Origin of the sequence: Bacteroides sp. L008, from assembly GCF_040812255.1 — a bacterium.
In the GTDB taxonomy this organism is placed as follows: Bacteria; Bacteroidota; Bacteroidia; order Bacteroidales; family Bacteroidaceae; genus Bacteroides; species Bacteroides vicugnae.
In genome coordinates this window covers 2652889-2768231 of record NZ_JBFNXO010000001.1, presented here as the reverse complement: position 1 = coordinate 2768231, position 115343 = coordinate 2652889, and the positions used below count along the sequence as shown (strand labels likewise).

At 42.8% G+C, this 115343-nt stretch carries 79 protein-coding genes (2 of these 79 only partly in view); 38 read left to right on the top strand and 41 right to left on the bottom strand.

The genetic code is table 11. The features are described 5' to 3' along the window. The 7 genes in view from AB3G73_RS11015 to AB3G73_RS10985 are tightly spaced (at most 49 nt apart) and all read left to right on the top strand, a layout consistent with a single transcriptional unit that may run on beyond the window. Positions 1-2055 carry the 3' portion of a zinc-dependent metalloprotease gene (locus AB3G73_RS11015; protein WP_258981694.1) on the top strand. Its footprint begins 636 nt before the window's first position, so the window shows 2055 of its 2691 coding nt (coding positions 637-2691); its start codon lies off the left edge, out of view; its stop codon occupies positions 2053-2055. 13 nt (positions 2056-2068) lie between these two features. Further along, a complete protein-coding gene (locus AB3G73_RS11010) occupies positions 2069-4642 on the top strand; it encodes a zinc-dependent metalloprotease (protein WP_367744893.1) in 2574 nt (857 codons plus the stop codon). 19 nt (positions 4643-4661) lie between these two features. Then, on the top strand, positions 4662-7274 hold the full coding sequence (locus AB3G73_RS11005) for a zinc-dependent metalloprotease (protein WP_367744890.1): 2613 nt from the start codon (positions 4662-4664) through the stop codon (positions 7272-7274). Positions 7275-7323: 49 nt separating this feature from the next. Next, positions 7324-10476, top strand: a complete 3153-nt coding sequence (locus AB3G73_RS11000; protein ID WP_367744888.1) for a SusC/RagA family TonB-linked outer membrane protein — start codon at positions 7324-7326, stop codon at positions 10474-10476. Between the two features lie 35 nt (positions 10477-10511). Beyond that, complete coding sequence (locus tag AB3G73_RS10995) at positions 10512-11972, top strand: RagB/SusD family nutrient uptake outer membrane protein (RefSeq protein ID WP_367744887.1); 1461 nt, start codon at positions 10512-10514, stop codon at positions 11970-11972. 19 nt (positions 11973-11991) lie between these two features. Continuing rightward, positions 11992-12648, top strand: coding sequence for a DUF4843 domain-containing protein (locus AB3G73_RS10990; protein WP_367744885.1), 657 nt, complete (start codon positions 11992-11994; stop codon positions 12646-12648). A gap of 20 nt (positions 12649-12668) precedes the next feature. Next, positions 12669-14255, top strand: coding sequence for a PKD-like family lipoprotein (locus tag AB3G73_RS10985; RefSeq protein ID WP_367744883.1), 1587 nt, complete (start codon positions 12669-12671; stop codon positions 14253-14255). 74 nt (positions 14256-14329) lie between these two features. On the opposite strand, the gene AB3G73_RS10980 is transcribed toward AB3G73_RS10985, so the two are convergent. Both AB3G73_RS10980 and AB3G73_RS10975 read right to left on the bottom strand, forming a co-directional pair. Continuing rightward, complete coding sequence (locus AB3G73_RS10980; RefSeq protein ID WP_258981681.1) at positions 14330-14869, bottom strand: GNAT family N-acetyltransferase; 540 nt, start codon at positions 14867-14869, stop codon at positions 14330-14332. 43 nt (positions 14870-14912) lie between these two features. After that, positions 14913-16190 (bottom strand): IgA Peptidase M64, encoded by a 1278-nt coding sequence (locus AB3G73_RS10975; RefSeq protein ID WP_367744881.1) that lies wholly within the window; start codon positions 16188-16190, stop codon positions 14913-14915. A gap of 152 nt (positions 16191-16342) precedes the next feature. On the opposite strand from AB3G73_RS10975, the gene AB3G73_RS10970 reads away from it, so the two are divergent. After that, positions 16343-16822, top strand: a complete 480-nt coding sequence (locus AB3G73_RS10970) for an Lrp/AsnC family transcriptional regulator (protein WP_004297952.1) — start codon at positions 16343-16345, stop codon at positions 16820-16822. A gap of 3 nt (positions 16823-16825) precedes the next feature. Here the strand turns inward: AB3G73_RS10970 and AB3G73_RS10965 are convergent, their stop codons facing one another. The 6 genes from AB3G73_RS10965 to AB3G73_RS10940 all read right to left on the bottom strand — a co-directional run bounded on the left by AB3G73_RS10965 (position 16826) and on the right by AB3G73_RS10940 (position 21186). Next, the gene (locus AB3G73_RS10965) at positions 16826-17320 is read right to left on the bottom strand and encodes a dihydrofolate reductase (protein ID WP_342989663.1); all 495 of its coding nucleotides are present in this window, start codon (positions 17318-17320) and stop codon (positions 16826-16828) included. 4 nt (positions 17321-17324) lie between these two features. Further along, complete coding sequence (locus tag AB3G73_RS10960) at positions 17325-18119, bottom strand: thymidylate synthase (protein ID WP_367744879.1); 795 nt, start codon at positions 18117-18119, stop codon at positions 17325-17327. 39 nt (positions 18120-18158) lie between these two features. Further along, entirely contained in the window at positions 18159-19430 is a 1272-nt protein-coding gene (cls, locus tag AB3G73_RS10955) for a cardiolipin synthase (protein ID WP_298047804.1), read from the bottom strand. Positions 19431-19551: 121 nt separating this feature from the next. Further along, on the bottom strand, positions 19552-19881 hold the full coding sequence (locus AB3G73_RS10950) for a DUF5056 domain-containing protein (protein ID WP_074560204.1): 330 nt from the start codon (positions 19879-19881) through the stop codon (positions 19552-19554). Next, the gene (locus tag AB3G73_RS10945; protein WP_148365118.1) at positions 19862-20413 is read right to left on the bottom strand and encodes an RNA polymerase sigma factor; all 552 of its coding nucleotides are present in this window, start codon (positions 20411-20413) and stop codon (positions 19862-19864) included. Before AB3G73_RS10945 ends, AB3G73_RS10950 begins: the two co-directional genes overlap by 20 nt. Further along, the gene (locus tag AB3G73_RS10940; protein WP_367744874.1) at positions 20410-21186 is read right to left on the bottom strand and encodes a DUF6249 domain-containing protein; all 777 of its coding nucleotides are present in this window, start codon (positions 21184-21186) and stop codon (positions 20410-20412) included. Before AB3G73_RS10940 ends, AB3G73_RS10945 begins: the two co-directional genes overlap by 4 nt. 109 nt (positions 21187-21295) lie before the next feature. Here AB3G73_RS10940 and AB3G73_RS10935 point away from each other — a divergent pair, with 109 nt between their 5' ends. Further along, complete coding sequence (locus AB3G73_RS10935; protein ID WP_367744870.1) at positions 21296-22759, top strand: rRNA cytosine-C5-methyltransferase; 1464 nt, start codon at positions 21296-21298, stop codon at positions 22757-22759. On the opposite strand, the gene AB3G73_RS10930 is transcribed toward AB3G73_RS10935, so the two are convergent. The 8 genes from AB3G73_RS10930 to AB3G73_RS10895 form a co-directional block, all read right to left on the bottom strand. Next, the gene (locus AB3G73_RS10930) at positions 22756-23583 is read right to left on the bottom strand and encodes a hypothetical protein (RefSeq protein WP_148365115.1); all 828 of its coding nucleotides are present in this window, start codon (positions 23581-23583) and stop codon (positions 22756-22758) included. The genes AB3G73_RS10935 and AB3G73_RS10930 overlap by 4 nt on opposite strands. A gap of 279 nt (positions 23584-23862) precedes the next feature. After that, entirely contained in the window at positions 23863-25047 is a 1185-nt protein-coding gene (locus tag AB3G73_RS10925) for a TolC family protein (protein WP_259023346.1), read from the bottom strand. A gap of 157 nt (positions 25048-25204) precedes the next feature. Further along, positions 25205-28303, bottom strand: coding sequence for an efflux RND transporter permease subunit (locus AB3G73_RS10920; protein ID WP_234132970.1), 3099 nt, complete (start codon positions 28301-28303; stop codon positions 25205-25207). 77 nt (positions 28304-28380) lie between these two features. Further along, positions 28381-29616: an efflux RND transporter periplasmic adaptor subunit gene (locus AB3G73_RS10915; protein ID WP_148365112.1), complete on the bottom strand. Its 1236-nt coding sequence runs from the start codon at positions 29614-29616 to the stop codon at positions 28381-28383. A gap of 88 nt (positions 29617-29704) precedes the next feature. Then, positions 29705-30115, bottom strand: a complete 411-nt coding sequence (locus AB3G73_RS10910) for a DUF6769 family protein (RefSeq protein ID WP_148365111.1) — start codon at positions 30113-30115, stop codon at positions 29705-29707. A 17-nt stretch (positions 30116-30132) separates the two neighbouring features. Next, positions 30133-30333, bottom strand: a complete 201-nt coding sequence (locus AB3G73_RS10905) for a hypothetical protein (RefSeq protein ID WP_099147112.1) — start codon at positions 30331-30333, stop codon at positions 30133-30135. Beyond that, positions 30323-30904, bottom strand: coding sequence for a zeta toxin family protein (locus AB3G73_RS10900; RefSeq protein ID WP_259023344.1), 582 nt, complete (start codon positions 30902-30904; stop codon positions 30323-30325). The genes AB3G73_RS10905 and AB3G73_RS10900 overlap by 11 nt, the downstream gene beginning before the upstream one ends. A gap of 88 nt (positions 30905-30992) precedes the next feature. Then, positions 30993-32630 (bottom strand): ABC-F family ATP-binding cassette domain-containing protein, encoded by a 1638-nt coding sequence (locus AB3G73_RS10895; protein WP_258981668.1) that lies wholly within the window; start codon positions 32628-32630, stop codon positions 30993-30995. A 118-nt stretch (positions 32631-32748) separates the two neighbouring features. Here AB3G73_RS10895 and AB3G73_RS10890 point away from each other — a divergent pair, with 118 nt between their 5' ends. After that, the gene (locus tag AB3G73_RS10890; RefSeq protein WP_004297972.1) at positions 32749-33147 is read left to right on the top strand and encodes a response regulator; all 399 of its coding nucleotides are present in this window, start codon (positions 32749-32751) and stop codon (positions 33145-33147) included. Positions 33148-33389: 242 nt separating this feature from the next. Here AB3G73_RS10890 and AB3G73_RS10885 read toward each other — a convergent pair whose 3' ends face one another. The 8 genes from AB3G73_RS10885 to AB3G73_RS10850 form a co-directional block, all read right to left on the bottom strand. After that, on the bottom strand, positions 33390-35003 hold the full coding sequence (locus tag AB3G73_RS10885; protein WP_148365109.1) for a SusD/RagB family nutrient-binding outer membrane lipoprotein: 1614 nt from the start codon (positions 35001-35003) through the stop codon (positions 33390-33392). Positions 35004-35014: 11 nt separating this feature from the next. Next, positions 35015-38191, bottom strand: a complete 3177-nt coding sequence (locus tag AB3G73_RS10880) for a SusC/RagA family TonB-linked outer membrane protein (RefSeq protein ID WP_322020766.1) — start codon at positions 38189-38191, stop codon at positions 35015-35017. 847 nt (positions 38192-39038) lie between these two features. Next, positions 39039-39740, bottom strand: coding sequence for a ribose 5-phosphate isomerase A (rpiA, locus tag AB3G73_RS10875; protein WP_148365107.1), 702 nt, complete (start codon positions 39738-39740; stop codon positions 39039-39041). 380 nt (positions 39741-40120) lie between these two features. Further along, positions 40121-40771 (bottom strand): hemolysin III family protein, encoded by a 651-nt coding sequence (locus AB3G73_RS10870; RefSeq protein ID WP_367744848.1) that lies wholly within the window; start codon positions 40769-40771, stop codon positions 40121-40123. Between the two features lie 80 nt (positions 40772-40851). Next, positions 40852-42771: a transglutaminase domain-containing protein gene (locus AB3G73_RS10865; protein ID WP_195650515.1), complete on the bottom strand. Its 1920-nt coding sequence runs from the start codon at positions 42769-42771 to the stop codon at positions 40852-40854. 18 nt (positions 42772-42789) lie between these two features. Continuing rightward, entirely contained in the window at positions 42790-44802 is a 2013-nt protein-coding gene (locus AB3G73_RS10860) for a DUF3857 domain-containing protein (protein WP_195650516.1), read from the bottom strand. A 29-nt stretch (positions 44803-44831) separates the two neighbouring features. Further along, complete coding sequence (locus AB3G73_RS10855) at positions 44832-46868, bottom strand: DUF3857 domain-containing protein (protein ID WP_367744846.1); 2037 nt, start codon at positions 46866-46868, stop codon at positions 44832-44834. 95 nt (positions 46869-46963) lie between these two features. After that, positions 46964-47863, bottom strand: a complete 900-nt coding sequence (locus AB3G73_RS10850; RefSeq protein WP_074558786.1) for a diaminopimelate dehydrogenase — start codon at positions 47861-47863, stop codon at positions 46964-46966. Positions 47864-48101: 238 nt separating this feature from the next. Between AB3G73_RS10850 and ruvA the strand changes: the two genes are divergently transcribed. Genes ruvA through AB3G73_RS10835 form a run of 3 tightly spaced genes read left to right on the top strand, consistent with a single transcriptional unit; the run spans position 48102 to position 49873 of the window. Next, the gene (ruvA, locus tag AB3G73_RS10845; protein WP_148365104.1) at positions 48102-48704 is read left to right on the top strand and encodes a Holliday junction branch migration protein RuvA; all 603 of its coding nucleotides are present in this window, start codon (positions 48102-48104) and stop codon (positions 48702-48704) included. 1 nt (position 48705) lies between these two features. Further along, positions 48706-49695 (top strand): DUF3843 family protein, encoded by a 990-nt coding sequence (locus tag AB3G73_RS10840; protein ID WP_367744844.1) that lies wholly within the window; start codon positions 48706-48708, stop codon positions 49693-49695. A 40-nt stretch (positions 49696-49735) separates the two neighbouring features. Next, the gene (locus AB3G73_RS10835) at positions 49736-49873 is read left to right on the top strand and encodes a hypothetical protein (RefSeq protein ID WP_162864708.1); all 138 of its coding nucleotides are present in this window, start codon (positions 49736-49738) and stop codon (positions 49871-49873) included. Positions 49874-50259: 386 nt separating this feature from the next. On the opposite strand, the gene AB3G73_RS10830 is transcribed toward AB3G73_RS10835, so the two are convergent. Beyond that, positions 50260-51096, bottom strand: a complete 837-nt coding sequence (locus AB3G73_RS10830) for a hypothetical protein (RefSeq protein WP_320980289.1) — start codon at positions 51094-51096, stop codon at positions 50260-50262. Between the two features lie 95 nt (positions 51097-51191). On the opposite strand from AB3G73_RS10830, the gene AB3G73_RS10825 reads away from it, so the two are divergent. Beyond that, the gene (locus tag AB3G73_RS10825; RefSeq protein ID WP_074707796.1) at positions 51192-52625 is read left to right on the top strand and encodes a CCA tRNA nucleotidyltransferase; all 1434 of its coding nucleotides are present in this window, start codon (positions 51192-51194) and stop codon (positions 52623-52625) included. 256 nt (positions 52626-52881) lie between these two features. On the opposite strand, the gene AB3G73_RS10820 is transcribed toward AB3G73_RS10825, so the two are convergent. From AB3G73_RS10820 to AB3G73_RS10800, 5 genes are all read right to left on the bottom strand, one after another. Beyond that, positions 52882-54408, bottom strand: coding sequence for an arylsulfatase (locus AB3G73_RS10820; RefSeq protein ID WP_367744842.1), 1527 nt, complete (start codon positions 54406-54408; stop codon positions 52882-52884). Positions 54409-54421: 13 nt separating this feature from the next. Continuing rightward, entirely contained in the window at positions 54422-55978 is a 1557-nt protein-coding gene (locus AB3G73_RS10815) for an arylsulfatase (RefSeq protein WP_074707799.1), read from the bottom strand. An 82-nt stretch (positions 55979-56060) separates the two neighbouring features. Beyond that, a complete protein-coding gene (locus AB3G73_RS10810) occupies positions 56061-57224 on the bottom strand; it encodes a Xaa-Pro peptidase family protein (protein WP_074707801.1) in 1164 nt (387 codons plus the stop codon). 345 nt (positions 57225-57569) lie between these two features. Continuing rightward, positions 57570-58907 (bottom strand): NADP-specific glutamate dehydrogenase, encoded by a 1338-nt coding sequence (gene gdhA, locus AB3G73_RS10805; RefSeq protein WP_074707804.1) that lies wholly within the window; start codon positions 58905-58907, stop codon positions 57570-57572. A 237-nt stretch (positions 58908-59144) separates the two neighbouring features. Continuing rightward, complete coding sequence (locus AB3G73_RS10800) at positions 59145-61256, bottom strand: prolyl oligopeptidase family protein (protein ID WP_367744839.1); 2112 nt, start codon at positions 61254-61256, stop codon at positions 59145-59147. A 146-nt stretch (positions 61257-61402) separates the two neighbouring features. Between AB3G73_RS10800 and AB3G73_RS10795 the strand changes: the two genes are divergently transcribed. From AB3G73_RS10795 to AB3G73_RS10740, 12 genes are all read left to right on the top strand, one after another. Continuing rightward, positions 61403-62638, top strand: coding sequence for an AAA family ATPase (locus AB3G73_RS10795; RefSeq protein WP_148365098.1), 1236 nt, complete (start codon positions 61403-61405; stop codon positions 62636-62638). A 5-nt stretch (positions 62639-62643) separates the two neighbouring features. Continuing rightward, positions 62644-63285, top strand: a complete 642-nt coding sequence (locus AB3G73_RS10790) for an HNH endonuclease (RefSeq protein WP_117935352.1) — start codon at positions 62644-62646, stop codon at positions 63283-63285. A 4-nt stretch (positions 63286-63289) separates the two neighbouring features. Beyond that, a complete protein-coding gene (locus tag AB3G73_RS10785) occupies positions 63290-66265 on the top strand; it encodes a PEP/pyruvate-binding domain-containing protein (protein WP_074707814.1) in 2976 nt (991 codons plus the stop codon). A 291-nt stretch (positions 66266-66556) separates the two neighbouring features. Next, on the top strand, positions 66557-69088 hold the full coding sequence (locus AB3G73_RS10780; RefSeq protein WP_367744837.1) for a DUF4493 domain-containing protein: 2532 nt from the start codon (positions 66557-66559) through the stop codon (positions 69086-69088). An 8-nt stretch (positions 69089-69096) separates the two neighbouring features. Beyond that, positions 69097-70368 carry a DUF4493 domain-containing protein gene (locus AB3G73_RS10775; protein ID WP_074707884.1) on the top strand — a complete coding sequence of 424 codons (1272 nt, stop codon included), beginning with the start codon at positions 69097-69099 and terminating at the stop codon, positions 70366-70368. Beyond that, a complete protein-coding gene (locus tag AB3G73_RS10770) occupies positions 70365-72536 on the top strand; it encodes a PCMD domain-containing protein (RefSeq protein ID WP_367744835.1) in 2172 nt (723 codons plus the stop codon). The genes AB3G73_RS10775 and AB3G73_RS10770 overlap by 4 nt, the downstream gene beginning before the upstream one ends. A gap of 7 nt (positions 72537-72543) precedes the next feature. Next, positions 72544-73287, top strand: coding sequence for a hypothetical protein (locus tag AB3G73_RS10765; protein WP_004306842.1), 744 nt, complete (start codon positions 72544-72546; stop codon positions 73285-73287). 12 nt (positions 73288-73299) lie between these two features. After that, the gene (locus tag AB3G73_RS10760; RefSeq protein WP_074707822.1) at positions 73300-74145 is read left to right on the top strand and encodes a hypothetical protein; all 846 of its coding nucleotides are present in this window, start codon (positions 73300-73302) and stop codon (positions 74143-74145) included. Positions 74146-74149: 4 nt separating this feature from the next. Next, a complete protein-coding gene (locus tag AB3G73_RS10755; RefSeq protein WP_167511774.1) occupies positions 74150-75379 on the top strand; it encodes an efflux RND transporter permease subunit in 1230 nt (409 codons plus the stop codon). 2 nt (positions 75380-75381) lie between these two features. Next, positions 75382-76974 carry a PCMD domain-containing protein gene (locus AB3G73_RS10750; protein WP_195650701.1) on the top strand — a complete coding sequence of 531 codons (1593 nt, stop codon included), beginning with the start codon at positions 75382-75384 and terminating at the stop codon, positions 76972-76974. Between the two features lie 206 nt (positions 76975-77180). Then, on the top strand, positions 77181-77771 hold the full coding sequence (locus tag AB3G73_RS10745) for a calycin-like domain-containing protein (RefSeq protein WP_217721669.1): 591 nt from the start codon (positions 77181-77183) through the stop codon (positions 77769-77771). A gap of 313 nt (positions 77772-78084) precedes the next feature. Further along, positions 78085-80109: a PCMD domain-containing protein gene (locus AB3G73_RS10740; RefSeq protein WP_217724494.1), complete on the top strand. Its 2025-nt coding sequence runs from the start codon at positions 78085-78087 to the stop codon at positions 80107-80109. Between the two features lie 886 nt (positions 80110-80995). Here AB3G73_RS10740 and AB3G73_RS10735 read toward each other — a convergent pair. From AB3G73_RS10735 to AB3G73_RS10710, 6 genes are all read right to left on the bottom strand, one after another. After that, complete coding sequence (locus tag AB3G73_RS10735) at positions 80996-81781, bottom strand: porin family protein (protein WP_217721668.1); 786 nt, start codon at positions 81779-81781, stop codon at positions 80996-80998. 18 nt (positions 81782-81799) lie between these two features. Beyond that, positions 81800-82993, bottom strand: a complete 1194-nt coding sequence (locus tag AB3G73_RS10730) for a PCMD domain-containing protein (RefSeq protein ID WP_217721667.1) — start codon at positions 82991-82993, stop codon at positions 81800-81802. A 172-nt stretch (positions 82994-83165) separates the two neighbouring features. Continuing rightward, positions 83166-84626, bottom strand: coding sequence for a catalase (locus AB3G73_RS10725; RefSeq protein ID WP_074707835.1), 1461 nt, complete (start codon positions 84624-84626; stop codon positions 83166-83168). Between the two features lie 262 nt (positions 84627-84888). Then, a complete protein-coding gene (locus tag AB3G73_RS10720) occupies positions 84889-86223 on the bottom strand; it encodes an NADP-specific glutamate dehydrogenase (protein ID WP_074707838.1) in 1335 nt (444 codons plus the stop codon). Positions 86224-86470: 247 nt separating this feature from the next. Beyond that, positions 86471-86647, bottom strand: coding sequence for a hypothetical protein (locus AB3G73_RS10715; protein ID WP_004297674.1), 177 nt, complete (start codon positions 86645-86647; stop codon positions 86471-86473). Further along, positions 86644-88935 (bottom strand): NADP-dependent malic enzyme, encoded by a 2292-nt coding sequence (locus tag AB3G73_RS10710; RefSeq protein WP_074707841.1) that lies wholly within the window; start codon positions 88933-88935, stop codon positions 86644-86646. Before AB3G73_RS10710 ends, AB3G73_RS10715 begins: the two co-directional genes overlap by 4 nt. Positions 88936-89204: 269 nt before the next feature. On the opposite strand from AB3G73_RS10710, the gene AB3G73_RS10705 reads away from it, so the two are divergent. The 10 genes from AB3G73_RS10705 to AB3G73_RS10660 all read left to right on the top strand — a co-directional run bounded on the left by AB3G73_RS10705 (position 89205) and on the right by AB3G73_RS10660 (position 105235). Beyond that, the gene (locus tag AB3G73_RS10705; protein ID WP_297284551.1) at positions 89205-89771 is read left to right on the top strand and encodes an RNA polymerase sigma factor; all 567 of its coding nucleotides are present in this window, start codon (positions 89205-89207) and stop codon (positions 89769-89771) included. Between the two features lie 97 nt (positions 89772-89868). Then, a complete protein-coding gene (locus AB3G73_RS10700) occupies positions 89869-90864 on the top strand; it encodes a FecR family protein (protein ID WP_195650027.1) in 996 nt (331 codons plus the stop codon). Between the two features lie 225 nt (positions 90865-91089). After that, a complete protein-coding gene (locus AB3G73_RS10695; RefSeq protein ID WP_195650028.1) occupies positions 91090-94332 on the top strand; it encodes a TonB-dependent receptor in 3243 nt (1080 codons plus the stop codon). Positions 94333-94343: 11 nt separating this feature from the next. Beyond that, complete coding sequence (locus tag AB3G73_RS10690) at positions 94344-95819, top strand: RagB/SusD family nutrient uptake outer membrane protein (RefSeq protein ID WP_074707851.1); 1476 nt, start codon at positions 94344-94346, stop codon at positions 95817-95819. Between the two features lie 33 nt (positions 95820-95852). Then, on the top strand, positions 95853-97235 hold the full coding sequence (locus AB3G73_RS10685; RefSeq protein WP_367744831.1) for a DUF5016 domain-containing protein: 1383 nt from the start codon (positions 95853-95855) through the stop codon (positions 97233-97235). A 37-nt stretch (positions 97236-97272) separates the two neighbouring features. Then, positions 97273-99783, top strand: a complete 2511-nt coding sequence (locus AB3G73_RS10680) for a family 20 glycosylhydrolase (protein ID WP_320978337.1) — start codon at positions 97273-97275, stop codon at positions 99781-99783. Positions 99784-99803: 20 nt separating this feature from the next. After that, a complete protein-coding gene (locus AB3G73_RS10675; RefSeq protein WP_074707859.1) occupies positions 99804-101432 on the top strand; it encodes a beta-N-acetylhexosaminidase in 1629 nt (542 codons plus the stop codon). 21 nt (positions 101433-101453) lie between these two features. Then, positions 101454-102569, top strand: coding sequence for an acyltransferase family protein (locus AB3G73_RS10670; protein WP_367744828.1), 1116 nt, complete (start codon positions 101454-101456; stop codon positions 102567-102569). Positions 102570-103143: 574 nt separating this feature from the next. Further along, positions 103144-103923, top strand: coding sequence for a hypothetical protein (locus AB3G73_RS10665; protein WP_099146374.1), 780 nt, complete (start codon positions 103144-103146; stop codon positions 103921-103923). A 103-nt stretch (positions 103924-104026) separates the two neighbouring features. Then, on the top strand, positions 104027-105235 hold the full coding sequence (locus AB3G73_RS10660) for a multidrug effflux MFS transporter (RefSeq protein WP_148365084.1): 1209 nt from the start codon (positions 104027-104029) through the stop codon (positions 105233-105235). A gap of 121 nt (positions 105236-105356) precedes the next feature. On the opposite strand, the gene AB3G73_RS10655 is transcribed toward AB3G73_RS10660, so the two are convergent. The 5 genes from AB3G73_RS10655 to AB3G73_RS10635 form a co-directional block, all read right to left on the bottom strand. After that, a complete protein-coding gene (locus AB3G73_RS10655) occupies positions 105357-106793 on the bottom strand; it encodes a calcineurin-like phosphoesterase C-terminal domain-containing protein (RefSeq protein ID WP_367744826.1) in 1437 nt (478 codons plus the stop codon). 3 nt (positions 106794-106796) lie between these two features. Then, positions 106797-107354 (bottom strand): hypothetical protein, encoded by a 558-nt coding sequence (locus tag AB3G73_RS10650; RefSeq protein WP_217721659.1) that lies wholly within the window; start codon positions 107352-107354, stop codon positions 106797-106799. Between the two features lie 69 nt (positions 107355-107423). After that, positions 107424-108902, bottom strand: a complete 1479-nt coding sequence (locus AB3G73_RS10645; RefSeq protein ID WP_217721658.1) for a SusD/RagB family nutrient-binding outer membrane lipoprotein — start codon at positions 108900-108902, stop codon at positions 107424-107426. 10 nt (positions 108903-108912) lie between these two features. Further along, on the bottom strand, positions 108913-112170 hold the full coding sequence (locus AB3G73_RS10640; RefSeq protein ID WP_367744824.1) for a SusC/RagA family TonB-linked outer membrane protein: 3258 nt from the start codon (positions 112168-112170) through the stop codon (positions 108913-108915). Positions 112171-112362: 192 nt separating this feature from the next. After that, positions 112363-113211, bottom strand: a complete 849-nt coding sequence (locus AB3G73_RS10635; RefSeq protein WP_148365078.1) for an AraC family transcriptional regulator — start codon at positions 113209-113211, stop codon at positions 112363-112365. A 157-nt stretch (positions 113212-113368) separates the two neighbouring features. Here AB3G73_RS10635 and AB3G73_RS10630 point away from each other — a divergent pair, with 157 nt between their 5' ends. Then, positions 113369-114577, top strand: coding sequence for an efflux RND transporter periplasmic adaptor subunit (locus tag AB3G73_RS10630; protein WP_195650037.1), 1209 nt, complete (start codon positions 113369-113371; stop codon positions 114575-114577). 18 nt (positions 114578-114595) lie between these two features. Then, positions 114596-115343, top strand: the 5' end (the start) of a protein-coding gene (locus AB3G73_RS10625; RefSeq protein ID WP_367744822.1) for an efflux RND transporter permease subunit. It continues 2450 nt past the right edge of the window; only the first 748 of its 3198 coding nucleotides appear in the window; the start codon lies at positions 114596-114598; the stop codon falls past the right edge of the window.

Below are 115343 nucleotides of genomic sequence, written 5' to 3'. Positions count from 1 at the left end.
ATAAAATCATTTGATGATAATATATCGGTAACATCCAGTTTAAGCTATTTGCAGGATTTACTTTATATGGGTATTGTTGCGATAGCCTATCAGGAACCTGTTACGGTAAAAGTAAACCGGTCATTTGTTTTGTTGCCGGAGACTCCCGAAATGATGCCGCGTATGGCGGATCCACGAATTGGTTATTTTACTTCAAACAAGGAAGAGATTGCTGATGATTATGACGGAGTGAAAATGAATACTTATGCTAATAAGTGGAATGTATATCCTAAAGATGTAGAAGCTTACAAGCGAGGAGAACTGGTTGAACCTACGCAACCCATTCTTTTTTATGTAGACGATGCTTTTCCTGAAGAATGGAAAAAGGGGATTCATGAAGGTGTGTTGGTATGGAATAAAGCATTTGAACGTATTGGCTTTAAGAATGTGATGCAAGTGAAGGATTTCCCGAAGGATGATCCGGAATTTGATCCGGCTAATATTAAGTATAACTGCATTAATTATGCTCCGATTGGAATTGCGAATGCGATGGGACCATCGTGGATTGATCCTAGAAACAGCCAGATTATTAATGCTTCTGTATTTGTATATCACGATGTTATTCAGTTGGTGAATGATATGCGATTTGTACAAACGGCACAAGTTGATCCAAGAGTGCGGACTCCCAAACTTCCGCAGGATGTATTGGACGAAAGTTTGCGTTATATCATTTCTCACGAGGTTGGTCACTGTCTGGGATTGATGCACAATATGGGATCTTCTTTTGCTTATGCAACAGAATCGTATCGTGATCCAGTGTTTATGAAAGAACATGGTACTACTCCATCTATAATGGACTATGCCCGCTTTAATTATATTGCACAACCCGAAGATAAAGATGTATGCCTTACTCCTCCGGTGTTAGGTACTTATGATTATTATGCCATTAAGTGGGGATATACGGTATTTCCGGAAGCAAAAACTACTGAAGAAGAGATTCCTTATTTAGAAAGTATTATTAAGAGTAAAATGGGGGACTTGGAATATAGATATGGGAAACAACAGTTAGGTTATGGTGTTTTTGACCCGACTTCTTTATCGGAAGATATAAGCAATGATGCTATGAAGGCAGGTGCTTATGGTATCAAGAACCTGAAGTATATATTAGACAATTTCAATACATGGCTGGATGATAAAGATCCCGATTTTACATATCGTGATCATCTTTATGACGCATTGGTTTCACAGTATGTACGCTATCTGAATAATGCATGGGCAAATGTAGGTGGTTTCTTTATCAATGAGCATTACGTCGGTGATCCGTATAATACATCAGAAGTGATTCCTCATGATATGCAGAAGCGTGCTGTTCGGTTTGTTTTGAATGAATTAAAGAACATTGACTGGATAGATAATCCTGATGTAGTAAAGAATCTGACTTTTGACGGTTCAATGTCTCGTTCCATCTTGAAATCGATGAGCAAAAAGATTCTGAATACAAAACGTGTTTCATTAGCTGCTTACCGTGATTCTTCCGCATATTCTCCACAAGAATATTTGGATGATATTTATACTATTTTGTGGGAGTCGACTATTAAAAATGTGGAACCGACTGAATCCGAACGTATTTTGCAGACAGAAGTATTGATGGGCATTATCCGCAATGCTGATCCGTTGACAAAGAAGGACGAGATTGATGAAGTATTGTTTGCGGATCTGAAACAAGCTGCCCAGACAGGTACATTACAATTGCCTGCTAATACGGATCTGCCTCTGTTTCAGTTGTTTGATGTATATAAGCACTTGACAGAGCAGGGAGATGCAGATTGTTGTGTGGATGCAGGGCATTATTACCAGACTGCTAACGCTATGAAAAAGATAAATGAATATGCAGGCTTTGATTATATTTATTATATTCTTAATACCTCAAATAATAATCAGAACCATCTGTATTTTGATTTATTGACGCGTATAAAGAATATAGTGGAAAAGCGTAAGAATTCAGGTTCATATGCAACTCGCTCTCACTATGAATATTTATTGTCTATCATTAATGACTTTGAAAAGGCAAAATAAAAATTGTTGAGTGATGAAGTTATTTATAGTGTTATTGACCGGAGCTTTTATGTTAGCTACCGGAACTTCTGATGTTTTTGCCAAGAAAAAGGAGAAAGTGCAAATAGAAGCAAAATCGGATACGGTTCAGACTGCTCCTAAAAAAAGGAATACTCAATACCCACGTTTGTTCAGAAACAAAAGAGTGGTGACAAAGAAAGGGCTTATAACGATCCATAAGATTGATGATAAACTTTATTTTGAGTTTCCTAAAAGCTTGCTTGGACGTGATTTTCTGATGGGGTCTTCAATTTCGGCAACTAGTGATAATACAAGTGGTCTTGTCGGACAAACTATGACTACTCCGCTGCATATTCGTTTTGCCATACAAGAAGATCAGGTGTATATGCAGAATGTGACTCCCATTTCCCGGATGGATGTATATAGTACTCAGTCTGATATCAGTAAGGCAGTAGCGAAAAGTAATATAACGCCGGACATGGAGTCATTCAAGATTGCGGCTTATAATATGGATAGCACGGCAGTGGTGTTCGAGGTTACCAAGTTCTTTCTAGCTGATAATAAACGTCTTCCCCTGTTTGACAAGAACAGTGCCTCTTTGAAGGATGAGAAATATGGTCAATTGGAGTTGAAAGCTGTATTGAAAAAGAGTCTCTCTTCCATCAGAAACTTTCATGTCTTTGATGATAATCTGGAGATCAATCTGGATATGAGTTTTTACCAATCTCTTCTTGCTAATAAGAAGGAAGTCAGAGGAGGAAGTGTACGGGTGAAGGCGGTTTATTCAATGCTTTTATTGCCGGAAGAGACAATGGCCTGGCGATTGGGCGATCCCCGGTTAGGGTATACATTTACCAAAAAGCAAAAGATATCAACGGAAAAAGACGGTACGGCCTTTTCATATTTGCAACATAAATGGAATCTGTTGCCAGCCGATGAGGAAGCATATCGTCGGGGGGATTTGGTTGCTCCGCGGAAACCTGTGATATTTTATATCGACAGTGATTTTCCGGAAGCCTGGAAAAGAGCAATAAAAGAAAGCGTCAACTGGTGGAATGAAGCGTTCAAGATGGCTGGATTTAAAGATGCTGTACAAACTGCGGATTTTCCTGTAAACGATACGACATTCTATGCTGGAAATTTGAAGTATTCTTGCATCCGTTATGTGCCTGTAAATCTCTCAAAAACTCAGAGTAAAGTTTGGGTGGACCCTCGTAGTGGAGAAATTATTAATGGAACCATTTTTGTCGGGCATGATATAGCAAAGACGATAGCCAATCAACGTTTTATTCAAACAGCTCAGGCTGATAAACGTATGCGTGATCTGCACTTGTCGGAAGAGGTCTTATTAGAGAGCATTCGGCTTTATATAGCTCGTGAAGTAGGTCATTGCTTAGGTTTGGCTGATAATGCTTCCGCTTCGGCTGCATTTTCTGTAGAATCATTGCGAGCATCTGCATTTACCCGACAAAACGGTATTGCTTCTTCAGTAATGGATGAGCTTCCTTACAATTATATTGCCCAGCCACAGGATGATAAGGTCAATTTCGTTCAGAATAAATTGGGAGCTTATGATTTATATGCAATCCAGATGGGATATATGCTTATTCCTGATGCGAAGACACCGGAAGAAGTTCGTGAAAAGATAATGAGATGGGTATCCATGAAGTCGGGAGATCCGGTTTACCGCTATGGCAAAGCACAATATCAGGATGCAGAATATGATCCGAGTGCGTTGGGAGGTGATTTAGGTAACGATGCTGTTAAAGCGGGAAAATATGGAATCAGTAATCTGAAATATATCTTGGGAAATATGGATAAATGGGTGGAACAACAAGATTCGGACTATCATTTCCGCATTCATATTTATCCGGAGATAGTTAATCAATATAACCAATATTTGATGTATGCCTTTCAAAATGTAGGAGGTTTCTATCTGTCCGAGCATATTGTAGGCGATCGTAATCAGGCTCTATCTGTTGTACCTAAAGTACAACAGCGTGAAGCAGCTCGTTTTGTAATGAATGAGTTGTGCAATATGACTTGGTTGGATGATTCTTCCATACTTCGTAACATGCCAGTGCAAACTCCGGTTTATCAAAAGATGATTAAGAATTTTGCAAGTGTTCTGGTGGCTACTAAGCGAGTGTCATTAGCTTATTACAAAGATAACAGCAGCTATTCTCCTGAAGAATACCTGAATGATATTTATAACGGTGTATGGGCATCGACTTTGAAGGGAAAATCATTGAACCGTGCAGAAATATTGCTTCAATATGAAGTGGTTGCCGCTATTTTGAGAAAGTTGCAATTGCCTAATCACATGGAAACTACAGGTCGTGAGAAGAAAAAAAAGAAGGTTGAAACGCTGTTACAGTCTACTCTGCCCAAAGTAAATACAGTTGGAGGATTCGGACCTTTGGGATATATCACCAATTTATCGAATGATAATCAGCTGCATTTGTATCATGGGTTGTTGATTCGTATTCAGAAGTTAATGGAATCGCGTTTGAATTCAGGTTCTTATGAAACAAGGATGCACTATGGGCAGTTGCTGGAGAAGATAGAAGATATACGTAATTGGTAAAATAATAAGAAAACACGATATGAGACGATTTTTGATAATTTGTCTGGCTGCGGTATTTACGTTGCCTGCTGCAGACGCAAATACGATTTTCTGGAAAAAGAAAAAAGACAAAACGGAAAAGAAAGAGAAAAAACTCAGTAAGTACGAAAAGCTGTTTAAAGACAAGAAGGTAGAAACTTCTAAAGGTCTGCTCACGTTACACTTTGTAGACAAGAAAAAGCTGCTCGTAGAGTTCCCCGTTTCACTCATGGGACGAGAATTTCTTTTAGGTTCTAAAGTAGTAGAAACCTCCGATATGGGAAATGGACCGGCGGGAACGATGTCGTATACCCCCCGTCATATTAAATTTGCGGTAATAGATAGTACTTTGTATATGAAGGAAGTCAGCAGAACAGGACAGAATATGATATTCTCCAGTTCGGCAAATCAGAATATGCAGGAAGGATTGAAGAAGAATTCATTATCAACCATTGTAGATGCTTTCACTATTGCTGCTTTTAATAAAGACTCTTCGGCTGTAGTGGTAGATATGACTTCCTATTTTGTATCTCATACAGAAGACATGAATCCTTTTTCAAGCGGTAAACGTACAATGGAATATGGATCGGGTAGACAGGCTGTGAAATTCAAAGATGATTTATCATATCTGATGGGAGTGAAGGCTTTTGGAGATAATGTGTCTATTATTTCTAAACTGACTTACTTAATGAACTTAAGCGTAGGTGGACAACTTGTGAGTGTGGATGAACCTGTAAGTATGACAGTAAATCGTACTTTATTGTTGCTCCCTGAAAAGCCGCAGATGCGTCCGCGTTTAGCTGATCCCCGGATAGGAATAGGTACTGTGGCTATGGAAAATATGGGTACGGAGGTTGATGGCTCCAGAATGGAACACCGGATGAAACGTTGGAAACTAGAGGTATCGGACGTTGATAAGTACAAACGTGGTGAACTGACAGAGCCGAAAAAGCCGATTGTTTTTTATATGGATCCCAATTTTCCGGTAAGTTGGAGAGCGGCTGTAAGAGCAGGAGTAAATGATTGGAATAAAGCTTTTGAGGCTATTGGTTTCAAAGATGCTATCCAAGTGAAGGACTTTCCGAAAGATGATCCTGATTTTGATCCTGATAATTTGAAGTACAGTACGATTCGTTATGTTCCTACCGGAGTGGTAACGACCATGAAAGATGCATCATTTGCTGATCCTCGTACTGGGGAAATTATGAATGCCTCTCTATACCTTTATCATGATTTGCTGAAGTGGAATAATATCCAGCGTTTTGTACAGACTTCTCAAGTTGATCCGGATGCACGTCATCTTCGTTTGCCGGATGATTTGATGAGTGAAACGCTTCGTTGTGCTGTTCGCCGGGAAGTAGGCTTTGCTTTAGGATTGATAGAGAATATGGTGGGCTCTTCTGCTATACCGACAGATTCATTACGGTCGGCTTCTTATACACAGAAATATGGAATAACTGCCTCTGTGATGGATGAAGTAGGTTTCAACTATGTAGCTCAACCGGGTGATAAGGGAGTGATGCTTTCTCCTAAATTGGGAGTGTATGACTACTATGCTATTAAAGTAGCCTACAAACCGATTTTAGAAGCACAAACAGCACAGGAAGAGAATAAGGTAGTACGCCAGTGGATTAGTGAAAAAAGCGGTGATCCGATGTATCGTTTCGGAACCAAACAGTATTTGCTTACTACGTTCGATCCGTCAGCTCTTTCTTTTGATTTAGGAAATGATGCGATTAAAGCCAGTACATATGGTATTAATAATTTGCGTTACATAGTATCTCATATGCATGAATGGATGGATGCGGAAGATAAGAATTATGATTATCGTAATATGGTATTTCCGTTTATCGTACAGCAATTGAGAGGATACTTGTTTAATGTATATCGCAATATCGGTTCATTCTATCTGAATGAGCACTTTGTTGGTGACGTTAACGCAACTCTTACTGCGGTACCCAAGGATTTGCAGAGAGCCTCTTTAGATTTCCTGTTTACTCAACTGAAGGATTTGGAATGGATTGATGATGAAGACGTCATAAAGAAACTTTCATTTTCCGGTTCACAAGCCCGTAAGATTCTGAAGAATTATGTAGTGAAGGAAAAGAATGTGATTACAGACTTATATCAGACTAAGCGTGTTTCGTTGACGTACTATCGTGATCCGTCTTCTTATAGCCCTAAAGAATATATCGATGATTTATATGAATTAGTATGGCGTCCGACAATGGAGGGACGTTCGTTGACGGAGCCTGAACGTATCATGCAGGCTGAGTTCTTGTCGAATGTGCGCAACAGTGTGGATATAAATGGTCAGAAGAGATGGTTCGGGCAATATTATTTGTCAGATGACAACGCGGATAAAGTAGGAGCTCTGGACGAAGAGGAAAATGAAGATGCTGAAAGCGCAATAGAGGAGCAGGGTTACGGTTCTCGTGCTGTCATGAACAATATAGCAACGGATAATCAGAACCATTTATGGTACGGCACCTATCAGAAATTGGCGGAGCTAATCAAGAAACAACAAATGACTGGGGATGAACAGACGCGTGCCCATTATAAATATCTGCTGTTCTTGATGACGCGTTCCTGGAAAGATACTCCTAAAATTTAGATAAACATACATATATTATTTTGCATAAATAGAATATACAACACGAATTATGAAAAAAGTATTTCTTTTTTCCTTGGTATATCTTTTGTCGGTAGTTACGGTGGTAGCTCAACAGAAAGATAACAAGCAGCAAGTACAAAAAACAAAAGTTGAAAACAGTGAAGTACCATCAGGGTACCGGGCAGTTTTTGGAAAAGTTGTTGATCAGGAAGGGCTCCACTTGGTTGGAGTGACTATCCGCTTGAAAGGTACGGATTTTGGTACTACTACGGATATTAACGGAGACTTTAAACTTTTTTATCCTATTCGTAAACATCCGGTGATTATTGTTTCCTATATAGGAATGGTTACAGAGGAAATCAGTTTGGGAGATGATGCATCTAAAGATAAGGCGCGTGTTATTAGGCTGAAAGAAGATGCTGTGATGACTGATGAAGTGGTAATTACCGGTTACTCTAATATTAACAAAAAGAGTTTTACGGGTAACAGTGTGCAGATTAAGAAAGAAGATCTGTTGAAGGTTTCAAAGACAAATGTGTTTTCTGCTTTGCAAGCATTCGACCCATCTTTTCGTATTCAGGAAAATAGTCAATGGGGATCGGACCCGAACGCTATTCCGGAACTGTATATTCGAGGTCGTTCTGGTATAGGTATCAAAGAGTTGGATTCAGAAACGTTGTCTAAATCCAACTTACAGAATAATCCGAATCTCCCATTGTTCATCATGGATGGTTTTGAAGTCTCGGCTACTAAATTGTATGACCTTGACCCGAACCGCATCGAAAGTATTACTATTTTGAAAGATGCGGCTGCAACAGCTATGTATGGTTCACGTGCAGCAAACGGTATCGTCGTTATCACTACTGTTCCTCCCAAACCGGGTAAGTTACAGATTGATTATAGCATGACCGGAACCTTGCAAATGCCGGACCTGTCTGATTATAACCTGATGAATGCCGCTGAAAAACTGGAAACTGAACGGTTGTCCGGTTTCTATATCGGTAAAGATGCCGGCGAACAATATACTCTCGACAGAGAATACTATGGTAAATTACAAAATGTAAAACGGGGTGTCGATACTGATTGGATTTCTCAACCGGTACATTCTGTATTCAATCATAAGCATAGTTTGTCTTTAACTGGAGGTACGGAAAATCTGCGTTTCTCTGTGGATTTGAGTTATAATAAATCCGATGGTGTGATGAGAGGCTCTTATCGTGACCGTACTGGCGGAGGTTTGGCTTTAGATTACCGTATCGGTCGTTTGCAGGTACGCAACTATGTTTCTTATTCGTCAACACGTTCTAAAGAATCACCTTATGGAAATTTCTCGGATTATACAACTAAACTGCCGTATGATACTTTCCGTGATGATGATGGCACCTATTTGACAAAAACAACCCAATGGCACAATTTGGGTATGGATAATCTGGCCAATCCTTTATACGAGGCTACATTGAAAAGTTATGATCGTTCTAATGCGGACGAATTCATAGATAACTTATCTGCCAACTGGTATATTAATGATCACTGGCAAATTAAAGGGCAGTTTGCTTTAACAAAAAGTTATTCCGAATCTCGTCGTTTCCTTGATCCGTTGTCTGCAAAGAATACAGATGTATTGAGCGGCACGAATAAAATATCCGGTGAATTGACTACTGGCAGTGGCAATTCTTTTTCTTGGGATATGAATGCTTTCCTTGCATACAACCGGACTATTAAGGAACATAATATCAATCTGTCAGTAGGTATTAATGCGACTTCTTCCAGTGGTACAAGTTCTTCGGCTCGCTATTTGGGTTTCCCATCCGGTGACTTCGATTCTCCAAACTACGCACAAAAGATTTATGAAAAACCGGATTGGAGCGACACCAAATCGCGTCTGTTCGGTGCGTTGGCTACTTTAAACTATAGTTACCAGAACATTTATTTGCTTGATGCTTCTGTCCGTAGCGATGGTTCTTCTGAATTTGGTTCAGATAATAAGACAGCCCTGTTCTGGTCGTTTGGTTTGGGACTTGCTTTGCATAACTATGAGTTTATAAAGAAGTTGAACTTTATTGATGAATTTAAAATTCGTGGAACTTATGGTTCTTCCGGTAAAGTAAACTTTGAGCCTTTTGCAGCGAAAACCGTTTATGAGATTAATGGTGATGAATGGTATGAAACCGGAATGGGGGCCAATATGATAGCGATGGGTAACGTGAATCTGGGTTGGGAAACTACTTACCAGACAGATTTAGGATTTGAGTTAGGACTGTTGAAACGCCTGTTCTATGTTTCGTTTGCTTATTATAATAAACGTACTGTAGACTTGGTGAATGATGTAACTATTCCTAGTTCTACCGGTTTTACTTCCTATAAAGACAATGTTGGAGAGATGCAGAACCGTGGATATGAAATTAATGTACGTAGCAATATCATTCGTAAACGTGATATGCAGCTTTCATTATTTGCCAACTTAGGTCATAATGAAAATAAATTAGTGAAGATTTCTAATAGTCTGAAAGCTTATAATGACTTGGTTGATCAGAAATATGCAGAATTGGGTAACTACGATGCCAATGCGGCGAAGCCTTTCCGTAAGTACGAAGAAGGCGTTTCTACTACGGCTATCTCCGCTGTGAAGTCTCATGGCATTGATCCGGCAACAGGAAAAGAAATCTTTGAAAAACGCGACGGAACGTTGACCACTAAGTGGGATTCGGCTGATATGATTAGTTGCGGTGATACTGAACCGGATGTTCAGGGAACATTCGGTTTCAACTTCTCTTGGAAGAAATTCAGTCTGTACACTACATTCATGTACGAATATGGTGGTCAACGATATAATTCAACGTTGGTATCCAAGGTTGAAAATGCTGATATCTACAACTCTAACGTAGATAAACGTGTTCTTTCCGACCGTTGGAAAGAGCCGGGAGATAATGCTCGTTTTAAAGCATTATATAATGGCAAGAACAGCATTGAAATAACTAAATCAACGACTCGTTTTATTGAAGACTACAACTTGTTGTCATTGAATTCAATAACACTAGGCTATACTTTCGGTGCAGAACAAATCAAAAAATTGGGATTGAGTATGCTTCGTTTGGAAATAGGTGCTAATGACCTTGCCCGTTTCTGTACAGTGAAACAAGAACGTGGTTTGAGTTATCCTTACTCTAGAAGCGTCAATTTTACTGTGAATGCAAGTTTCTAAGTTGATCGTGACAAATATTAAATAAAAGGAAGTATATGAAAATTAAGAATATTATATTAGTTTTATGTACGTCATTGACGTTTTGTTCCTGTTCCGATTGGTTGGATGTAAGTCCTAGTAATCAGGTTGATGGAGAAGATCTTTTTAACTCTGGAAGTGGTTACCGCATTGCTTTAAATGGAATTTACAAACAGATGTCCAGCCAGTATCTTTGGGGAGAAGAGCTGACATGGGGAATGGCTGATGTATTGGGACAGAATTATACCAAATCTAATTTGGGAAGTACGGACTCGAAGTATTGGCAGGCCTGCCAGTATAAGTATACAGATAAAACACTGGAACCGGTTATTCAAAGTATTTGGTCTACGGCATACAATGCAATAGCTAACTGTAATGAGTTGATTAAAAACATCGAAAATGCCGATCCATCCATTTTTCAGGGTAAAACACTCGAGCAGGATTTGATTCATGGGGAAACATTAGCATTAAGGGCGATGTTACACTTTGAGGTTCTTCGTTTGTTTGCTCCCAGCGTCACAGCAGATGATGGAAAGAAATATATTCCTTATTATGCGACTTTCCCTTCTATATCAGAACCCTACCTGACAGTGAAAGAAATATTGGCTAAAATAGAAAAAGATTTGCAAGAGGCACGTAATTTAGTGCAGACCTATGACAATCAGGAAGGTTATAAGTTATTAATGACCAAAAGTTATCGCTTTGAAGGCGGTGATTTAGTAACTGACATGTTCTATGCCAGCCGCGGTTTTCGTATGAGTTATATTGCTATTACTGCTTTGCAGGCCCGCGTATTCTCTTATGCAGGAGAGTCGAAGAAAGCTTATGATGCAGCATCGGAAGTGATTAACTATACGGATGATAATGGAGATAAGATGTTCACCTTTACCGCTAATGCCAGCTTTAATACAAATCCTAAAATGAAGGACGATTTAATTTTTGCTCTTTCAAATTCTAAGGAAGTAGAGCTTTTCAAAGCGTGGGATAATAGAGATGAGGATGGTGGAATGGTTTCTATTGACTATGATGATTATATGGAGATTCTGGATGAAAATGCCAACGACAGGCGCTGGAATGCGATTGGTGGTATGATGGATATTCACAGTGATTATGACTGGTATTGTGTGATCTCTAAGAAATATATGGATGATGCCTCTTACACGGATCTCGATAAACGTATTATTCCTGTCATCCGTTTGAGTGAAATGTATTATATACGTGGTGAATATTTGGCGGAAACTGATCCGGTGGCTGGAACGTCAGAACTGGAAACAGTAGCACAGGCACGCGGATGTACAGCCGGAATTTTCTCTTATATTTCTACTTTAGAGGAGTATAAGAAAGCGGTTTTGAAAGATGCCCGTAAAGAATTTCTTGGTGAGGGCCAGTTGTACTATTTTTATAAGAAATACAATATACTTCCTAACTCAAAGGCCAATTTTATATTCCCATTGCCGGATAATGAGATGGTTTACTAATTTTATAGATAAATAGAAGATGAAAAAGATATATTTATTTTTGACTGCAATGGTCTTGACACTGACTGCGTGTGAGAAAGACCAGATAGGCAGATACGATTTGGGGTCATATGTCTATTTTACACAGAAAGAAACCGCATTACAGAGCTTTTCTTTTTCTTACTATCCCGGACTTACCACTCATTCATTGGAATTTGAAGTGAATCTGATGGGAGACTTGTTGAAAGAGGACAAAACTTTTGAATTATATATTGATACGGAAAAGACAACTGCTACTCCGGATATGTATGAATTGAATCTTCATCCGGTTTTTCATCAGGGAACTCCTACCGACCAGATAACAGTGACTTTAAAGAATCCGAATGATATTTTGAAGGATAAAGAAGTGACATTAGTGTTTGGCATTAAGGAAAATGAGAATTTTCAGCCGGGTTTTGTTGGACAGCGAAGCATTACGATAAACTTTAATGATATAGCTAGCCGACCGTTATGGTGGGATAGTACGATTGAAAGTTACTTGGGTGCATATGATGCTTATAAACTTGATGAGTTTATCAAATGTACGGGAATCAATGACTTGACAGGTATGGATGAGACTTTGATTAGAAAATATGCATTAGACTTCAAGAAATATATTGAAGAAAACGGATTGGATATTAATATTCCGGTTTATTAATGAATAAAATGAATTTGAATATGAGAAAGAATATTTATGTTCTGCTGTTATTGTCTTTAGTAGTGTTTTTGGGAAGCTGTTATAGCGATAAAGGAAACTACGATTATGAGGATGTAAATGAGATAACAGTTGATTTAGGAGGGGCTAAATATACCTATGTTGTAGGAAATGTAGCCAGATTGGAACCGAACATCACTTTTGCTACACAAGAAATTGCAGAATCAGAATTAGAATATAACTGGACATTGAACGGTGAGTTTATATCTGACAAACGGGTGTTGGAATTTACCGTAGAGAAAATAGCAAGTCAGGTAGAATGTCAGTTGCGTGTAACTAACCCGAAAACCGGTCTTACATATATCGGTCGTACAGCGATGGACTTTACGCAGAAATACAACTTATATGGTTGGCTGGTGTTATCGAAAGATGAACAAGCCTCTTATCTGAACTTTATGACTGCGACGGGTACTGACGCACAGATTTATGAGGAACATTTAAACGTTTATCAAGAACAAAATCGAGAAGTTCTTCCTAAGGAGACATTGGGACTGCTGGAGCATTTCCGTTCGGGAGGTTCAGGTAGCAATCCTTCTTCTGTATGGATTGTGAATCCGAAAGCTGACAAGTGCGTGGATTTGGAAGGTGCTGCTTTTACTAAAGATCTTGTTTTGCCGGATGCTTTCCTGGAACCGGGTTTTACAGATAATCTGAAAGTAAAACAGATTGCGGAACTAAAATGGTTGACTGTTGTGGTGGATCAGGATGGAAAAGCATACACGCGTAAAAAGTTATCGGAGAAAGCTTTTCATACAGGCAAATTTCTGTCAACACCATTGACTTTCGAAAATAAAGAGGTCAAAGTGGATAGATTTCTGATTATACCGGAAATGCGTGCTTTGAATATGGCGTTTGTGGAAGGTGAAAAGGGACAACACCAACGTATTTTGGCTCTAATGGATTATGACAAGCAGTCTGCAGGTAAAGTGCTTCAATTTACAGTAAAGCAAGAAGACTATGATAAGAATGGTTTTTATGATGCACCGAAGTTGGACGATTTGTTAGATTATGAGGTTGTGTATCTAGGTTATGCCCGGCCGAGGACTACAGGGCTTACAGATGGTACATATGTTATGACTTTGATTTTGAAGAGAGGAAGTGAGTATTTATATCAGGAATATTCTGTGAATAAGGCTTCAACAAGTAATCAAGTAACAGCTATCCCATCAGTGAACAAGTCAATTCATTTCGGTAATTTATTAGAGGGAGCTGTAATTTATACAGCACCTTATATTAATAATAGAACTTATTTATTGATAGCTAAAGGGAATGACCTTTATTATATCGACCGTATGACGATCGACAAGGATCCAATCAAAATGAAGACGTTTGATGCGGAAATAACAGCTTTGAATGCGGAAACCTCACAAGGTAACCAATTAGGAGTCGGATTGGCTAATGGAAAATTCTTTGTTCTCTCTTTGAAAACAGAGGGACTAGGCACGATTTTGGGAGATCCTGATAAAGAAGAGGCGGAGAGATATTATCAGGTGAGTGGTCGGATATTTGACATTCGTTATCGTTTCAAATACAGTAATGGCTGGACTTAATACAGTACTATACTATATATAGTGAGATAAAAAATAATCCCGGTAGTTCGTCCAACGACTACCGGGATTATTTTTTATCTATTTTTTACTCCGTATACTTCCGTATGAATTTTACTCTTGATTGTTTCAAAGTCCTTTTCACAATCCAATTCTCCGTGTACCATTAAATACATGGGGAGAAAATCATCTCCGGGTTTGTAAGGAGGTTGGCAATAGTCTTTTTCCCACAGCGTAAAGCCTTGACGTTGATAAAAGCTGATGCGTCGTTTTGCCATTTCCTCTATCGGACGTTCTACTTCCAATACGATCGGGCGTTTCAAATAATTGCACAAGTATTCCAGCGTGCGTTTTCCATAGCCTCCATTTCGCAGGGCAGGATTGGTTGCAAAGTGTTCTACATAGTAGAAACTGTCAAAATCCCAATAGGTAATGAAGCCGACTGGCAGGTCATCATCAAAGATAATGTTATTATAGAAGTTGCCCGTACGATCAGTGTACTCGCGTAGTTGTTCCAACTGACGGTACTCTTCTGGTGGAAACGAGTCAATTAGAAGCTCTTCCATGAATTTGTAATGTTGCAGATCCGACGTACTAATTGGCTGAAGTCTAATCATGAGGTTTGGGTTTTAAGTTTGACAATAATATAATTGTATTCCATTAAGGAACATAAAATTCAATCATTCGACGGATGGCACGTTGACAAACCGGACAAAACTCCGGATATTCGTTTGTTTTCATGCGGCAGTCGTAAGCCGGACGATAAATACCTTTGGCAGAGTAGCCTCCTCCTTCATATACTCCTACCGGATATTTCTTTTTTTCAGCAACAGGGGTAGGGATCGGAGTACCTGGCGGAAGCATATCTTTCCATTTGGAAGCGAAGTTTACCCGTGTTGAAATATTCTGTTCCCACGGTTCGACATCCAGCGGATAAGTATCTGTCATCACATCATCATCATAGAAATATTCGTCGGCCAGTCCACCGAAACTGTGTCCGAATTCGTGCACTACTACCGGCTTGAACATCGGGTGATGGGCTGTGGTCAGCGTATACGAATTGTATATTCCTCCTCCACCATATACATCTGTGTTAGCCAGGATAATGATATGTTCGTAGGGGATGCCTGCCAATGCATTGTGGATAGATTTTACCCGGCTGGTAGTCAGATAGCGGTCCGAATAAAAAGTATCGAAATGAGAATGAACTGCCGTTTGTTTCCATTGGTTTTCGCGGGGAACACTGACACCGCTGTCCATAGAAGGGCTGGCTACGGCAACAATATTAAATTTGCCCTTCATGGAGCGGAACGGCTCATACGAAAACAAACTTTCGCAGGTGCGTTGTGCATCCTGATAGAAAATATCCATTTCTTTTTCTGTGTATCCTTCTGCAAGGATGGCAACGTCTATGCAGTCTTTTTCATTACCACTTTGAAGCATATACCGATGCGGAGTGATATGTGATACCCCCCGTTTATGAATCAATATATCATCCGGACGGATGATATGTTTGTAGGTAGCCAATCTTTTTTTTCGCGGAGAATATAAAGTGACTTCTACCTCCACGGGCTGTTTAGGATAAGGAAGAAGGAAAGCATTCTCAAATCCTTTGGCTGTTTCTTTGGCTTCGTCTGTAGACAGCCACTCTTGAAACAAAGAAGAGAATGACGTTTGGTAGATACACTGTTTGCTGGCAAGGTCTTTCACTATAATTTGTCCGTTGCCTTCCAAAGGAAGTTCCGAAAGATGATGTTGACGGCCTGCCCAAGTAGGAAGCTGTGATAGCTCATCCAGATAAATAGCCTGTTGTGTAGCATCCCCGGTAAAGATATAATCCACTCGCAATGTTTTGTTCTGAAAATAATCAGCAAAATTCTGTGCATAACTTCCTATAGAAGTACAGAAACACAGAATGATACAGCAAATATGTTTCATATAAACGGTATATTTATGTTTTTCGCAAAGGTACGAACTATTGTTGACTTATCCGCTTTCTGCAAATAAAAGTAATAGATTATAGTATTTGTTGTCGAAAAATCGCTAACTTTGCATAAAAGATTCATTGATAAAAACAATTTGATTCAAAAATGGGACATCATCAATTAGATGCTTTAGATGAGCAAATTCTGAAACTGATTGCAGGGAATGCGCGTATTCCTTTTTTGGAAGTAGCACGAGCTTGTAATGTTTCCGGTGCTGCAATCCATCAGCGTATTCAGAAGCTTACTAATTTAGGTATATTAAAAGGTTCGGAGTACGTCATCGACCCCGAGAAAATCGGATATGAGACTTGCGCTTATATTGGTATATATCTGAAAGATCCCGAATCCTTTGATTCGGTAACGAAAGCTTTAGAAGCTATCCCCGAAGTGGTGGAATGTCATTTCACTACCGGAAAATATGATATGTTTATCAAAATTTACGCAAAGAATAACCATCATTTATTGAGTATTATTCACGATAAGCTGCAACCATTGGGGTTGGCACGTACCGAAACATTAATCTCCTTCCATGAAGCCATTAAGCGGCAGATGCCAATCATGGTCGACATAGAAGATGAAGATTAATCGTTATTTTCTCACGTAATCAACAAAAGCATAGGAGCAGAGATGTTTCTCATCCGCAGGATGAGCTTCTCTGCTTTTTTCTTGCCACATCTTCGGTGATACTTCAGGAAAATAAGCGTCGGCTTCGGGAGCCGTGTTGTCTATCTCTGTCAGGCAAAGTTCGTCAGCGAAGGAAAGAGCCTGTTGATAAATACTTGCTCCTCCTATAATATAAATGTGTTCCTCCTCTTTACAACTTTCCAAAGCCGCTTCGAGTGAAGGGAAAACTTCCGCACCGGGACATTCTGTAGCCGGGTTGGAAGATAAAACGATGTTTCTGCGATTGGGTAATGCGCCTTTCGGTAGTGACTCGAAAGTTTTGCGTCCCATCAGTATCGTGTTTCCGGTAGTTAATGCTTTGAAACGTTTCAAATCATTGGGTAACCAGAAAAGAAGTTTGTTCTCGAAGCCGATAGCCATACGGCGGTCTACGGCAGCAATGATAGATATTTTACTCATAAAGTTACACGGCTACTATTCCTGCAATATGCGGATGCGGATCATAGTTCACTAATTCAAAGTCCTCAAATTTGAAGTCGAAGATACTTTTCACATCCGGATTGATCTTCATTTGTGGCAATGGACGAGGTTCCCGTGATAATTGGAGCTTCACTTGTTCCAAGTGGTTCAGGTAGATATGCGCATCACCAAAGGTATGGACGAAATCTCCGGCTTTCAATCCCGTCACTTGTGTCATCATTTGCAGCAATAATGCGTATGAAGCAATATTAAAAGGAACGCCAAGGAAAATATCAGCGCTGCGTTGATATAGTTGCAGGCTTAACCGTCCGTCTGCTACATAAAACTGAAAGAAAGCATGGCAGGGAGGTAAATTCATATGATTCAGGTCCGCTACGTTCCAAGCGCTTACAATGATACGGCGCGAATCCGGATTATGTTTGATTGTTTCCACCACTTCACTGATCTGGTCGATAAATCCACCGTTATAGTCAGGCCATGAACGCCATTGATAACCATAAATATGTCCTAAGTCGCCGTTTTCATCCGCCCATTCGTTCCAGATACGCACTCCATGTTCCTGAAGATATTTCACATTAGTATCACCTTGCAGAAACCAAAGCAATTCGTATATGATTGATTTCAGATGTAGTTTCTTGGTTGTCAGGCACGGGAAACCGTCATCAAGATTAAAACGCATTTGATGACCGAAAACGCTGATGGTTCCGATTCCGGTACGGTCACTTTTTTCTGTACCTTCGGTTAGTACACGATTGAGTAAATCCAGATATTGTTTCATAATGAATAAGTTGTGGTGAAAATGATTCTCCGCACAAAATTACAAAAATGGAGTGAATAAATTAGCAAACCAGCCGACGAACTTCTTCCACGGGGAGCGCTTTTTCCAGAATTCAGGCGTCAATTGAGTGCAATGCTCAATATCATCCCGGAACATTGTATTTAATTCACCCGTTATTTGGGTATCAAAGATAAAGGCATTAGTTTCGTAATCATAGCGCAAGCTGCGGCTGTTCAGGTTGGCAGTGCCGACTGTACAGAACAAATCATCCACCATCATTATTTTAGAGTGATGAAATCCACCGTTGTACATATAGACAGTAGCTCCTCTTTTCATCAGTTTGTGTAACTTATAAAGTGCGGCATCCGGAGTAAACGGGATATCGGAAGCGGAAGAAACCATGATTGTAACATTTACGCCTCGGTCGATTGTCCGGTTCAACGCCTTTTTAATTGAAGAAGTCGGTACAAAATAAGGATTGACAATATGAACATTCTTTTGGGCCGAATAGATGCTCATAGCATAAGCGTGGCTCAACATACGGCTATTCTTTTTCGGGGTACGGTCTACGATTGCTACCACAATATCCGTACTGTCCGTTTGTTCCTCATGTTGGGGGAAATAAGCGGCTCCACCTACATTCTGTTTGGTTTCCTTATTCCAGATCGTTAGGAATATCTCCTGCAAATCATTGACGGCATCTCCCTCAATACGTGTGTGCATATCACGCCAGGTTCCGATTTTGGGTAGTCCGTTAATGTAGTAGTCAGCGATATTCATACCACCGGTATAAGCCACTTTTCCATCTATGACAGCTATTTTCCGGTGATCGCGATGGGCGGCGTGATTGATATAAGGGAAAGTGAACGGATCGAACTTGACAATCTCGATTCCTTGTTCACGTATTTTTTTGAGATGTTTCTTTTTGAGTGGTTTGTTGTTCGACCAGTTTCCGAATGCATCGAACATGGCTCGTACTTCGACCCCTTCCTTCACTTTTTCGGCCAGCAGAGCAAATAAAGCATTGGCGATGGAGTCATTTCGGAAGTTGAAATATTCCAGATGGACGTGGTGTTTGGCTTCCCGGATGGCTTCGAACAAATCGATAAATTTCTCCCGTCCGCTTTTTAGCAGTTTTACTTTATTATTATCAGATATGGGAATTCCCGATTCTTGTAAATAACGTAGCAAAAGGGAATCGCTGGTTAATCCGATTGAGTCCCTGGGATGTATCATCAGACTGTCGATGATACCTGCCTGAACACTCAATATAGGCAGGAACAGAAATAAAATAAATATACGTAATTTCAAAACTCTTCTCACTCTTTTAGTTTACAGAAGAACAAAGATACGATATCTAAGTTTGGGCTCCTTTGCTAGTTAGGGTAGATTTATCATTCTTTAACAAAAGAAATCCTTTTTCAAGAGCTAATTATGCCATTGAAGCAACCTTTCGTGTAGCCATGAATAATAATACAACAGCTGCGATAATAATTGATTTCGGATCAAGGCTGGCAGTGCCATGATTAATCATACCGATAAATACTTCTCTTATGGTTCCCCAAGCTGCTTCCAAACCGCCTAACCATACAAAAAGTGCGACCGCCACAGTCATCACGAAAGCGCTCCAGATACGAGCCAAGCGATTGCTACGACCGGGTAAGTGATGCATGACACGGCGACTGAATCCGTTATCTGCTATTTCCTGCTTGTTTTCTGCGAAGAAATCGCGCAAGAGCTTATCATTGTCTATTTCTGTCATAACCGTTTTGTTTTAAATACGTTGCTAACTTTTCTTTCCCGCGTGACAGATGGCTTTTCACTGTCCCTGATGGTACTCCTATAATCCCTGCAATTTTGTCGATACTAATGTCCTCCATATAGAACAACGTGATGCAGGTTCTTTCCACTTCTTTAAGCATTTTGAGTGACTGGTAGACATCCATTTTCTGCCCGATATTCTCCTGTTCGGTGCTGTTGATGGCGTCTATTTCTCTTGTATCCAAGTCAGCTGTCTCTTTCCGGCTGCGAATATAATCATAAAAAACATTATAAGCAATACGGTACAGCCACGTAGAGAAACTTGACAAGTTCCGGAAAGAGGCAATGTTCGTATATGCTTTGATAAATGTATCTTGCGCAAGGTCGTCACTCAATTCGCTGTCGCCGCAAGTCAGGTTCAGGAAGAATCGCCGGATGGGCGACTGGTACTCCTTCACCAACTGGTCGAAGGCCTTGGTGTTCTTGAACACCACGACCTGTGCGACTAACGATATATCATTGAGTTGGCTCATTTATTCTCGTCGTTCTTTTCTTCGTTTACTCCTTTGTCTTTCTCTTCGGATTCGGAAGGGATGATTTCGAAACTATCGGTTCTAACGTTATTCGGGTTCTTTTTTTCATCCTTATTACCCGTATACATCCGGGTAGCATTTGCGTCTTGAGTCTGTTGTTTACTACCGATAATCCATTGTCCGATACCCATGAATGTAACGAGTAAGCCGATAGCTCCAATTCCGAATTCGCCGGTGATTGCCCAGAGGAAGATGAAAAGACCGATACCTGTAAAAGTGTTCTTGATGCCTTGTGAACGCGAATCTACAGTTTTGGTTTCGCGGATAAACTCTGCCGGAAGCGGTTGGCCGGCAGCAAGTGCCTGTTCGGCAAGGTGATAACGTGCTTTCCGGTTCTTATAACGGAAGAAGAAGATTACAAATAGAATGAATACCGGAAATCCGAATACAGCAACGATTGCTATGATTGTTACCAGAATACTACCAGCACCGACATTATTGAATGGGAAATCACTGTCATCCGATTCGAATGTGAAGCTGGCTTTACCATGAGTGCTGCTTACATTACTTGAGTTTGCATCAACGTCTGTAGAGTCGGCATCTGCTGTATCTACACCAATCACCGTGACAGCAGTATTATTCGTATTTGCTTTATTGTCTTTGGTCACAGTTACTTTTACTTTCCCGATGGAATCACGAACAACGGTAGTCTGGGCAACAGCCAGTGTGCAAGTGGTCAGTACAACCATCAATGCTAATAGAAAATTTTTCATATCTATAGTTTTTTAATTTATTTCTTTGTCTGTTAGACGTAGTTAATATCATAGAAAGTTGCAAAGAGACGAAATATTTTTGATATTTGCGGAAATTAATAAACGAAAGATGGAATTACCTGCTTCTTTTATAGACTACACCCGCGCTCTATTGGGCGATGAAGAATACGACAAACTGGCTGTTGCCCTCCAACAGGAACCACCGGTTAGCATCCGGTTGAATCAATTGAAAATCAATCATTCTTTATCGGATAAGGTACCTTGGTCTTCCGAAGGATTCTATTTGAATGAACGTCTTACTTTTACGTTCGATCCCTTATTTCATGCAGGCTGTTATTATGTTCAGGAAGCTTCTTCCATGTTTGTGGAGCAGGTACTCCGGCAATATATCACCGGACCGGTGAAGATGTTGGATCTTTGTGCGGCTCCCGGTGGAAAATCGACTCATGCCCGTAGTGCACTTCCCGAAGGGAGCCTGTTGGTAGCTAATGAGGTGATCCGGAATCGTTCGCAGATCCTTGCTGAAAACCTGACGAAGTGGGGACATCCGGATGTGGTAGTGACCAATAATGATCCGGCAGATTTTTCGGCTTTGCCCTCTTTTTTTGATGTGATTCTTACGGATGTTCCCTGTTCCGGTGAAGGTATGTTCCGTAAAGATCCGGTAGCTGTGGACGAGTGGAGTCCCGAGAATGTGGAAATCTGTTGGCAACGCCAGCGACGGATTATTGCGGATATTTGGGATACGTTGAAGCCCGGAGGTATTCTTATATATAGTACGTGTACATTTAATACGAAAGAGGATGAGGAGAATGCACGTTGGATTCAACAAGAGTATGGAGGCGAACCATTAACTGTTCAGGTGCAGGAGGATTGGAATATAACAGGAAATCTTTTGTCGGATAAAAGGGATCATTCCAAGTCTTCTATTCCCGTCTATCATTTTTTCCCTCATAAGACGAAAGGTGAAGGCTTTTTTCTGGTGGCTTTTCGTAAGCCGGAGACAGAAGAAGAGATTCCGGTATCTTCTTCTGCGAAAGAGAAAGCCTTCAAGAAGAAGGATAAGAAAGGGGCAGCAACATCTTCTCCTGTATCGAAAGAGCATCTGAATATGGCCAGAAGCTGGTTGAATGATGAAAATTCGGACAAGTATATTTTATTGGCGGAAGGAACAAATGTCCGGGCTTTTTCACATTACTATATTAATGAGTTGACGACGATGAAACAAAGCCTGAAAATCGTGTCGGCAGGGATTGAGATAGGCGAAGTGAAAGGAAAGGATTTAATCCCTGACCATGCGTTGGCGATGTGTACCTCGCTTTTGTGCCGGGAAGCATTTGCCACGGAAGAAATAAATTATGAACAGGCTATCACTTATTTACGAAAAGAGGCCATTGCCTTACCGGCAACAGCCCCTCGTGGGTATGTTTTGCTTACTTATCGGCATATCCCTCTCGGATTTGTGAAGAATATCGGCAATCGTGCCAATAATCTTTATCCGCAAGAATGGCGCATCCGTAGCGGATACTTGCCGGAAAATATACGCATCTTATCAGAAGACGTTACTGATTAAGGCAGTATTCCTGCAGGTATTTCCTGTTGGGAAAGGGTAAAAGCGAGTTGTCTGCCTGTGCCTGCTTCGCCTCCTGTAAATTCTTCCAGCGTGTAGGAAGGAGGAGGTGCAGGTGATGTCCGCGTTTCTCCAATGGGCGGAGTGTTCCAGTTCAGATTTAGGCTTTTATCCAACCGGTGAAATAAGTACGAATTTCCCCATATAATGAATTTATGATCGGAAACAGGTGTTGCCATATCTTCCGAAAAAGTGAGGGTTAGTGTCACTTTCTCATCGTCTCCCTCTTCTTTTTCCAGTTTGTAACTTCCTTGGGTTATTAATTCAAGTCCGGATGAAAAGGCGGTCTGTTCTCCCTGTTTGAAAAAATAAGCATCCCGTGCGTGGTTGTTAATCAGAAAAATGTCGGAAATGCCAGGTAGAAGATTCGCGTCTCCGTTGGGTAAGTTAGACAAGTAGCTGCGGAGCAACTCTATATTTTCGTAATTATCGACCACCTTGATTGGTAAAGTGCAACTCTCTTGTGTGGCGTTGTCCGTTACTGTCAGATAAGTCGTTCCGGTGAGGATACCGGTTACGTAAATCATACGTCCGGCAGGTACTCCGCTCCAGCCAGTTTCAGTTCCGGCACTTGCGATGCGTGTGTCTTTCATTGCAAGTGAGTAGTCACCATTTCCGCTTTCCAGTCCGAGGTAACGTCTGCCACCCATAGGCACTTCGTATTCACTGTTGTAAAAACGTAGTGGATTGTCGTCATCATCTTTACAGCCACTTAGTAGCGTAAGGATGCAGCATAACATGAATAAATTGAAATGTTTAGGTCTCATAATTTAAATTTTATGTTCGTTGCAAATGTAATGTATTCTTTTGAAATATCCAGTCGGAAATTGAAGAAAGAGAGATGGAAAGAGAGATGGAAAGAGAGGAGATCTATTTAGGCACGAATTACACGGATTAACACTGCTGCTTTATAGTAATGACAACACTAAAGACCGTGAAATCCGTGTAATCCGTGCCTAATTTATTATATAAACATACTTATATCACTTAAAAATAGAAATTAGTATGTTCAGCATAGCCCATGCTTAAAGGGTTTTATGTACTATTTATAGCTTGCTTTTGTAAATCCGTGCCATTGCCTTTTGGTACTGATTTTCCAATTGCAGATAATTTTGATGACTTTGATAGATCACCGACACTTCAACGAAGTACTCGATCATACTAATTTGTCCACCTGTCAAAGCTTGTTTCAGCAATGCCAAATCTTGTTGCGACTGGAAAGTCTTACTATATTCTTCCATTGAAGCATGCAGCGTTTTCGCTTCCCGGTAAAGCTGTGCCAATTCAGATTCCACTTGCAGGGTAGCATTATCCTTTTGCAAGTCGATGTTGAGTGCCTGCGCTTTAGCGATTTTCACCTTATTCCGATTTTCGAAAAGAGGGAAAGAGAAGCCTACCACTACACCGTTGAAAGGCACACCTGTTTCCGTATTCCGACGGTAGCCGAGTTCTAGTTTCGGCAACCACTGGGATTTATTGACAGCGATTTGTTTACGGGCAACGAGACTCTCGTTGCCTAGTGCCATTAGAGTGCGGTCCGTTGCCATGACTTCCGATTTCAACATTTGGTAATCGCTTGGGAACGGTATAGCCGGATATTGGTTCTCTTCGAAAACCACCGGAATATTACCATTCAGTGTATTCAACTCCTGCTGCTTATTGCGGAGTGCCGTCTCGTTCAGAGACGCTTCCGTTTTGACATTCAGCAGCTCCAAGTTGATTTTATTGGTTTCGAGCGCATTTGCATCTCCCGTTTGGAGACGCTTGGCATACATTTTAGCCAGCTCTTCCGCATTGCGGAGACGTTCTTCCAAAATATGCTTTTGCTGACGGAGCATAATAATATCCAGGCAGAGTTCTTTTGCCTGTAACAGCTTCTCCTGACGAAAAACATCCGCCTGACTGTCAAAAGCTCCTGCCTTCAGTCGGTTCAACTTGTTACGTGTAGCATATAAACTGGGGAAATCGAAGCTTTGTGAAACAACCAGCTCACCGATTGTTTCGTTTTTATCTTTCGCTCCCCATAGATGCGCGTAAGAAAGAGTAGGATCAGGTAAGTTATTATCCGTTTTGGCTTCCAGCTTCTGCGAAGTAATCAGTTGCTCGTTTGCCTGCAGCTCTCTATTGTTCGTTTCGATATTTTTCAATACCTGGTCAATTCCGTTTTGAGCTTGCACTCCGCCTATGGCTAAGAATAGAAGTGCAGTGCTTATGATTATGATTTGTTTCATTCTTATTTTCTTTATTTGTTACAATCTATTGTTGATAGATACTTTATGATAAGGCATCTGTTTGTTCGGCACCGGGGAACACCCCTTTTCTCACCGAGGAACACTTGTTTCCTCACCGAGGAACGATGCTTTCCTCACCGAGGAAAAAGACCACCCTCTACAGGCTTTCCTGAGCCTTTTTCCGATGCATCATCAGATAAACGATCGGGACTATGAAACCGTTCAAAAAAGTTGACGTTAATAATCCTCCTAAAATCACTTTAGCCATCGGACTCTGGATTTCGTTACCGGGCAAATCGCCGGCAAGTGCCAATGGAATCAGTGCCAGTGCAGAAGACAATGCTGTCATCAAAATCGGATTCAGACGGTCAAGAGAGCCCTGAATCACACTGTCGTACACATTCAAACCCTCTACCTGTTGCAAATGGTTGTAGTGACTGATTAACAGCATACCGTTACGGGTAGCAATACCGAATAAAGAGATGAAACCGATGATAGCCGGAATGCTGACTTCCCCTGTTGTAATCACCAAGGCAAAGACACCACCGATCAGTGCCAGCGGAAGATTCAGCAAGATAACCCCGGATTCTTTCACGCTGCGGAACTCATTGTACAGCAACAGGAAAATGACTACAATACTGATAAACGAAGTCAACGCCAACGTCCGGCTGGCAGCCTGCTCACTTTCAAACTGTCCGCCATACTCGATATGATAACCTTCGGGTAATTGTACCGATGTATCGATGCGTTTCTGAATATCATTCACGACACTGCGCAAATCACGGTCAGCCACATTTGCGGAAATGACAATTTTACGTTTCACATTCTCGCGGTTGATCGTATTCGGACCCATGGCCGATACCACTTCCGCTACATAGCTCAAAGGAACCTTGCGGCCGTCGTTCGTGTCTACCATCAGGTTACGGATTTTCTCCATCTCATCCCGGGCATCATCCTTCACTTTTACGATCAGGTCAAAACTCTTGCCCTGTTCATAAACTTGTGAGATCACTTTTCCGGCCAAAGCCACATTCACATATTCCGAAAATTCCGGCAGGGTAATACCGAACTTAGCCAGCATTTCCCGTTTAGGCTGTATTTTCAGCTGCGGACGTTCGATCTGTTGTTCCACGTTCAGGTCGGCAACACCGGGAATGTCACTGATCGCTCCTTTGATTTGATTACCGAGTGAAAACATCTTATTCAGGTCATCACCGAATAACTTGATAGCGATATTCGCTTTCGTACCCGACAGCATTGCGTCGATACGGTGGCTGATCGGTTGTCCGATTTCTATGTTTGCTCCGGTGATTGTACCTAGTTTTTCACGTACATCCGCTACCAGTTCACTGCGCGAGCGGTCTTTCAATTCGAACGGAGCCTCTATTTCAGAAACATTGACTCCTAACGCATGTTCATCCAATTCGGCACGTCCCGTTTTCCGGGCTACCGTTTGTATTTCGGGAATCGTCATCAATAACTCTTCGGCGCGATGTCCCATTTTGTTGCTTTCTTCCAGCGAAATACCCGGCAGAGAACTGATATTGATGGTGAACGATCCTTCATTGAACGAAGGTAGGAAACTGCGTCCGAGTGTGAAAAACACTCCGAGCGCAACTACAAAAAGTCCGATTGTACTTCCGAGAGTCACACGCTTATGTGCCAGTACCCAAGTCAATGCTTTTTCATAAATCCCTTTCATCCAGCGGGCAACGGGAGCTTCTTTCAGTTCCTTGTTCGTCTTGTTGCTTCCTAATAGATAAGAGCAGAGCACCGGAGTCAGTGTCAGGGCGACTATGGTAGATGCAAACAATGCCACGATAAAAGCAACACCTAGTGGAACCAACATTCTGCCTTCCATGCCGCTCAAGAAAAATAACGGAACAAAGCTGACCACGATAATCAACGTTGAATTAAGGATAGGCATGCGCACCTCTTTCGACGCATTGAATACCACTTCGAGTGTACTTAGTCTTTCTGCTTCCGCTTTCAGGCGGTTCTCCCGCAGTCGTTTATATACGTTTTCCACATCGACAATGGCGTCGTCTACTAATGAGCCGATAGCTATCGCCATACCTCCAAGACTCATGGTGTTGATTGTCAGCCCCATGTAGTGTAAAGTCAGGATCGAAACGAGCAGGGAAAGAGGCAGTGTCACCAATGAGATCAGCGTAGTACGTACATTTGCCAGGAACAGGAAAAGCACGATGACAACGAAAATACCTCCTTCAAAGAGTGATTTCTTCACATTGCCGATGGAGCTTTCAATGAAGCGGCTTTGACGGAATATGTCCGTTGAAACTTTTACGTCCGGCGGCAGATTTTTCTGGAGATCTTTCAGAGATGCTTCCAGTTTGTCTGTCAGTTCCAGTGTACTGGTAGCCGGTTGCTTGGTAACAGTCATCAGGACGGCAGATTTGCCACGTTCTGAAGCAGTACCCAGTTTCGGAGCTTTCGGTCCGATGGTAACGTCTGCAATATCTTCCAGCGTGACAGGGAAGTTGTTCACCGTTTTCACTACCGCTTTGCCAAGTTGCTCTGTTTTAGAAGTGGAGAGTACACCACGTACAATATATTCATTTCCAAATTCATAGAGCACGCCTCCGTTTGCGTTCAGGTTCATATCCTGTGTCACCGCCATCACTTCTCCCATCGAGATGCCGTAATGACGCATCCGTTCGGGATCTAGCTGAATCTGATATTCTTTGATATCTCCTCCGAGCACAGCCACTTGTGCCACTCCTCCGGTAGACAGCAGGCGTGGACGGATAGTCCAGTCCGCAATCGTGCGAAGATCGAGCATGGAAGTGGAGTCGGCAGTCAGACCGACGATGAGCATTTCGCCCAAGATAGAAGATTGCGGTCCAAGAGTCGGCTTGCCGACATTGACCGGCAGTGATTCGCTCACCACCGCTAATTTCTCACTAACAATCTGACGGGCGAGATAAATATCCGTTCCCCAATCAAATTCTACCCAGACAACGGAAAATCCGTTGGTAGAAGAAGAGCGGACACGACGCACACCCGTAGCTCCGTTAACGGCAGTTTCAACAGGAAAAGTAACGAGCTGTTCAACTTCTTCCGCAGCCATACCATTCGCCTCGGTCATGATTACTACCGTAGGTGCATTTAGGTCGGGGAATACGTCTACTTCCGTATGCATGGCGGTATACGTTCCTGCAATAAGCAGGAGGATGGCCGCACAAACTACAACCAGCCGGTTGTGTAGGGAGTAATGTATAATTTTATTAAGCATGATGTTTCATTAATTGAGAGTTATAAATAACTTGATAGATGCGCCGCACAAAAAGACGGCTGCGACGCCTGGTCTCTTTAGTGTTCGTGGCTGTGTGCCGGGATTGCATTGCTTGCGCTTGCCAGTCGAACCTGATAAGCACCCTCGGTCACTACACGGTCACCGGCCTTTACACCAGTCAGAATTTGAACACTTTTGCCGTTGTCGGCTCCTATCGTTACTTCCTGTTTTTTATAACCCTCTTCGTCCAGTTGCAGATAGATGAAGAAGATGCCTTGTTCCTCTGTCAGCGCGGTGCGCGGAAGAGAAATCACGTTTTCCATTGCTGAAGAAAGCAGGAATACCTCCACAAATGAGCCGGGAATCACTTCCCCTTTGTTGTCGAACTCAAAAGTGACAGGCACATAAAAAGAATTGTCTCCGGCAGCTTTTCCGAAAGAGAGAAGTTTACCGTTCAATGCTTTCAACTCGTACACCTGATTATTATAAGGAGTCTGGAAATTGGCGGAACTGATGGTGCGGAGATACGGGTAATACTTTTCCGACACTTCGGCACGGAGGAAAAGACGACGGTTCTGCGTCACGCTTACCAGCGGTTGTCCGATTGTCACATAGTCGCCTTCTTTCACGAGAATACTTTTCACATATCCGGCAATGGGAGCCGTAATACTTTGTCCGATAGCCGAATGATTCTTGGAAAGAGCTTCGTAACTAAGACGGGCGTTTTCGTAACTTTGCTCCGCTTGTGCAAAATCCTTGTCGGATACGATCTTGTTTTTAACAAGCTCCTTCATACGTTCGTATTCCTTCTTGGATACCTCGTAGGCAATGCGGGCACGTTGCACCGGATCACCGTCAGCGATATTCTTTGAAGAAATGGTGACTAGAGGAGTGCCGCTGCCGACGCTCATTCCTTCCGTTACTTTTCCACGGAAAGATACCACGCCGGCTACTGTGGCTACGGCAACCGATTCATCCCCTTGAGCAGCTAGCACCTGTCCGCTGGTTTTAATTACTTGCTGGAAAGGTGCAGGTTCAATAACGCTCACCTTTACACCGGCTGCTTCGGCTTTCGCTTTCGGAAGAATGATTTCATCACTGTGGGCTTCGGCAGCTTCGTTGTGTTCATCGGCTGCTTCATGATTGTGTTCTCCGCTACATTCGCCTTCATGGGAATGATCGGGTCCCTCTGCCTCGTGATTATGTCCTTCCGCGGCATGATCGTGTTCATTGTGTGTGTGTGTGACGGTACTATTATTACAGGATCCCAGAACGAATAAGCCCAGGATTCCCACGAAAATAAGTTTTTTCATAATGATATTTTCCTACTAAATTTTACTGTTTTCTTTTTACGCTACAAAGATAAGGTAGCGCAGATGCAACTGATTTGCATTCACGCTTTTACGCAAAAACAGAGTAGGGAGGGGCACGAAGAGAAGTGGTACGATGGGTATCCGTACCATGCAGAGAGTCTCGGTAGACGTAATAGTTCTTAACCCGTTTCTCTTGCGGTCGTAATAGATGTTCGATGATTACATCCGTGAATAAGGTAGCGATGAATACGTAATCCGGTCCGCTATCCGTATGGATGGATGGAGTGGGGGAGTAGAAACGAGTCAAACATTCGCTGCTGCAACATGAGTCGTTTCCCGGGTGATGATGATGCGTGGGACATTGCTGTTCTACAGGCAAGTCCTGCTTCATGCAAATCATCCCGTTGGGATGATGATGATGGGGAATAACCGCTGCCACCAACATAATAATGTTGATAAAAAACAGCAGAGTTACTATTATTCGTTTCTTCCCTTTCATCCTTTCTTTTAGAGAATTTATTTTTTTAGTGATTCTTTTTCTTTTTCCTGCAAACGTTCCAGCAATTCGGTTGCTGACACATAAATAACTTTTCCATCCGGTGTCCCCTGACTAAGGAGTGTGCCGTTACGAGCATTTTTTTCCAGCAACCGCTTTTCGGCTAATTGAAGGCCGCGCCGTAATTTATCGCTCAATTCTTGCATTTCATTATTTGACATAATTCTTGATGCATTTAAAAAGTTCAAGTTCATATATCCGATCCTCGCCGTTTTGGTAGCCTTCGGCTACAATCACTCGAGGAGAAATACTGTTATCAGCTAACAGCCAGTAGTCTACACGCGGCATATATATCTGAAACAGATTATTAATGCCTGCCTGATAGCGGCGGTAGATGACATCCATCGGTACATTATGTCCCCCTTCATTGACCCGTTGTAATACACGGTTGACGGCAAGTTCCGGAGAATTCAGCCAAAAATAAATCAAGCTGATTTTATATCCGGCATTTTGGGCTCTTTGAATGAGCCGGGTATATGAACGGGTTGCTAATGTCGTTTCAATAGAGAAACTCACTTTAGAAGCTAATAGTTCATCAATACGTTTCAACATCAGACGACCGGCTTCTATAGCCATACTTTCTGGATTGAAAGGTGATAAGCCTTTGGCAATTTCATCCGCATTGACAAACTCTTTGCATAATAGAATTTCAGGCAATACAGTGTAGGAAGCCGTAGTTTTACCAGCTCCGTTACATCCACTTATAATGTACAACTGCCTTGTTTCATCCATTCTTTTCTAAATACCTGTTTTAAATGATGTTGCAAATATACAAATACTTTTATTTCGCCTGTAGCCGATCCCCTCTTTTTATTATTTATTATTTCTTTTCCAGTTCTTGCAGTGAATCCATTTTCTTCTTTTCGAGGAACTCATAGATACCGCAAAGATGTTCCGTCACCTTTTGATTACCGAACTCATACACCTTGGTAACCAGCCCGTCGAGGAAGTCACGGTCGTGTGAAACGACGATCAGCGTACCGTCAAAATCCAGCAATGCCTGTTTCAGAATATCTTTCGTCTTCATGTCCAGATGATTCGTCGGCTCATCCAAAATAAGGAGGTTGACAGGCTCCAGCAACAATTTAATCATGGCCAGACGGGTACGCTCTCCGCCCGAAAGCACTTTGACCTTTTTCATCGATTCCTCGGGACCGCCAAACATAAACGCCCCCAGCAAATCACGAATCTTGTTCCGGATATCCCCTTTGGCTACATCGTCAATCGTTTGGAAAACCGTCAGGTTTTCATCCATCAGCGAAGCTTGATTTTGAGCGAAATATCCGATTTGCACATTATGTCCCAGAGTCAATGTACCGTCATGCTCAATTTCCTTCATAATACACTTCACGAGCGTAGACTTACCCTCACCGTTCTTACCGACGAAAGCCACCTTATCACCGCGCTCAATCGTCAGGTTAGCATTGCGGAATACCACTTTGTTTCCGTATGTCTTTCCAACTCCCTCCATAATGACCGGGTAACTGCCCGAACGGGGTGAAGGCGGGAATTTCAGTCGCAATGCAGAAGTATCCTCTTCATCCACCTCCAGCAATTCCAGCTTCTCCAGCATTTTGACGCGGCTCTGCACCTGCAACGTCTTTGAATAAGTCCCCTTGAACCGTTCGATAAACTCCTTCGTTTCAGCAATAAACTTCTGCTGCTCGTCATAAGCCTTCTGTTGCTGTTCGCGGCGATCCTTGCGCAATTGCAAATATTGCGAGTAATTCACCTTGTAGTCATAGATACGTCCCATCGTCACTTCGATGGTGCGTGTTGTAATATTATCCACGAATTTGCGGTCGTGACTAATTACGATGACCGCTTTCCCATTATTAATAAGGAAATCCTCCAGCCATTGAATAGATTCGATATCCAGATGATTCGTCGGCTCATCGAGCAAGAGCACGTCCGGTTTCTGCAACAGCAATTTGGCGAGTTCGATACGCATTCGCCATCCACCGCTGAAATCACTCGTCTGACGCTGAAAATCCTCTCGGGTGAACCCTAATCCGAGCAATGCCTTTTCCACATCCTCTTCATAATTAGTCGCGTCAATCGAATAAAACTTCTCGCTCAAGCTGGACACTTCCTCAATCAGCGCCATGTAACTGTCGCTCTCGTAGTCCGTCCGTGTCTCAAGCTCCTTATTCAGCTTTTCGATCTGCGCTTCCATCTCATGAAGATGTGAAAAAGCCTGTGCCGTTTCGTCAAACACTGTTCTTCCGTCTTCCGTCATCAGATGTTGAGGCAGGTATGCCACTACACAATCTTTGGGTGTGGAAACTTTTCCACGTGTCGGTTGCCGTGCGCCTGCCAGAATTTTCAGCAGCGTACTTTTTCCCGCCCCGTTTTTACCCATCAGAGCGATGCGGTCTTTTTCATTAATTACGAAAGAAATATCACTAAATAAAGCAGTGCCGCCAAACTCTACGGCCAGTCCGTCAACAGAAATCATACTATTCTTTTAAATTGAGGCACAAAGATAGCGAAATATATGAATCTTTTTTATACCTTGCGGGCTGAAAAGGAAAATTGCTTAAAAAAAACAGATAAAAAAACAATATATAAGCGATATGGAAAGCGAACAAATGAATGAATTCAGACCTTTAATTTTGGTAGCTGAAGACGATGACAGCAACTTTAAATTAATCAAAGCTATCATAGGCAAAAAGTGTGATATCGAGTGGGCTAAAAATGGACAGGAAATGGTGGAGTTGTTTCAGCAGCACCAGCAAAGAGCCAAAGCAATGCTGATGGATATTAAGATGCCGGTGATGAACGGATTGGAGGCAACGAAGATAATTCGTGAATCTAACACAGAAATTCCTATTATTATGCAGACTGCCTATGCTTTTAGCTCGGATAAGGAAAATGCAATGAATGCAGGAGCAACTGAAGTATTGGTGAAACCTATCACCTTGGGTATTCTCCGCACTACGTTGAGTAAATATTTACCCGATTTGCAGTGGTAAGATTTATTCTTACGGGATTTTTTTAATTTATCAAAAAGAGCTTAAGCGCTAAAAACGTAAAAGCATAGAAAAGAAGTATGATTGGGTAGAAAAATGGTATTACTCTAACTTCATCTCATGCATTTGGATAAAATAAAATAGGCGAACCTCACGGTTGGCCTATTTTTGTTCGTCTCTGTTAATTTGTTAGAGTACAGAAACGACTCTATGTAAAGTCTCTCCTTTGAGAGATTTTAAGTTCATTATTTGTTTCCGCCAGCCCACCATACGGCCTCGCTATATACGTACTGACCGTCACCGAAAGCAGCTTTCACTTCAGGATTTGCCAATACATCGTCTGCTCCATAGCCGAAGCGCAATGGGAATTTACTGCTGTTCTGCGGGTTTTTCAGTACAATGAAGTTTTCTCCTGCACCTTTCAGACGGCGGTAGTCATTATAGGCTTCCAGTGATTCGCCGGATGCGCCGAAGAAAGCAAGATACTTTTGTATCATTGTCTCTTGCAGAGGATTGGCATCGAACAAAGGTTCCACTTCATCCGTGAAATATGTTTCTGCCACATCTGCACCCAAATCGCTGTCACCATCATATATCCAAGTATCAGCAGCATCTATAATTGAATTTCCCAGATTCTCGAATCCGGCAGTGATAGCAGCTTTCAAAGCACTCTTAGCTTCACCCAGTCTGCCTCCTAAGCGGCATAATGCTTCTGCTTCAAGGAATTTCACTTCGTGATAGCTGATTAAAAGAGTAGGAGCCGACATAGCCCATGATATCATCGACATACCATAATTATTCTGCAACTCTTGCGGAGTTCCGTTAGGAGCCGCTTTGATGCCTGCGATGTCCGTAGCTTGCGTAGCTCCGTATCCATAAGTGATATATCCGGTAGGATCAGGCTCCAGAAACGCTTGCGGTGCTCTGGGGTCATTGCGCTCAACGAACTTTTCAATCAGACTTTCACTGGCTGCCAAACTGTTACGGCTGTAGCTGAATGCCCAAAGCGGATTTACTTGTGCATCAGCATCGTAAACTGCCAACTTACATTCTTCACTTGCGTTGGCGAATGATTTGCTTACATAAGTAAGAATATTCTGAAGATCTGTTGTCTTATTGGCACTTTTGTTGAGCAGACGCATTGTATAACGTGCTTTTAACGCATAGGCCGTTTTGAGCCACATACTTGCCTGTGTACTGGTGCTTGAACCATAGATCAAGTCTTTAGAACCGACAGCACCGGATAAACCCGTATCTTTGGCAGTACCGTTATTCAGTAGGGTGATAGCATCATCCAGGTTCTGCATCACTTCCTGATAGATACTTTCCTGTGTATCTATTTTAGGTTGCATATACATCGGTGTGCCGTCCGGATTAAGGATACCAGTCTGGCTGTACGGTGTGTTTCCGAACACATCGGCTGCCACTGCTCCGTTGTAGGCGAGCAGGATTTTAGCAATCGCTTCTGTCACTACGTTTCCTTTTTCCGAAGGATCTTCTTCGCACTTCTTGATAACGATTTTAGCGTTCTTGATATTTGCGTACACATTGATCCATGCGTTGTTGTAGGTTGTAGCCGTTGAAGGCTCTCCGCTGCGTACTTCCGCGCGGTAAAGCTGGTTGGATATACCCGTTTCATGTTCTATGTAAACAGAAGAGTAGAGCGAGAAATCCCCTCCTACAGTGCTGAATGCAGTACTTACGCCTAAGTCTGTAATCAAAAACTTAGCGGGCGCATCCAACGGATTGTTAGGGTTTTCATTGATTTTATCCATTGCGTCTTCCGTACAAGCAGAAGCAATGGCAGCAGTCAAGAAAGAAACTGCCAGCAATTTTCCTATTGATTTATATTTTTTCATTGTCTTGCAGATTAAAATTTAATGTTGAAACCAAAGCCGAAACTAGCTGTTTGCGGCATTGAATAATCTTCAAATGCTCCTGCCATGTTGTTGTTACCCTGACTGGCTTCCGGATCGAGGTCAGGCAATTGTGCCCAGATCAGAATGTTTCTGGCAAATGCGTTCACAGAAAGTTCAATCGAACGTTTTTGAAGAATTTTGTAGTTGACAGCCACTTCACGCAGTTTGATGAAAGAGTTGTCATATACAGAAGATTCGTCGATGTCGTTCAGACGGCTGTAATATACCTGTTGTGCGTTTGCACCTGTGATGGCGATATCGTTTTTAGTTCCGTCAGTTTTGTATCCGTCGAAGATGATGGTACCTTCACGGTTTTCCGTTCTCTTGCTGACACCGTAGTAATCTGCCAGTCCGGTTGTTCTACTATACATCTGACCACCCTGTTTCCAATCAAGCACTGCGCTGATAGTACACTTCCATAAGCGTAATGTGGTGTTGAAACCCATCAGGAAGTCCGGAGAAACCTTACCGATAACCTGTGCTTCACCAGCGATAGGTAAACCGTTTTCGTCTACCAGACGATTACCGTTTGCATCTCTCTTGAAACCTACACCATAGATGACAGGGAATTTCTCACCTGCTGAAGCGCGTACCTGCGGAGTAACGTAACCACCCAGAGAGATATTCTCTACACCCGGTGCCAGTTCATCTACGTAGTTGTCGATCTTTGTCCAGTTGAATGCAAAATCCCAGTTGATATTCTTCGTCCGGATTGGGGTGAAGCCAAGAGTGAATTCGTGCGTGTTGGTATGAATCTTACCACCGTTGGTAAGCAGTTTGCTGGCACCGGTAGAAGAAGCCAAAGGCACTTCAAAAATCTGGTCTTTAACGTTCTGGCGTGAGTATGTATAACTGAATGTGATTAAGTTATCGAGGAAGTTCACGTCAGCACCCACTTCATACGAACGTGTGTTCTGTGGTTTCAGTTTCGGGTCGAAAATCGTTGAGTACGGAGTATAGGCGGTAGTGCCTTTCATCGGGTACATGATCGGAGTCAACATATAGAATCCACCTCCATAAACCGGAGTCGAGTAATAGTTTTCGAGGAAATCCCCTGCTTGTCCTACTTCCGCGTAAGATACTCTTAATTTGGCGTGATTAACCACATTGTTTTTCAATGCATCCAGTTCCGTCAGGATAAAACCGGCCGAAATAGAAGGATAGAAGAACGAGCGGTTGTTGCGTGGCATATTAGATACGTAGTCCTGACGTCCGGTGAGGGTCAGATAAAGCATATTTCTGTAAGAAGCCGATATGTTACCGAAGAATCCTACTGTACGGTTTTTCCATGTCTCTTCCTCCGTCTGTTGAGTAGTGGCGTTGTTGATGTGGTTCCATCCCGGGAAGTTGTAGTTCGTACCATATTCATAATACTTCTTTCTGTTGCTTTGGATAATTTCGTTACCCACTACCGCATTCAGTCCCCAGTCTTCATTGATGTGCCAGTCGTAGTTGATGGTCAGTAATGAGTTGTATGTAGCGTTCGTCCAGCCGTAGTTCTCGATCTGTCCGCGACCGCCACCGGTGTTACTACCGTATCCGTAGCTATCTACGTAATGAGTGGTGTAAGCATCCACACCAACCATGTATTTAGCGTTCAACTTGTGGTTCGTTGTGCCGAAATCAGTCTGATAGCTTGCATATACATTTCCGAAGAAACGGTTGGTATCTTCCGTAAATTTGTTGTTCTCCATCGCCCAGTAAGCGTTGTCAAAACTGCCACGGAAAGAATTTTGTGCGTACAGGTTGCCGTCTACATGGCTTGGAATCCCGGCCAGATCATAACTGGGAGGGGCTGCGTAAACCGTTCTCAACAGACCATTACCGGAAGTCACCGCTTTATCGATGGAAGTGGTGATGTAGTTAGCTGTAAATCCGGAGCTCCAGTTATTAGTCAGTTTGGTGTCCGCACTTACCTTTACATTATATCTATCCATGCCAGTGCTTGAGATAATACCATCTTGATGTGTATTTCCCAATGAGATAGAGTAGGAGCTTTTATCGAGCATCTGTGCTACATTCAGTGAGTTACTCCAGGTAATTCCTGTGTCGAAGAAATCCTTGGCATTGTCGTATGCCTGTGGAGTGACCCATGGATCAAGACCAGCTGCTGCACGTTGGGGAACATAATATTTTCCTTGATGTACACCATACTCTTTGGCATAGTCACTATTTGCATTACTACCACCATACGTTGCGTCGTTGGGAAGTTCGGAAATCTTAGGTCCCCAAGATGTTCCCGAAGTGGCACTGAATACTCCCCCCGAACCTTGTGCATATGTTTTCTGGAACTCCGGCAGACGACCGACTACATCGAAGCTGACATTGGAAGAGAAGCTAACCTGCGGTTTGCCTTTTTCCAGTCCTTTACCGCTTTTGGTCGTGATGATAATCACACCATTGGAAGCGCGGATACCATAAAGCGCAGAAGCAGCCTGACCTTTCAAAATGTTGATACTTTCAATATCATTAGGGTCGATATCCACTGCACGGTTGGCGAAGTCCGCTCCGCTCACACTACCATTGTTCTGAATGTCTGTGCTAACGTCAGGAGTACTGGTCACCGGCATTCCGTCAATAACGTAAAGCGGAGTGTTGTCACCCGAGAAAGAACGTGCACCACGGATGGTGATCTGTGAAGAAGCTCCCGGCATACCACTTGAAGGTTTAACGTCCAGACCTGACACTTTACCTTGCAATGCTCCCGCCAGATTAGAGTTGGCAGCTTGCGTCAGTTGATCTGATTTTACGTCCTGAACGGCGTAACCCAGTGCTTTTTTCTCGCGCGAGATACCCATGGCTGTCACTACAACCTCATCCAGTGCTTTCGCGTCGCTTTTTAATACAACATTTATCACTCCCGGTTTGATGGAAACGTCCTGCGAAATCATTCCTACATAAGAAACGCGCAAAGTTTTAGCAGAACTTGGTACATTCGTGATTGTAAACTTACCGTCAATATCAGTGATAGTACCAAGGGTAGTGCCATTCACCAATATTGAAGCACCTACGACAGGTTGCCCATCTTCTTCAGAGGTAACCAAACCGGTAACTCTGGATGTTTGCGCTGTCACCAGACCTATACCTATAAAAAGGAAGGTCATTAAGAACATCAATTTTCTTTTCATAAATTCTCTCTTAAATTTAACCTATAAACAGATTTTTTGTCTCTAACAGGTTGCAAAGATAACACGAATTATGACAAATCGAAAAAAGTGTTACGTATTTAACTAAAAAATATCGTTTTGAAAGCAAGAACTTTCTAAAAACTGATAGGTTAAAACAAAACGTTTCCAATTTAGCATCTTTTAAAAGATGATTTCTATCAGAAAGAAAGCATCAAAATCAGGCTTTTCAAGGAAAAGTGAACATTATTACCTCCTAAACGGTATCTTTTTATCATTTTACACCTTCAAAAAGGTTAAAGAACTATTAACAATGATAAAGGCAGAAACTTCTACATACCAAGTTCTGCTAAGACTTATTGATCTTTTTTTCTCCCTTTCCTCGTGCTTTTTTTCTCCTATCTTATTGTTTTTCAATGTTTTTGTTTCGGATTTTAAAAAATAACCTATTCTTCCGTTTCTTTTATTGAAACTTCCTTTATCAATTCTCATTTATTTAGTAATCTTTGCTTCTCATTGATTTTTGAGATGGGATTAATATTCTACCCAAATTTTGAATGAATTTCCCGGTGTTTTTCTTCATTTAAGCATTTTTAATGTTCGTGTTTTGAAGGCATGAGTTAAACGTTATAATCTGATAGTGATTGAAATTATAAGTGATAGTAAAGGAGAATATGAAGCACTGCAAGTATAAGTTGTCTGACACCCGGGTCTCATGATGTCTGACACCCGGGTGTCAGACAACCTAGTTCTACTAACTAAAATAAGTGTAAAGCCATACTATTTAATTTGCATTAGAACAAATCAAATTTACGTTTCTACAAAAACGGGATTTTCAATTGCTGTTATTTTATTCCGCCACAATTACTTCGATGTCATAACCTATGAAAAGTCCACTCTCTATAACACCGGTGATTGCCTTCAGTTGTTCTTCGAGCGAAGAGTCGATGTAGTTGAAACGGGTGTCGAGGATAAAGTTGCCGTTTTCTGTAAAGATAGGCCCGTCTTTGCCATGAGCAGGGCGGAGGACAATCTCCGAGGCACCCAGTCGTTGCAACTCGTGCTCTACATAAGTCAGCGAGTCCGGAAAGACCTCTACCGGAATGGGGAATTTGCTTCCCAACTGATTGACACGCTTGCTGGGATCGATGATGATGAACGTTTTGCGGCTGCTTCTAATCAGCAGTTTCTCTTTGAACATCGCTCCGCCACGTCCCTTAATCAAGTTCTGTTGCGGATCTACTTCGTCCGCTCCGTCGAATGTCCAGTCGGGGCGTTTGTTCCAGAGGGTAGTTTGGGGGATGCCTAGCTGTATGCAGGTCATTGAGATTTCTAGCGAGGCGGGAATCACTTCGATATGCAAGTGCTCTTCACGAATTCGTCGTGAGAGTTCGAACAGAGTCAGGTAGACTGTAGAGCCAGAGCCGGCTCCTATCACATCCCCGTCTTTTGCCGTGGCGGCAATTTCGCGGGCTACGTGTTCTTTTGCCTCCCGGTTGATGATGGAGTCCGACCATTGCAGGTGTTTTATCAGGTGATTTTCCCAATCCATAAGTTTACGTTCTAAATCGTTTTCGTTTTAAGTTCCTCTTTCCTATATAACGAATTTGTGAATCTGTTTGTTTGTTCGTTCATTGGTTCATTTGTTCATTCGTCTGTTGGTTCATTCGTCTGTTCGTTTCAATTTCAGGTGATTCGATTGTTTAAATAGTTAATAAACGGTTCGTTAATTTTTAACTTTGTTGCGTTAAACGTTAACGAATCTCTGCTTTTTATTAAACCGTGTTATAAGTTCGGCTGCTTTGGCCTGAAAATTTGGAGATGACCGAAAAGTCCGTATCTTTGTACTGTGTTTTTCATAGTATTAGATTTAAGGTTAACAAAGATTGGCTGTCTGGGATAGATAGCCTTTTTTTTTGTCCCCACCTTTCCTTACAGAATCAGCCAGATTGCAATGATATGTCCGATGCTGCCTCCCAGGCAAAACAAATGGAAAGTGGCATGCATATACGGTTTGCGCAATGAATAAAAGACAGCTCCCACGATGTACGAAACTCCTCCGCCGATCAGCCACCAGAAAGCGGTAGTGGCTCCCATTTCTCCCAGATGATCCAGCAAAGGCTTCATGGCCACTAATATGCACGCACCCATACCCACATAACAGGCCGTTTCGAGGTTGCTGTGTTCTTTCAGCTTTTTGAAGCTAAGAACGAAACCGGCGATAGCCGACAGCCAGACGAAAGCGAAAATTCCCCATCCCCATCCTCCGGCATGCCGCAGGACAAGTAGCGTGAAAGGAGTGTAGGTGCCCGCGATGTGCAGGTAGATAGCTCCGTGATCGAATTTGCGGAGCAACTCTTTCAGTTTGCCCGGACGGCTGCCGTGATACCACGTAGAACTGATATAAGAGGAAAGCATTCCCGCCAGATAGACGGATACACAAGCAACTGCCCACTGCGGTTCCATATTCTCGGAAGCCTTTTCCAATAGGAAATATCCGGCCACGATTCCAAGCAGGATACCTGCTCCGTGACTAAGGGTATTTGCCCATTCTTCTATATTATTGTATCGTTTGTTCTTCAATGTTCCTTTTTTTGAATGGTTAAGTCACAAAAAATGTTGAGTCGCAAAGATACTTTATTTTCCGTAAAGCGTTTCCCTCCTTATTCTTTTTTTAAAATGATTTTTCCTCCATATTGTCCTGCCACTTGCTTGCGGAAATCAATGAATGCCGCATATTCATCCGGACTGTAAACCCCTTTGCACATAAACAATCGGTGAGTGATGTAGATTTCCTTATCTTTCACCTGAATATCGGAATGGAAACTGCCGAACTTGCTTTTCACGTCAAGCGGTTTCGGAAGTCCTTCGATTACATATCCTTCCGGCAGTTGGATGCGGATGCTGTCGGCATCTGTGTATCCGTAGTTGATGTAAATGGGATAGGTGCGCTTCGTCACAGGAGGAACACTGAATTCTTTTCGGAACACATTGGCGGGGATAAACAGACGGTTGCCCGTTTTATGCCCGTATTGATTGCTGGTGGCAGTGTAGTCGAAGGTGATAGACGGATTGGCCTCCTTGCACTCGCTGATTTGCAGGTTCTGAATATCGGCTTGGGATAAGTTGATGCTTGAACGGATGCGGTCTTTTTGTTTGTTGGGCTCCAGATAGACGATGCCTGCTTCATTCTCATATTGAAAAATCCGGGAGATTTCGTTCACCTCTATCCGTGCCTCGGCTGTGGGGGAGAGGGTGATGTTGGCAACGATGTGCTGTGTGTTCAGCGAGTCGGGATAGGTGGGCAGGCGATACATCTGGCCGCCGGTCGGTTCGATGAGTAAGGCGTCGTGTCCCGCAATGTCTTGGTGGACATAGCCGAAGGGAAGCGATGGATTTGTACATTCCAGCCAGAGCGTATCTTGGGGAAGCGGAACTTGCAGGATGACGTGATTCATCTGGTTGGCACTGGAGAAGTCTGGTAGCAAACGCTCGTTGGTGGTGCTGATGACTGTATAAGTGGAAGCAATTCCCAACTCTTTCAGCATGGCGCGGGTGTAATTGGACAATCCTTTACAGTCGCCGAATCCTGTGCGACAAACATCGGTGGCGGCAATGGGCTGTAAGCCTCCGATACCTAGTTGGATGCTCACGTAACGGGTGGTTTTGGCCAGATAATCGTAGATTGCTTTCACCTTGTCCCGGTCGGTAGTGCAGCTGGCTGTCAGTTCGTGCAGCTTGGCGCGGAAAGGTTCGGTGAGCAGGTCGCGTCCGTCGAGCAGTTGGTATTGCCATTCTCCGTACTTTTGCCAGCTGCTCATATCGCCTTCCGACTTGTCGTACTTGAAAGCGGAGGGAGCAAAGTAGACACGTGGAAATAGCTCGGCGAAATCCGGACCGAAAGGTTCTTTGATGATGGGAGAGAGCTTGGAAGCGGTGGCTTCGATCACTTGCTGCCCGTCGGCTCCGGTGGACTCCTTCACTTCGATTCCTTTTCCCTGCGTGTTCAGTTCGCGGTATCTGCATCCTTGTCCTGCGGGCAGCTCGATCCGGTAAGTCGCTTTCTCCACTCCCTGGTTAAATTCTGCCTGCGGGACAAAAGGGAGATAGCCGATCAGTCCGTTGTTGCATTTCATTTCCCATTCGTATTTCACTGTGAAAGGGAAAGAAGGATAATTACATTCGTAATAATAAAAATAATCGTCCGTGGTAAGCGAAGAGCTGTATTCACTTTTCTGTAGTTCGGATTTCTTTATCTTACGTACACTTTGTCCGGTGGCATTGAGGATTTCTCCGGAGAATTTCTGCAAAGAACGGAACATGTCACATCCGCAGAAGAAACGGGCTGCCTCCAATCCTTTACGGTTGAGGACGCTGATTGTCAGGCTTTCTTTTTCTATGGATTGAGTCATGGATTTGCAGAGAACCTCTGTGCGTGCTTCCACGATGATGGAATTGGCATCCTTGAGAATATCCTGTGCACATGCCGGCTGTATGTGCAGACTTAGGTAAAGAATGGCACAGGACAGACCGAATGCCCGGCATATCCTTTGTTTCAGGATGGGGTGGCTGGAACGAATCATTTTATAAATAGGTAAAGTTTATATTTTCTTGAGTACTAAAATCTCGTTGTTTTTCTCGGCAATCATTTCCCAGAACGCTTTCACTCCTTTGTATTCGTCGATGAGATGAAGTAGTTTGTTGAAAGCGAATGAGTAAGTGACGGTGATTGTGTTATTTTTTTGCTGGATGTTGTATCGGCAGAATCCTTGCCTGTCTTCCGTTTGCAGATTCATCGACTGTGGCAGTTCGTCTACGGCATATCCTTCGGGAAGTGTCAGGTTGACCACCAGCATGAGCTGTTCGGTGTAAGGCATTTCCAGTGGCAGTCGTCGTTCTACCTGGGTAAACGGACACTTGCTGACATGCATGAAAATCAATGGGTTGACGTAAATCAGATGATCGTTTACGGTTGCCTGCTTCTCAAACTCGAAACTTTCCGTCACTTTGGGTGAGAAGATGTTCACTCCTTCCGTAGTGAACTTGGTTATCTTGATGTTTTCTTCCGTTTCCAGTTTGTTGATAAACTCCGTGCTGTCTTTGGCTGCATGGTAACGGCTGCGGAAACCGGAGGCATATTGTCCGACGTAGCCCGATTGGCGGTTGCCGGTGATCTTTCCGTCAGGATGAATTTGAGCTTTGACGGATGAACGTATCTGGTTTTTCCCGAGCCTGCTCAAGTCTATCCAGTTGTCTTGGCCTATGCCATTGATGAGGCGTGCGCGGTTTACCATCAATACCGGTGGCAGGATATTCATGAATCCGTTGGTCACGGAACCGTCGAGGAACACAAAAGTGCTGTCGGTGTCGGCTATGCCGACAATAAAGGTATTGAGCTTCTGGATAGAAGGATGGCTAAGGGGAAGGATTCCCAGGTTTTTACGACTCATGACTACCGGATAACAGGGAATTTGAGCGTCACGCAACATACTCATTAACGCAAAGTTGATATCCGCATTGCTTCCTGTGCCGTTTTTGACAGCCTTTTTCACTTCGCTGCCGTAGAGGGCGTATTGCCCGTTCCACGAAATTTTGCTTTTGAGGAACGTGTAGATGGCCGCAATCTTATCCTGTCGGTCGGAGAGCTTGTCGAGAGCCAGTGACGTCATTTCGTCCCGGTACGGGTTGCGCATTTTGAGTGGCGAACCGAAATCTTCGTCCTCCATCAGCATTTTGTCAATTTCCGTCCAGGTGTGCGTAAATGATTTGTAGAGTGCTCCGGGGAAGCTGATCCCCCGCAGTTCGAAGTTGACGCCGCTCCTGTAATCGTCTGCACACCATACGTAGCTGTCCGGGCGGAGAGCGGGTAATTGTTTGCCGGTGAAACTTAGATGGCGTCCCGTACAATCGATTTTTTCGATCTGCCCATTCTGATATTGCAGGTGGAAAGATATGCTTTCCGACTGATCTTTCGGATTTAAGGTATGTGATCCTCTCATGTCGAGGTTGAATTCGAAATATTCCGGAATCGTGATGTCGTATTGTGCCAGGAGTACGGGGATATCTCTTTGAGCTTCCCAATGGTTGATGCTGTAATAAAAGTCGGAATTGATCTGATATTTGTATTCGAATACGGTTCCTTCGCGGACGGCAGGTATCGAAAATTTGACCTGTTCATAAGTTTTGTTGAGTCGCTCATTGAAAATCAGGTCACGTTTCATTTTGGTACGCACTATTTTCCCATTTTCCATATTGTAGGCCGAGGCGTCAATCTGACCGACATTCTCCTTCATGATTCCACTGTTCGCGTTGGAGTAAAATGGAATGTTGATGTCGGCATAAGACGTACCTTCGGATTTGAGTATCTTGATTTTTGTTTCGTATGTGTACACAAGCCGGAATTCGTTGTTAATCAGGTCGTAGCGGGCGGTATTCTTTGAATAGAGCACTACGGCTGTGGCGGCTGTGTCCGGGGCATACGCAGTCATGTTCAGCTCTTCCTCCGATGGTTTGCCGTATTTTAGGCTGGGGGTGATGGTGTTTGTGTCTGTTTGCTGGGCAGAGCTTTGCCACCCCAGTAGTAAGAAAACGAAGGTTAACAGTGTTTTCATCATGATTTTGGAGTTTTTAAGTTGTGATGATTCTATAGTTTCTTGAGCACGATGAGTGCGTTGTTTTTCTCGATCACTTTGGTCCATAGTTCCTGCAGTTGTTTGTATTGTTCGGTGAGGAATATAGGTTCTTTCAAGTAGAAAATATAATTAAGTGAGATTGTATTTCTCTGTCTCTGAATCATATATTTGCACTGCAAGCCGTCTCCTTGTGTCCGGATGACTTGTGGTTGGGGCGTTTCTTCCACTTCGTATCCTTCGGGGAGAGTCAGTGTAGTCAGCATTGTAAACTTGTACGGATAGGGAAATTCGATAGGAAGCACTCGTTCCGTCTGGATAAAAGGATTGCTTTTTAGTTGCGGAAAGAGCATCGGGTTAATATAGAGGTGGCTGTCCGTCTGGTCGGTTTGCAGGACGAAGTCGAATTTTTCTTCTATCAGTGCCCAGTCATTTTCCTGCTTTTTCACTTTCAGGTTGGTGACGGTGAGTTTGTTTTTCTGGCTGGCATTGCTTTCGGGGGTCGAAACGATACTGTCTTGTTTGTGCTTCTCGTTTGCCTGATATTCTACGGCTTCCTGTCCGTAGAGAATGGTGCTGCGATGTCCTTTCACTTGGTTTCCTTCCATGTGGGCCTCAATCTTCATAAAACTTTTGTTGTCGGCAAGAGCCATTACGTTCACCCATTTCTTTTCTTTTTTCACTTTCGGGGAGAGGATACGCGCTTTGTTTACAGACAGTTCGAGTGGAAGTATATTGAGAGCGGGCACGTCCATGGAGCCGTCTAAAAAGACGTATTTCTGTTTGTTTATGTCGTAGACGGCGACAATGAACGTATTCAGTTTTTGCAGGGAAGGGAAGTTGTAAGGCAGCATGCCCGACGAACGCCGGCTCAAAACTACCGGATAGGCTTCCAGCCCGAAGTCTTTCAGGATGCTGATAAGGATGAAATTCAGGTCGGCGTTGCTACCGTTTCCTTTGGGAATCACTTTTTCGAGTTCCTTGCTGTAGAGCTGATAGCGTCCGTTCCATGCCATTTTCTTTTTGAGTATCTGGAAGGCGCAGATAATTTTCTCTTCGAAACTCATTTCGCTGTTGTATGCCTGTTTCGTTTCCGGACGAAACGGGTTGGTGAAGGAAAGGTATTTGCCGAACTGTGTATTTTCCGGTTTCAACAGTTGGTTGTCTACATCTTCCCATTTCTGGCTGTATGGCTTGTATTCGTTGGGGGTGAATTGCGTGCCTTGCAGGTCGAAACTCACTTGCACCTTGTAGTCTTCCGGACACCAGCAGTAGGGCTCGTCCTGACGGATGGCGGGAAGGTTGCGTGAGGTAAAGGTGGTTTCCTGTGCCGAAACAATGAAGTCTTTGCTGACTCCCGCACTACCCCCCTCACGTTCCGTGGCATGGATGGAGGAGTCTCTTTGCTTCACTTGTATGTAGTCCTTTCCCCGCAATTCGATGTTATAGATGAACACATGAGGGATAGTGATCTTATACTGGTTGTAGAGCATCGGGAGTTCTTCCTGCATCATCCAGTTGTCGATGTGTGAAAAATAGTCGGAGTAGAGTTTGTAGTGATATTCGATGACAGTGCCTTCTTTGACAGCAGGCAGAGAGAATTTTAGCATTTTATACAGGTTGTTGATCCGCTCGAAAGAGATGGATTCCCGCTTCATGGACGTTTTTATACATTTCCCGTTTTCCATATTGTAGGAGCAGCCTTCTATGTCGCTGGCTCTTTCCTGTCCTTCGTCCCTATCGGTGGGAGAGTAGTAGGGAACGGATACGTCGGCGTATGACACTCCTTGCGGTTTCAGGATTTTGATGCGTACCCAATGCTCGGTAGTCAGTTGAAAACCGTCGTGGTAGACGAAGTCACTTTGTCCCTGATGGAAAAGATAAATAGCCGTGGCGGTGGTGTCGGGGGCATAGGAGGTGAGAGATAGTTCTTCTTTGGAAGGTTTTCCGTACTTTAGATTGGGCTCTATGGTGGCTGTTGTGGCTTGTTGCGAGTGGACAGGCGACAGAAATTGTAACAGAAATGCGCAGAGAATAAATAGTTTTTTCATAATTGTGTTTTTGTAGTATGCTCACAAAGATAAAAAAAATAGAGAAAGGCGATACACCTTTCTCTATTTTAATTTTGTTTTATGTATAAAATATATTATACCAAATGTCCGATCCATTCTTCGCGGTCGCCGGGGAGAAGGTCGATAACGGGAACTTCTACCATCGTGTAGCATCCCGGTTGTTGCTTCATGGAAGCGCGTGCCACGCATACCAGTACTTGTGCGGTCAGTGCGGGGTTGTTGATACGCATATTAAATTCGAACAACTGGTTCTGTGTTTTGCCTGATACACCTTTGCGAGTCAGATTTACACCATGACCCATGTCCAGCAGGGCGTCTACACTCGGAACGAGTTTTACGTGTGTTTCATCGTTCACGAAGTAAGGATCTGCTTTGATGGCAGCGGCTACTTCTTCGAATTTATATCCGTCTTTCAGTTCGATGTATACCATGCGGCGGTGGATTCCCGTGCCGGTCGGAATGGTCATGGAAAGGGCAGCTTTCACTCCGTCAACCGCTTTTACGGCTACTGTGTGTCCCATACTCATACCGGGACCGAAGTTGGTGTAGGTGATGCCTTTCGGAGCAATTGCTTCCAGCATGGTGCGTACGATGGAATCGCTTCCCGGATCCCATCCGGCAGAGATGATCGATACGGCTTTATGTTCTTTGGCGGTAGCATTCAGGGTACGGCGCAGGTCTACGATACCGGTGTGGATATCGAAACTGTCTACCGTGTTAATTCCCATCGCCAGATATTCTTTTGCATATTTCTCTACGCTGCGGGTCGGCGTGCAAAGAATAGCTACGTCTACTTCTCCCAGCTCTTTTATGTCCTTCACTACTGCGTAGTTTGCCAACTCTTCCGGTTTGTTCTCTGCTCCTGCACGACGAACGACTCCGGCTATTTCGAAATCAGGTGCCGCCTGAAGCGCTTCAAGTACATAATGTCCAATGTTGCCATAACCAACGATGGCAGCTCTTACTTTTTTCATTCTTTTCTTGGTTTTAATGAACAAATTTCTTTCTTTTGCTTGCAAAAGTAAACAAATTACTACTAACTTTGGTTCATCTGCTTTAATATTTTATTTTTTTTCACTAGCAGGCGATATCGGTCCGCATGAAAGCAAATCAGGGTGTGATGTGCTACATTGAAAAAACTCTGTGGCCTCTGTGTCCTCTGTGGTGAAATTGTTTTATCTTTGTCCCTGTTATGATAGAATATAATTAGATATGATAGAATATATTAGGGGCGAACTTGCCGAACTAAGTCCGGCAACCGCGGTGATTGACTGTAACGGGGTGGGATATGCCGCCAATATATCTTTGAATACCTATTCGGCTATTCAAGGAAAGAAAAGCTGTAAGCTATATATTTACGAGGCGATTCGTGAAGATGCGTATGTGCTCTACGGATTTGCCGAGAAACAGGAGCGGGAGATTTTCCTATTATTGATTTCCGTCTCCGGAATCGGGGGGAACACGGCACGTATGATTCTTTCGGCTCTCTCGCCTGCTGAACTGGTGAACGTTATCAGCACCGAAAATGCGAACATGCTGAAAACGGTGAAAGGCATCGGGCTGAAGACTGCGCAACGCGTGATTGTCGACCTGAAAGATAAGATAAAAACAATGGGAGGGGTTGCTGCCGGAGGGGCTTCCGCAGGTCTGTTGTTGCAACCTGCCAATGCGGAAGTGCAGGAAGAGGCGGTGTCTGCATTGACGATGTTGGGGTTTGCTGCTGCACCTTCACAGAAGGTGGTATTGGCTATCTTGAAGGAGGAGCCGGATGCTCCGGTAGAAAAGGTTATCAAACTGGCATTGAAACGTTTGTAGTATGAAGCAACAGAAGATATATATGAAAGCATGGCTGGACGCTCATGGTCGTGCAAAGGTGGTAGGCACGGATGAATGGTATCTGGATTTCGCTAATCATCTATTGCCGTTGGTGGCAGAATCGTATTTATTTAAATGGGAAACAGCGGAAAGTCAGCAACAAGTAGCTTTGATGGTGGCTTTGTACCTGGAAGATTGTGTAGCGGATGACGGAAACTGGCGTCAGTTTATTCATTGGCACCGGAAAAGCTACGGACGTTATTTGCCTTTCTACGCACTGACGGAGGAATATTTGCCGGACGAAATTAACCGTGAAGATGTTGTTTTCCTTTTGTGGGCCATCAATTCTCCGGTTGGCGATGATTTTGATGGAGTAGAGAACCCGATGGATGCGGATTTGCTGGAGTTTGCGAATACACTTTACAACCGTTTGGATGCTGCGTTCGAATTGGCTCCTATCAGCGATCACCTGGCAACGGACTGGCTGATGGAAACGGAGCTGATGCAAAAGAAGCGGATGCCTCTGCCGGTAGTTTTGCCGGGAGAAAAGATGCCTACAAACGTAGAACGTTTCCTTGAAGCGAGCAAAGGTGAACCACTTTTATACTTTGATTCTTACGAAGCGCTGAAATTTTTCTTTGTGCAGTCGTTGAAGTGGGAAGATGAAGAGGATTCTTTGTTGCCTGACTTAAAGGAGTTCGGTAACTTCGTGGTTTTTGCCAATCCGAAAGGGTTGTTGATCGGTCCTGATGTAGCCGAATATTTTGCAGACAAACGTAATCCGCTCTACAATGCCGAACTGGCTGAAGAGGAAGCATACGAATTGTTTTGTGAAGAAGGCTTGTGTCCGTTTGATCTGCTGAAATATGGAATGGAACACGATTTGTTGCCGGAAGCACAGTTCCCGTTTGAGAACGGAAAGGAGTTGTTGCGGGAAAACTGGGATTTTGTGGCTCGCTGGTTTTTGGGTGAGTATTACGAAGGAGAATAGGAGTTATAAGAAATAAGTACTGTTTATATAGTTGCTGTCTATGCCAATCAAAAAAAGTAACAATCCTTTTGCCGGAAAGACAAAGTCTGCAGTCGGTAAAAAGAAGACGACCGGAAAACGGGTCGGAAAATCGAAACAGGAAAAGGCTAATAATCAGTTGAATAGAAGGGTGAAATAAAGATGTGTAGACCACGCCGTTTTTGGTTGTCAGGCTACGCCGTTTGATGATGGCAGACTACGCCTTTTCTCCCTACCAGGAAACGCCTTTTCTCTCACGCAGAGGATTAAGAGTCTCATTATACATTTGACGGGAATAGTTGTCGTTTATGAAAAATAACAACTATTCCCGTCTATTTTATTATTAACCAATGTTTTTTTCTGCTGGATAGCTTCTCTTTTGACGGTTATGAGTGATATTATAAGTAAGAAAGTAGGCACGGATTACGCGGATTACACGGTTTTAAAAAGATTGCGCAGCCAAGACCGTGTAATCCGCGTAATCCGTGCCTAAATATATTTCTTTCTAACCGGATAGCTTTCTTTTTGCTGAATGGTTTCTTTTTACTAATCGGTAATTTCTTCCTGTGCTTTCCGTTCTTTCTTCTTATTGATGAATCCGATTTTCAGGTTGGCTTCCTCTTGTTCTTTTTTAATCTTCTCCATGGCAGAGAGGATTTGTGCTAATTCGTAAACACCTGCTGCGGCCTGGCGGTCGGTGGGACTCATTGTCGTTTTATAGGTGCGGTCGCCTATATATTCCACACGGATATTTTTGTCTTTATTGAGATTCAGGAATTCGATCACATTTCCGTCTTCCCCTAGTTTGTAGTCAGCTTTTTCTATTTTCTCGTTCATATCCGTTGACTCGTAGCTGTCTTTGGAGCTTGGAGTTTCTGCAAAACTGCCGTCAGGGGCAATCACTTTCACTTTTGTATGGTGGATATTGCCGGCACCACAGTAGATGGAAGTCATACTCATTATACCTTGCTCGTTCACTTGGAAGCGGAGGTATGAACGGTGCATATTCTTTTCAATGGTCTGTGTAGGCCAGAGGTAGTTGCCGACTTGTTGATATTCGGCATCTTTTTCTAGTTTGAATTTGTCCTTGATGGCATTGAATTCTTCCGTCTTTGCCTGAAAGGCGCTATCCAGGTAAGCAAGCGTTTTTTGCTGTGCCTTTGTTTCAACATCGAGCATCAGTGCCTGTCCCGCCTTACGTGCTTCGAACGCTTTGGGATAGAGAATCTTGATACTGTCAATTTGTAACTTAGCTTCTTCATAGTCGCCACGTTCGTAGGCAGCCTTGGCAACCATCAGTTTTTCATTGGCTTTTTTCTCAAGGCCATTTCCGCAGGCAGCTAATGCCAGCGTACCACAAAAGAGGATAGTCAGTTTTTTCATCACAAATTCTATTTACTGGTTTTATTAGCGGCAAAAGTACAAATATATCCCTTATTTTTGTAATTTTGTCCCCTCAAAACTTATAACTAAAAAGAATGATAGAGTTGACTCAAGAGGAATTGAAGCAGCATTTTAGCGAACCCATCTTCGGACAGATAGCCGAAACGGCTGATACACTTGGTATGGAGTGTTATGTGGTAGGTGGTTACGTTCGTGATATTTTTCTGCAGCGTCCCTCTAAAGATATAGATGTAGTAGTTGTAGGAAGTGGAATTGCAATGGCGGAAGCCCTTGGAAAACAGTTGGGACGTGGTGCTCATGTTTCTGTTTTCAAGAATTTCGGAACAGCACAAGTAAAATATAGAGGCACGGAAGTAGAGTTTGTTGGTGCGCGTAAAGAGTCTTATCAACGGGATTCGCGTAAACCTATCGTTGAAGACGGCACGCTGGAAGACGATCAGAATCGTCGCGATTTCACGATCAATGCTTTGGCCGTATGTCTCAATAAAGCACGTTTTGGCGAATTGGTAGATCCGTTCGGAGGTTTGGAGGATATGAAGGAAAAGACAATCCGCACTCCCCTCGACCCGGATATCACTTTCAGCGATGATCCCTTGCGCATGATGCGTTGCATCCGTTTTGCTACGCAATTGGGTTTTTACATTGATGATGATACTTTCGAATCGCTTTGCCGGAATAAGGAACGGATTGAAATTATATCCCGTGAACGTATTGCGGACGAACTGAATAAGATTATTCTTTCTCCAATCCCCTCAAAAGGATTTATTGATTTGGAACGTAGCGGTTTGCTGCCGTTGATTTTTCCGGAATTTGCTGCCTTGCAGGGGGTGGAAACACGGAACGGGCGTTCCCATAAGGATAATTTTTATCATACGTTGGAAGTGCTGGATAATATCAGCAAGAAGACTGATAACCTTTGGCTTCGTTGGGCTGCTTTGTTGCACGACATTGCCAAACCTGTCACGAAACGTTGGGAACCTAAAGCGGGATGGACGTTCCATAATCATAACTTTATCGGTGAAAAGATGATTCCGCATATCTTCCGCAAGATGAAGTTGCCGATGAATGAGAAGATGAAGTATGTACAAAAGCTGGTCAGTCTGCACATGCGCCCGATCGTTATCGCGGATGACGTGGTGACAGACTCGGCTGTACGCCGTCTGCTCTTCGAAGCGGGTGATGACATTGACGACTTGATGATGCTTTGCGAAGCGGACATTACTTCCAAGAATATGGAACGTAAACAGCGTTTCCTGAATAACTTCCAGTTGGTTCGACAGAAACTGAAGGATTTGGAAGAGAAAGACCGTGTCCGTAATTTCCAGCCACCTGTGAGCGGTGAAGAAATTATGGAGATTTTCGGCTTGGAACCTTGTCGTGAGGTCGGAGTCTTGAAGAGTGCTATTAAAGATGCAATCTTGGATGGAGTGATTCCGAACGAATATGAGGCGGCTCATGCTTTCATGCTGGAACGGGCAAAGAAGATGGGAATGACGCCTATCCGCTGATAGAAGGATGGAACAGATATATTATAGTATTCAGATACAGATTTATATGAGTCAGTAGTTGAATTGGAGTAAAAACAGTATATAAATGAACTATTTCACCACAGAGGACACGGAGGACACAGAGTTTTCAGAGTTCTAATTCAGAGATTATTATAACCTCTGTGTCCTCCGTGTCCTCTGTGGTGAAAACGGTACGGAAATGAATGATAACTTGCTTTCCAACTGCTGATTATTCATTATTTCTTTATCCGTACGTTTACCGTTTGGGCAACGTCACCGAAAAATGAGGATTCGGAGTATGTTGTTCAAAGATGATAGCCTTCATCTTTTCCACGATATCCGGATGTTGGAGTGCTATGTCATGATCCTCATGAATATCTGTTTTTAGATTATAGAGGAACGGTGTTCCTTTTTTCACTACCATTTTCCAATCATCCATGCGTACGGCAATCTGGTCTGTTTCATCAAACTCCCAATACAGAAAGTCATGTTTCTTTTGCTTATTTTTACCCAGCAGTGTGGGAGCGAAAGAAATCCCATCGAAATAATCGACTTCTTTTTCCTTATTGCGATATTTCTTTTCGTAGTCTTTGATACCAATGACTTCGCAGAACGTCGGCATTAAATCATAAAATGCACAGATGTGATCATTTACTTCGCCTGCAGGTATGTGTCCCGGCCAACGGACGATAAATGGAATACGTATTCCTCCTTCGTGACATTGACGTTTCAGCCCGCGTAGTTTTCCGTCTCTGCCGAAGAAAGTAGGATCGGCTCCGCCTTCCTCGTGAGGGCCGTTGTCACTGGAGAAAATAACCAATGTGTTTTCGTCCAGTCCTTTTTCTTTCAGTTTTTTCAAAACTTCGCCCACGTAATAGTCCAGGCGGGTAATCATTCCGGCAAATTGGGCGTGTGTATGCGTGATGGCATTGTATCGTGAGCCTTCGCTTCCCTTAAATTCTTTATCCGGGTTGAATTTAGCTTTGTATTCATTCAGGATAGAATCTTCCGGCTGAACGAGTTCCGCATGAGGCAAGGTGTAAGTCAATACGCCGAAAAACGGCTGTTTACCGTCTTGCTGATCCAGCCACTCCAATGCTTTCTGGTGGATCATGTCGGCCGAATATTGCGGACGTTTCAGGTAGTCGGGACCATACATCGGATATTGGATGTTTTCATCCATCACTACACGTACCACTCCGGTGTCACCCAATGCTTTACTATAACGGTTCAGGAAATTAGGGTAATAAAGATGAGCCTGAAACTGACAGATATAACCGTAGTATTCGTCTATCCCCCGTTTGTCGGGAGTGGAACAGGAGCCTTCGTAACCTCCGGCCCATTTGCCGAACATACCTGTGGTGTAGCCGTTATCTTTCATGATCTCCGGCAGGATTACGTGGTCGGGATCATAAGGGTGTTGCCCCACTATTGAGTATTCTTTATTCTGTCCATATTCCACGATCGGTGCATTTTTCCAGTACTCCTTGTTACCTCGTACTTCACAATGGCCTGAATGTTGTCCTGTCATGAATGAAGCTCTGGAAGGGGCGCTGACGGGACTTCCTGCGTATGCTTGCGTAAAACGCATTCCTTCACCGGCCATGGCGTCTATATGAGGGGTGCGGATAAATGGTTGACCGTAGCATCCCAAGTCTCCATATCCCATATCGTCACAAAGGATGAAGAGGATATTGGGCTGGGTGTTTTTTTTCTGTCCGTTGGCAGATAGGGTAGATAGAAGCAGGATGCTGCCTATCAATGGGATTGATTGATGATTCATGATGTTGTTGTCTTTAAAATGAAACATTTCCTTCACGTACGCTTTGAAGGATACCCTGCAGTTCTGCCACTTTCTCCGGCATATTCTTTGCATAGTTGGTTACCTCTTTCACTTCTTTCATCTTATAAAGCTGGGGTTCTTTAGAGTTTCCGGTTTCTATCTTCGGTCCCCATTGAATCATTTTCGGTCCGTCATTCGGTTCGATGTATTTCCAGTCTTTGGTGCGGACGGACAGTGTGTGATTGGAAGCCTGCTCTATCACCCACGGGCGGTCTGTCTTTTCTTTACCCAGCCAACTTCCCAGATAGTTGTAACTATCCGGTGCGGCATTCTTAGGCATCGTAGCTCCGGTCAGGGAAGCGAGAGAGGCGAGCCAGTCCACTTGTGAAACCAATAAGTCTGAAGTCATTCCTTTTTCTACTCCTGCAGGCCAGCTGACGATGGCAGGAATACGGGTTCCTCCTTCGAAGGCACTATATTTGTTACCCCGTAGCGGTCCCGCAGGACTATGACCGTTGAGCAGTTCCTCTGCTTTGTCATCGTATCCGTCGTCTACTACCGGGCCGTTGTCACTTGAAAGAATAATGAGTGTATTTTCTCTTAATCCCAGTTTTTCGAGTGCATTCAGGATTTCACCGACACAATAATCGAACTGTACGATAGCGTCGCCTCTTAATCCCATCGGATTTTTTCCTCTGAAACGGTCGTGAGGAAAGCGGGGCACATGTACGTCATTGGTGGCAAAGTAGAGAAAGAAAGGTTTGTTTTGGTTGTCCTCGATGAATCGAATGGCGTGTGTGGTAAGTGAATCTGCAATGTTTTCGTCTTTCCAGAGTGCTTTTCCACCGCCTTTCATAAAACCGATGCGTGAAATTCCATTAACGATCGACATATCGTGACCGTGACTTGGCTTGAGGTTATAAAGTAATTCAGGATTACTTTTTCCGGTTGGTTCACCCTCGAAGTTCTTTTGATAGCTGACTTCGATGGGAGCACTCGGATCATAGTTGGCTACTTTCCCGTTTTCGATGTACACACAAGGTACACGGTCGGCTGTAGCTGCCATAATGTAATGATAGTCGAAACCTAAATCGCCCAGTGCACAAGGTAACGGAGCATTCCAGTCTTGAGTGGCGGTTTGATCTCCGAGTCCCAGATGCCATTTGCCTACTGCGGCAGTGGCGTAACCGACACTTTTGAACATATCTGCCATGGTGTATTGTTCGGGACGGATAATCATTCCGGCATTTCCTGCCGCTACATCCGTTCCTTCTTTGCGCCATGCGTATTCTCCGGTCAACATGGAGTAGCGGGAAGGGGTGCTGGTGGCGGCTGTTGCATGAGCATTGGTGAAAAGGATTCCCGATTTTGCCAGTCGGTTGACGTTGGGTGTCTGTACGTTTTTAGCTCCGTAACATTCCAGATCGCCGTAGCCGAGATCGTCGGCATAGATAAATACAACGTTGGGTGTTTTTGACTTTGTCGGTGTGGTGTTTTCCGGTGCTTTGTTGGCGGCTGTTGCAGCGCAGGCAACAGAGGAAACAAGGGTTAGAATGAAAGGTTGTTTCATTGTTTTTGGGGGTTAAGTGTGTTATTATTAGTAGAAAAAGATGTGCCTGTTCTTTGCCGGACACATCTTTTTCATTGTCTGTTTAACTTAATTCAATGATTTCTTCATTGCAGTTTGTCAGTTTTTCGATTCCTTCGTTGGTCACTACCCAGGAGTTCTCAATACCTACGGGACCTACACCCGGAATAACGATTTTCGGTTCGAGGGCAAAGACCATACCCGGTTCTAATGGTTGCTTTATGCGGGGAGCCAGTACCGGAGCTTCATTAATCTCAAGTCCGATGCCGTGACCGATAAACTTGGCTTGTTGTCCTGTTCCCATAAATTTGTCGGCAAATCCGGCTGCTTTGACTACTTCGATTGCTGTGTCGTAAAGCACTTCACAGGCAATGCCCGGTCTGGCAATGGAAGCAATCTTTTCCTGGATATCCAGACAAACTTGATGGGCGGTGTAAGCTTCTTCGGGCAGTTTGCCGATGGAGAATACACGGCTCATATCGTTCATGTAGCCGTTGAAGTTGCCACCTAAGTCCACCATAACGCTTTGTCCCTCTTTTAACGGAGTTTTATTTGCTCCTCCCGGCAAGGCAGGATCAAGTCCCTGACCGCCTAAGGCAAAATCGTAAGGAGAGGGGTAACCGGCATTGTCTCCGGTCAGTACACTACCCATGAATATTTCCATACTGCGTCCGAATACCCGGAAAATTCCAAGACAACCTTGCAGGCGCATCAGACGTTCTATTTCGATGGAAAATTCAATGTCCGTCATACCGGGACGGTATACACTTGGAATCTGCTCATAAGCCTTTGCATGAGCAATGCTGGAGCGGCGGAACATTTCAATTTCTACAGGTGTTTTCACACTGCGCGCCTGGCGAATCAACGGGGTACCATTTACCACTTCCGCTTCCGGGAAGAGACTGGCCAGACGACAATATTCCGTATAAGGAAGTTCGTCACCTTCTAACATCAGTTTGGTTGGCATCGGCAATCCTTGTTCTTTCAGCAGATCAACGATTTGTTCCGGTTTGCGGATAGAGAATGAGTGCTCTCCTGTGATGTTATTAGGACGTTTAAAAAATAATAGTGCAGGCGAATGAAGGGGGAGGTAAAGATAGCCACTGACTACACAGCCATACGTGTAAATTAAATTTGCATTACAAGTGATAAGTGCGGCGTCGATGCCCTGTGACACCATCAGGCTGCGAATTTTGTCACGGCGAAATTTCAATTCGGGTTGTAGCATTTTTTATTTATTACTTGATTATTAATTACAAAACCAATAATAGTAAATTATTAGTTGTGAGTTATTTATCGCATATAACAAATTCACAAACTATTATTTAACCTATTATGCCACAAAGATAATTAATTCCAGCGAAAATAACGTTAATCTCAAAAAAATAGCGCTACCCGCGTCCTGTCACAGGAGGCGAGCAGCGCAAACCACAAATACAAATACAACTAAACAAAGTCCTTGAATAAATTGAGAATTAAAAATTGAGAATTGAAAAATAAATGTCTTGTTGACTAATATAGTCCACTACCAAACTCTTTTATTTTTTAATTTTTAATTCTCAATTTTCAATTATTAAATAACGCCTTGTCCCATCATTGCGTGAGCTACTTTCATAAACCCGGCAATGTTGGCACCCTTCACATAATTAATATATCCGTCGGGTTCCGTGCCGTATTTCACGCATTGTGCATGGATGCCGTGCATGATTGCATGGAGCTTTTCGTCCACCTCGGCAGCACTCCAGCTAAGGTGCATTGCGTTTTGAGACATTTCCAGACCGGAAGTGGCTACACCACCTGCGTTGACCGCTTTACCCGGAGCGTACATCGTCTTATGTTCAATGAAAAGATCGATAGCTTCAGGGGTACATCCCATGTTGGAAATTTCTCCGACGCAAAGTACGTCATTTTTTATGAGATTTTGAGCATCTTCTCCATTTAATTCGTTCTGGGTGGCGCAAGGAAGTGCGATGTCTGCTTTCACTTCCCACGGGCGTTTTCCTTCTACGAAGGTTGCGTTCGGATATTGTTCGGCATAAGGAGCCACAATATCGTTACCCGAAGAACGAAGTTCGAGCATATAGTCTATTTTTTCACCGCTGATACCATCCGGATCGTAGATATATCCGTCCGGACCGGAAATCGTGATTACTTTTGCACCTAGTTCGGTAGCTTTAGTAGCTGCTCCCCAGGCAACGTTGCCGAAACCGGAAATTGCCACTGTCTTACCTTTTATATCAATCCCTTTTGCCTGAAGCATCTGATTGACAAAATACAGTCCTCCGAAACCGGTAGCTTCCGGACGAATCAATGAACCGCCGAATTCCAATCCTTTGCCGGTGAATGTACCGGTAAATTCACGAGTTAGTTTTTTGTACATGCCGAACATATAGCCCACTTCACGTCCTCCTACGCCGATGTCACCGGCAGGCACATCCATGTCCGGCCCGAGATGGCGCCACAACTCCAGCATAAATGCCTGGCAGAAACGCATGATTTCGGCATTACTCTTACCGCGTGGAGAGAAATCGGAACCGCCTTTACCGCCACCCATAGGCAGGGTAGTCAGTGCATTCTTGAATGTTTGTTCGAAACCGAGGAACTTCAGAATGGAAAGATTAACGGATGCATGGAAACGGATACCACCTTTATAAGGACCTATCGCATTGTTGAATTGTACACGATAGCCGAGATTGGTCTGTACCTCGCCTCTATCGTCCACCCATGTCACACGGAAAGTGAAGATACGGTCAGGTTCTACCAATCTTTCTATGATTTTAGCTTTTTCAAATTCAGGATGTTGATTGTATATATCTTCGATAGAAAGAAGAACTTCCTTCACTGCCTGAAGATATTCAGATTCACCGGGATGCTTAGCCTCCAAAGAGGACATGATTTTCTGGATGTTCATGATACTATATTTTAAAAGGTTAATTCTGATAAAATGTCAACTAACTCACTGCAAATATAGGAAAAATTTTCAGATGTGATTGATTTTATGCCATTATTTTGATTAAATAATGATAAAATGATAGTAGGAACAAGTGCTAGGTATAAAGTATAAGGTATTAAGTATTAGGCTGCGCTGCAAACCGCATAGACTTATACTTAATACCTTATACCTAATATTTAATGTAAGTATTCAGCGCTAATACTTAATATTCATCCCTAGGTTGTACATGATGAAACCGTAGATGTCTGCTTGTTCTTCAAGTACTTTTGCCATCGGTTTACCTGCACCGTGACCTGCTTTGCTGTCGATGCGGATCAGTGTCGGGTTTGTACCGTCGTTGTCTGCTTGCAGCGTAGCGGCAAATTTGAATGAATGGGCGGGAACCACGCGGTCGTCATGGTCGGCAGTGGTCACCAGTGTTGCCGGATATTTCGTGCCCGGTTTCAGGTTGTGCAATGGAGAATAGCCTTTGAGGTATTCAAACATTTCTTTGCTGTCTTCGCTTGTTCCGTAATCGCTTGCCCAGTTCCAGCCGATAGTAAATTTATGATAGCGTAGCATATCCATCACGCCTACCTGCGGAATTGCTACACGGAACAGGTCCGGACGCTGTGTCATGCAGGCACCTACCAGCAGACCACCGTTGGAGCCACCTACAATGGCGATTTTATCTTTGTTCGTATATTTTTCGTTGATAAGATATTCGGCAGCAGAGATGAAGTCGTCGAATACATTCTGCTTCTGCATCTTAGTTCCGGCTACGTGCCAGTCTTCACCGTATTCGCTGCCACCACGCAGGTTGACTTGTGCGTAGATACCGCCATTTTCGAGGAATGGGATGCGCATTGCACTGAAACCAGGGTTGAGGCTGATGCCGAAACCACCGTATCCGTAAAGGAATACAGGATTTTTTCCGTCTTTCTTCAGATCTTTCTTATAGGTAAGGAACATCGGGACTTTTACACCGTCTTTGCTGGCAAAGAATACTTGTTCCGTCACAAAATCATCCGAGTTGAACTGTACTTTCGGTGCACGGTATAGTTCATAGGTGTTCTGGTCCATGTCATATTTATAAGTGGCACCCGGAATGGTGAATGAAGTGAATCCGAAGAAACATTCTTTATCGTCTTTGTTGCCGCTGAAGCCTACCGAACCGAGTGACGGCAGTTGGATTTCCTGAATCTGCTTGCCGTCGAGCCCGTAAACGTATGCATGGTTCGAAGCATCTTTGTCGTAAGTAAGGAACAGTTTTCCACCGATCACTTCTGCGTTTGAAAGAACGGCTTCCGATTCGGGAACGAGTTCTTTCCAGTCCTCCAGTTTCGGACGGTTGATGTCGGCTACCATGATCCGGTTTTTCGGTGCGCCATAGTTAGTATAAATATAAATCTGGTCGCCTATCACTTCAATCGGGTAGTATTGGTAGTCGAGGTCGGTAGTCAGTTGGATGAAAGGAGAATTCGGCTTTTTCAGGTCTCGTATAAATAAGTTGTTCCCTCTTCCGGCACCGGATTCTGTGAGGAAGAGAATACGTTCGTCTTCGCTGGTGCTGGCTGTATAGAAACGTTTCGGATAAGCCGGATTCTGATAAATCAGTTTATCTTTCGATTGCGGTTCACCTATTTTGTGATAATAGATTTTGTGCTTTTCGTTTACGTTGGAGAATTCTTTTCCTTTGGCGGGAGCATCGTAGGCGCTGTAATAGAATCCGTCTCCCTGCCAGGCGGCATCGGTAAATTTGGCCCATTCGATGTGGTCTTCCAATAACTTGCCACTTTCAGTGTCCATGACAAATATTTCAGACCAATCCGATCCGCTGCGTGAGATACTGTAAGCGGTATATTTGCCGTCGTTTGAGAAATAAAGACCGGTCAGTGCCACTGTGCCATCGTCCGAGAGCTTGTTCGGGTCGAGGAAAACGCGAGGCTCGCCGTCCAGTGAATCCTGTACGTAGAATACACTCTGGTTCTGCAGGCCGTCATTTTTACTGAAGTAATATTTGCCATGTTTCTTGATTGGCGCACTGATTTTCTCGTAATCGGCCAGTGTGGTCAATCGTTTCAACAAGTTTTCCCGGAACGGAATCTGGCTTAGATACTCATTCGTTACTTTGTTTTGTGCTTCTACCCAGGCAGTAGTAGCTGCACTGGTGTCATTTTCCAACCATCTGTAAGGGTCGGGAACTTGTGTACCGAAGTACACGTCTACGGTGTCTACCTTCGCTGTCTCGGGGTAGACTAGCTTTTTCTGTTGGGGAGCGCATGACATCACCATGATTCCACTCATTAATAAAGTTACTTTTTTCATGTGAATAAAAAGTCTTTTTGAATAAACTTAAAGTTACAAATCTACAAAATAATAAGAGATAAACAAGTAAACTTTATAAAGAAGATGATGGAAAATGAGATTTAAAAAATTAACTTTGCAAAAGTAATCATCAAGTATAAAGGACTATGGGTAATTTTATTACGAATATCAAGGTTAATCACATTTTTCATTTGGAGAACTTTTGTATTCCAATTTCTGAAAATGAGAAAAAACATCTGATTATTACGGGAAAGAACGGAAGTGGTAAGACTATTTTGTTGAATGCAATTGTGGAGCATTTGAGCAAGGTTTGCAATGATAAGACGTTGAGCTTTTTGAATAATGCGAGACATTTGATATCCCATCGAACATGGTTGCAAACGGCTAAGGCTGCCAATGATTCACAGAATATTGTTTCCCATCAGGATAGCGTTGAATATTATAAAACTAGAATTGAAGAAATGTATGGAAAAGTGGAACTTTCATTCCATGATATATATTCCATCTCTAAGGATTTTCTAAGTCAAGACTTTATCATAGCCTATTATGCAGATGAACGTAGATCTCTTTTTGTGGAACCTAAGAATCCGATTAAACCGGATTTGGAAATGAAAACTGATCTGAAACACAATAAAGTAGATCAGTTCTTGAATTTTATGGTTGACTGTAAAGTGCAAGAAGCCTTAGCCCGTAATGAAGGAAAAATGGAGGATGCTGATTATATTCGTCAATGGTTTGTCGGTTTTCGTAATATCCTCCGTCAGATATTTAATGATACAACCCTGGAACTTGATTTCAATTATAAAGATTACTCTTTCCTCATTCAAACGCGTGGAAAATCGTTTAAATTCACGGAGTTGTCAGCAGGATATTCAGCTGCATTGGACATCGTAGCCGATTTAATCTTAAAAATGCAATCGCAGGATAATGTGGTACGTGCATACGAGAAAGAGGGAATTGTGTTGATTGATGAAATAGAAACACATCTTCATTTGGAACTACAGCGAATGATCTTGCCGATGTTGACTGCTATTTTCCCTAATATACAGTTTATTGTTACTACTCATTCTCCTTTTATTCTTAATTCTTTAGAGAATGCTGTTGCTTTTGATTTGGAACATCGTGAACCGATTGAAGATTTAACGGATTATTCTTATGAAGCATTAGCGGAAGGTTACTTTGGTGTTCGCACAGATTCCAGTGAAATTCAAATGCGTTTACAACGGCTGGAAGAGTTGATTCGTGCAGAGCAGCTTTCTGTTTCGGATAAAAGTGAATTGGATATGTATCTGAAAGATTTTGATAAGATTCCGGAGGCAGTAGCTCCTGCAGTTAAAGCTAAATATTATGATCTGAAAAGAGAGTGGCAAAATAAGAATTAATTAAGATGATTAGAATTTGTAAGAATGCGGATAAGCCACAAACTTTAGATAAAAGTTATAATACGGACGAAGTCTGCAAACAATTACTGATGGATCAGAATGATAAATGTTATTTGTGCGAACGGCATTTGACAACAGATTACCAAGTAGAACATTTCAAGTCGCAAGCTAATAATGGAGACTTGAAACAAACATGGGAAAACTTATTTGTAGCTTGTGGATACTGCAATAATAAAAAATCGAATAAGTATGATGATATCTTAGATCCGATCCATTATGACATAGAGACTATAATAAGGCATTCGAATGACTTTGTCAATCAGAAAGTAATATTTAATAGTGACCATGCGACTTCTGAAGTGCTTTCAACGATTCAGTTGTTGAATTTATTATTTAATGGGAAACTACCTTATAGGAACTGTCGTGAACAACGATTTTATGATGAGTTTATTCAAAAAATGAACTTTTTCTCTTATGCTGTTAATGAATATATGTCAGGTAAGAAAGAAGATTATTATCCGGTTATAAAGGAGTTGTTGGATATTCGTAGTGAATATTTGGGATTTAAATATGCCATTATTCATAGTAACGATCTGCTGAAACATGATTTTGGAGATATGACGATTTGGAATAAGAAAGGAGAATGACTTTATGCTTAGTAAATATAAATTAAACCAGCTTTACTTCAAAGATACACAATTCGCTAACTTGATGACAAGGCGGATTTTTAACGTGTTATTAATCGCTAATCCTTACGATGCTTTCATGTTGGAGGATGACGGGCGCATTGATGAGAAGATTTTCAATGAATACACTTCTTTGTCTCTGCGCTATCCACCTCGTTTCTCGCAGGTGTCTACGGAGGAGGAAGCACTGTCACAGTTGGAAAACATGTCGTTCGATCTGGTGATTTGTATGCCGAGCACGGGGGATAATGACAGTTTCGACATCGGCCGTCACATCAAAGAGAAATACGAGCATATTCCTATTGTCATCCTGACTCCTTTCAGTCATGGTATTACTAAACGGATTATCAATGAAGATTTAAGTGCGTTTGAATATGTATTTTGCTGGTTGGGTAATACTGACTTGTTGGTGTCTATCATCAAGTTGATAGAGGACAAGATGAATCTGGAACACGATGTGCAGGAGGTCGGTGTGCAGTTGATTCTTTTGGTGGAGGATGGTATTCGTTTCTATTCTTCTATTTTGCCGAATCTGTATAAATTCGTGTTGAAGCAGAGTCAGGAATTCTCTACTGAAGCCTTGAATGCTCACCAGCGTACGCTCCGTATGCGTGGACGTCCTAAAATAGTGTTGGCACGTACGTATCAGGAGGCGATGGAAATCTATCATAAGTATCAGAATAATATATTGGGGGTAATCACTGACGTCCGTTTCCCGAAAGTGGAACGGGGGGAGAAAGACGGTCTGGCAGGTATCAAGCTGTGTGCGGAGATACGTAAGAATGATCCGTTCGTTCCTTTGATTATACAGTCTTCCGAATCTGAAAATTCGTCTTATGCAGCCAAGTATGGTGCCAGCTTTATTGACAAGAACTCCAAGAAGATGGACGTTGATTTGCGCCGTATTGTCTCCGATAATTTTGGTTTTGGTGATTTTATTTTCCGGAATCCGGATACAGGGGAGGAGATTGCCCGCGTCCGGAATTTGAAGGAGCTGCAAAATATTCTTTTTGCCGTACCTGCGGAGTCCTTCTTATATCATATCAGTCGGAATCACGTGTCGCGTTGGTTTTATTCGCGTGCCATGTTCCCGGTAGCTGAATTTTTGAAACCGATAACCTGGAATAGTCTTCAGGATGTGGATGCTCACCGTAAAATCATCTTTGAGGCGATTGTGAAGTATCGTAAGATGAAGAACCAGGGAGTCGTGGCGGTCTTTAAGCGCGACCGCTTCGACCGTTATTCTAACTTTGCCCGTATCGGGGATGGCTCTCTCGGAGGAAAAGGACGTGGACTGGCATTTATTGATAATATGGTGAAGCGTCATCCGGAGTTCGACGAGTTTGAAAATGCGCGTATCGCTATTCCGAAAACAGTGGTGCTTTGTACGGATGTGTTTGATGAATTTATGGATACTAATAATCTGTATCAGATTGCACTGTCAGATGCGGATGATGCTACGATTCTGAAATACTTTCTGAAGGCAAAGTTGCCTGACCGATTGGTAGAGGACTTTTTCACTTTCTTCGATGTAGTGAAGTCTCCGATTGCCATTCGTTCTTCTTCCTTGTTGGAAGACTCTCATTATCAGCCGTTTGCCGGAATTTACAACACTTACATGATTCCTTATCTGGACGACCGCTATGAAATGTTGCGGATGCTCTCTGATGCTATCAAAGGGGTGTATGCTTCGGTTTATTTCCGTGACAGCAAAGCGTATATGCAAGCCACTTCGAATGTAATCGATCAGGAGAAAATGGCTGTTATCTTACAGGAAGTAGTTGGAAACCAGTACGGCGATCGTTATTATCCGTCTATGTCCGGTGTGGCCCGTTCACTGAATTATTATCCTTTAGGAGATGAAAAAGCCGAAGAAGGAACGGTTAATCTGGCTTTGGGATTAGGAAAATATATTGTTGACGGTGGCATGACCCTTCGTTTTTCTCCCTATCATCCCAATCAGGTGTTGCAAACCAGTGAAATGGAAATAGCCCTCAAGGAGACTCAAACTCGTTTTTATGCATTGGATTTGAAAAATGCCGGACATGATTTTTCTATCGACGATGGTTTTAATTTGCTGAAACTTCATGTCAAAGAGGCGGAAAGTGACGGTGCTCTGCGTTATATTGCTTCTACCTACGATCCGTACGATCAGATTATTCGTGATGGTTTATATCCGGGAGGACGTAAGGTGATTACTTTTGCTAATATCCTGCAACATGATGTTTTCCCGTTGGCTCGTATTCTGCAGTTGGTATTGAAATATGGTGAACAGGAGATGCGTCGTCCGGTTGAAATTGAATTTGCAGCAACGTTAAGTCGCGAACATGATAAATCCGGAACTTTCTATCTGTTGCAGATCCGTCCTATCGTAGACAGTAAAGAAATGCTGGACGAGGATTTGAACGAGATTCCTGATGAAGATGTGATTCTCCGTTCGTATAATTCATTGGGACACGGCATTATGAATGAGGTATATGATGTGGTTTATGTAAAAACCGACAATTATAGTGCTTCCAATAATCAGACGATTGCCTGGGAGATAGAAAAGATCAATCAACAGTTCCTGAGCGAAGGAAAGAATTATGTGCTCGTTGGTCCGGGTCGTTGGGGAAGCAGTGATACATGGCTGGGTATTCCGGTGAAGTGGCCTCATATTTCGGCTGCCCGTGTGATTGTGGAAGCCGGTCTGACTAATTACCGGGTAGATCCCAGTCAGGGGACACACTTTTTTCAGAACCTGACTTCTTTCGGGGTGGGATATTTCACGATCAATGCCTTTATGAATGATGGAGTTTATAATCAGGATTTCCTCAATGCACAACCAGCAGTGCAGGAAACGAACTATCTCCGTCACGTTCGCTTTGAAAAACCTGTGGTAGTCAAGATGGACGGCAAGAAGAAGTTGGGAGTAGTCTTGATGCCAGGCGTCGATAAATAAGCTTTATTAACGTTCAATCTATTATATAATGAAGTTCTGTTTTTCATCTGAAAGACAGAACTTTTATGTTATATCTCTTAAAAATGTTTCATTTTTCATATTCTAGGCCTTAATTGTGGTCTTCTTTTCATATTCGAAAATAAAACTTTCTTTAGATACTTTATTATAAAGAAATAAAACTGTATTTTTGCGGCTAGTTTACAAGATAGCACCTGTATATTAGGTATTTAAGCTTATCTTTGATTTCAGAGAGAGGGACTCCGTATTATTTAAAGGCGTATTTAATTCGGTATGAAGGGTATTTTGAAGTTTATTTTATTTTTAGAGATTGTATTATTGTGCAGTTGTGTAAACGATGAAAAGCGTTCGGGTGCCTTTGGTGGAATGAGCTTGCATCTATCCGCAAATTCTTCGGTGACAGATGTTACGACACGCTCGAGTGAGGAAGTACTGCCTTCCATACAAGATTTCTCTATTTCCGTGTTGCAAGGTGACAAAGTGCAGGCTTCCTGGGATAAGTTAAGTGACTATGATGAAGACACTACTTTTCCGGTAGGAAGTTATACCTTGAAAGCTTTCTATGGTGACATTGAGAAGGAAGGCTTTGATTCTCCTTATTATGAGGGTACTACCGATTTTAATATCCGTGGTGGCGAGACTACTCCCGTGGAAACTACTTGTAAATTGGCCAATACTAAAATAAGTATTGAATACACGGATGATTTCAAACAGTATTTTAAGACTTATTCTTCTACTGTACAGGCAGAGTTGGGAAGTGAAGTTTCTTTTTCGTCCGGAGAAACGCGTGCTGCTTATGTGAAGCCGGGTAGAATTTCAGTAAAACTGACTTTCACGAAAGTGAATGGCGGACTAAGTCCGACTACCGTTGAAGTGGCTACCATTGAGGAGGCGTTAGCTCAACATCATTATCATTTGCAAATGAATGTGGATGCTGGTAAAGCCATGTTGAGCATTGTCTTTGACCGTGTAACGGAAGTCAGACCCATTACTTTGGATATTTCGGATAAAGCATTGAATATTAAACCTCCTTATTTCACATTGACCGGATTTGAGAAAACAAGTAATGATGGTAATCAGTGGGACGGTAATCCGATTGAATCGAATCAGTTATCGGCTTTGTTGACTTCTTTGGGCGGTTTTACGAAATGTATTCTTAGAACTACTTCTCCTAATTTACCCGATTGGCCGGAGGAAGGATTTAATCTGGCGGCACTTACTCCTGAAGATCAAGCATTGCTGGACAAATCAGGTGTGAAGTTGATTGGCTTTGGTATTAATCAGGATCAGATGGGTATTATTAATTTTACTGGTTTGATTCCTAATCTGAATATTACGGATAATAATGATACTCATTTATTCTATTTGAGTGCCACCAGTACTTATGGTAAGCAAAGTGAAGATTATGTGTTGAATATAACAACGCCTAAGAACTTTATGTTGCTACCTACGGATCCTGTGAAGATGAAGAGTAAAGAAGTGACAATTCCGGTGAAACTGAAAGAAGGCAATCCGCAGAATATTAAGCTCTATTATCGTTATTATGGTGTGATGACTTTGATTAACAATACGGTTATCACTCCGATAGAAGGAAAAGAAGGATATTACAATATAAAAGCAAGTGGTATTGATATGGGAGTTGTAGCCAAAGACTTCCAAGCTGAATATAACGGTTTGAAATCGGCCATCGTTTCCGTAGCTGTTATTATACCTTCTTATAGTGTTATTCTCGAACCGTTTCATGTGTGGTCGTATACGGCCGAAATGACGATTGTACCTGAATATGCCGAAGATATGTCTAATGTGATGAGTGCTATTGAAGCATATATTTCTTTGAATGGAAGTACGTGGACGAAAGTGGATGCCAAAGATTTGAAACTTGATGCAACCACTGGAAAGGCTGTCATTTCAGGACTTACTCCGGGAACTACTTATTATTTCAGAACGACTTGTGATGATGGTACGACTTATTCAATTCCTGTAATGCAGGCAACAGAGAGTGTAGTACAGCTTCCGGATTTCACGCAAGGATGGGCTAATTATTTTAATGAGACGATAAATAAAGGTGGTGGATACGGTTATTCAGGCATATTAGGAAGTAGTAAAAAGCAGGATACTCGATTGTTGACGATAGAGGATTTGAATGATACTTGGGCAGTTGTAAATCAGAAAACCGCTCCTACTAATCCTAAAACGAAGAATACTTGGTATATAGTTGCTTCTGCCTTTAATCAGAATACCGGGGTGATGTTGCGTAATGTTGCTTGGTCTGATAAGTTAGGGGATCCTCCCAGTAAGTATGGTTCGGTTTCTTGGTCAGCGACTACTCTCAATGATCTGACACCTCCTACCCATGAGCATCGTTCTGCCGGTAAGCTTTTCCTGGGAAGTTATAGTTATAACCATTCTACTAATGTAGAAATCTATAATGAAGGTATATCCTTCACTTCCCGTCCGATAAAGCTGAAAGGCACTTATACTTATGTAGCTAATAACGATCAGGGCGGAATTGTAACTGTAATAGTAGAAAACCGCGAAGGAGGACAAACATTAAAGTTAGCCGAAGGTAGTGAAGTCTTAACAGCGACGAGTTCTCAAAAGGAATTCACGGTGGACTTAACTTATAATACGATGTTTGAGAAAAAAGCGACTCATTTAAGGGTGATGTTTGCCTCTTCTTCCAATGCTTCAAACACTCAAAGTGTTGAAGACAATAAGATTAAAACAACGGATAATAAGGGTGAAGCTATTTCTACTGGTAGTGAATTGTATATAGATAAAAATATAATATTAGAATATAAGTAATGAGTAATATGAAAGCAATAAAAAAACTCGTTTTTATATGTTTGGCAAGCATTTTAGGATTATGCAGTGCTTGTATGAATGATAACCCTGATTTTGGAAGGGACGACGAAGGAACCGGGAATACAAATCAAGGTGAAGGACAGGTAAGACTTGCGGGAACAAGTGTTTCTGTTTCTGTGGATGTGCTGTCACGTGCAGACGGTAAAGCAATCAATACAGATGATTATATCATTCGGATTTATTCGACTGATAATAATTTATTGGTAAAGGAATATACAAGATATAGGGACATGCCCGAAATCTTAACCTTGAATGTGGGTAACTATAAGATTGAAGCATTATCACATGACGTAAAACCTGCTGAATGGGAAAAACCTTTCTATAAAGGAACCCAAACTTTTACAATAAAAAAAGATGAGGTTACATCGGTTGATGTAATCAAATGTTTCTTGCAGAATATAATGGTGACAGTCGACCTCAATGATGATTTGAAACAGAAAGTAGGTGGTGACCAGTCCATTACAATAAAAGTCGGTACAGGTGAACTGACTTTTAATAATACCGATATTGGAAGTGGACGTGCCGGATTCTTTGAAGCTGCCGAAGTAAGCAATATCATTATTGTTCATTTCCAGGGAACGGTAGATGGGGAATGGACAGAAGAGCAAACCAGTTTCAGCAATGTGAAAGGTGGAGAGCACCGGAACATTGTGTTTAATCTGGAGATACCTTCAGTGGGTGACATGGGATTAAGCGTAAAGCTGGATGCAGTATGTAAGAAAGTGGATTTACTTGCTTGGGCTAATCCGGGAGCAGAAGATATATTGCCGGAAGATCCATCCGTAAATCCTGGAACAAGTGCACCGACAATCGTAGGACAAGGTTTCAATATAATGGATGAGATAGAAGTAGAGAAAGACGAAACCAAAACCATTATTGTTAATATCACAGCGGATAATGGTATTCAAAATTTGAAAGTGAAGATTGATTCGGAGACTTTGACACCTGAAATACTGAAGTCAGTAGGTTTGTCTTCTGAATTTGATTTGGCACACCCTGCAGATGCAGATTTGGAAAAAGCGTTGAAGAGCTTAGGTTTCCCAGTGGGCAGTGAAGTGATCGGAGTGAAATATTTGGTGTTTGATATTACACAGTTTACGCCGCTACTCGGATTGTATGGACTTGCTTCTCATAATTTTATTATTACCGTTGTCGATCAGGCAAATAATACCAGAACAGCTACTTTAGCATTGAAATCAATAGCAAAGAAAACAGAATGAAAAAACTGATATATATATTAGTTATAGCTTTCATTGTTGGACTTGTTTGTGTCTCCTGCCGTGAAAGTGACCTGACAAATAATGGAGAGGGCGCATTATCTTTGAAGATAGGTGTTCAACGTGAATTACCTACTGTTTCTGCCGGAAAGACGAGAGCTACGCTTACTGATGAAGAATTGCTCCAGAAGTGTAAAGTGTATATCCGTAACGCGGAGGGCTTGGTGCGTAAATTCGCCACTTTAGATGAAATGCCGGAACAAATACTGTTAGTTCCCGACAATTATAAAGCGGAAGTTACTGCGGGTGATTCCGTAGCTGCATCTTTTACCGATTCTTATTTCAAGGGGACGAAAGAGTTTACAATTTCAAAAGGGACGGCTATTTCGGAATCAGTAGTGTGTGGCATTCGCAATACAGTAGTCAGTCTGGCTCTGTCTGACGAATTACAGGAGGCATTTCCTACTTATAAAATTACAGTGAGTAACCGATTGGGAACTTTGGAATATACACAGGATAACATATCCCAACTAGGATATTTTATGCTGTTGGATGATGAAAACCAATTAAGATGGAACCTTGTAGGGCAACTTAACGGCAGTGGAACAGAAATAACCAAAAGTGGAGTTATTAATCTGGTACGGAAAGCAACCAGATATGATTTGACTTTTAGTAATTCTTCCTCTGAAGTGGGTGGTGGCATGATTTCCGTAAATGTGGTTGAGACAGCTTTGACGACGGATGAGAAAGTAGATATACTGGCACGTCCTGTTATTAAGATAATCGAGAATGATCAGATTTACGAGTTGGATAATGCAGTTTATCGTGCGCAATTCGACAAGGAAACACCTATTGTTGTGCGGATGGCTGCTAGTGTGCCTTTTACTGAATTGAAAGTGACGAGTGCGGATTTTGCACGGTTGGGAATTACCCATTTTTCTTCTTTCGACTTGATGGAATTGACTGAAGTTCAGATAAGAGAACTGGATAATCTTGGATTTAGTATCCAATTTAATGCGGATATGACAAAGGTTCAGTTTGCATTTAAGGAAAACTTGAGAGAGATAATGACTAATTCGATCGATGACGGTAATAACACCTATCGATTTGACATTGAAGTAAGGGACCGGAATGGAAAAGATAGAGCGAAAACGTTGACGGTTATTGCTACAGATGCTTTGGTTGCTACCGAGGATATTGCTACACAGAACGATGTTTGGTCAACAAAAGCCACTCTGTATGGTAGTCTGGTTGCTTCAGTTACAGAGATGAATTTCCGTTACCGGGCGATTGGTTCCAATGATTGGATGTATTCGAATCAGGCTGTGTTGAATAATAAAATATTTACGAGTCAAATAACCGGACTTGAACCTGGTATAACCTATGAATATCAGGCAATGGCTGGTACTGTTGCAGCGAAAGAAACAAAACAATTCACTACAGAAGCTCCTGCACAATTGCCGAATGCTGGATTTGAAGACTGGCATGGAGATTCGCCTCTTTATATCTATAAGAGTGGTGGAGAAATGTTTTGGGATAGTGGTAATACGGGTTCTGCTACATTGAATAAGAATGTGACAACGTATGATGCAGCCATTAAGCACAGTGGGAATTATTCTGCAAAATTACAGTCTCAATATGTGGCTCTTTTTGGAATTGGTGCTTTTGCTGCCGGAAATATATTTGTCGGGAAGTTCCTGAAAATAGATGGTACAGACGGTATTTTACGGTTTGGACGTCCTTTCACTTCACGTCCATCGAAATTGGTGCTTTATTATAGATATGTAGCTGGTACAGTGGACTATTCAACATTGGGTGAGTTGCCGAAAAACAGTAAAGATATGGGCTCTATTTATATAGCATTGGGCGACTGGCCACATCAGACTTTTGACGGAGAAACGGATATACCGGTACTTGTTAAGACAAAGCCTGCTGACAGGCAGCTTTTTGATTCAAATTCTTCAAATGTGATAGGCTATGGAGAGTGTATTCTTAAAGAGTCGACGGAGGGTGAAGGATTGATAAAACTGGAGATCCCGATTAACTATCGCTCTAACCGTAAACCGACTGATATTATTTTAGTGGGTAGTGCAAGTAGATATGGAGATTATTTTACCGGAAGTACGGGCAGTACTTTGTGGCTTGATGATTTGGAATTAATTTATGAATAAGCAAAGTATGAATTACTTTATCAAAACTTCATTCCTGATAATCTTGGGAATAATTGTTGGAACGACGCAAACATGCGCGCAACAGGAGTTCAAACGGAATATAGAAATGAGAACTTTCATTCCTAAGGGACAATGGATTGTGGGTAGTTCAGTTTCTTATTCTCAATACTCAAATGATAACTATCAGTTTCTGGTGATAGAGAATTTGAGTGGGGAAGGGTATGCTTTTAAAGTGAGTCCGGTATTGTGTTATGCTTTTAAAGATAATGTAGCTGCAGGTGGACGTTTTATGTATAGCCGGACGTATACCAAGCTAAATAATATCAGTGTAAATATTGATGAAGATACCAACTTTGATATTAGTAACCTGTATGAATTGAAGAACTCTTATTCGGGAATTGCTGTCTTGAGAAATTACATCAATTTAGGTACTAGCAAGCGTTTTGCATTATTCAATGAAGTGCAGTTAGAATTGGGAGGTTCTGTTTCAAAAGTGGTGAACGGTAAAGGGGATGACCTGACAGGAGTATATCAGACTTCTTTGGATGCAAGTGTTGGTTTGAGTCCGGGTTTGGTTGCCTTTATCAATAATTATACGGCAGTGGAAGTAAGCATTGGGGTGTTGGGACTGAATGTCAGCCGAACCCATCAGGTGACGGACCGGATTTACGAAAGCAACCGTTCGTCGATGAGTGCCAATTTTAAAATTAATCTTTTCAGTATAGGACTGGGAATAGCTTTTTACCTTTAAAAAACAGGACGAATGTATAAACGGTTATTGGTAACAGTGCTGGTGTCTGTATTCTTTTTCTCTTTGTGGGGAAAGACAGAAACGGTTTGTCAATCGTTGGAGGTAGAAGATTCTGTCCCCGTTTTTCAGAAGGATACGCTACCAGTAAAAGGGAGCTTGGACTTCCTGCGAATCAAACGTATCGGACGTTATGATCGTGGAATCATGAACTATCGTTTCATTCCTAAAGGGAAGTGGATCTCTGGTTTCACAATGTCATACTGGGATTATAATAGTGCGGATAATAAACTGCTGTTTGCCTATTTTGATAATTTTGATTGTGATGGGCGTAATCTGAATTTTTCTGTATATGGAGGCTATGCTGTCCGTGATAATATGGTGTTGGGATTGAAGTTCGGATACCGGAATATGCGAGGAGCCTTGAATAATATCACGTTGAAAATCGATGATGATGTCGATTTCTCTTTGAAAGATTTAAAGTTGGAACAAAATTTGTATAACGTGTCGTTCTTCCATCGCTCTTATGTAGGTTTGGATGCCGGTAAACGATTTGGATTGTTCAATGAGACTGCCTTGACATTCAATTTTGGAAAGTCTAAATTCGACCGTGGTGTAGACGAAAATTTGGTTAATACTCAAACAGATATATTTGAGGTGCAATTGGGAATAAATCCGGGATTGGCTGTTTTTATTATGCAAAATGTAAGTATTGAATGTTCGCTCGGAATAGCCGGCATTCGTTACAGGCAGGAAAAACAGAAAAATAATCTGGGAGAGACGGGAAAACGGATGACGGGTGGATCTAACTTTAGGGTGAATCCTTTCAATATTAGTTTGGGATTGACGATTTGCTTATGATTTTATGAGACATAGAAAAAAATACATATTACTGTTCCTGCTTCTGGTTGTATGTGCCGGCTTGGTATTCTTTTATGGAATAAAAAGTGAGGGACAGGAAGACAAACAGGAGGTATTGTCATCAGTAGAGGATACTTATCAGGTAACTGAAGCTGCTGTGGACTCTGCCCGCCAGATAATTGGAGAAGTGGAGGAAAACGTGTCTCCAGCAGAGAATTCTGTGGAAAAGGTTGTGAAGAAGCCTGAAGAAAGACCAGTGGGGAAGTTTGTAGATAAAAAGCAGGCAGATAAAAGGCAGAAGGTTGCGTCTAAGAGAGAAGCAGTAGCTGTTCCGCCAGTTTCTTCAACGGATATAAAATTGGCTTCTGATGTTGTCAATACTCCTTTGAAGTTAGAAGGAACGATTTGTGACCTTGTATTGTCGGAGCGTAAACAGGATAGTAAAATAACAGCTGCACTTCCGGTTCACACGGTTGAAACAGTTAAAAGAGAGTTCGATTGGAAAAGTGATACGTTAGAGACCAAGCGAGGCATTGATTTATTGAGAATCAAAAGGGTAGGGCGGTTTGATCGTGGCATTGTGAATTATCGCTTTATGCCTAAAGGAAAATGGATATTTGGTACGGATTTTTCGTTTTGGGATTATAACAGTGAGGACTCCAAATTATTGTTTACTTATCTCGATGATTTTGATTTTGAAGCACGTACCATTAATGTGGCTCCTTTTATCGGTTATTTTTTCAAAGATAATCAGGTAGTGGGTGTAAAGCTCGGTTATAAGCATACGGACGGTCATTTAGGCAATGTTAGTTTTAAGATTGATGATGACGTGAATTTCACTCTCAAGGAATTGAAGTTGAAAGAAGAGTTGTATAATTGCACCTTTTTCCATAGCTCCTATATCGGGTTGGATCCGGGAAAACGTTTCGGATTGTTCAATGAAACCAATCTGCGTTTGGGATTCGGACATTCGGAGTTTACAAGAGGTTCGGGCGAGAGTTTGAAGAATACCAAAACGAATATATTTGAGGCACAGTTGGGGATTAATCCCGGAGTGGCTGTCTTTATTATGCAAAATGTGAGTGTGGAATGTAGTGTGGGAGTGATAGGCTTGAAATACCGTAAGGAAAGTCAGGTGAATAATCTTGGTGAGAAAGGTTCCCGTACGAACGGTGGAGCCAACTTTAAAATAAATTTGTTTGATATTAATTTAGGATTAACTATAAGTATGTAATCATGAAAAGTAAAGGCAGAAATAGACTTTTATCCTTAATTATATGCATTTGCATTGCATTTGCTTTTTCATCATGCGTCAAGAATGATTTGCCGTATCCTGTTGTCAGATTGTCTATTACCGGCTTTGAGGTGAATGGACAGATTGGTAGTGCAGTCATTAATAATGAAGAACGTACGGTGACAGTAGACTTGCTCGATTCTGTGGATTTGAAGAAAGTGATTGTCACCCGTTTCGATTATTCAGAAGAGGCTAATACGGATTTGAAGGTGAATACAACGATTGATTTGTCTTCTCCTAAAGAAGTGGTATTGTCTTTGTATCAGGATTATCGCTGGAAGATTATAGCCAACCAGACCGTCGAACGAGTATTTAGCGTCAAGAATCAGGTCGGAGGAGCCGTGATTGACGAAAAAGCTCGACAAGCTATCGTTTATGTCAATAAAAATACGATGCTCAACAAAATAACCGTGAAAGATTTGAAGCTGGGGCCGATCAGTTCTACCGTTTCGCCTGACTTTACCACTTTGAAGGACTTTACACAAGAGCAGAAAGTAAATGTGACATTTAAAGGAAAAACCGAAGAGTGGAGTTTGTACGCATTCATCACGGATAAGGTTGTCTTTACTAATTCGGCGGATGGCTGGACTAATGTAGCATGGCTTTATGGAGAAGGACAGGAGGATGTAGTGAACGGCTTTGAAATACGTGAAGCTTCATCAGAAGAATGGACAAGGGTAGATCAGGATATCGTTGTACAGAATGGAGTAAACTTCTATGTTTGTGTTCCGCATTTGAAAGCGGACACGGAATATGTATGTCGTGCTTTGGTGGATGGAACAGAAGATCGTGGTGAAGAGATTACTTTTAGAACGACTGCTGAGATTCCTTTAACAGGTGGTACATTTGATAATTGGAATCAGAGTGGTAAAGTCTGGAACCCGTGGGGAAGTAATGAAGCTCCTTTCTGGGATACCGGAAATCAAGGAGCTACAACCTTAGGTGACAGCAACTCTGTTCCTACCGAAGATATATGGTCGGGTAAAACAACCGGTAGGGCTGCGAAACTTGAGTCTAAGTTTGTGGGAGTGGGTTCTGCCGGGAAATTAGCTGCCGGTAACCTCTTTGTCGGTAAATATGTGGCAACCGACGGAACAAATGGTATCTTGAACTTTGGGCAATCGTTCTCTGCTTATCCTACTCATTTGAAAGGATATTATAAGTACCAGCCCGGAGTGATTGATAACTCTTCCATTGAATATAATTATTTAAAAGGAAAGACAGATACCTGCTCGATCTATATTGCCATTGGTGATTGGGATAGTCCGATTGAAATACGCACCAAACCTTCTAACCGGAAATTGTTTGATAAAAATGATAAGCATGTGATTGCTTATGCTGAATTTACATCGGGAACTCCTGTTGCCGTGTATAAGGAATTTGACTTGAAACTGGAATATAGGGCTACGAACAGAAAACCAACCTATATCGTCCTGGTATGTTCTGCAAGCAAATATGGTGATTTTTTTACTGGAGCGTCCGGTAGTGTGCTTTATGTGGATGAGTTTAGTCTGGAATACGATTATGATAACTGATTGGCTTTATAGCATATAACGAAGATAAATGGGTTCAGAGATATAAACTCTCTTTCCTTTTTCAAATCATCATTTTAATTTGTAAAATGGTATGTTATAAGTCCTTTTGGGTATATTTCTTTAAAAATAGAACAGAAACAAGAAAAATAGACCTTGCAAATATCTGAAAATAATAGTTACTTTGCACCTATGTTTTGAGAAAAAACATGGAAGATATTGTTTTATCTTCTTTAGAAGTGAGAAGTTTTTTTAAATTAAAAGAGAATGTTATGAAAAGAATTTCATTTTATTTGTTTGCAATGTTAATTGGCTCAATGAGTTTTTTAATGTCTTGTAGTGACGATGATGACGATGATACTACTGTTGCCTCTGAAAAGGTAGCTGGTACGTATAATGGTAATTTAGTTGTTAAGTTGGAAGGGCAGGAAGTAGCCAATGAGCCCAAATCTTTATCTCTGGTAAAGAATGGAGATGACGCAGTGGATGTAGTTATCAAAGATTTTGTTTTGAATGTATCTATAGGTGGGACTTCTATACCTGTAAGCTTGGGTGATTTAAAAGTGGCGAAATGTGCGTTGACCCAGAAAGACGGTAAATCTACTTTCAGTGGTGCGACGGAATTGAAGGGAATAGAAGTTCCAATAGGTGCTGCGTCGATGTCTGTCGATTGTGCAATTGACATAACTGCTGCAACGGTGGATGGTAAGAATTTGAATTTGCCGATTGTTGTAGAGGTAAGTATGGCTGGAACAAAGTTAATGGATGTGGATGTCCAATATACTGGTGTGAAACAATAAAACAATAGAACATTGAGTGTCACAAATGAACAGCCTGTAAGTAGGTTGTATTGATATATCAATGTGTGAGATTTGAATTGTAGATTCCCGCTGATTATTAAAAACAGAATATTTCTTTTTAATAATCAGCGGGAATTTATGCTTTTTCATAGCCTATTTTAGGTGTATTTCTTTAAAAATGGAACAGAAACAAGAAATATAGACCTTGTGGGTATCTGAAAATAATAGTTACTTTGCGCCTGTAAAAGTCAGGCATCTGTGTGATGGGAATATCACGTATTTGCTTTTATTAATTAAAAGTAGAATTTAGAAAATGAGAAAGAATTTATTTTATTACTTGTTTGCTGTATTGTGTACAGCGACATTGTTTACATCTTGTAGTGATGATGATAAAAACGGTAACGATGGAGGAGAGGGGCTTGGACTTAATAGTTTCGTGGTAGGAACCTATGATAGTCAGTTGAAAGTCTTCTTGGAAGGAGTGGATTTGACAGAAAGTGCCCCAATTTCTCAAAGAATATTTGTTAAATCGGAAGACGAGAACAAAGTAACGGTGTCTTTGCGTAATTTTGCGATAGATATAGCTGGTGCTCCTTTTACTGTAGGGGATATTGTAGTTGGTGGCGTTGTTTTGGAAGGTGATGCTTCTCAAGTAGTATTGCAGGAAACTAAGACCACAATACAACATGCAGATTTGGGTACATTGGACATTACCGTATCGGGAAATGTGGTTGCAGAGAAAGTCAATATGACAATAAATGTGGTCCAACACATGCCGGAAGATCCGTCTACTACAATGAATATTGAAGTGAAAGTTACGGGTACCCGTATTAGTACGGAAGCGGATGATGCTGATTATTCAACAGTATTTGCAGGTTGGTATCCACGTATGGAGAATGGTTTTACTTGTGATTACACAGGTGAAGGATTTGAATTGACTGAACCTTCTAAAGGGATCACTATGGTGGCCAAAGGTTATAATAAAATTAGTATTTCATCATTTAATGTGTCTTTCCCTGTAAAACCTGGGTTTACAGCGAGTGCTTATAAATATCAGGGTTTGAAAGCTGATGAAGTGGCTATCGAAAAGCAGGCAGACGGCTCTTTCAGTATTGGAGAGTATAAAGGAACCACAACCGCAGTTGCTAATAGAAGGGAAGCAACCGAGTATACAATTTCAGGTTCTATCAGTAGCGACAAAGAAATGACCTTGAAAATTAATATAAAGTCAGAAACATATAATGTAAATTATACATTTGTTTCTGGTGTATTAAAGACAGAGAAAGAACTATTGAGTGTAACCATCAATGAAGATGTACTTGCTTATAAACCTTCTATTGTTACTTCTTCAATGGGAGGCAACTGGATTATTCTTTATGCAAAACCGGATGCACAGGCAGAACAATTGAAAATTGTGCCGAAGTTAGTTGTTTCAGATGGTGCAAAGGTGTTTTATAATGGTGAACTTTATAACGGAGGTGCTATTGATTGTTCTAAGACGCAAAGAATAAATATTGTTTCAGAGAAAGATTACAGCGAAGGCAAGACAACTGGAGAAGAATATATTATATCTTGTGGTATTTTGAATTTTGCAACCGATTTGGATCAATGGGAATTGAAAAATAATACTAATGATGAAGATATGAAGTATTATGAACCGATTGGCGGATGGACAACTTCAAATCCGGGAGTTGAATATTTAAAATCAATGAGTTTTTTTACTAAATATGATAAAACAAAACCTTATGCTGTACATGAAGAAGCAGCAGGTTATTCAGGTAAAGCAGCTAAGTTGACAACACTTAATTCAAGTGGTTCAGCCTTGGCAATGGTTCCGTATGTTACTTCCGGTTCTTTGTTTAATGGGGTATTTATTACAGAAATTTCTAACACCTTAAAGAGTACACGTTTCGGACAGCCTTGTGATAGGGAACCGAAAACATTCTCTGGAGTTTATAAATATACAGCTGGAGAAAAATATTATGTATGTCCAGATCCGAAAAAAGCTAATGTAGCGAACTTGGATGAGTCAAAAACAGATGCCCCGGCTATGAATGCGGTATTGTATGAAGTATCGGATTATATGGCTGATTATTTAGATGGAACAAATTTGTTGACGTCTGAAAAAATAGTCGCGATTGCTTCTGTAAAGGATGCTGGTGAGAAAGCAGAGTGGACTACATTTAATGTATCGTTTGAATGGAAAGACGGTAAATCATGGAATGCTTCAAATAAATATAAGCTAGCTATTGTGTGCTCTTCAAGTAAAGACGGAGATAAGTTCTCCGGTGCACCGGATAGTGTATTATATATTGATGATTTGAAAGTATCTTTCTAGGATTTCTTTCGTCTATGACAAATAAAAATAAGCAGGAATATAATTGTTCCTGCTTATTTTTTTATCTACTATTCATTATCAATTAAATCATATGTTTAGTTGAATATATCTTTTTGATGCAGAAATGAACTAATCGCGCTAAAAATGACTAAAGACACAATAAAATTGAGTTCTTCTCCTACACTTTCTTCACTAGGAGATAATTATCTGTCTAATAGGTGTTCTCGGTGAAGATACAAAGAGGAAATCTCTTCTTCACGCCTTCACAATCTTCACACTTTCACTGCTTGTACCTTCGCAGTTCATAATCTTCGCTTCAGCTATAATCTTATTAAATTAAATAGTTGACATATAAGAAACCGACTATTGTTGTCTATCTAGCTGACTGTAGTTGTCTAATCAGTCGACTATAGTTGACTAGGTAGACAACAGCAGTCGGCGATTAGCAAATGGAAACAAAATATGCGGTAAATCAGTGACTTATCAGTAGTAAGAAAGGTTGGTTCTCATATTGAAAGAAAACAAATCTTTTTTGCTAAACGTTTGACCAAAAAGTGGAAATTGATGAAAGAATCAAGCATCCGGTTGGTGAAGAGGGTGAAAGGGTGTGAAGAATGAAAATAGCACTGTTAATTCACAAGAAACATATGTGAATTAACAACTTAGTATTATGTGAAAGATGTGAATAACAAAATACATCATCTATTTAGACTCTTAGTTTATTTTATATTGAGATCCATAAGATAAGAGTCTATAGAATGAATTAGTTCATTTCGGCACCGGAATTAAATTAAAGTAGAAAGGCAGTCTTTCCTAAGACTGCCTTTGGGTATATTTTATGATAAATATTTTTTAATCCTACACAGACTCTTTAGTGTATTTATCTTTAGAATGCATATCCAAATCCTATATTTAAATAGATGGGATACATAGCAAATGAAATAGTTGTGAAATCCTTTTTGAAAATATCATTCAATCCCCATGTTAAATCAGCATGCAGATTTAAGTGTTTGTATGCTTTCCATTCTCCTCCTACTTGTAAACCCCATTGGAATTTGCGCAGATCATTGGAGAAGTCATAAGTTGCAATATTGTCACCTGTGAAATTAACTCTGTCACCAGTAGCGTCTGGAGATCGAAGATGTCCCTCATAAACATGGCCGGAGAAGTCCCCCTCCATCATATATGACATATAAGGTCCAGCAACGAGTTTCCATCGATCGTTGATTTTGTAGTTAGCTAGGATTGGTATTGTCAAAAGAGACATTTTAACTTTGGTTTTAACTCCTCCTGTCCAAAGTCCTTCAACTTTTCCACCAGTTTCGTTAAAAATTTCCATGCCATAGTTTTTTACTGAAGCTTCAGTAGTCATACTTTTGTTGTCGAGGCGGAGTCCTAAACTAAGTCCCCATTTTTTTTGAGCATCTAGCCATTTAGTTATATTTCCTTCCAAAGTAATCGAAAGTCCAGGTGAGTAGCTTTCAATTTTTCTGATTTCTTTGGGAAGAGGAAGTGGAGATGTTCCACCTATATTCACACCAGCTTTGAACTCATAATCTAATCCATGTAGGGAGGACCAAATAAGTCCTTTATGCTCATTAGATGATTGTGCACTAACTTGGCTAATACCGAAGAAAAGTGTAACTATACTAGCCAATATGTATTTTTTCATATGTTATTTTTTTAATTATTATTCGTTATTTTGTTCGTCTTCTTCACAGTGAATGGTTACTTCATCTATCCACAGAGTACTTCCTATTGAACCTTTGAAATTAGCTCCCTCTATACTTGAGGAGAAAACGACAGCAAGTTTATATTTACCTTCATCGAGAGCTGATTGTTCTATCTCTTTTCTATGTTCAAAAGGTATACTGAAGTGTGTCCATGTATCAGTCTCTTTCATCTCTGTATCGGAGATTCGGGCAATATATACTATTTTTTCCTCGGAATCAAAGTTGAGGTTGCCATCCAAAAAGTCATTAACATTGTCTGCTCTGTATAAAATAGCGTATATATCACCTTTGTCTTTGCCTTCCATTGAAGGATCTATCACAATCTTCGGAGGGCTCTGACTTTTATCAATGCCTGATATATATTCAGTTCCTGGCTTGAACTTATAATATCCTTCCAGTTTTGTAGGGTGCTTAAAAAATGGAAATCCAAATTTGGTCGCAGCTTTTGCATCTTTTAATGCGTTTCCAACTTCAAATGAACCAATGAAGAGGTTACCTGCTGCGATTGGCATACCAACCGTTAATCCAAGGCTTCCTGTGCCTTTAGTTTCCAGTTTCACACCTTTACCTATATATCCTTGGGTTTGAAGAGTTGGATAATCCATCGTGTTTTTCCCCATGCCGGTAAGCTGGAACCCTGGATTACCACTTGCCCATTGGAGCATTTCTGCTTTTTGTTGATTGAATTCATAAAAGATATGATAATTGTTGTTTCCGTCTTCTATGTTCTCAAAATGGTATTCAGTAGGAAGCTCTGATTTGATAACAGTGATGGTGTAGACCGCTTCTGTGGTACCACTTTCAGATGTAACTTTGAACATACGTTGATATTGTTCCAATGTTTGTTCAGATGTAATGGGAACTTTCGAAGTTGAAAAATCATATTTGGGAGCATCGTCATTCGCTAATGCATTGACAGGATTGATGCTAGCTCCATCAGGTAGTTCGAATTTGATTTCTAATGCAGACAAGTCGGTAGATTTAGATACATAAATAGATACTGTTTTGCTGTAAGTATTAATGTTAGCTAATTGGATATTGCTGCCGCTGCATCCGTCTATAGCTGCTTCAACATTTAGAGCTTCATCTTGAATACAGGAAGCAACTGCCAGACATAGTATCATTCCGGCGAATAATTTTTTTAGTTTCATCAGTCTGTTATAAATATTAAGGGGTTATACAGGGGGCAAAGATAGTTAAAAGAGTTGAATGGCTATTTCAGAAGAATGTTAAAAGAAAATTCGAGATTGACGGCAATACTATACAAAAGAGACTGTCTTAAAAATATAAGACAGTCTCTTTATCAGTAAAATATCTTTTTCTTTATTCTTTCAAAGCCTCTTGCAAATCAATACCCAGTGCTTTGGCAACACCTGTTCCGTATGCAGGATCAGCCTTATAACAGTTGCGCACATGACGTTGTTTGATAAACAATTCGGAGTCTCCCATGGCACGAGCTGTGTTTTCGAACAATAATTGTTGTTCTTCAGCCGGCATCAATCGGAATAAGTCACCCGGTTGGCTATAATAATCATCGTCATATTCCCGTTCGTTGTAGTTGTAAACTTCACCGGTAACTTTGAGTGGCGGTTCTTTCATGTCAGGAGAATCCTGCCATTCGCCGTAACTGTTCGGTTCATATCCTTTGGTAGCACCGTAATTACCATCTACGCGCATAGCACCGTCACGATGATAGGCGTGGAAAGGACAACGAGGTTTGTTGACCGGAATTTGTTCTGCATTCACTCCTAGACGATAACGCTGTGCGTCGCCATAAGAGAATAAACGACCTTGTAACATTTTGTCGGGAGACAGACCAATACCGTCTACAATATTCATCGGGTTGAAGGCAGCTTGTTCCACTTCAGCAAAATAATTTTCAGGGTTACGGTTCAGTTCAAGGATGCCGACATCTTGTAGAGGGAAATCTTTGTGAGGCCACACTTTAGTCAGGTCAAACGGGTTGATGCGGTAGTTGTCCGCTTCTTCCTCCGTCATTAACTGAATTTGGAATAGCCATTTTGGATAATCCCCTTTCTCGATACTCTCGAAAAGGTCGCGTTGATGAGATTCACGGTCTTTGGCAACAATTGCTTCTGCTTCCTGATCTGTTAGGTTCTTGATGCCTTGCAAAGTACGAAGATGGAATTTAACCCAGATACGTTGATTTTCTGCATTGATAAAACTATAGGTGTGACTGCCGAAACCGTGCATGTGGCGATATGAATAAGGAATACCGCGAGGACTCATAGTAATGGTAACCTGATGCAGAGCTTCCGGCAAAAGTGTCCAAAAATCCCAGTTGCTGTTCGGGCTACGCATATTCGTTTTCGGATCCCGTTTGATGGCATGGTTCAGATCCGGAAACTTAAGCGGATCACGTAAGAAGAATACAGGAGTGTTGTTGCCCACCAAATCCCAGTTACCTTCTTCCGTATAAAATTTCATGGCGAAACCTCGGATGTCACGTTCTGCATCAGCAGCTCCACGCTCTCCGGCTACAGTAGAGAAGCGGACAAAACATTCTGTTTGCTTTCCGACTTTACTGAAAATTGCTGCACGGGTATATTGGGTAATGTCATGAGTAACGGTAAAAGTACCGTAAGCTCCCGAACCTTTAGCGTGCATACGTCTTTCCGGAATAACTTCACGATCAAAATGGGCAAGCTTTTCAATAAGCCAGGGGTCTTGTAACATTACAGGTCCGCGTTGACCTGCAGTTTGCGAATTCTGATTGTCGGCGATGGGACGCCCGTTCGCTGCAGTAAGTTTTTTCTTTTCCATAAAATAGATTCTTTTTAGTCGGAAGTAAAGTATAAACAAACCGTAGTTTTTCATTCTTTTATTCCGGAGTTTATAATATATAACAAAGATAGGCTTCTTTTGCTCGCTTGTCAAACAGATAATTTCTATCTAAAGATAGAGAATAACTATGAATTGTGTACGTATTGCCTGTTATTTATTTTTCTACATAAAAAAACTCCCGCACTTCCTTTCGGAAGACGGGAGTTTTTAAATAAACTATAGCTTATATCTCTTTTGCTGATTATACGATACCTTGTGCCATCATTGCTTTAGCAACCTTCATGAATCCGGCTACGTTAGCACCCTTCACATAGTTTACGTATCCGTCAGCTTCTGTACCGTACTGAACGCAAGCTTCGTGGATATTCTTCATGATACTCTTCAGTTTTTCGTCTACTTCTTCAGCACTCCAACTTAATTTGATAGAGTTTTGAGTCATTTCAAGACCTGATACTGATACACCACCGGCGTTAGCAGCTTTACCCGGAGCATAAAGGATTTTTGCATCCTGGAATACTTTGATAGCTTCCGGAGTAGAAGGCATGTTAGCACCTTCAGATACTGCGATACAGCCGTTTGCTACCAACTGACGGGCGTGGTCACCGTTCAATTCATTTTGAGTAGCAGAAGGAAGAGCAATATCACATTTCTCACCCCAAGGTTTAGCTCCTTCTACATATTTACAACCATATTTTTCTGCATATTCACGGATACGGCCACGATACAGATTCTTCAGTTCCATGATGTAATCCAGTTTTTCACGGTCGATACCGTCCGGGTCGTAGATATAACCGTCAGAGTCAGAGCAAGTAACTACTTTGCCACCTAGTTCGATTACTTTTTCGATTGTATATTGAGCAACGTTACCAGAACCAGAAACCAGACAAACTTTACCTTTCAAGTCAGTGCCTTTTCTCTTTAGCATTTCCATCAGGAAGTAGATATTACCATAACCGGTAGCTTCCGGACGAATCAGTGAACCGCCGAATTCGCGGCCTTTACCTGTGAATGTTCCGGTAAATTCATGAGCCAGTTTCTTATACATACCGAACATGAAACCTACTTCGCGGCCACCAACACCGATATCACCGGCAGGAACGTCAGTTTCAGGACCGATGTGACGCCACAGTTCCAGCATGAATGCCTGTACGAAACGCATTACTTCGGCATTTGACTTTCCACGAGGAGAGAAGTCGGAACCACCTTTACCACCACCCATTGGCAGAGTAGTCAGCGAGTTTTTGAATGTTTGTTCAAAGGCTAGGAATTTCAAGATAGAAAGGTTCACAGATGCGTGGAAACGGATACCGCCTTTGTAAGGGCCGATTGCGTTGTTATGCTGAACACGGTAACCCATATTGGTTTGAATATTACCTTTATCGTCCATCCAAGTCACGCGGAACTGGAATACTCTATCAGGAATACACAAACGTTCGATCAAGTTTACTTTATCAAACTCCGGATGTTTGTTGTATTCTTCTTCAATCGTAGAAAGTACTTCTTCTACTGCTTGATGATATTCCGGTTCATTGGGAAATCTTCTTTTCAGATCGTCTAATACCTTTGCTGCATTCATAATCTTTTTTTTCTTTAATTGGTTGATATAAATAAAGTGCTAATTTGACAATTTGCTAATATACCGTTTGACTATGTGCTTTTGTGCTATATAGCAGATTTGCACATCTGCATATGGGTACATCGGATATTTATTTTCGGTTGCAAAAGTAAAGATAAAAATTGAACTGGCAAACATTTTATAAAGAAAAATGCGATAAAACATCAAATTTGATATTTTATCGCATTAAAAGTAGGAAAAAAGATATTTATTTGTTCTTTTTGATCGACTTATAGACAGGAATAAATACTAATGCTGCCGAAATGCCAAGCATTACTACTGTCATCCCGTCAATTCGTTCGGCTTTTGTCAGAACTAGATAGCAAAGCGCCAACCAAAGCAGGCTGATGCAAACTATTTGTGATTTGGATAGCGGACGTTTCATTTACCTGCTCTTTTCTTTTTGTCAACGATGGCGTCGATCACGGCTACAGCTGTGATATTGACAATGTCGCGGACGGAGCTTTCGAAATCGGTGAAATGAATAGGTTTGTTCAATCCCATCTGGATAGGGCCGATGAATTCCGTATCCGGATCCATTGCTTGCAATAGCTTGTAACCGGCGTTTGCTGAACTCAAATTCGGGAAAATCAATGTATTTACATCTTTGCCTTTCAGGCGGGTAAACGGATATTTGGTATCACGCAATTCGCGGTTCATGGCAAAGTTAACCTGCATTTCACCGTCGATAGCCAGTTCCGGATATTCTTCCTGCATATGGGCAACAGCTTCGTGCACTTTCACAGGGCTACCTGCGGTATCAGCACCGAAGTTGGAGTATGACAACATGGAAATAACCGGCGTGTGATTGAAGAAACGAACTGTTTTATCAGACAGTTTAGCGATGTCAATCAATGTTTCCGTATCCGGGTGGCGGTTAATCAGTGTGTCTGCCAGGAAGTAAGTACCTTTCTTGGAGTTCAGGATATGCATTGTTCCGAAGTGTTTGAAGCCCGGTTGGATGCCGATTACTTCTTTGGCCACTTTGATCGTATTGCTATATCTTGTATAAAGTCCGGTGATGAAAGCATCCGCATCTCCGGTTTCCACCATCATCATACCGAAGTAGTTGCGTTCGAACATCTTATCGTTGGCTTCTTCATAGGTAAAGCCTTCGCGTGCACGTTTTTCTGCAAGAATACGTGAGTAACGTTCGCGGCGTTCCGATTCGTCCGGGTGACGGAGATTGACGATTTCAATACCTTCCAGACTAAGATCCATTTCTTCTGCCAGTTTTCCGATAGCTTCGTCGTTTCCTAATAAGATAGGATGGCAGATACCTTCGGCTTTCGCTTCAACGGCAGCTTTCAGCATATTCGGATGGATACCTTCGGCAAATACGACACGTTGCGGTGAACGGCGGGCTGTATCATATAGTTGGCGAGTCAGTTTGGACTCATAACCCATCAATTCGCGCAGATGAACACAATAAGCATCCCAGTCTTTGATTTCAGTGCGAGCCACTCCGCTTTCCATAGCAGCTTTTGCCACTGCACAGGAAACTTCAGTGATGAGGCGTGGATCTACCGGTTTCGGGATAAAGTATTCCGCACCGAAAGAGAGGTTGTTCACGTGGTATGCCGCATTGACTACATCGGGTACCGGCTGTTTTGCCAGGTTAGCGATAGCGTGTACGGCTGCAATCTTCATTTCTTCGTTGATAGCTTTAGCGTGAGTATCCAAAGCGCCGCGGAAGATATACGGGAAACCGATTACATTATTAATCTGGTTCGGATAGTCGGAACGTCCGGTAGCCATCAGTACGTCAGGACGTGCTGCCATGGCGTCTTCGTAAGAGATTTCCGGTGTCGGGTTAGCCAATGCGAACACGATCGGCATCGGAGCCATGCTGCGCACCATATCCTGGCTTAACACGTTTCCTTTCGACAGGCCGAGGAATACATCTGCACCTTTGATGGCTTCTTCCAGCGTGTGAATATCCGTGCGGTCGGTTGCAAAAAATCTTTTCTGTTCGTTCAGATCCGTGCGCGCTTTGCTGATAACACCTTTACTATCCAGCATGACGATGTTTTCGAGACGTGCTCCCAGTGACACATACAATTTAGTACAAGATACGGCAGATGCACCTGCACCGTTCACAACGATTTTTACATCTTCGATTTTCTTTCCGGCCACTTGCAGGGCATTCACCAAACCGGCACTGGAGATAATAGCAGTACCGTGCTGGTCGTCGTGCATGACAGGAATATCCAGTTCTTCTTTCAGGCGACGTTCGATTTCAAAACATTCAGGAGCTTTGATGTCTTCCAGGTTGATACCTCCGAAAGTAGGAGCAATAGCTTTTACTGCAGCAATGAATTTCTCCGGATCTTTTTCATCCACTTCGATATCGAAAACGTCGATACCCGCGTAAATTTTGAAAAGCAGACCTTTACCTTCCATTACAGGTTTACCGCTCAATGCACCTATATCGCCCAGTCCGAGTACGGCTGTACCGTTGGAAATAACAGCCACCAGATTACCTTTAGCCGTATATTTATACGCATCCTGCGGATTCTTCTCTATTTCGAGACAAGGTTCTGCTACACCGGGAGAATATGCGAGTGATAAGTCGGTTTGTGTACTGTAAGGTTTGGTAGGCACTACCTCAATCTTACCGGGTTTGCCCTGTGAATGATAGAGCAAAGCGGCTTCTTTCGTTATTTTAGCCATGGTATTTATGAAATTTGTTAATAAGTTATCATTTGACCGCAAATGTAGGAATAAAAGTTCGAAATTGTAGCTGTTGATTAATAATTTCTATTAATTTTATAGCAAAATGGCTGAATTTATGATATGATATGTCAAGGATGTGTTTTTGTATTCTATTCCCTTTTAAATGCTATGATATTGATTTATTGAAATTTTAACAAGTGCTTTGGTTGTCGGTTTTAGTTATTTCGCTATTTTTGAATCGATATATGATTTAACCTTATTTTATAATGATTACCACCCAGCAACTCCAATTGTTGAAAGAAGGAAATAAAAATGCTTTTGAAGCATTGTATCGTGGATACAGTGCTCGCATTTACAATTTTGTCCTTTCTATGGTGAGCAATGCCGGGGTGGCGAAAGATATCACACAAGATATTTTTCTCCATATCTGGGAGAAGCGGCTTAATATCAATCTGGAAGGTAACTTTGACGGCTATCTTTTTAAAATATCCCAAAATATGGTATATCATTATGTGAGACGCGAACTTCTGCTTCAAAATTATGTAGACAAGCTTTCGGATGAGTCATCTGACGAATCCGTAGAGATAGACGAAGAACTGGATTATTTGTTTTTGGAAGAATATATCCTGAAACTTTTAGAAGAATTGCCTCCAGCACGCCGGGAAGTTTTTATGCTTTACTGGAAATCAGGGTTGAACTATCGTGAGATAGCCGGCCAGTTGAATATCTCGGAAAAGACTGTTGCCACACAGGTGCACCGTTCTTTGGATTTCTTGCGTGACAAATTGGGAATAATTGCTTTTTCAGTCTCTCTCTTCTTACACGATATCTAATGTGAAAGCTTTAATAAAAGTTAATATCCGAATTATTTCGATTTCTCTGTAGTCCTTTTCTGTCTCTCAAGACTAGTATAAATAGAACAGGAAAATTATGGAGCAACACGATTACATAGTACTATTGGAAAAATTCTTCAAGAAGGAGGCCTCTTCTGAAGAAAGAAGGATACTTATTGAATGGATTCGTAAACCGGGAATTCGTGATGAGTTTAATCTGCTTTGCGAGCAAATGTGGAAAGAAGCAGCCGTCGAAATCGATAGGACAGTGGAAGAAGAAATGTGGAACCATCTGCAGAGGAATTTGGATGAATCCAAGATACTGTCTCCGAAGAAACGGCGCTGGCAACCTATTATATATAAGGTGGCAGCCACCATCTTATTACCGGTTTGTTTAGGACTGGCCGCTTACTTTGGGGTAGAACATATGAATAAGGTGTCACAGGACCCTTTCATGGTGGCAGTCGATTATGGACAGAAAGCGAATCTGACTTTGCCTGATGGAACGAAAGTCTGGTTAAATTCGGCCACTCATCTTTCTTATGATGCGGAGTACAACAAATCCGACCGGAAAATCTATTTGGATGGAGAAGCCTATTTCGAAGTGGCGAAAAACAAAGAAAAACGTTTTATCGTCTGCTGCAATGATCTGGAGATAGAAGCGTTGGGAACTACCTTTGATGTGAAAGGTTATCGTGACGATCATTCTGTCACGACACTGCTGGCAGAAGGAAGCGTCAAGGTTTCTAATAAAACGGATGCTACCTTGTTGAAACCCGGAGAAAAGGTAGAATACCATAAGAACAAGCAGACATTTACTAAATCGGCAATCTCGGATATGCGTGAAATCGACTTTTGGCGGAACAATATGTTGATTTTTAATTCATCATCTTTAGCGGAGATCGCGACTACGCTGGAGCGGATGTACGGAGTGAAAGTCGTGTTTGACTCCGAAAAACTGAAGAACGTGCCATTTTCCGGAACCATCCGGAATAGCAGCTTGCATAATGTATTTTATATTATAAGCCTTACTTATCCTTTAACCTATGAGTTAGAAGGAGATACGGTGAGAATAGGAAGTAGTATTAACTAAAAAAGACGATTTATGGAAGACACCTCATAAAAAACAAAGAGGGTAGAATTATGTAGCAGCATAATTCCACCCCGAAATCAAATACGGTTTATACATGATAGTAAAAAAGAGTTTTTCCTTATACGGATAAGGGAAAGGGAATCCTTTTTGCTTCACGATTTTACAAAGATAATAAAAAGTCTAATTTTCAGACTTATATTTTAAAGAATTTAAAGCTAATTACTAATGAGAAAACAATTACATATCATATTCAGGCTTGTTATGTTTAGTTGTATCTTGCTGTTTGTGTCTCAAGAGGTAAGTGCGCAGATCACTTTCTCTGTGAAGAATCAGACGATACGTCAGACGATACGAGTGATTGAAAAGAAGGCCGATTACAGCTTCTTTTATACAGATAAGCTTCCCGGATTGGACCGAAAAATTTCATTGACAGTGAGCAATGAAAGTATTGATACGGTTTTAGAAAAAGTTTTCAAAGGATCATCTATTAGTTATAAAATAGAATCGGGTAAGCAAGTGGTGCTTACTCTGAAGAGTGAACAGAACGCCCCTCAGAAAGGCGATAAGAAAACAATCACAGGTGTTGTTGCCGACCGGAGGGGAGAACCTTTGATTGGTGTCACGGTGAGAGTGGAAGGAGAGAATATTGGAACTGCTACCGATATAGACGGTCGTTTTTCTTTGGAAGCTCCTGTGGGGGCAAAGGTCAATTTCTCCTATATCGGTTATGTTTCCCAGTCTCATACGGTCAATAAGCAGAATGTATATAATGTGTCATTGAGTGAAGATTCGCAGGTACTGGAAGAGGTAGTCGTGGTGGGATATGGTTCTATGAGACGGAAAGATATCACTACTGCGGTATCTGTCGTTTCCACGGCAGACATTGAAGAACGTCCGATCATGACAGCTGCACAGGCTATTCAGGGAAAAGCGGCCGGCATTCAAGTCGTGCAGCCGTCGGGTATGCCGGGTTCCGGAGTAACGATCCGGGTGAGAGGAGCCACTTCGGTACAGGCGTCTAATGAACCGCTGTATGTGGTGGACGGTTTGCCGTCAGATGATATATCGAATATCAGTCCGAATGATATTGAAAGTATGCAAATTCTGAAAGATGCCTCATCGGCTGCTATTTACGGAGCACGTGCGGCAAACGGAGTAGTGTTGATTACGACTAAAAGAGGAAAGATCGGTGCACCACAAGTGAAAATGAGTGCTTATGTAGGTTTCTCTAAATTAGGAAAAAAAATAGATGCGTTGAATACGGAGCAATATAAAGATTTGATGAAAGACTTGAAAGCTGTTTCGGATGTTGCCCCCAACATCCCCGAAAGTGAAACGCGCTATGTGGACTGGACTGATTTATTCTTCGGTACGGGTGTCAATCAAAACTACCAGTTGTCTGTGGCAAATGGAACCGAGAAACTGCAATATTTTGTTTCCGGAGGTTATTCCGATGAACAGGGTATCGTGGAGAAAGCACACTTCAACCGGTATAATTTCCGTGCAAACTTGGATAGCGAGCAGACCAAATGGTTAAAAATGGCACTCAATTTTGCATATTCGCATACAGGCGGACAATGGGTGAACGAAAGCCGCAGTTCTTTGCGTGCCGGTTCCATCTTGTCCGTTGTGAATACTCCTCCGTTTATGCAGAAGTGGAACCCGTATGATCCGAACGAATATGACGAACAGGCTTACGGTGCACGCATCTTGAATCCGCTGGCTGCCAATGCGGCAGACAGTAACACGAATACAGATCATATAAATGGCTCACTCGGCTTCACGGTTGACATACTCAAAGGACTGAAGTTTAAAACGACTTTCGGCATTGAACTGACCAATGAACATTGGGACTACTATCTGGACCCGATTTCAACTTCGGACGGACGGGGTACAAAAGGACGTGTGGAAGAGAGTTTCTCACGAAACTTCGAATGGCTTTTTGAAAACTTACTGACTTATGATTGTTCATTCAACAAACATAACTTTTCCATTTTGGGAGGAGCTACTCAGCAGCGTGCACAATATAACGGTTCGTGGATGGCAGGTTTCGACCTGGCAGAGTCTTATCCCGATATTCATTCCATCAGTGCCGCCAACCAGTTGGATAAGGATGCTTGCGGTTCTTCTGCTTCCGCATGGACGTTGGCCTCTTTTCTGGGTCGTGTAGCCTACAATTACGACAGCCGTTATTTGCTGACGGTTAACTTCCGTGCAGACGGTTCTTCCCGTTTTGCTCCGGGACATCGTTGGGGTACTTTCCCTTCTGTTTCCGCAGGCTGGAGAATTTCAGGTGAAAAGTTCATGCAACCTTTACAGGACATTGTTACCGACCTGAAACTACGTGCCGGATGGGGTATGAACGGTAACCAGGGCGGTTTTGGAAACTACGCTTACATGGCTTCTATGAGCGTCAGTAAACTGCCCGTTTCGGAGGGAAACTTATATCCGGGGCTTGCCATTAAACCCGGTTCGGCAGCCAATAAAGAACTGACCTGGGAAAAAACAAGCCAATGGAATCTGGGACTTGACCTGACCATGTTTGATTCCCGCTTATCCTTCTCGGTAGATGCTTACTACAAGAAGACCACCGATTTGCTATTGACAGTCAGCCTGCCGGAGAATGTAGTGCCGAGCAGTGTGACAAGAAATGACGGTGAGATGGTGAATAAAGGTATGGAGTTCACTCTCTCTTCCCAGAATTTTAAAGGTAACTTCCAGTGGAATACCGATTTCAATATATCTTTCAACCGGAATAAGTTGACGAAGCTCGGCTTGAATAAAGTCTATTATTATGCTGAAATGTACGAATCCAAGGAGAAAGCCGTCATCCTGAAAGAAGGGCTTCCGTTGGGAACATTCTTTGGTTACATATCAGAAGGTGTTGATCCGGAAACCGGAGATATTATCTATCGTGACTTGAATGGTAATGGTTTTATCGATCCGGAAGATCGTACCACTTTGGGAAATGCCCAGCCTAAGTTTATTTACGGTATGACGAATACATTCTCGTATGCCGGTTTCGACCTGTCTATATTTTTGCAGGGAAGTCAGGGCAATAAGATTTTTAACGCGTCGCGTATTGATATGGAAGGCATGACAGACTTTAGAAACCAGTCGGTTCGTGTGTTGGATCGTTGGAAACGACCGGGTATGATTACCAATGTCCCCCGCGTTGGTAATACAGAGAATAATCATAACTCCTCCCGTTTTGTAGAAGATGGATCTTATCTGCGCCTGAAAACAGTCACTTTATCCTATAGTTTTCCTAAGAGATGGTTGAATAAGATACATCTGTCCAGATTGCAGGCTTACGTCACCGGACAGAATCTCTTCACACTGACAAAATACAAAGGATACGATCCTGAAGTAAATGCTTTTGGCGGAGACTCCGTTGCTCAAGGAGTGGACTATGGTACTTATCCTCAATCGAGGGCGGTAATTTTTGGTTTGAATGTTGAATTTTAATAGCTGCGAAAATGAAAAACATAATAAAGTTAGCGTATGTCGTACTCTGTACATTAGTCGTTTCATGCAGTAGTTTCTTGGATGAGAAACCGCAATCGGATTTTATGCAGGAAGGTACCGGAACGGAAGATCAGGAGTCTAAATATGGAAGTCTGGCAGATGCACAGGCCGAGTTGCAGGGTGCGTATGAGAGTTTTAAAGCAGATATATTCCAGTCGGAAAATTATACCATTGGAGATGTGCAGTCCGATAATTGTTATATCGGCGGAGACGGTGTGGCCGAACAGGAGTTTGATTTGTTGAAACTGACCTCTACCAATTATAAAGTAGAACTGGTCTGGTCGCAGTATTATTCGATGGCCGGTACCGCCACCAGTGTGATTGAAAATACGAAGATGATGGACCCTGCCTCTACCGTAGCAGAAGAACGTAATCGTGTCATTGCAGAAGCCAAGTTCTTGCGAGCATGGGCGTATTTTGATATTGTCCGTTTATGGGGTGATGCTCCGATGGTGCTGGATTTGATTCCAACCATTACAGCCGAAAATCTCGATAAATGGTATCCGGTGATGTATCCGGAACGTTCTGCTGCAGATAAGATATATGACCAGATTCTGGACGACCTGAATGAAGAAAATACCATTCGTTATCTGGTAAGCAAGAATAAAGGTATTTTCCAGGCAACCAAGGGAGCAGCCTATGCTTTACGTGCCAAAGTGCTCGCAACGAGAGGGGAGAAATCAACACGCGACTATACCAAAGTGGTTGAGGCTTGCGACAAAGTAATAGCAGAAGGCTATACGCTGGTCGGCAATTTTGACGAGTTGTGGCAACCCGACAAGAAATTTTCTTCAGAAAGCATCTTCGAAGTCTATTACACCTCCGATGCTCCGAATTGGGCTTACTGGGTATTGCTGAAAGAAGATGACGGATCAGTAACCTGGCGACGTTATTGTACGCCTACTCATGATCTGGTTGCTAAATTCGACAAAGAGAAAGATACCCGTTATGCATCCAGTATTCTTTGGAAATCGGTGCCTTATGATACCTATTGGCCAGCAGACAGTTACCCGTTGTCTTATAAAATTCGCGAGAAGACTTCCAATATCATTTTGATGCGGTTGGCAGATATACTGCTGTTGAAAGCCGAAGCATTGGTAGAGTTGGACCGCACCCCGGAAGCCATCCGGATTGTGAACAGCATTAGAGAACGTGCCGGTTTTGCCCCTTCTTCTTTAGATGAAAATATGGGGCAGGCCAGAGGACGCCTGGCGGTAGAGAACGAACGCCAATTAGAACTGTATATGGAAGGTCAGCGCTGGTTCGACTTGGTGCGTAATAATCGTTTGTTGGAAGTGATGCAGAAACATAAAGACAAAGACGGCAGATTGCTGTTTGCAGGTTTGCAGGCTTTCCGGCAGTTGTGGCCGATTCCTCAAGGAGAGAAAGATAAGAACACCAATCTGACTCAAAATGAAGGTTATTAATGAAAAGAGGAACGTAAAACTTTAAAAGAAAAAATGATGAAACACAATAATCTGTTTTTATGGCTGCTGGGGCTGACTGTTTGTTGGCTGGCTTCATGCAGCGAAGAAGAGGGCCGGGTGACGTATCCATATTCGTGTCCCGAAATATCGGAATTGCAATTCTCGACTACCGATCAGACACCTGCTGCCGATTCCCTTTACTTTTCTGTGAAGATTCACGACCCGCAGACTCCTTTGTCTACGCTGGAAGTGAAATTGATGACAGGTGAAACTTTGGTCAGTTCGCAGTCGATTCGTACGAAAGGCACTGATGTCTCGATTGTTGAAAAAGGGATTTATATCCCGTTTGAAGCCGGGCTTGAAGAGAATCAGGAAGCGAAGGTGATCTTGACAGCCATCAATGTGGAAGGTAGTGAAGTCACTCAAACATTTGATTTCCATATAACCCGTCCGCAGATTCCCGAAGTGCTTTATCTTCACTATAACGGCGAGGTGGTAGAAATGAACCGGAGTGAGGACAATCCTTACCTGTACCTCACGGAAGTTTCCGATTCGGAAGAGGGTTATCCGATGGAACTATCCGGAAAGATCTCTACCGCAGCGTCATTGGATGATGCAAAACTGATTTGGGGAGCTGCCGAAGCAAGCAATACGGCAGTCCTTATTGAAGCGTCGGGACCTAGCTTTGCTTTTGATTACCGGGATTGGTTTGTCGAACAGATCACTTTCAATGTGATGACTTTTGAACTGGGAGTAGTCGGCTACCAAAAGAACCTGAAAATTAAAGAAACCGAGTTGATAGCCAGTGAGGGATTTTTCCGTGCACAGATTAGCTTTACGCAAGGTGAAGAGTTTGAAATGAGCGGGTTTGAAGATGTGGAACACGCTTACAACCGCGACTTCTTTAGTTATAATCCGGACAATGGCAAGTTTACCTTCCTGCGCAAATCGGGAACTTGGGAGATCTATTATTCTTCTAAATACAATTATATCTGGGTGGCACGGATGGGTGATACGGCTCCCACTTGCTTCTGGCTGGTAGGACACGGATTTACTTGTGCACCTGTCTGGAATGAGGCATATAATAGTGGCGGCTGGAATTTGGAAGATATATCACAGTTAGGATATATTGTGCCAATCGGTGAACAGAAGTACCAGACCACCGTGTATTTGAGTAACACTCATGAATGGGAATCCTTCGAAATCGAAATTTACAGCGATTTGCAATGGAATAAAAATCAAGGTATGCTGCTGCAAGAAGGTTCTTTGTCCGGTGACACGGATGGAATCGAACTGTCTGCTTCCAATGGAATAACAAGTGGAAACGGTTTCGTTCCCGGTTATTATCGCCTGACTTTCGACGTCTCGCAGGGAGTAGGCAAAGAAACTTTGTACATCGAACGATTGAGTGATTAATGCCTAAAAGAATGATATATAGAAAACAGGAAAGCCTATGAGAAATATGCTATATGCAATATGGGGAAGTCTGTGCCTTCTGCTGGTCATTTCCGGCTGTAAATTGACTGACGCGATGAAAGCCCCCGTGTCATTGACCTGGGAGATGGGAGCTGCCGAAGTGCAGCCCGGCTACTATGAGAATTCATTTGTCCTGAAGAACATATCGGATGCTCCTTTAGGAAAGGATTGGATCATCTATTATTCGCAGCTACCTCGTGAGATTCTGCAGGAAGAGTCTGCTTCGGTCAAAGTGGAAGTGGTGAATGCGAACTTCTTCCGGATGTATCCGGCAGAAAATTTCCAACCATTGGCTCCGGGAGATTCGCTGACCGTGACATTCTGTTGTACCAACGGATTGAAAAAGCTGTCACATGCTCCTGAAGGCACTTACTGGGTGAGCCAGTCAGGCGGCAAGCAAGGTACTCCCTTGCCTGTCGGACTGACCATCCGACCGCTGCAAGGAATGGAGACAGAAGACTGGTATCCCGCGCCGGATAAGGTATACGCTTCGAATTTGGCGTTGGAGACTACAGCCCAGTTGCAGCAAACTGATATTTTCCCGTCAGTGAAAGAAGCGTTTCCGGCTACCGGCAAAGAGGGTTTTATTATAGAAAATAAAGTAAAACTGACTTTCCATCCCGATTTTGCCAACGAAGCAGGATTATTGAAAGAAAAGCTGGCAACCATCCACGGTCTGGAAGTCGTTTCCGAAGCACCGGTAACGGTTCATCTGGATTATTTGCCGGAACGGGGAACAGCAGTGAACGATGAATATTACCGGATTGATACGGGAAACGGGCTGATAAATATTTCAGCTTCCACTTCACATGGCATTTTCAATGGGACGCAAACCTTGCTCTCCCTGTTGAAAGGTCAGGAAAAGCCGTTTCGCTTGGAAGCCCTCTCCATCCGTGATTATCCCGACTTGCCGTATCGCGGGCAAATGCTGGATATTGCCAGGAACTTTACGACTGTTGAACATCTGAAAAAGCTGGTAGATGTAATATCTTCTTATAAACTGAACGTACTGCATTTCCATTTTTCGGATGACGAAGGCTGGCGTCTGGAGATTCCCGGCCTGGAAGAATTGACCTCGGTCGGCGCACGCCGGGGACATACCACGGATGAACTGGAATGTTTATATCCGGGCTACGATGGCAACTATGATCCGTCTGCAGCTACCTCCGGCAACGGATATTACACCCGTGAAGAATTTATCGATTTACTGCGTTATGCAGCTCAAAGGCATGTACGTGTGATTCCGGAGATTGAGTCTCCGGGTCATGCCCGTGCAGCAATCGTGTCCATGAAAGCGCGCTATCATAAATTTATGAATACTGCCCCCGAAAAGGCCGACGAATATTTATTAAGTGACGTACAAGACACTTCCCGCTATGTTTCCGCGCAGTCTTATACGGATAATGTCATGAATGTAGCATTGCCTTCTACATACCGGTTTATGGAAAAAGTGATTCGTGAGTTGATAGCCATGTATGAGGAAGCGGAGGTACCTTTGGCTACGATTCATTTAGGTGGTGATGAAGTACCCGAAGGAGCCTGGATGGGTTCTCCTGTCTGCCGGGCGTTTATGGATGAACACGGGATGACAAGTGCCCACGAACTATCTGAATACTATATTACGAAGATGGCAGACTATCTGCAACAACATCATTTGCAATTTAGCGGCTGGCAGGAAGTAGCGTTGGGACATCCGGAAACAACCGATCGGCATTTGAATCAACTTGCAGCAGGAGTGTATTGTTGGAATACGGTTCCTGAATGGGAAGCGGATGAAATACCTTACCAGATAGCCAACAAAGGATATCCGGTGATTCTCTGCAACGTGAACAATTTCTATCTGGATTTGGCCTATGACGCTCATCCTGATGAAAGAGGTCTCTCGTGGGCGGGATATGTCGATGAGTCCAAAGGTTTCTCCATGCTTCCATATAGCATTTATCGTTCTTCACGTACCGATATGGCAGGCAATCCGGTCGATCCGGACATCGCAGGAAAGGGAAAAACGACTTTGACCGCTTTCGGAAAGGAACATATCCAGGGAGTGCAGGCACAATTATTTGCTGAAACCATCCGTGATTTTGAAGGGGTGGAATATTACACCTTCCCTAAAATCCTCGGATTGGTGGAACGCGGTTGGAACGCTTTTCCCGCCTGGAGCACTTTGGCAGGAGAGAAAGAACGTCAGGCTTACAATAAAGAACTGGGCCTGTTCTACTCCAAAGTGAGTGAGAAAGAAATGCCTCACTGGGCGTCCCGAAGTATCAATTTCCGTTTACCTCATCCCGGACTTTGCATCAAAGAAGGGCAACTCCACGCCAGTACCCCTATCCGGGGAGGCGAAATACGCTATACGACCGATGGCACGGAACCGACCCTTCATTCGGAACTTTGGAAAGCTCCCGTAGCCTGTGATGCTTCCGTTGTGAAAGCGAAACTGTTTTATTTAAATAAAGAGAGTGTGACAAGCACTCTCAAAGTAGATTAATCCACAAAAGTAGATAAGTTATGAACTATGATAAAATAAAAAGAACCGGAATATTATTCTTGTTGGGAATAGGTGCGATCACATCGTTGTCGTGCAATGATAATGATAACGGCGGCTATCCGGAGCGAGTGCCCACCCGCCTGTCAGTGATGCCTTTGCCGGAAAGAGTCGATTATAAAGAATCGGTTGTCTCTCTTCCGCAGAATGTGACTGTCAGCCAGAACATTCCGGCTTCTACGTCTCAACTGCTGAAATCCACCCTGGAAGAGAAACTTTCTCTTTCCGTCAGTGATGCCTCCAACGATCGTGCCTTTATCCGTGTGAAACAGGAATCGGATCTGGCAAAAGAGGCTTACCGGCTCACTGTTACCAAAGAGGGAGCCTGCATTTATTATTCAACGGAAACCGGACTTCTCTGGGGAATCCAGACATTGAGACAGGCGCTCGAACAAGCAAACTTCTTCACTTCCGGAAGTGCTAAATATCTTCCGATGGTCGATATAAAAGATGCTCCCAAATATGATTGGCGCGGATTTCATATCGATGTAGTCCGCCACATGTTTACGGTTGATTATCTGAAAAAGGTGATAGACTGTTTGTCGTTCTACAAGATAAACAAGCTCCACTTGCATCTGACAGACGATCAGGGCTGGCGCATTGAAGTGAAAAAATACCCGTTGCTGACGCAGGAAGGCAGCTGGCGCGACTTCGACGAATATGACAAGAGATGCGTAGAACTTTCCCAACAGGATTATAACTATGAGATAGATCCCCGTTTCGTGAGAAATGGTTCTCAATATGGTGGTCATTATACGCAGGAAGAGATGAAAGGTTTGGTAAGTTATGCGTTGGAAAGAGGTATCGATATTGTCCCTGAAATTGACATGCCAGGTCATTTCTCGGCGGCTATCAAAGTCTATCCCGAGTTGTCGTGCACGGGAGAAGCCGGATGGGGAGAAGAATTCTCTTATCCTATCTGTCCCTCTCGTCCGGAGAACTATCAGTTTGTGCAGTCCATCATTGATGAGATGGTCGAGATTTTCCCTTCGGAATATTTCCATATCGGAGCAGATGAAGTGGAGAAAGATAACTGGGAACAGTGTGAAGTCTGTCAGCGATTGATGCAGCAGGAAGGTTATCAGAAAGTGGATGAACTGCAAAATCGTTTTGTGAAGATCATGACGAGCTATGTGAAGGGTAAAGGCAAGAAAGTGATGGGATGGGACGATGCTTTTCTTGAAAAAGAACCGCAGGATTTGATTTATACGTATTGGCGTGACTGGCTGCCCGATCAGCCGGGAAAGATTACCCAGAAAGGTTATCCGATTATATTCATGGAATGGTCCCGTTTCTATTTGAGCGCAACGCCTTCGGACGAAGGATTAAGCTCTTTGTATAACTTCGAGTTCGAACCCCAGTTTCCCGGCATCGTGAAGCAAAATGTATTAGGCTTCCAAGCTTGTGTATGGACGGAGATGATTCCTAATGAGCGGAAGTTCGGTCAGCACGTGTTTCCCTCTCTTCAAGCATTTTCGGAGTTGGCGTGGGGAAGTAGCCGTAATTGGATTGACTTTACCAATCGCCTGAAATGGCATGTTAAATGGTTGAATGCAAATGGATTCTATTTCACCAAACCGGGATTTCTTTAATCCCGGTACATTAAGAACAATATGAAATCAGAACGTTTACTTTCATTAGATGTACTTCGGGGAATCACCATTGTCGGAATGATTTTGGTAAACAACCCCGGAACATGGGAATCCATTTACGTACCCTTGCGACATGCCGAATGGAACGGACTGACTCCGACAGATTTGGTTTTCCCGTTCTTCATGTTTATAATGGGCGTTTCCATGAGCTTTGCCTTATCCCGATTCGATCATCATTTCAGCCGTAGTTTCATCACCAAACTGGTACGGCGCACGGTGATCTTGTTTTTGTTGGGGCTTTTTCTGTCCTGGTTCTCGTTGGTGTGCGCAGGGGTAGAACAACCTTTTTCGCACATACGTATTCTGGGAGTGTTGCAGCGGTTGGCATTGGCTTATTTCTTTGGTTCCTTGCTGATTGTGGGTGTCCGGCGTCCGGCAAATCTGGCATGGATCTCCGGGATCATTCTGGCAGGCTATTCCATCTTGCTGGCTTTGGGACACGGATTTGAACTTTCCGAACAGAATATTATTGCCGTTACAGACCGCACCTTATTCGGAGAAGCCCATTTGTATCGGGAGTGGTTGCCGAACGGCGGGCGTATCTTTTTTGATCCGGAAGGCCTGTTGAGTACCTTGCCGTGCATTGCGCAAGTGATTATCGGTTATTTCTGCGGAAATATTTTGCGGGACAAGACTGAAATCCATCACCGGCTGTTGCAGATCTCCATACTGGGTATTGTTCTTTTGTTTGCAGGATGGTTGTTGAGTTACGGCTGCCCGTTGAATAAGAAAGTATGGAGTCCGACTTTTGTTCTGGTGACTTGTGGCTTTGCCTCTTTGTTTCTTGTGTTTCTCACTTGGCTGATTGATATTCGTAAAAAGCAGAAATGGGGATATCCTTTCCATGTTTTTGGTACGAATCCATTGTTTATTTATATAGTGGCCGGTGTGTTAGCTACTTTGTTGGAGGTAATTACGGTTGGGGAGAGTAGCTTGCAGGAGAAGATTTACACTTTCATTTGGAGCGTTCTTCCCGATGCTCATCTGGCCTCTCTGATTTACGGCCTTCTGTTTATCGGATTCAATTATCTAATTGTATGGGTGCTGTACAAAAAGCAAATTTTTATAAAGATATAAGAGGTCGGTGACAGGTTTGAAAAAGTAGAGTTTATGCCGGATAGCTACGACAGTTTGTTTTCGTAGCCGGATGGCATAAACTCTATTGATATCTTTTTGCTCATAAAGTGAAAAGAAATTTAATTAATAGTAGAAGTTAGAATTTTCTGTAGTGAAAATAGGATTATCAACTTTGCACTGCTACACTCCAACTATGGAAATCATCCATTTTGTTCTTGTAACAAATGTCCTTTTGATAATATCTTGGTTTCATCTTGATACCTGTTTTCTATTCGAATAAGGGCAATGATGTACTCGGATTGTCGGAAATATGTACAATATTCAGGTCGGAGATGTACTTGTTATGATGAATTCAACCGAAGCTTTTAATGGATAAAATGGAAGTACATAATAGTCTCTTTTTAGCTAGGTATTTCTTTCTTTTTTAAAATTTAACTTTTTGTTATTTGCTTGCATTTCAATGTTTTAGTGCTTGTATGTACACTTGCTTATAACCAATATCCCCCTTGCCTGAATCATCGTTTTTTTGTATATTTATTGCCGGATTAATACGTAAACAATAAATGTATTGTATATGGAGAATATAAAAAAAATGGTACATGCACTGCTGGAAACAACCGGTAGTCATGCTCCCTTGTTGCAGCAGATTAATGAGGCGTTATTAAAGGATTATCAACTCAACATCAGTAGTGGGTTGCAGATTCTGCCCAAAGAAGTTGAAATCTACTATGTGAACCGGAAAGCAAAGCATCCTTATGTTGATTCGAATATGCACTGCATGCTTGATCCGAAAACAGATGCGGAAATATGGCAGATGCAATCCGGACGTTTCGGACAACTCTATTTTCATCGGAAAGGGTTGGGAGGAGTAGATGTGTGCTTGTCGGATAGCGATCATTTTGCTTTGTGTTGTACCATTAAAGCCGCTGAAATCAATGGCGAAGAGTGTTGGAGTCCGTTGAAAGTGCGTAATGTCATTCTTGAAAAAATCTGTGCGGAAGAAGGAATGTTGCCGGATGTACAGAACAAACAGAAGATAATGGACCGGATGAATGAGAAGAGGTCACTTTCCGTCCTTGCACCCCGTGAATATCCGATTACGGGGTATGTATATCATTTGCACCGCAGAGGACTGCGCCGGAGAGACCGGAATGTGTTGTTGCCTTTGCGTTCATTTGTCGATCTGTGGAATAAAAAACTGGTTATGGGTAATGTGCAGAAACTAAATCTCTATATGAACGCTCATCCGCAGGCGAATATTCTGGAAGTGTTGCGTGAACACAACTTCCGTTATATTCCATTTGAAGTAAAGATACGGTATAACATGGATCGTAAGGTGAAGCTATACGACTAAATAAGAAAAATTGTTCTGAAAAGCTCCTTTTTTGTTCTGATTAAGCCTATAAGTAAATAAAAGAAAACCGATACCTTTGCAGTCGAATTTTAATCAATAGTGTATGACTGCAATAATAAATAAGGAGAACTCAAAGGTGTTTTTGCTGATTTTACTCGGTATGTTGTCAGCGTTCGGACCTTTTGTAACGGATATGTATTTGCCTAGTCTGCCAGCAATGGCAGACTATTTTTCTACCCACTCGTCGATGGTGCAACTGGGACTTACCACCAGCATGATAGGGCTGGCATTGGGACAAATCTTTTTCGGACCATTGAGTGATAAATATGGCAGGCGTCCGTTGTTGCTCGTCTCGATGATACTGTTCATCGTGTCTACGGTATTCTGTCTTTTTGCGCCGGACATTTATTCGTTTATCACATTGAGGTTGATACAGGGAATCGGAGGGGCAGGAGGTATTGTCATATCCCGTTCGGTGGCTACGGATAAGTTTTCGGGGAAGGAACTGGCCAAGATGCTGGCCGTGATCGGTGCGATTAATGGAGTGGCTCCCGTGGCAGCTCCGGTAGTCGGAGGGCTGGTGACCGGTACGATCGGGTGGAAAGGGATTTTTGTGATATTGCTGTTTATTGGCGTACTGCTGTGGATAGGCTGCATTCGTTTTAAAGAATCGCTTCCCGTAGAGAAACGCTCGAAGACAGGGATCATTTCCACTTTTCGCAGTTTCGGGTTCATTGTTCGTAACCGCTGCTATCTACTCTATGTCCTGCAGCTGGCGTTTGCACAAGGCATCCTTTTTGCTTACATAGCTTCTTCCCCTTTTATTGTGCAGCAGCATTACGGATTTTCCCCCTTTGCATTTAGTATCTGTTTTGCGGTGAATTCGGTAGCTATCGGGGTGGCAGCAGCTATCTCCGTGAAATTCCGCCAACCTGAAAATGGGACGCTGACCGGATGCATCGGTATGTTGTGCCTGTCTGTCTGTGTGATGATTGCCTTGTATAACGGATGCGGCTTCTGGACCTATGAACTGCTGATGTTTGCATTACTTTTCACAATGGGACTGACCTTTACTTCCTCCACTACCTTGGCGATGGATAGCGAACGCCGTTACGCCGGAGCAGCTTCCGCCCTGTTGGGAGCACTCTGTTTTGCTTCCGGAGGTATTGTTTCTCCGTTGGTCGGCTTGGGAAATATCCTTGTATCTACCGGAGTTACATTTGTGGTCTGCGCCATCTGTTCCCTGCTTTGTGCACTATGGGCGATGAGGAAAGTACCGATGAAAGTAGCAATGTACCGGATTTTCCGTTAAAGTGAGATTGTTTCAAAAATAAAAGTCATGAGGAAGTTAAAGCTTAAACTCCCTCATGACTTTTATAATTTACTACCAGTATAATTATAATTACTACCAGTATAAACAGACCGTAATAAAACTAGAGTTTTATCTCTTCTGTAAATATTTCCCCGAAACGGTTCTTAACTACCACCTTGACAGATTTTGCATCTTTGGAAGGCTGTGCACGGAAAAGATGGCGTGTGTGATAACCCGTTTTCTTTCCCTTTACCATATTGATATAATCCTGATCCTCATCGTCAAAAGCTTGCATTGCACCTTTCAACACTCCATCCTCGTACCAGTTTACCGTATACGTCCAGTCCCAATCCCAGATATTGGCTACCACGTAGTCTTTTTGGCTTTCAAACTCTCCCGGTTGGTAAAGCCGGAACTGATAGTCGGGAGAACACCCCGTTGCTTTGTAACGCCATTTCACATCATCACCTTTCACTTGTACCACCAGATAACCGTTCGGTGCTCCGCAACGATTCACGTGTCCTGCCCACCATGCGCCGCAGGCGGCTCCGATATTATGTTCGTAAATGGTAGGGGCGGGCAACTGATTTTCATAAAAGTGCGTGTGTCCGGAGAAAATATGTACTTGGTAAGGCCTCAACAGTTGGAAAAGCGCATTGGCGTTGCGCGCATTTCCCCCCGCAGATACCGTGTTATTAGCTACCGGAGCGTGAACGTTCAGGAACACGATATTTCCTTTGGGCACATAACTTAAATCCTTTCTCAACCAGTCCAAATCTTCCAGCGTGAAGCGTTCCGTGTATTTCTTGTTGCCGTCGTAGTCAATATCTTTCATTGCTATCACATGAACTTTACCGATATTGAATGAATAGTTGGCCGGGCCGAATGACTGATAATAATTCTGTTCCCCATAACCATCTGCCGGATGATCCGTCTGCGTCATGGATTTGTAGAGCAGGTTGAAGTCGTGGTTTCCCATCAGTTGGAACATCGTCATTCCCAAATTGGATACCGCTTGACGGTAAGGAGCGTACAGGTTCATGGCATCCCACACCAGATCCCCCAGTCCCATGCCGATGATTTCGAAGTTCTTTAGTGAGTCGGCAGTCTGTTTCAGGTCGGGCACTGTTTCCGTGCGGAAGCGGTCCAGTTGCTTTTCGTTTCTCACTTGCGGGTCGGAAATGGCGATGTAGACAAATTCATCCACCGGCTTCTGTCGTTTAGTTAGTACGAAGTCACATTGGTTCTCGCTTTTCCCGGCATCCAGATATTGATAGAAACCATCGGCTACCCCCTCTTTGGAAGGAAGCTCATACGCTGCCGGAGTGGAGATATAAACCATCGGATAACGTGCCGGGTCAGTGTTCAGAACATAATTTCCTTGCGCATCAGTCGTTTTGAAATGTGCTCCGTCCGTCACCACTACACCGCTGACGGGTTTACCTGTATTATCTTTCACACTACCTTTCACCACCGTCTGACCAAAGGCGGCAACAGCGTTCAGCTGGAAAAGCAAGACCGCTGCAAACAGCGTATTTCTAAAATTGATCTTTTTCATTGCTTATAACTTTCTTAAAGTAACCTGATTGAATAATGCGATAATTTCTTCCGGTTCATTTGCCGACTTGAGAGCCTCTTCAAAAGACTTGCTGTTATCATCGAAACACATCACATTGGCGCAATCCAGGATATGACCCATATTGAATGTAGCAACTTCCCGGCTCACCTCTTCTTTCTTCAATGCCTTCTTATAATATTTATTCACCTTATTGACTGCCTTGTAAATAGAAGGCTTCAAAATTTCGACTGAAGAATCTGTAAATCCGATTGTTACATCATACTCGTGCGTATAATTCTGGATGAAAGTATTCCATTTTCCGGTAATGTCACTCCCCAAATAATGTTCCGCTTCAAACACCGGTTTGGTAGCCGGGATTTCTCCATACACGTCGAATATAAACGCTGCTTTCGGCTTTTTGCCTACGGGAGTAGCTTCTTTTTCATTGCTTGAAACATTGTCTTTTCCGGAGATATTCTCGTTCATGGCGAGCTCTCCTTTCTGCGCCATTGCTGCCATCGTTATAACTAACACAACAGCCATACTGATTATTCTTTTCATATTCATTGAATTTTAAAGATTGATTGAAATGATGATTATTGCCGTAATCTTGGTGACCGACACATTCATTTATTGCTGCCACATCAGCCGAATATGGAAGTCATCGCCTCCCATGTTCGCTTTAGCCGCCTGATAATTCTTCAGGTTAGTACGCTGCAGAGCAGACGGATATTTAAAGCGTTTCGGCATTTTGTTATTAGCATTTGCGATGCCGGGTCCCACAGGTAACACAGGAAAACCGGTACGGTTATATTCAAACCACTGCTGATAATCGCAAAAGAACAGTGCGACAAACTTCTGGTTCATGATTCGTTCAAGCGTATCATCATAAGCAGCTTCCGGATTTTCAAAATAATGGTCAGGCATTTTCTGTCCCCACTGTTCGATAGCCGCCTGCACTCCCTTCTGATAAGCCTCTTTGGCAGCGTTGCTTCCTCCGTCGATCACTCCTTTTTTCAGTAATTCCGCTTTGATGAATTCCACTTCGGCATAAGGCATCATGGCAAGTTTCATAGGCGCCTTCGCCATTTCCTGATTCAGCCCCGAAGCTGTGGTTGAAGGCAACGTCTGATAACCGCTGGGCAAACCCACATAATCTTTAGTCTGGTCGGGGAGAGTGACCTGTGTTGCATACACCTGCAGACGAGGATCGTTCCAACCTTTCAGCAGATTGACAAAGAACTCGGAAATCTGAACATAAGAAGTGAAATCCTGCGGACGGGTGAGCGGAGCTTCCTCCGGATAAGTTCCGCTGATGGCAAGCAGGGCGGCATCATCGTTCGATTCGAATACCGGATAAGTGGCGGGATCGGTCAGCATGGTACGCAGTTCCTGTTTCGCGTTGAATTCCGGCACGTCGATCACCCGCAGCAGTGCACGCAGACGGAGTGAGTTGCAGAACTTCTTCCATTTCAGAATACCGGTTGCATCTCCTTTGGACGTCTTGTACAACATTTCGCCCGATTGGTTGTAGATCAACCCGTTAGCTTTGTCGAATAATTCGTTGGCAGTCTTCAGATTATCGATAATCTGTTGGTACACCTGCTGCTGGGTGTCGAACTTCGGTGCGAGTATTCCCTTGTCGGCGGAGCAGGCTTCGCTCATCGGAATATCACCGAAGGCATCCGTTAGAATCTGGTATAGCCAACATTGTAAAGTCAGCGATATAGCATCGTAGTTGGGTTGTTTGGAGGCTTCCGGCAATTTTCCGGTGAGGCGCATCATCTCTTTGGCGTTGTTGATCCATTTATAATAAGTAGTCCATGTGCCGTCTCCTTCGCTGTCCGTCATATACCACCATCCCACACCGTTGGTGCTGCTGGTAGATACGGCACATTGCATCAGGTCGTAGGTATAGCTGTTGTAGCGTTTCCAGTTGTAGACCGATGTTTCGTATAAAATCGGGTTGAGCAGAGTGCCGGGATTCACCTCATCCATGCGGGTGGGGTCTGTATTGAGTTCGTCGAAGCTGGTGCAGGAAGTCGTGCAGAGAGCTCCGCACAAAGTCATTCCCCATACTATATTTTTGAAAAGTTTACAGGTTTTCATAAGTCAGTGTTTAAAAAGATACGTTAATATTCAGTCCGAAAGTGCGTGCCGTAGGCAGTGAGCCCGTCTCCACACCGGTCACCATCGAACTTCCGTTGAGGGCGGCAGATTCGGGGTCGAACAGAGGATAGTCGGTGATACAGAATAGGTTGCGTGCGTAGAGTGCCACCGATGCTTTGCTGAACGGTGTTTTCTTCAGTGTACTGTTCGGCAACTTGTACTCCAGTCTCATTTCGCGCAGCTTGAGGAATGAAGTGTCGAACGTGTTAGTTTCCACATTTGCCATCCGGTAGTATTCCTTATAATAACTTTCCACGGTCACCACTTTGGTGTTTGGCGAGTAAGTTCCGTCATCGTTCTTCACCGTTCCCGGGGCAATCATGTACATCCCGTCTTGTGGTGAAAGTCCGGCGGCAGCGATGCGCGGGTCGTCTTTCGACATATAAAATTCCGTTCCCGGCAGACGTCCGTTCAGGGTATGTTGCAGTTTTCCCTGTTCCGTCATTTTGTGGTGCGAGTGCGAGTACATTTTACCTCCCACCTGTCCGTCGAGCAGGACGCTAAGCGTGAAGTTCTTGTAAGAAAATTCGTTGTACAGTCCGGCTTTCCATTTCGGATAGGCCGTGCCGACGTATTCGATCTCTCCCGAACGTTCGGGCAATCCGTTGTCGTTGATGACCACATTTCCTTCCGGGTCGCGTACCAGTTTATATCCCCAGAGGTCGCCCGTGGTTCCACCCACACGTCCGATGATAGATACACTACCGATACTGCTGATTAACTGGTTCTCATCCGCCCCTTCCGCCAGTGAGAGAATCCGGTTCTCGTTCTTAGACCAAGTGAAAGTAGCGTTCCAGCGGAAATCCCTGCTGACTACCGGAGTAACGTCCAACTGGATTTCGTAACCGCGGTTGCGGACACATCCCGAATTGATGGTAGCTTTGCTGTAACCTGTGGTCGGGTCCATCGGAGCATCCAGAATCTGGTTTTTGGTGCGGTTATAGTAGAACGTGAAATCGAGTCCGATGCGGTTGTGAAACATACGGAAGTCGAATCCCGTTTCGTAATTAGTCGAAATCTCCGGTTTGAAATCCTGATTATAGAGCGTAGAAGATACGATGGCCGATCCGGGAAAATCGCTCGTGCCATAATAGGGCGATGTCTTGTAAGGGTCTGTGTCGTTGCCGACCTGTGCCAGCGAACCTCTCACTTTCAACAGACTGATCTGTTCCGGCAACGTGAACCACTCGTTCATCACTGCACTGACGCTGACCGACGGATAGAAGAAAGAACGGTTGCTTTTCGGCAGGGTAGACGACCAGTCATTGCGCCCGGTGACATCGAGAAACAGTTTATCCTTATACGAGAAATTGGCCGTGAAATAAAGACTGTTCAACGCTTTCTTTTTGATAACCGTCTGCACGTTCGGGTTGGAAACGCCGTTTGCCAGTTTGTATACTCCCGGCGTAATCAATCCTACCACCGAGGCAGCCAACATATCGTAGCTTTGTTGCATCATGTTTCCACCTGCCGAAGCGTTGACACGCAATCCGTTGGCGAATGAATCATGGTAAGTAAATAAAGCATCGCTGTTTAATTCATAATCGAACACATTCTGCTTCTTGAAAAATCCGTTTCCGAAAACCACGTCACTGATAGGACGATGCTGTTCGCGTTGGTCTGCTGACAACTGGATACCGGACCGGATCATGAAATCGAATTTACTGTTGATGCGCAGATTGGCAGAAACGGATGATACATTACTGTGTTTCTCCGAAGGATTTTCAGATTCGTACAGAATGACATACGGGTTTCCGATAAATGAGCTGTACGGTTGGAGCTGTTTCACATTTTCCTGTCCGGTACGCCACATCGGACGCAACCAGTCGAGGTTGACATTCGGATTCTGGAAGATAAGGAAGTAGGAGATAGAATTACTGTTATATCCCAGTGCAGGCGTGTTGTTGAGCTTGCGGTACGTATAACTCGACTTGAAATTAATGCGCAGTGCCCTCGAAATCTGCTGTTGGGCGGAAATCATGGCAGTGATACGCTGGAAACCTGTATTGGGGAGAATCCATTCGTTCTTGGTGTGGGTGATGGACGCCCGCACGCTGCCCCGGTCGGATTTTCCGGTCAAGGCTACCGAGTTGGTCAGGGTATATCCCGTTTGGAACAAATCTTTGCGGTTGTTTTTGTACGCTACCCAGGGAGTGGCTACAGAAGCACGATCCTGTGTCACAGGGTCATATTGGTAGAACAACCTGTTGGCGTCGAAGCGTGCTCCGTAGGCGCTACTGGTTCCGCTGGTGCTTGCGTAACTGCCGTCTTCCGCTTTCCCGTAAGAGTAATAGGGCTGGCCTTCGTAGATAGAACCTGCCGGACCGATATTACTCGGCAATCCCTGTCCGAATTCATACTGGTAATCGGGCCATCTCATCACATCGTCAATACTGAAATTACCGCTGTAAGACACACCGATACCTTTGGGTGCACCCGCTCCCGATTTGGTAGTCACCATAATCACGCCATTGGCTGCACGCGTACCGTACAAGGCTGTCGCACTGGCTCCTTTTAATACTTGGATGCTTTCGATATCATCCGGATTGATGTCGGAGAATCCGTTACCATAGTCCACGGAAAGTTCGCTGTTTGAACCTGCACCGTAGGCAACACCCGGATTGGTCATCGGACTACTCATCGGTACACCGTCCACTACCACCAATGCGTCATTTCCGTTCTGGTTCAGCGAGACGTCCCCCCGCAGCGAGATACGGCTCGAATTGAGCGGGCCACCGGAAGAGATAACACTCAATCCGGCTACCTTACCGTTCAGTGCCGTCGACCAGTTGGTGGGCAGGGCGCTCGTAATCATATCCCCTTTCACGGTTTCCGTGGCATATCCCAATCCTTTTTCTTCACGTTTAATCCCCAAGGCAGTCACCACCACATCATTCAGTTGTTGCGACTCTTCTGCCAGTTTAACATTCATCGTGTTGCCTGCATAGTTCTTCTGTAGCGTTTTATATCCTACATAACTGAATACAAGCAAATCCTTTTGAGTCAATATTTTTTTAGTCTTCAGGGAGTAGTTTCCATCAATGTCGGTCACCGTGCCGTCTGTCGAATTTTTCACAGCTACGGTAGCCCCGATTAACGGTTCTCCATCTTCACTCGTTATTTTTCCTTTCACTGTTGTCTGTGCGTATACAGAGCCACAGCACAAGAGCCCAATCGACAGAGAAAGCAGCCATTTGTTTCTTTTCATAATCTTTTACCTTGCTTCTTTTAATTTATTAAATGCAATAAAGTTATTCACACCAGTGTTTTGTTTCACGGTGCAAAGGAATACAAGGCAGATTAAGATAGTATTACAGATCTGTTAACAATCTGTGTTGTGTCGTAAACACTAATTAAAGAATCCGAGTTTGATGATATAAGAGGATGTTGCGGGAGATTATTACATGGAATACTTACTCTGATATTCCTTCGGCGACATCCCCTCGTGCCGCTTGAAGTACCTCCCCAAATACGACTGGTCGGGAAAACCAAGTTGGTCGGCTATCTCCTGAATGGTCAGTTCGGTGGATTGGAGCAATACTTTGATTTCGAGGATGGCAAAGTCGTCAATAATCTTTTTGGCGGAGTCGCGCGTCACGCTTTTGCAGATACCTGTCAGGTATTTGGTGGAGATGCACAGTTTGTTGGCATAGAAAGTCACTTCTCGTTGAGAAATGCAGTTTTCGTGTACCAGTGCGATGAAATTCTTGAAGATTTCATCCTGCCGGCTTCCTCCTTCAATTTCCTGACGGTCGAAGTGGCGGTAGCACTTATCATAGATATTCAGCATAAACGATTGGAGGTGATTTTTGGCAATCTGGTTACGGAAGCGGTTTTCACGGTCGTTGTATATGACCATTGCGGCATGTATCAAGCTGTTGATGGCTCCGGTATTTTCTTCCGGTAGTTTATAGCATGGTTTTTCTTTCATGAACCGGAAGAAAATCGGTTCGAACCGCAGGCAGGCTTCGCGAAACATTTCTTTGGGAAATCCGAAGAAAGAAGCAGTGAAATCGCTGCTGCTGCCGTTGATACGGATAATCGTTCCCGGCAAAAGCACGATTTGAGTATTTTCTACTATTTCATAGTCCTTCAAGTCGATCGTGACATGGGCCCACCCGCTTCTGCAAAAATAGATGGCACCCCCTTCCAGTTTCCACAGGCGATGCATAATTGGCGACAGGTTTTCGTCCATTCCGGCAACGAACGGTTCACGGAGGATGGCTAGGTTAGAGTTTTTTTGTTCCATTGTTCTTCTTATTTTGGGTACAAAAATAGGACTTTTTCACTAAATATCGGTTTTAATGTTCCAAAAATGAACAAAACTGAATACACTATGTCCAGTTTTCAATGAAGAAAACAGTCTACCTTTGCCGCGTTCAAAAATATTTAATAGGTAACAGAAAATGAGTAAAAAGGTATGTAAAGTGAAGCAAGGGCTATTGTTGCTCTGCTGTGTGGTAGTTGCTACGGGCTGTAAACAAGCTCCTCCGGCACAAATGGAAACAGAATACGAAGTGATGACCGTTTCTCCGGTCGACCGGATGATTTCGAGCACCTACTCGGCGACCATCCGCGGACGTCAGGATATTGATATTTATCCCCAGGTAAGTGGTACGCTGACTAAAGTCTGCGTGACGGAAGGCCAGCGCGTAAAGAACGGACAGACATTGTTCATCATCGACCAAGTGCCGTATGAAGCTGCTTTGCAGACGGCAGTGGCAAACGTTGAATCAGCCAAAGCCTCTCTGGCTACGGCGCAACTGACGTATGACAGTAAAGAGGAACTGTATAAAGAGAATGTAGTTTCCTCTTTCGATTTGAGTACGGCAAAAAACTCCCTGTTGGCTGCCAAAGCACAGTTGGCACAGGCCAAGGCGCAGGAAGTGAGCGCCCGCAATAATCTTTCTTATACGGTTGTGAAAAGTCCGGCCGACGGAGTGGTAGGCACGTTGCCTTACCGTGTAGGAGCTTTGGTAAGTTCCGCTCTTGCCCAGCCGTTGACTACCGTTTCCGACAATTCGGATATGTACGTCTACTTCTCCATGACGGAAAACCAATTACTGGGACTGATCCGTCAATATGGTTCTAAAGAGGAAGCACTGAAAAATATGCCTGCTATCGACCTGCAACTGAATGATAAATCAGCCTATTCCGAACGGGGACAGATTGAATCTATCAGTGGAGTGATCGACCGTTCGACGGGTACGGTCAGCCTACGTGCAGTTTTCCCGAACAAGGAAGGGTTATTGCATAGCGGTGGTGCGGGGAACGTGATTGTTCCTGTTCAAAAAACAGGTGCACTGACCATTCCACAGGCTGCCACTTTCGAAATACAAGATAAGAGATATGTGTATAAAGTAGTGGACGGCAAGGCGCAATCGAGTCAGGTACAAGTGACCCGCATCAATGGCGGCCGTGAATTTATTGTAGATGAAGGGTTGGCACCGGGAGATGTGATTGTAGCAGAAGGAGTAGGTTTACTTCGTGAAGGCACTCCTATCAAGGCAAAGACGGCATCATCAGCTTCGGCAGCACAAGCAGATGCAGCACAGGCAGATGCAGCACAAGCAGACCAGGCTTCATCATCTCCGGTAACTACTACTGAAAATTAAACCAAGGAGGAATCATTCATGAATTTAAGAACCTTTATTGAACGCCCCGTATTATCGGCAGTCATCTCTATCACGATTGTCGTAGTGGGTATCATCGGGCTGTTCACTCTGCCCGTTGAGCAGTATCCTGATATTGCTCCGCCTACCATTATGGTGAGTACCACCTATTATGGCGCCAGTGCGGAAACATTGCAGAAGAGTGTTATTGCGCCTTTGGAAGAGGCGATCAACGGAGTGGAAGACATGACCTACATGACTTCTTCCGCCACCAATGCCGGTTCGGTGAGCATCACCGTCTATTTTAAGCAGGGCACAGACCCCGATATGGCGGCTGTCAATGTGCAGAACCGTGTATCGCGCGCTACGGGGCAGCTTCCGGCGGAGGTAACCCAAGTCGGTGTGACCACTTCCAAGCGTCAGACGAGTATTTTGCAGATGTTCTCCCTGTCCAGTCCGGACGAGAGTTACGACGAGAACTTCCTGTCCAACTATATCAGCATCAACCTGAAACCTCAAATCCTTCGTATCTCCGGTGTGGGCGATATGATGATTATGGGCGGTGAATATAGTATGCGTGTTTGGATGAAGCCGGATGTGATGGCGCAGTATAAACTGATTCCGTCTGATATTACCGGTGTGCTTGCCGAGCAGAATATCGAATCGGCTACCGGTTCGTTCGGTGAGAACTCCAATGAAACGTATCAGTATACGATGAAATACAAGGGACGTTTGATTACTCCTGAAGAATTCGGGGATATCGTTATCC

Bases quoted from the DNA above. Each gene is read 5' to 3' on its own strand.
- AB3G73_RS10790 (WP_117935352.1), top strand. From the start codon at position 62,644: ATGATTAGAATTTGTAAGAATGCGGATAAGCCACAAACTTTAGATAAA.
- AB3G73_RS10795 (WP_148365098.1), top strand. From the start codon at position 61,403: ATGGGTAATTTTATTACGAATATCAAGGTTAATCACATTTTTCATTTG.
- AB3G73_RS10965 (WP_342989663.1), bottom strand. From the start codon at position 17,320: ATGAGTAAAATATCTATCATTGCTGCCGTAGACCGCCGTATGGCTATC.
- AB3G73_RS11005 (WP_367744890.1), top strand. From the start codon at position 4,662: ATGAGACGATTTTTGATAATTTGTCTGGCTGCGGTATTTACGTTGCCT.
- AB3G73_RS10840 (WP_367744844.1), top strand. From the start codon at position 48,706: ATGAAGCAACAGAAGATATATATGAAAGCATGGCTGGACGCTCATGGT.
- AB3G73_RS10715 (WP_004297674.1), bottom strand. From the start codon at position 86,647: ATGAAACGTCCGCTATCCAAATCACAAATAGTTTGCATCAGCCTGCTT.
- AB3G73_RS10635 (WP_148365078.1), bottom strand. From the start codon at position 113,211: ATGGAACAAAAAAACTCTAACCTAGCCATCCTCCGTGAACCGTTCGTT.
- AB3G73_RS10775 (WP_074707884.1), top strand. From the start codon at position 69,097: ATGAAAGCAATAAAAAAACTCGTTTTTATATGTTTGGCAAGCATTTTA.
- AB3G73_RS10725 (WP_074707835.1), bottom strand. From the start codon at position 84,626: ATGGAAAAGAAAAAACTTACTGCAGCGAACGGGCGTCCCATCGCCGAC.
- AB3G73_RS10850 (WP_074558786.1), bottom strand. From the start codon at position 47,863: ATGAAAAAAGTAAGAGCTGCCATCGTTGGTTATGGCAACATTGGACAT.
- AB3G73_RS10915 (WP_148365112.1), bottom strand. From the start codon at position 29,616: ATGAAAAAACTTATTTTCGTGGGAATCCTGGGCTTATTCGTTCTGGGA.
- gdhA (WP_074707804.1), bottom strand. From the start codon at position 58,907: ATGAACATCCAGAAAATCATGTCCTCTTTGGAGGCTAAGCATCCCGGT.
- AB3G73_RS10650 (WP_217721659.1), bottom strand. From the start codon at position 107,354: ATGAAAAGAATAATCAGTATGGCTGTTGTGTTAGTTATAACGATGGCA.
- AB3G73_RS11010 (WP_367744893.1), top strand. From the start codon at position 2,069: ATGAAGTTATTTATAGTGTTATTGACCGGAGCTTTTATGTTAGCTACC.
- AB3G73_RS10705 (WP_297284551.1), top strand. From the start codon at position 89,205: ATGATTACCACCCAGCAACTCCAATTGTTGAAAGAAGGAAATAAAAAT.
- AB3G73_RS10740 (WP_217724494.1), top strand. From the start codon at position 78,085: ATGAGAAAGAATTTATTTTATTACTTGTTTGCTGTATTGTGTACAGCG.
- AB3G73_RS10815 (WP_074707799.1), bottom strand. From the start codon at position 55,978: ATGAAACAACCTTTCATTCTAACCCTTGTTTCCTCTGTTGCCTGCGCT.
- AB3G73_RS10835 (WP_162864708.1), top strand. From the start codon at position 49,736: ATGCCAATCAAAAAAAGTAACAATCCTTTTGCCGGAAAGACAAAGTCT.
- AB3G73_RS10745 (WP_217721669.1), top strand. From the start codon at position 77,181: ATGGAAGATATTGTTTTATCTTCTTTAGAAGTGAGAAGTTTTTTTAAA.
- AB3G73_RS10940 (WP_367744874.1), bottom strand. From the start codon at position 21,186: ATGAAAAATTTTCTATTAGCATTGATGGTTGTACTGACCACTTGCACA.
- AB3G73_RS10895 (WP_258981668.1), bottom strand. From the start codon at position 32,630: ATGATTTCTGTTGACGGACTGGCCGTAGAGTTTGGCGGCACTGCTTTA.
- AB3G73_RS10985 (WP_367744883.1), top strand. From the start codon at position 12,669: ATGAGAAAGAATATTTATGTTCTGCTGTTATTGTCTTTAGTAGTGTTT.
- AB3G73_RS10710 (WP_074707841.1), bottom strand. From the start codon at position 88,935: ATGGCTAAAATAACGAAAGAAGCCGCTTTGCTCTATCATTCACAGGGC.
- AB3G73_RS10885 (WP_148365109.1), bottom strand. From the start codon at position 35,003: ATGAAAAAATATAAATCAATAGGAAAATTGCTGGCAGTTTCTTTCTTG.
- AB3G73_RS10820 (WP_367744842.1), bottom strand. From the start codon at position 54,408: ATGAATCATCAATCAATCCCATTGATAGGCAGCATCCTGCTTCTATCT.
- AB3G73_RS10890 (WP_004297972.1), top strand. From the start codon at position 32,749: ATGGAAAGCGAACAAATGAATGAATTCAGACCTTTAATTTTGGTAGCT.
- AB3G73_RS10900 (WP_259023344.1), bottom strand. From the start codon at position 30,904: ATGGATGAAACAAGGCAGTTGTACATTATAAGTGGATGTAACGGAGCT.
- AB3G73_RS10930 (WP_148365115.1), bottom strand. From the start codon at position 23,583: ATGAGACCTAAACATTTCAATTTATTCATGTTATGCTGCATCCTTACG.
- AB3G73_RS10905 (WP_099147112.1), bottom strand. From the start codon at position 30,333: ATGTCAAATAATGAAATGCAAGAATTGAGCGATAAATTACGGCGCGGC.
- AB3G73_RS10655 (WP_367744826.1), bottom strand. From the start codon at position 106,793: ATGAAAAAGATCAATTTTAGAAATACGCTGTTTGCAGCGGTCTTGCTT.
- AB3G73_RS10865 (WP_195650515.1), bottom strand. From the start codon at position 42,771: ATGATTCGTTCCAGCCACCCCATCCTGAAACAAAGGATATGCCGGGCA.
- AB3G73_RS10675 (WP_074707859.1), top strand. From the start codon at position 99,804: ATGAACTATGATAAAATAAAAAGAACCGGAATATTATTCTTGTTGGGA.
- AB3G73_RS10825 (WP_074707796.1), top strand. From the start codon at position 51,192: ATGATAGAGTTGACTCAAGAGGAATTGAAGCAGCATTTTAGCGAACCC.
- ruvA (WP_148365104.1), top strand. From the start codon at position 48,102: ATGATAGAATATATTAGGGGCGAACTTGCCGAACTAAGTCCGGCAACC.
- AB3G73_RS10855 (WP_367744846.1), bottom strand. From the start codon at position 46,868: ATGAAAAAACTATTTATTCTCTGCGCATTTCTGTTACAATTTCTGTCG.
- AB3G73_RS10720 (WP_074707838.1), bottom strand. From the start codon at position 86,223: ATGAATGCAGCAAAGGTATTAGACGATCTGAAAAGAAGATTTCCCAAT.
- AB3G73_RS10735 (WP_217721668.1), bottom strand. From the start codon at position 81,781: ATGAAAAAATACATATTGGCTAGTATAGTTACACTTTTCTTCGGTATT.
- AB3G73_RS10935 (WP_367744870.1), top strand. From the start codon at position 21,296: ATGGAATTACCTGCTTCTTTTATAGACTACACCCGCGCTCTATTGGGC.
- AB3G73_RS10645 (WP_217721658.1), bottom strand. From the start codon at position 108,902: ATGAAAACCTGTAAACTTTTCAAAAATATAGTATGGGGAATGACTTTG.
- AB3G73_RS10755 (WP_167511774.1), top strand. From the start codon at position 74,150: ATGAGACATAGAAAAAAATACATATTACTGTTCCTGCTTCTGGTTGTA.
- AB3G73_RS10960 (WP_367744879.1), bottom strand. From the start codon at position 18,119: ATGAAACAATATCTGGATTTACTCAATCGTGTACTAACCGAAGGTACA.
- AB3G73_RS10730 (WP_217721667.1), bottom strand. From the start codon at position 82,993: ATGAAACTAAAAAAATTATTCGCCGGAATGATACTATGTCTGGCAGTT.
- AB3G73_RS10780 (WP_367744837.1), top strand. From the start codon at position 66,557: ATGAAGGGTATTTTGAAGTTTATTTTATTTTTAGAGATTGTATTATTG.
- AB3G73_RS10880 (WP_322020766.1), bottom strand. From the start codon at position 38,191: ATGAAAAGAAAATTGATGTTCTTAATGACCTTCCTTTTTATAGGTATA.
- AB3G73_RS10950 (WP_074560204.1), bottom strand. From the start codon at position 19,881: ATGACAGAAATAGACAATGATAAGCTCTTGCGCGATTTCTTCGCAGAA.
- rpiA (WP_148365107.1), bottom strand. From the start codon at position 39,740: ATGGATTGGGAAAATCACCTGATAAAACACCTGCAATGGTCGGACTCC.
- AB3G73_RS10680 (WP_320978337.1), top strand. From the start codon at position 97,273: ATGAGAAATATGCTATATGCAATATGGGGAAGTCTGTGCCTTCTGCTG.
- AB3G73_RS10800 (WP_367744839.1), bottom strand. From the start codon at position 61,256: ATGAAAAAAGTAACTTTATTAATGAGTGGAATCATGGTGATGTCATGC.
- AB3G73_RS10910 (WP_148365111.1), bottom strand. From the start codon at position 30,115: ATGAAAGGGAAGAAACGAATAATAGTAACTCTGCTGTTTTTTATCAAC.
- AB3G73_RS10695 (WP_195650028.1), top strand. From the start codon at position 91,090: ATGAGAAAACAATTACATATCATATTCAGGCTTGTTATGTTTAGTTGT.
- AB3G73_RS10640 (WP_367744824.1), bottom strand. From the start codon at position 112,170: ATGAAAAGAAACAAATGGCTGCTTTCTCTGTCGATTGGGCTCTTGTGC.
- AB3G73_RS10685 (WP_367744831.1), top strand. From the start codon at position 95,853: ATGATGAAACACAATAATCTGTTTTTATGGCTGCTGGGGCTGACTGTT.
- AB3G73_RS10770 (WP_367744835.1), top strand. From the start codon at position 70,365: ATGAAAAAACTGATATATATATTAGTTATAGCTTTCATTGTTGGACTT.
- AB3G73_RS10945 (WP_148365118.1), bottom strand. From the start codon at position 20,413: ATGAGCCAACTCAATGATATATCGTTAGTCGCACAGGTCGTGGTGTTC.
- AB3G73_RS10975 (WP_367744881.1), bottom strand. From the start codon at position 16,190: ATGAAACATATTTGCTGTATCATTCTGTGTTTCTGTACTTCTATAGGA.
- AB3G73_RS10690 (WP_074707851.1), top strand. From the start codon at position 94,344: ATGAAAAACATAATAAAGTTAGCGTATGTCGTACTCTGTACATTAGTC.
- AB3G73_RS10830 (WP_320980289.1), bottom strand. From the start codon at position 51,096: ATGAAAAAACTGACTATCCTCTTTTGTGGTACGCTGGCATTAGCTGCC.
- AB3G73_RS10995 (WP_367744887.1), top strand. From the start codon at position 10,512: ATGAAAATTAAGAATATTATATTAGTTTTATGTACGTCATTGACGTTT.
- AB3G73_RS10765 (WP_004306842.1), top strand. From the start codon at position 72,544: ATGAATTACTTTATCAAAACTTCATTCCTGATAATCTTGGGAATAATT.
- AB3G73_RS10700 (WP_195650027.1), top strand. From the start codon at position 89,869: ATGGAGCAACACGATTACATAGTACTATTGGAAAAATTCTTCAAGAAG.
- AB3G73_RS10925 (WP_259023346.1), bottom strand. From the start codon at position 25,047: ATGAAACAAATCATAATCATAAGCACTGCACTTCTATTCTTAGCCATA.
- AB3G73_RS10810 (WP_074707801.1), bottom strand. From the start codon at position 57,224: ATGCTACAACCCGAATTGAAATTTCGCCGTGACAAAATTCGCAGCCTG.
- AB3G73_RS10660 (WP_148365084.1), top strand. From the start codon at position 104,027: ATGACTGCAATAATAAATAAGGAGAACTCAAAGGTGTTTTTGCTGATT.
- AB3G73_RS10760 (WP_074707822.1), top strand. From the start codon at position 73,300: ATGTATAAACGGTTATTGGTAACAGTGCTGGTGTCTGTATTCTTTTTC.
- AB3G73_RS10980 (WP_258981681.1), bottom strand. From the start codon at position 14,869: ATGATTAGACTTCAGCCAATTAGTACGTCGGATCTGCAACATTACAAA.
- AB3G73_RS10920 (WP_234132970.1), bottom strand. From the start codon at position 28,303: ATGCTTAATAAAATTATACATTACTCCCTACACAACCGGCTGGTTGTA.
- AB3G73_RS10990 (WP_367744885.1), top strand. From the start codon at position 11,992: ATGAAAAAGATATATTTATTTTTGACTGCAATGGTCTTGACACTGACT.
- AB3G73_RS10785 (WP_074707814.1), top strand. From the start codon at position 63,290: ATGCTTAGTAAATATAAATTAAACCAGCTTTACTTCAAAGATACACAA.
- AB3G73_RS10750 (WP_195650701.1), top strand. From the start codon at position 75,382: ATGAAAAGTAAAGGCAGAAATAGACTTTTATCCTTAATTATATGCATT.
- AB3G73_RS10630 (WP_195650037.1), top strand. From the start codon at position 113,369: ATGAGTAAAAAGGTATGTAAAGTGAAGCAAGGGCTATTGTTGCTCTGC.
- AB3G73_RS10665 (WP_099146374.1), top strand. From the start codon at position 103,144: ATGGAGAATATAAAAAAAATGGTACATGCACTGCTGGAAACAACCGGT.
- AB3G73_RS10970 (WP_004297952.1), top strand. From the start codon at position 16,343: ATGGGACATCATCAATTAGATGCTTTAGATGAGCAAATTCTGAAACTG.
- AB3G73_RS10860 (WP_195650516.1), bottom strand. From the start codon at position 44,802: ATGATGAAAACACTGTTAACCTTCGTTTTCTTACTACTGGGGTGGCAA.
- AB3G73_RS11000 (WP_367744888.1), top strand. From the start codon at position 7,324: ATGAAAAAAGTATTTCTTTTTTCCTTGGTATATCTTTTGTCGGTAGTT.
- AB3G73_RS10670 (WP_367744828.1), top strand. From the start codon at position 101,454: ATGAAATCAGAACGTTTACTTTCATTAGATGTACTTCGGGGAATCACC.